The sequence below is a fragment of the Nocardiopsis baichengensis YIM 90130 genome (assembly GCF_000341205.1).
GTDB lineage: Bacteria > Actinomycetota > Actinomycetes > Streptosporangiales > Streptosporangiaceae > Nocardiopsis_A > Nocardiopsis_A halophila.
Map to the genome: position 1 here is coordinate 57,672 of NZ_ANAS01000013.1, position 113,406 is coordinate 171,077.

Below are 113,406 nucleotides of genomic sequence, written 5' to 3' on the forward strand. Positions count from 1 at the left end.
AGCGACCGGGTGGGCATGCGCCTGGCCGGGCCGCCGCTGCCCCGCGCGGTGGAGGGGGAGCTGCCCACGGAGGGGATGGTCGCCGGGTCCCTCCAGGTGCCGCCGGACGGCGAGCCGGTGCTGTTCCTGGCCGACCACCCGGTGACGGGCGGCTACCCGGTGATCGCCGTGGTGCGCGCCGCCGACCTCCCCCGCGCGGCCCAGGCCCGCCCGGGGACGAGGCTGGTGTTCACCGCCGTTTCCGTGTGACGGGGCGGAGGCCGTTCGGGGCGGGCGCCGGGTGCCTGCCCGCCGGGCGGGAGGCCGCCATCGGCCGGGTGGGCCCCTCGCGGTCCGGGCTGCGGCGACCGGGCAGCGCCACCACGCCGGTGGACGCGAGCGGAGACGGAGCGGTGGGTGCGCGACCCGGCCGTGCACCACGTGGTGGTTCCCCGACCTCGACGGACCCGCCCGCCTCCGAGACCGGACCCGGGCGGCCGCACGGCCGGACCTGCGGGGCGCGGGCGAACGGGCGTGCTGCGGTCGGCCCCTCCATCCGTCCCCTTCGCCCCGCCCGGTGAAGCGTTCGGCACCGATGGGGACGGGAGGATACGCCGCCCCGATGGCCCCGGTCCGACGATCCGCCCCGTGCGGGGCAGGGGCGTCGCAGCCCCTCCATCCCCGGAATCGCGTTTCGCCGACCCCGCCGGCGCCCTTCGTCCCGGAGGGCGGGCACGAACACGACAGGAGGAGAGAGCATGTCGACGCCTGCGCCCACCCTTCCCGAGGACCCTTCGGGGCTCGCGCCCGCGCAGGCCCGCGCGCTGTTCCGGGCCGGGCTCCAGGTGCCCACGTCCGGTGTCAGTGCCGGGTACGCCCAGGCCAACCTCATCGCGCTGCCCCGCGCCTGGGCCTTCGAGTTCCTGCTGTTCGCCCAGCGCAACCCCAAGGCCTGCCCGGTGCTCGACGTCGCCGAGGACGGCGACGTCCGTGCGCCCCTCTTCGACGGGGACCTGCGCACGGACCTGCCCGCCTACCGGGTCTACGAGCACGGACGGCCGGTCTCCGAGACCACCGACGTGTCCGCCCACTGGAGGCCGGACCTGGTGTCCTTCCTCATCGGGTGCAGCTTCACCTTCGAGGGGCCGCTGCTGGACGCCGGGATCCCCGTCCGGCACATCGAGGCCGGGACCAACGCCGCCATGTACCGCACCTCGCGCCCCTGCCGGCCCGCCGGACGGCTGTCCGGGCCGCTCGTGGTCTCCATGCGGCCGATCCCCGCCGACCGGGTGGCCGACGCGGTGCGGATCACCTCCCGCTACCCGGCGGTGCACGGCGCCCCGGTGCACGTCGGCGACCCGGCGGGGCTCGGCATCGCCGACCTGTCCCGCCCCGACTACGGCGACCCGGTAGAGGTCCGCCCGGGAGAGGTGCCCGTGTTCTGGGCCTGCGGGGTCACCCCGCAGGCCGCCGTCACCGCCTCCGCCCCCGAGTTCGCCATCGGCCACGCCCCCGGCCACATGGCCGTCACCGACGCACGGGACGCCGACTACCAGGTGCCCTGACCCGCGGTCCCGGGGCCGAGGTGCCGTCCCGGGGCCGGGGAGGGCGCGGCTAGAGCTCGTGGGAGGTGCCCTCGTCGACGCTCAGGCCGCCGGAGTCCCCGCCGCCGCCCCGGAGCCACGCCACCTCGGCCCGGCGTCCCTGGAGGACCAGCTCGGCGATGGCGTTCTCGAACCACGGCCCCTCGTCCAGGCCCCACTCCAGCAGCGGAGGGCGCACCCCGGCCGACCGGGCCATGACCGCACCCGCCGCCGCCGTGGAGGCGCCCGCGGCCAGCCGCGCCGCGCTCCGCATCTTCGGAGGCAGACGGTTGCACAGGGGCGACGACACCAGTTGGGCGATGCGCGTCCCACCGCCCTCGGCGGCGCGCCGTCCGATCGCCCGGCGGGAAGGCCGAGCGCGGGCCAGATAGGAGAAGTGGACGTCCCCGGAGAGGAAGAGGGCGGTGGCGGGCGCGGCCCCGCGCCCGCCGGAGGCCACCTCCAGGAGTGCGCGGGACACCGCCTCGAAGGACCGCCCGAACGCCGGCCAGTGCTCCAGGTCCAGCGCGCGGCGCAGCCGCTCGGCCGGTGCGCGGAAGCGGTCGCCCCACGCGCCGGAGGCCAGCGCCTCGTTCCAGGCCTCCAGGCGGTGCACCGCCTTGGGCAGGAGGAAGGGCAGGGTCGAGGCGATCAGCAGGTGGTCGGTGTCCCCGGTCAGGCGCTCGTCGAGCCACGCCGCCCCGGGAGCGCCCAGGATGTCCCTGCGGCGGTCGTCGGCCACGTCCCGCCCGGCCCGCGTGTCGACCATGAGCAGGCGCGCAGGGCCGATCTCGTGCCCGTGGCTCCACACTTTGCCCTGCGGCCGCCGGTGCCAGTCCAGCGCCGCGGCGTCCAGCGCCCCGCCGGCGTCGCCCGCGGAGTCCGCGCCGTCGGCGGTGTCCGCGGCGTCCGTGCCGTCCGTCCGGCCCGCGCCGTCCCCCGCCCTGAGGACCTCCGTGAAGAGCGGGTCCGCCTCCCGCTCCTCCCCGGTCAGGTTGCCCAGGTGCTGGTAGACCCAGTACGCGCCCAGCCCCGACACGATCCGGTGCCGCCACCAGGGCGAGGCGTCCATCTCCTCCCGCCAGGCGCCCGAGGTGTTCCAGTCGTCCCGCACGTCGTGGTCGTCGAAGAGCATCAGCGTGGGCACGGTCGACAGCAGCCAGCGCACGTCCGGGTCGGTCCACGAGCGGCGGTACAGCTCGGCGTACTCGTCGTAGAAGACCACCTCGTCCCCGGGCGGCCGGGCCTCGGCGTGCGCCTGCGCCCGCTCCCCCTCGGCCCGCGCGCGCTCGCGCGCCAGGAAGTCCTTCATCCCGGGCTGGAGCTCGTCGGCGTAGACCTGGTCCCCGATCAGCAGCAGCGCCGTCGGTCCGAGGGGCGACGGCGCGCCGTCCGGGGCGGCGACGCTCCCCTCGTCCGCCTCCCGGCGCAGCCGCGCCAGCCGGCGCGCGTAGGCGCGCAGCATGTCGCCGCCGTAGCGGCGCACCGCCCCGGGGGAGTGGTCGATCGGGGTGCGGCAGGAGCCGAACGCCAGCCGCACCGGTGCCTCCCGGTCCCGCGACGGGGTGGTCACCCGGCTGGGCGGGTGCTCCGAGGCCGGGTCGGGCCACACCCGCGCCCCGTCCACCTCCACGGTGTAGGGCGTCGACGACCCCGGCTCCAGGCCCCGGAGTTCGCACAGGGCGTAGTGGTGGCCGTGCACCGTGAACGTGCGGGCCCGCGCCCGTGCCGCGTCCGCGGCGACCGCGACCTCGGCGGGGGCCCCGGTCTCCACCCACACCGTCGCCGTCGTCGGCGTCGTCTTCCGCAGCACCGGGCCCAGCCGAAGGTCGGCTCCCACGTCCACCTCTCATCCTCGTCCTCGCCGCCGCGCCGTCCCGTGACCGGTGGTCCGGGGCGCCTGCGGCTCCGGTGCCGAGTATGGCGCGCCCGCTGTGCGGTAGTCACCCTGGCCACCGGTCCCGAACCGGGACGGGCCGGGCGGTGGTGCCGGACGGATACGGTCGAATCGCCCCTGAAGTGGTTCGACACGCCGCCCGGGTGGGTAACCGTTGCCGCATGCGGACAAGAACAGTGGAGCTGCGCACCGGGGACTCCGAAGGGGTCTTCGACATCACCCGAGAGTGCGTCTCCTTCACCTCCGAGGCCGGTGGGGACGGGCTGTTGAACGTCTTCGTGCCGCACGCGACGGCCGGGGTGACGGTGATGGAGCTGGGTGCCGGTTCCGACGACGACCTGCTGGCGGCCCTGCGGGACCTGCTGCCGGCCGACGACCGGTGGCGGCACCGGCACGGGTCGCCCGGGCACGGGCGCTCGCACGTGATGCCGGCGATGATCGCGCCCTACGCCACGCTCCCGGTGCTGGACGGGCGTCCGGCGCTGGGGACGTGGCAGTCGGTGGCGGTCGTCGACCTCAACGTGGACAACCCGCGACGCACGGTGCGGCTCTCCTTCTTGACGGGCCCGGGCGAGTGAGCAGGATGGTAAGTGCCACCGGCATCAGGGCACGCGTTGACGGATGAGGGCCCCAGCGTGTGAACTTAGCCAGCAAAAGGCGGGTACGACCCGGCCGCAGACACCGCGACGGAGCGGGGGCGGCCCATGGGCGGGCCGGCAGAAAATGATTCTGGAGGAGGACTTTCGTGAGCGCGACCGCGGGCCAGGCGCAAAGCGACCGTAGCCTGGCCGACCGACTCGGGTTCAAGCCGGGTCAGGTGGTGCAGGAGTTCGGCTACGACGACGACGTGGACGAGCAGCTGCGCGCGTCGATCGTTGAGATCACCGGCGAACAGCTGGTCGACGAGGACGACGACGCCATCGTCGACGCCGCGCTGCTGTGGTGGCGCAGTGACGAGGAGGACGACCTGACCGACGTCCTGGTGGACGTCCTCGGCTCGGTCGAGGGGGGCGGGGTCATCCTCGTGCTGACGCCCAAGGCCGGGCGCGACGGGCACGTTCCGCCGAACGACGTCGCGGAGGCGGCGTCCACGGCGGGCCTGTCGCAGACCAGCGCCGTGAGCGCAGGTGCCGACTGGTCGGGGACCCGGCTGGTGACGCCGAAGGTGAAGCACTGAGAGGCCGCCGCGAGGGTCGTGCCCGGACGGTCACGGCCGCAGTGCCGGACGCCTTCCACCTGCCCTAGGCTTGGCCGCGCGGGGCGCCGCCCGGTCCGAGCCGGACCGCCGGCGCCCCGCCGCCGAACCGGCCACCTAGGAAGGTATGCGCATGTCCATCGAGACGGGGCAGCAGGCTCCCGACTTCGAGCTCTCGGACCAGCACGGGCAGACGGTCAAGCTGTCCGACTTCAAGGGCCGCAAGAACGTGGTCCTGGTCTTCTACCCGCTCGCGTTCTCGGGCGTCTGCGAAGGGGAGCTCTGCTCGCTGCGCGACAACATCTCCGACTTCCAGGGCGAGGACGTCCAGCTGCTCAGCGTGTCGGTGGACTCGATGTTCGCCCACCGGGCATGGGCCGACCAGGAGAACCTGGAGTACCCGCTGCTGTCGGACTTCTGGCCGCACGGCGAGGTCGCCAAGGCCTACGGCGTGTTCGACGAGGACAAGGGCGTTGCGGTGCGCGGCACCTTCCTGATCGACAAGGAGGGCGTGGTGCGCTGGAAGGTCGTCAACCCGATCTCCCAGGCCCGTGACATCGAGGACTACCGCAAGGCCCTGGCCGAGCTCAGCTGAGCCCGCCCAGCGCCCGGGCGTGCGCCCCTGCCCCACAGGGACGCACGCCCCACCCGCGCCCGAGGACACGGCACGACCCGGTACCATTTCAAGCGGTCGAACACCGTTTTCAGGGCGCATAGCTCAGTTGGTCAGAGCATCCGGCTTACAACCGGAAGGTCACAGGTTCGAGCCCTGTTGCGCCCACCCTCCGCTGAACATAGAAAGTGCCCCGCCACCTGCACAGACAGGTCACGGGGCCTCGTTGTGCGTCGGTGGTTGTCGGTGGACGATGGTGGAGGCCGGTGGTCGGCCGCGCTGAAGTTCAGCTCCGGCGCAGGGCCTCGGTGATCTGCTGCATGGCCCTCTCCTCCTCCCCGACGATGCACTTGGCGTAGATCCGCTTGAGCACCGCCACGCTGTGGCCGGCCCACCGTGCAACCGTCCTTGTGTGAACGTCCTTGATGGCGATACCAGAGGCCATGTCCTGGACCGTGGTCGCCGGAAGGCCAGTCCGGGTACGGGGGACCATGGGGCGGTCGGCCCGGTAAGGACCAGTGCCCCCTGGAGACGAGGAAGGGCCTGGTGATGGTGCCGATGGACGATCTTCTCCTCTGCGGCCTCCCCGAGGGAGGCCACGCGTGACCGATGGCAGTCGCGATATCGCGGATCTCCGCCCCTCCGTCGTCCTCGTCACCGGGGTGATGGCCTCGGGGAAGTCCACTGTCGCCCGGTTGCTCGCCGAACGGCTGCCGAAGGCGGCGCACATCCCTGGCGACGTCTTCCGCCGCATGATGGTGTCCGGCCGGGAGGAGATGACGCCGAACCAGGATCCGGAGGCGCTGTCTCAGCTCTGGCTGCGCTACCGGGCGTCGGCGACGGTCGCCGACGAGTACGCCTCGGCCGGCTGGACGGCGGTGGTGCAGGACGTCATCCTCGGCAAGGATCTGGCCGAGTATGCCGCCCTCATCCGGACCCGCCCCTTGTACATCGTGGTCCTGGCCCCTTCCGCCGAGGTCGTCGCCGAGCGCGAGCGGCAGCGGTCGAAGACGGGATACGGCGCCTGGACCGTCGAGGCGCTCGACCGGTCTCTGCGTGAGGACACTCCGCCCCTCGGTCTGTGGCTCGACACCTCTGGTCAGACACCCGAAGAGTCGGTGCGAGCGGTGCTGGAAGGCTTGGACGAGGCCCGCCACTCTGCGTGGGAGGCGGCAAGGAGCGGCTGACGCAGGTTTGCCGCCCTACCCCGGGAGGCCGCAGGTTCGAGCCCTGTCGCCCCACCCTTTGAAGCTTCTTGGGCGGTGATGATGGCAGGGCGGGGACTGGTCGTTGCGTTCTCGTGCGGCTCAGACGCTAAGCGGTCGCGGCGGACTCCACGGTGTCGACGACCGTCTGCCAGGAAGGGATGCCGCTCTCAGGGGCCTTGAGGATCGTCACGGAGGGCAGGCCGGCCAGGAACCGCAGGTGCTGTCCGTAGGCCGGGTGTGCCGCAAGCGGGGCTCCGGACTTGGGGACGATCACCGTGGGGACCCGGTGGCCGAGCATCTCGCACATCAGCGCGACGGCGAAGTTGTCGGCGATCCCCGTGGCCAGCTTGTTCGTGGAGGTGAAGGACAGCGGGCAGGCCAGGACCGCGTCGGGCGGCGGCAGGCTCTTTCCGGTGCCGGGCAGGCGGAAGTCGACGCGCACCTCCTCGCCGGTGATGGAGGCGATCCGGTCGGTGTCGTGGAAACGCGTTCCCGTGGGCGTGGACAGGACCGTCATGTTCCATCCGCGCTCGTGGAGCATGCCGACCAGGTCGACGACGGGCTCCTCGTCGGTGACGGTGGCTCCGGAGACGATGAGGTAGAGGCTTCGCTCGTCAGGCATGCCCGAAGTCAACCGCACCCCGTCCTGAGGGGGCACAGCGCCCTCGGGGGATCGCCGCGCGGGCTGGGAGTCTGCGGGCCTCCGTCGGCGCTGCTGACACGCGGCCGTTTCTCCAGGAAGCCGAGTCCCGCACCGCCGGGTCGGCCTCCGCCACGCGGCACCTGGAGGGGGTGACCGGGTGTCGGTCTCGGAAAGTCCGTCCTTCCTGGCGAGTTCGGCGCCCTCTTCGGGGGAGCGGGCGGTGTAGTGGGGGTAGTCGGACGGGGCGGTTCGTGACTCGAGCGGGGGAGGTGAGGGCGATGACGCATGGGGGAGCGGCCCATGGAGACGCCGAGGCGCCGGTCAAAGGACCCTGGCACCGGTTCATGGAGATGCTGCGGCGCGCCCGGGACTATGCGGGCCCGGAGCGGGACCGGACGCTGTTCATCCTCAAGGGGACGGCGGCCGCCACGATCGCTTGGGCGCTCGCAGACACCGTGCTCCAAGCGCAGTCGCCGGCCTTCGCCCCGTTCGCCGCGCTGGTGATGGTGCAGATCTCGGTCCGCGAGTCCCTGCTGCGCTCGCTGCGGTTCGCCCTGGCCGCGAGCATCGGCGTCTCCCTGCAGGGCGTCCTCGGGTTCTGGCTCGACCCGAGCGTGTGGACGTTCGCCGCGGTCGCGTTCACGGCCCTGGCGCTGGGCCAGTGGGGCCGGCTGGGACCCCAGGGGGACCTGGTGGCGACCTCGGCCTTCTTCGCGTATTCGGTCTTCGTCATGCAGGGCGCCTCCGGCGACCGCCTGGCGCTCCTGGCCGAACTCGTGGTGCTCGTCGTCGTGGGGTGCGCGGTCGGCATCGCGGTGAACCTCCTCGTCTTCCCGCCGCTGCGGCTGTACGACGCGCGGTACGGGCTCGCCAGCCTGGCCTCGGCCCTGCGCGACCTGCTGTCCGACCTGTCCTCCGTGCTCGGCGAGCGGGAACCCACCTCCCACGAGACGTCGGACTTCTGGAACCGGGGCAGGCGGGTGGAGTCGCTGGCCTCGCAGGCCCAGGAGACCATCGGCAACGCCGAGGACAGCCTGTACTGGAACCCGCGGCGGCTCCTGCTGTCCAGTCGGCCGCCGATGCGGGTCTACGGCACTCTGGTGACCCGGTTGGCGCGGGTGGGCCGGTCGCTGTGCTCCATCACCGACATCCTGCGGCGCCTGCCCGGCGACGACGACCAACCCGACCGGGAGTTCCTGCACCGCTTCGCCTCGATCCTGCATGAGGCGCAGTGCGCGGCCGCGCTCTTCGCCGACCTGGTCCCGAGCGACATGGACGAGGCCGAGCGGCGGATCCGCGAGCACCTGGAGGAGGCGCGCTCCTACTTCGAGGGGCCCGTCCCGCCGTCCGGCGCACAGGGCGAGAGCGCGGGCCTGGTCTACGACGGGCTCCTGCTGGAGGCCGAACGGGTGATCAGCGAGCTGGAGGACGCCTGCGACGACCTGCGCTCGTCGTGAGCGGGGCCGCTTCCTTCCGCGCGCTGCGGGCCGCGGGCCGCACGGGCCACGGGCCACGGGCCACGGGCACGGGCCGCGCGCGCCGCACGTCAGTGCGCGGCCTGGCGGAGCGGCCGGCCCCGGGCGAGGACCCGGCGGAGCCAGGCGCCTGCCATGACCGAGGTCACCACGGCCAGGATGATGAGCGTGGTGAACAGCTGCGCGTTCACGATGCCCGCCTCGTAGGCGAGCCAGGCCAGGGCGATCCCGGGCCCGCCCCTGGCGTTCATGGCGAAGGCCAGGTTCAGGGCGCCGCCCGGCCCCTCGCCGCCCAGGCGCGCCCCGGCGTACACGCTCGCGAGCTTCACCGCGCACGCCAGGGCGGTGAAGAGCACGGTGAAGCCGAGGAGCAGGTCGTTGCCGAGGTCCAGGCCCAGGCCGATGGAGCCGAAGTACAAGGGGATGAAGAACGCCAGGGCGAAGGTGCGCAGCTCTCCGGCGACCGCCGTGCCCGACGCCTCCTCGATCCGGGCGGCGAGGACCCCGGCGAGGAAGGCGCCGAACATCGCCTGGACCCCCAGCAGGGACGCCCCGGAGGCGCACACGAGCACCAGGAGCACGCTGGCCACCCCCGCCGCGCCGGGGGTGCGGCGGGGCCGCTCGCCCCGCCGGTTCCCCATGCGCTCGAGGATCGCGGTCGCCAGACGGGGCACGACCGTCATCATGCACACGAACAGCGCGACGGTCGTGAGGACGTAGTAGACGGACATCGCCGGGACCGAGGTGATGCCCAGCAGTCCGGGCAGCCCCGTCAGCTCCTCCCCGTGCACCTGCGCCAGCCCCAGGGCCACGGCGATCACCACGTACAGCACCACGTCCTCGGCGACGGCCGAGGCGAGGACGACACCGCCGAACGACGTCCCCAGGATGCCCAGGTCGAGCATGATCCGCGAGATGACCGGGATGCTGGTGACGGCGACGGCGCTGGCCACGATGAGCGAGAGCGCGACCGGGTCGGCGGCGGGCCCGGCGAGCCCGTCCAGCTCCACGACCTGTAGCGCGGCGAGGCCGATCCCGAAGGGGACCACCAGGCCCATCGCCACGATCCAGGCGCTGACCTTGCGGTTCTCCTTCGGCAGGAGCCGGCGCACCTCGGCGCCGGCCAGGAACATCAGCATGAGCATGCCGAGCTGCTCGATCGCGTCGAACGCGGCGGCGACCGGGCCGGTGTCCGGGAACAGCGCCCTGTGGGCCTGCGGGGCCAGGGCGCCGAGCACGGTGGGCCCGAGGACGAGGCCGCCGCCGAGCTCGCCCGTCATGCGCGGCTGTCCGAGCCGTTCGGCGACGGCGCCCAGCGCGTGCACGGCGAGCAGCAGCACGCTGAGGCCCACCAGCAGGAACAACAGGTCGGTGTCGTTCACGGCATCCCCTTGGGCGCCGAGGGCGGGCGGCCGCCGTCAGGCGTCCGCCGAAGGGAAGCCGACGATACGGCGGGGAACGGGGGAGGGGTGCGTCTTCAGCCGCATCCGGACAACACTCGTGACAATGGTCCTTCGATTGGCCCACAGTCGGGCAAGTGGTGGGGGAGACGGTCCGGCGGGGCGGTCGGCGGCCGTGGGGCGGAAGCCGCCTCCGAGCCCTGCGTCCGGCACCCGTTCCGCCCTCGCCCTGCCCGTGCGGCCCGTGCGCCCCTCGGGCCGGGGTCGGCCTCCAGCCGGGCCGTCAGGCCCGCGATCCCCGTGATTTCGGGCCTTTTCGGATGTGGCACAGTGTGCCCGGTCGGTTGCCCGTGAGTGGTGTAGGCGTCTGTTGGAGGTCCCCTTGGAGCGTCGCCGTGTGTCGGCCATCGTCTCGGTCCTGCTGCTCGGCGGGATCGCGGTCGGGGTGGCCTCCGTGGGCGCCGACGGGGTCCCCTACACGGCGCGGGAGTCCGGGCTGGCCGACCACTCCTTGCCCGCCCTGCTCTACTTCGGGTTCCTGACGCTGGTCGACACCTACCTCGGCTGGAGCCTGGTCCCCTTCCTCCTGGGGTACTGGGCCGCGCCTTCGGCGAAGTGGGGCGCGGTGATCGGCCTGGGATACGCGGTGGTGGCGCTGGGCGCCTACACCGTCGGGAGCCATGTCGAGGAGGTCGCCAACGCCGATGAGCTCGCCTCGCTTCCCCGGCCGCCGGGCGCCCCGGAGTTCGCCGAGCCCGATCTGGCGGCGTCGGCTCTCCAGATGGCCCTGACGCCCTTGCTTCCGTTGGCCGCGGCCGGAGCCGTCGCCGTGGTGCTCATCGGAGGCTCGGCCCTGCGGTTCCCGCTCCTGCTCCTGCTGCCGGCCGCCGTGATCGTCGTCGACCTGCTCCGCCGAGCCGACACCCCGTGGGCGAGTATCGCCAACGGCCTGCCCAATGCGGTGCTGGTCGCGGCCGGGGCCGCCCTGCTGGTGTGGACGGCGGTGGCGGTCCGCCGCGGGCCCGGCGGCTCCGGAACCCCGCTCCCCGACGGGGCGGAGTAGGCGGATCCGGCGGCGGGCCGCCGGGGGCCGCATCCGGGCGTCTGGCTCCAATCGCCTGCGGCGGCTCGGCGACGGCCCGGCAGGCACTCCGCTCACGCCTGCTTGCCGGGTGTCGGGCCCTTTCGGTGGAGGGGAGGGCGGCGACGAAGAAGCAGAGGCGGTTCCCCGGGCTTGGCGGTCGGCCGTCGGGCCTCTACCGGCCCGGGAACAGCAGTAACGACGGCACGGCCGGTGCCCCGCTCACGCCTGCTGGCCGGGCGCCGGGCCGCCGGGGTGCGGGGAGATGGGCGGCGACGAGAAGGGGCCCGTTCCTCGGCGCTGCCGCTCGGCCGCCGGATCGCCTGTGGTCCGGGGAGATGGCGGCGACGGGACGGCTGGTGCCCCGCTCGGGGCTGCCTGCCGGGCGGCGGGTCATCGGGGTGCAAGGGGAGGGCGGCGACGAGGAGGCGGGGTGCTTCCTCGGGGGCGCCGGTCGGCAGCCGGGCCTCTGGTGGGCCGGGCCGGGTGCGCGGCCAGGGCCGGTCGCCGCCCGCCCGCGTCCGCGGCGCCCCACCCGGCCCGCGCCGGACACCCCTCGATCAGGAACACCCTTTTGACCTGGGTGAATACTCACCGTCACAGCTCGGGGAGAGCGGGAGCGCGCTGATCGACGCCTCACGGCGGCCCCTGGGTGCGATCCCGGCCAGACCAGAACGGGGTTCGGTTTCGCGATGTCCGCATTGCCCTTGTTTGTTTGCGCATTGAGGAGGGTGGGGCGGCGGACGAGGGTCGGGCTGCCCGCCCGCGCCGGGCCTCGTGCCAGTGTCGACCCGTCTCCGGCTACCCGGAGTGACCGGGGGTGCCGTAAACGGGTCCCGTGTGCCGGTAGAAGGGGTCTCGGATGCCGAATCCGGTTCTGGTCTGGCCGCCGCCGTATCCCCGTCCGGTCCGGGCGGCGCTCCGGGCGCGCGCGAGGCCCGCACCCCCGTCCGATCCGGACAAACGGGACGACTTGCGGGTCGTGCCCGCTGGAGATCGGCCCGGGAGGGCTCGTTCTTCATCGAGAGTGGTGATATCGCCACCCAATTGCACATTGCGTGGCGATATCACCACTCTCGATGCTCAGCCATCGCCTGATGTGCCCGTTATGCCCGGAACGCGAAAAGGGGAGGGACTTCCAAGTCGGCGGTTCCCCCGGCGGCCGACCGCTGCCCCGGGGGAACCGCCCTCGCGTCGTCGTTGCCGCTCTCCTTCCTGGCACCAAAGGGGCCCGCCGTCCGGCAGGCAGGCCGGGGCGGGGCACCGGCCGTCCCGTCGTCGCTGCTCATCGCCGTTACCGGGAGAGGCCAGCCGCCCGGCAAGCAGGCGCGAGTGGGGAACCAGCCGTGCCGTCACCGCCGCTGTTCCCGGACCGCGAGAGGCCGGGCGGCCGACAAGCAGGACCGGGGAACCGCCGCTCCTCTTCGTCGCCGCGTTCCGCCCTGCACCTCGATGGCCCCGCCGCCCGGCCGACAGGCGCGAGCGGGGCACCTGCCGCCCCGCCGTCGCTGCTGCTCCTGAGCCGGAACCGGACGGCCTTCTTCTCGCTCGGTCGCCGTTGCAGGTGTGCCGGGGGCCGGCGTGCCCGGGCGGCGCCCCTCGGCCGGGTGGCGGAGCCCGGAGGCGACGGCGGTGGGCGGGGCGCACCCGTCCACCGCCGTCACCGGTCAGGCCTTCGCCGCCTCCTGCCCGGCCGTCAGGACGCGGTCGGGGCGGATCGGCAGGTGGCGGTGGCGCACGCCGGTCGCGTGCCAGACCGCGTTGGCGATCGCCGCCGCGGCGCCGACGATCCCGATCTCGCCGATGCCCTTGATGCCCACCGGGTCGTCCGGGTCCGGGTCGTCGACCCAGTGCGCCTCGATGGCGGGCACGTCGGCGTTGGCGGCGACGTGGTACCCCGCCAGGTCGCCGCCGACGATGCCGCCCGAGGCCCGGTCCCGTGCCCCCTCCTCGTGCAAGGCCATGGAGATCCCCCAGACCATCCCGCCGAGGAGCTGGCTGCGCGCGGTCAGCGGGTTGACGATCCGGCCGGCGGCGAAGGTGCCCAGCATCCTGCGCACCCGCACCTCGCCGGTGGCGGGGTCCACGGCGACCTCGGCGAACTGCGAGGCGAACGAGTACCGCTCCTTCTGCGGCAGGGCGCCGATCGCCTCGCCGGTGTCGGACCGCGCGGTGACGCCCTCGGCCGGCACCGGGGCGCCCGGGACCAGCCGCTCCCGCAGCTCGCGCGCCGCGGCCGACACCGCCCACGCCCAGGACCGGGTGCCCATCGAGCCGCCGGCGATCATCGCCGGCCCCAGGTCGCTGTCGGCGATGCGGACCCGAACGGCGTCCGTGTCCACGCCCAGGGCCTCCGCGGCCACCAGCGCCATCGCGGTGCGCGCCCCGGTCCCGATGTCGCTGGCGTTGACCCCCACGGTGAAGGACCCGTCGGCCTCCGCCGTGACGGCCGCCGTGGACGGGGCCGCCCCCGAGGGGAACGTGGCCGCCGCCGTACCGGTGCCGACCAGCCAGCGCCCCTCGCGGCGCACCCCGGGGCGCGGGTCGCGGCCGGCCCAGCCGAACCTGCGGGCGCCCTCCTCGAAGCACGCGCGCAGGTTGCGGCTGCTGAACGGCAGCCCGGACAGCGGCCCGGCCTCGGGCTCGTTGCGCAGGCGCAGCTCGATCGGGTCGACGCCGCACTTCTCGGCGAGCTCGTCCAGCGCCGACTCCAGCGCGAACGAGCCCGGCGCCTCGCCCGGTGCGCGCATGAAGGTCGGGGTGGGCACGTCCAGCCGCAGCAGCCGGTGGGAGGTGCGGTGGGCGTCGGCGTCGTACAGCGTCCGCCCGGGCGACGCGCTGGCCTCGACGTACTCGCTCGTGGTCGAGGTCTGGTTGAGGGCGAGGTGGTCGAGCACGCGCAGCCGCCCGTCGGGGTCGGCGCCGAGCCGGACCCGCTGGGCCGTGGCCGGGCGGTAGCCGACCACCGAGAACAGCTGCCGCCGGGTGAGGGCGACCCGGACCGGGCGCCGCAGGGCGGTCGCGGCCATCACCGCGGCCACCTGGTGCGGGCGGGTCCCCTTGTTGCCGAAGGCGCCGCCGACGTGCTCGGCGCGCACCCGCACCGATTCGGGGTCCAGGGAGAACAGCTGCGCGATGTCGCCGGCCACCATCGGGGTGCCCTGGTTGGAGTCGACCAGCTCCAGCCGGCCGCCCTCCCAGCGGGCGGTGGCCGCGTGCGGCTCCATCGAGTTGTGGTACTCCTCGGGCGTGGTGTACTCGGCCTCCACGACGACGGCGGAGGCGGCGAGCCCGGCCTCGACGTCGCCCTTGGAGGTCTCCACCGTCCCCACGGGCGTCCCGCCGGGGGTGTAGGCCTCCGGGCGTCCCGCGGTGAACTCCACGTCGTGCGGCTCGGCCTCGTAGTCGACCGCCAGGGAGTCGGCCGCCTCCCTGGCCTGCTCCGGCGTCTCGGCGACGACCAGCGCCACCGGCCACCCCGCGTGCGGCACGCGGTCGTTCTGGAAGAGCCCGAGAAGCGGGTCGGTGGGCCCGAGCATGCCGACGAAGTCGGTGTTCAGGCGCGGCGCGTTGCCGTGGTGCCAGACGTCGAGGACGCCGGGCATGGCCAGGACGGGGGCGGCGTCCACGGAGCGGATGCGCCCGCGGGCGACGGTGGACAGCACCAGGCACCCGTGGACCAGGCCGTCGAAGTGGACCTCCCCGGCGTACACGGCCGCCCCGGTGACCTTGTCCAGGCCCTCCAGGCGGACGTGCCCGGTGCCGACGGCGCTCTTCCCCTCGGCGGTGGCGGTCATGAGCGGGCCTCCTCGGCGAGTTCGGTCAGCACGGCGACCACGAGGTCGCGCATCAGCGGCACCTTGTAGGCGTTGTCGGCGAGCGGCTCGGCGGCCGCCAGTTCGGCGTCGGCCGCGGCGGCGAAGGCGTCGGCCGTGAGCGGGCCCCCGGCCAGGGCCCGCTCGGCCTCCCGGGCCCGCCAGGGGCGGGGCGCGACCGCACCGAAGGCCAGGCGCACCTCGCCCACGGCCCCGTCCCGGACCTCCAGGGCGGCGGCGACCGAGCCGATCGCGAACGCGAAGGAGGCGCGCTCGCGCACCTTGCGGTAGCGGGAGGAGGCGGCCACGGGCGCCGGCGGCAGGGTGACGCCGGTGATCAGCGCGCCCGCGGGCAGCGCGGTCTCCACGTGGGGGGTGTCGCCCACCGGCGGGTAGAGGTCGGCGAGCGGCATCCGGCCCGGCCCGTCGGCCGTCTCGTAGGCGACGACGGCGTCGAAGGCGGCGAGCGGGACGGCCATGTCCGAGGGGTGGGTGGCGGCGCAGTGCCGGGAGGCGCCCAGGATGGCGTGGTTGCGGTGCTCGCCTTCGAAGGCGGGGCAGCCGCTGCCGGGGACCCGCTTGTTGCACGGCCCGGTCGCGTCGGTGAAGTAGCCGCAGCGGGTCCGCTGCAGCAGGTTCCCGCCGACGGTGGCCATGTTGCGCAGCTGGCCGGAGGCGCCGGCCAGCAGCGCCTGCGCCAGCGCCGGGTAGCGGCGGCGGACCTCGGGGTGGGCGGCCACGTCGCTGTTGGTGGCGGTCGCCCCGATGTGCAGGCCGCCGTCGTCGGTCGGCCCGATGCCGTCCAGCGGCAGCCCGCGGACGTCGACGAGCCGTGCGGGCCGCTCGATGCCGGTCTTCATCAGGTCGACGAGGTTGGTCCCGCCGCCGAGGTAGCGCGCCTCCGGGTCGGCGGCGAGCAGGGCGACCGCGCCGGGTGCGTCGTCGGCGCGCTGGTAGGCGAACTCCTTCATGCGCCGACCTCCCCGGCGGCCGTCGCGCGGGCGGGGGCCTGGGCCGCCTGGGCGACGGCCTGGACGATGGAGACGTAGGCGCCGCAGCGGCACAGGTTGCCGCTCATGCGCTCGCGGATCTCGTCGGGGGTGAGCTCCGGCGCCCCGGCCTCGGGGCGGACGTCGTCGGTCGCGGCACTGGGCCAGCCGGCCGCGTGCTCCTCGATGACCGCGACGGCCGAGCAGATCTGCCCCGGGGTGCAGTACCCGCACTGGTAGCCGTCGAGGTCCAGGAAGGCCTGCTGGACCGGGTGCAGTCGGCCGCCGTCGGCGACGCCTTCGATGGTGGTGATCGTGCGGCCCTCGGCGGCGACGGCGAGCTGGAGGCAGGAGACGGTCCGCCGGCCGTCGACCAGGACCGTGCAGGCGCCGCACTGGCCCTGGTCGCAGCCCTTCTTGGAGCCGGTGAGGCCGAGGCGCTCGCGCAGGGCGTCGAGCAGCGTCGTGCGGTGGTCGACGGGGAGTGTGTGCTTCTCGCCGTTGATGTCGAGCGTGATGGTGCTGGAGGGCGCTGTGGCCATGCTCAGCCTACTTTCGCGGATGTGGTGCGCGCCGTGGTCGAGCGGAGCGGTGCCGGTGCCGGCGGCGCCGGGCGGCCGCGGGGCGCAGGACCGCCGGCGCGCGGTGCGCTGCGGAGTGCGCGATGGTGCAGGTCGGTGATCGAATGCCGCCGTCCGTGCGCAAACGTCCCCCCGGTAGAGTGGAGGAGGCAGAAAACGGACAGCTGTCCGGACACGGTGAATCTAGTGGACAGCTGTCCGCTTGACAAGGGCGGCCTGCCGGGGCTTCCGGAGGGCGGACGGACGGGATATGGGCAACCCAGACGATCGGGACGGCAAGTGCGCGCCCCTGCGCTCGGACGCGCAGCGCAACCGCGAGCGCATCCTGGAAGCGGCGCTGGAGGAGTTCACCCGGTCGGCGGACGTCCCGCTGAGCGCGATCGCGAAGAAGGCGGGCGTGGGGCAGGGGACGTTCTACCGCAACTTCCCCAGCCGCGGGGCCCTCGTCCTGGAGGTCTACCGGCACGAGATGCAGCAGGTCGCCGACGCGGCGCCGCGGCTGCTCGCGGCCCTGCCGCCGGAGCGGGCGCTGCGCGCGTGGATGGACCGCCTGGCCCGCTTCGCGCTGGCCAAGGCGGGTCTGGCCGAGGCGATGAGCCAGGCGCTCGGCGGGGCCGGCGGCGCGGCCAAACCGGACCCCGGCCCGGTCAACGAGGCCGTCGCGCTCCTGCTGCGGGCCAATGAGGAGGCCGGGACCATCCGTTCCGGCGTGACCCCCGAGGACTTCATGATCGCCATCTCCGGCCTCTGGCTCGTCGGCGCCCGCCAGGACCGGGCGGAGCGCGTCGGGCGCCTCTTCGACCTGGTCATGGACGGTCTGCGGGCCGGAGCGGCCGAACGCTGAACCGGGCGCGGTGCCGCGGCCCGCGCGCGGTGGCCCGCCCGCCGGGGACCGGAGTCGGCCCGGTCGGCCGTCCCGGATCCCGGCACTGGAGGGGCGGGGTCGGCCGCCCCGGCGCGGACGCGGGACGCGGACGGGCTATCGGGGCTGCAGCGGCGGACCGGCCGTGGTCGGCCATCGCCGCGCCCGGCAGCGCTCCGGGAAACCCCCCGTCAATGACCTCAGGGGGAGGCGGGGCGGCGGAGGCCGTTGATGAGGAGGGCCACCAGCCGGCGCGGGTCGTAGTCGGGGTCGCTTCCGCGGTCGATGCACAGGTTGCCGATTCCGCGCATCAGCTCGTAGGCCTGCGTGCCCGGGGCGATCTCGTCGGCCTCGGCCGCGGCGGTGAGCAGCCGGTCGCAGACCGGCACCAGCCGGTCGAGGAAGTAGGCGTGCAGCGCCTCGAACCCGCTGCCGTCCGACCGCATCGCGTGGGCGAGGCCGTGCTTGGTGACCAGGAAGCCGACGAAGAGGTCGACCCAGCCGCGCAGCGCCGCGAGCGGGGAGTCGGCCTCGGCGAGCAGGCGCGGGCCGGCTTCGGCGCACTCCTCGACCTGGTGCCGGTAGACGGCGGCGATGAGGTCCGCCCGGGTCGGGAAGTGGCGGTAGATCGTGCCCATGCCGACGCCGGCCCGGGCCGCGATCTCGCGGATCGGCGCGTCCACGCCGGAGACGACGAACACCTCGGCCGCGGCGGCGAGCAGCGCCTGCTGGTTGCGCACCGCGTCGGCCCGCCTGCGCCGGGGCTTGTCTTCTCGGGACGGGCTCTCCTGCGGGCTCTCCTGGGCCACCGGACCCTCCTTCGCGACGGGGCTCGTTGACAAAGCGGAACACCGCTCCGTATCGTAAATGGAACAGCGCTCCGCTTTCAGTCTAGCCCACGGCGGGCGCTTCCCCTCCCTTGCCCGCCGGTCGGTCGCGGTCGGCGGACACCACCCTATGAACGGGACTCTTCACCATGAGTGAACAATCGCACGCGTCCGGCCCCTCGCCCGTCCTCTCGGTCCGCCCCGTCGTGCTCCCGGCCCCCGACCGGGCCGTGGACCTGCGGCTCCGGGTCACGGTGCCGCTGACCGGCGGCGACCTGCCGATCGTCCTGCTCTCCCACGGCCAGGGCTTCTCGAACCACCTGTCCTCGCTGGACGGGTACGCTCCGCTGGCCGACCACTGGGCGGCGCACGGCTTCGCCGTGATCCAGCCGACCCACCTCAGTTCGAGCACCCTGGACCTGGGCGGCGACGATCCCGAGGCGCCGATGTACTGGCGGTCGCGGGCCCAGGACATGACGCGCATCCTCGACCGCCTCGACGAGGTCGAGGCCGCCGTCCCCGGGCTCGCCGGGCGCCTCGACCCGGGCAGGGTCGCCGTGGCCGGGCACTCGATGGGCGGGCACACCGCGAGCCTGCTGCTGGGCGCCCGGCTCACCGATCCGCACGACGGTGCGGAGGTCGACCTGGCCGACCCGCGGATCACGGCCGGCGTCCTGCTCGCCGCGACCGGAAGGGGCGGCGACGCCCTCGCCGGGTCCGTGGCCGAGCGGTACCCGTTCCTGGCGACCGCCGACTTCTCCGCGATGGCGACGCCCGCCCTGGTGGTCGCCGGGGACCGGGACGACTCCGCCCACCTGACGGTCCGCGGCGCCGACTGGCACGCCGACCCCTACACGCTGGCCCCGGGGCCCAAGGCCCTGCTCACACTGTTCGGCGGTGAGCACGGCCTCGGCGGCATCAGCGGATACGACGTCGCCGAGACCACGGACGAGAGCCCGGAACGGGTGGCCGCCGTGCAGCGGCTCACCTGGGCCTACCTCCGCACCGTGTTCTCCCCCGGGGACCCCGCCTGGAAGGAGGCGTGCGAGGCGCTGGCGACCGGCCCCGGTGCGCTCGCGCGGGTCGAGTCCAAGTAGGGGCGACGGGGCCGCGCGGCCGGCCGCCCCTCAGCGGCCGGCCGGCAGCGGCTCCGCGTCGGCGTCCGCGTCCGCATCTGCGTCCTCGTCCTCACGCTCCCCGGCCCCGGGCTCGGCCGTGACCGCGTCGGCGGGGGCCGCATCGGCCCCGGCCGGCCGCGGCCCGGTGATGCCCTGCTCAGCGGCCATCTCGCGGACCAGTCGCGGCGCGGTCCACAGGGTCGGCAGCAGGACGAAGCCCACCGGCACGGCGGCGATCACGATGAACGACTGGAGCGCGTCCACCCCGCCGTCCCCGACGCCGAGCAGGGCGGCGCCCGCCAGCCCCATTCCCACGCACCAGAAGGCGCGCACCCACGGCAGCGGCTCCCCGCCCCGCATGGACGAGGCCGCGATCGTGTAGGACATGGTGTCCATGGTCGAGGCGAAGAACAGCAGCGACACCAGGATCATGATCACGCCCAGGCCGAGCGTGTAGGGCAGCGCCTGGATGATGGACATCGCCGCCGCCGGCAGGCCGTGCTCGGCGTACGGGCCGGACACCACGCCCGGGTCCTGCTGCTCCAGGTACAGCCCGGTGCCGCCGAGGGCGCTGAACCACACCATGGTGACGACGGCGGGCAGGACGGTGGCGCCCACGAAGATCTGGCGCACCGTGCGCCCCCGGGAGATGCGCGCGATGAAGATCGCCATCATCGGGGCGTAGCCCAGGAACCAGCCGAAGAAGAACACGGTCCAGTAGGCGAGCCATTCGGTGTCCCCGCGGAACAGCGCCATGGTGGCGAACTCGCGGGCGTACACCGCACTGGCCTGGAGGTAGACGTCGGCGACATAGGCGGCCGAGCCCAGTGCCACGATGGCCGCCACCAGCGCCAGCGCCACCCACACGTTGATCCGGCTCAGCAGCTGGATGCCCCGGGAGATCCCGCTGAGCAGGGAGACCAGCGCGACGCCGGTGAGGCCCAGGATGATCCCGGCCTGCACGGCGTAGGAGTCGGGGGTGCCGAACAGGATGCCGGCCATGTACGACACCTGGAGCCCCAGGAAGCCCAGCGGGCCGACGGTGCCGGCGACCACGGCCGCCACGCACGCGATGTCGACGACCGTGCCGAGCCAGTGCGTCCGGATCCGCTCGCCCATCAGCGGGTGCAGCAGGGTGCGGGGCCGCAGGGGCATCCCCTTCTCCGCGCCGCGCATCATGACCAGGGTGGCCAGCGAACCGCCGACGGCCCAGGCCGCGAGCCCCCAGTGCGTGAAGCTCTGCGCGAGCGCCGTGGCGGCCGCGGCCATCGGGCCCTCCACCGCGTCCGCGTACTGCGGCGGCGTCTGCGTGTAGTGCGCGATGGGCTCGGCGGCCGCCCAGAACACGCCGCCCGCGGCGAGCAGCGTGGTCAGCACCATGGCGACCCACCGGAAGGCGCCGAACTCGGGCGCGCCGGTGCCGCCCATGCGGACCCTGCCGTAGCGGGAGAAGGCCAGCACCGCGGCGACGGCAACGGTGGCCAGGAGCAGCACCTGCCAGAACGCGCCGAACGCCCCCGCGGACCAGGTGAAGGCGGCGGAGACCGCGCTCCCGGTCGCCCCGGGGGCGGCGAGCGCGGCGATGACGAAGGCGGTGAGCAGGCCGCCGCTGACGATCAGGACCCGGGCGTCCACCCGCCCCTTCACGGGCAGGGGCGAACGCTCCTCGACGGGTTTCGGGATGGGAGGACACTCCTCGGTGGTCCGTCCACGCCGGGGCTGCGCGACACGCGCCCTCACGGCCGGTGGACGCCGACCCTCGGGTCGGTGACAAGCATGGGATACTGCGGCAAAACGCCCAGGGTATCCGCTGGTGAGCGGCGTGCGCGCGTGGCACGGCTCACGCCCGGGCCGCAGGTCCGGGCCACGGCGCCGGACCCGCGCGGGTGTGCCCATTCCCACGGCCCTCGGAGCGCGCACCGTTGCGTTCTCATCCGCGGGGATCGATGGGCGTCGGCGTGCCGAAGCTCCTCTCGATGGCCTCGGCCGCATCCAGGCACAGGTCCTCGCGGTGCATCGGACCGATCACCTGGACCGACCGCGGAAGCCCGTCGGCCATCCCGGCCGGGACGGCGACCGCGGGCACCCCGACGTAGGTCGTGGCCGCGCACAGCCCCAGCGCACCGGAGACGCGCTCGTGCGCCTCCGCACTCTGCAGCTCCTCGCCGGGCGAGGGGATCGGCCCGGTGAAGACGGGGCCCAGCAGCAGCGGCACCTCCTGCTGGAACCGCGCCCACTCCCGCTGGACGCCCAGCCGGTCGGCGGCCAGCTGCACGTACCCCGGCAGGTCCGCCGGCGGGTTCTTCTCCATCGAGCGCTCGATGTAGGGCCGCGCCTCCTCGCGGATCAGCTCCTTCAGGTGCGGCCACCCCAGCGCGAACTCGGTCATCACCAGCCGCCCGTACCCGTCCAGCGCCTCCGACAGGCGCGGCGGGACCGCCTCCTCGACCGCGTACCCCGCCTCCTGCAGGGCGTCGGCCGCCTCCCGTACCGCGGCCCGCACGCCGGGATCGACCCCCGATCCGAGGGCGTCGGCGACCACCCCGACCCGGACCGGGCCGCGCGGCCGCGGCCCCTGGAGCGGCGCCGGGACCGCGCGCGGGTCCCCCGGGTCCGGCCCCGCCAGGACCGACAGCGCCAGCCGCAGGTCGGCCGTGTTCCGCGCGATCGGCCCGTCCACCGGGAACAGCTGCGAGGCCAGGGTCGGCTCCCGTCCGGCGATGCGGTGGTCCGAAGCGATCCGGCCGTAGCCCGGCTTGAGCCCTGCCACACCGCAGAACGCGGCCGGGACGCGCACCGAGCCCCCGGAGTCGTTGCCCAGTCCGAGCGGTGCCATACCGGTGGCCACGGCGGCGCCGTCGCCCCCGCTGCTCCCGCCGGGGGTGCGCGCCGGGTCCCAAGGGTTGGCCGTGTCCCCGTACAGGGTGCTGGAGGTGTGCACCCCGCCCAGGGTCATGTCCGGCAGGTTGGTGCGCCCCACGCACACGGCCCCGGCGGCGCGCAGGCGCCGCACCGGCGGGGCGTCCTCGCGGGGCAGCAGGCCGCGCATGCGGGGCACACCGAACGTGGTCGCCGTGCCCGCGACGTGGATGTTCTCTTTGACGGTGAAGGGCACCCCGGCCAGCGGCCCGGCGGGCCCGCCCCGGGCGCGGCGGCGGTCGAGCTCCTCGGCCTCCCCGCGGGCGCGCTCGGCCAGAGGGGTGGTGACGGCGTTGACCGCCGGGTTCACCGCGGCGATGCGCTCCAGGTGCGCCTCGACGGCCTCGCGGGCGCCGATGTCCCCCGCGGCGACCGCGGCGGCGATCCCGGCCGCGCCGAGCGTGTGGATCGGGTCGGGCATGGCGGTGCGCCCCCTTCGGCGTGGCGGTTGGTACGCTTCCACTTTCTCATACAGATCTGTATCCGGATACAGATCTGTATCTGCCGAGTGCGGGGAGGGTGTGCCGTGTCCGAGCGGCTGACCAGGCAGGAGAGCAGGCGTCGGACCCGGGAGCGGCTGCTTGCGGCCGCGGCCGAGCTGTTCGCCGAGCGCGGGGTCAACGGGGCCTCCGTCGAGCAGATCGCCGAGCGCGCCGGGTTCACCCGGGGCGCGTTCTACGGCAACTTCGACGGCAAGGACGCGCTCGTCGCCGAGCTGCTGCAGGAGCGGACCCGGCGCGAGGCCGAGGAGGTGCGGGAGGCGGCGGGCGGCGCGGCCTCCCGGGCCGAGGCGTTCGCGGCCCTGCGCGCCTGGCACCGGGAGCGGGCGCGCAACCTGGACACGTGGCTGGCCCTGCGGATGGAGCTGCTGCTGCACGCGGTCCGCACGCCGGAGCTGCGACCGCTGCTCGCCGAGCGCGAGCGCCTGGCGCGCGGCGCCCTCGCCGAGGGCGTCCGCCGTGAACTGGACCGGGACGGCGCCGCCGCACCCGCAGACCCGGCCTTCCTCGCCCTGATCGCGCACGCATTGGAGGACGGCCTGCTGATCCAGCGCGCCCTCGACCCCGACAGCGTGGGGGAGGAGGCCGTGGTGGACGCGGTCGAGCTGCTGCTGCGGTCGTGGACGGCCCTGGCGGGGGAGACGGGGGAGGGGGAGGCGCCGGGGTGATCGGCGGAACCCCCCCCGGACTGCGGCCGCCCGCATCGGGCCCGCCCGAGGCGGGCGGCCGCATGGCGTCGACGGGTGGGCGCCACGGCCGCCGCCCGTGGCGGCGCGGGGCGAGGTCGGCCGCATGTGCGAGTGCGGAGGGGAGGGGCCGCCGGCCTGGGCGGTGGAGATGCTGGCGGGGCGCCGGCCCTGCCGCCGGTCGCCCGGTCGCCTGTTCCTCGGGTGTCCGGCGCGAGGCGGGGGGAGGCCCTACTTTCGCTGCCGGGCGATGACGACGATCCCGGTCGGGATGAGCACGGCCGTCAGGACCGCCCCGGCGATGCCGATGTAGAGGAACACGTCGAAGGCGCCCTCCTCGGTGCTCTCCACCGTGACCACGTCTCCGGCCTCCCCGGGGGCGTAGGCCACCGTCAGCCGCTGGCCCTCCTGGAAGTCGTCGTTGTCCAGCCCCATGAGCTCGACGTGGGTGAAGTCCTGGTCCTCGGCGGTGTAGTCGACGTAGACCGTGATCTCTTCCCGCCGGTCCTTCCGGTCGCGGTCGTTGCCGGTGTAGGTGACCTCCACCCTGCGCTCCGAGACCACGGCGTCGGCGCGCTCGGTGTGGTCGGTGTAGTCGCTCATGCCGAGCACGAGCATCACGGTGCTGATGATCAGGAGGACGAACCCGATGACGAGCATCGCCCCTCCGGGGCCGAGCTTCTTCTTTCCGGAGGACGTGCGGATGCCCATTGCTGTCACCGGTGGCCTTTCTCGAGGGGAGTGAACCGCGACGGGGGCTCAGACGCGCAGGTCCGGCGCCGGGTTCCGCCGGACCGCATGCGCGTGCCGCCGGAGAACGCGCAGAGCCGCCCGCTCGGGTGAGCGGGCGGCCCCGGTCGTCCGCCGCAGGCCCTGACGGCCCCGACGGCCCCGACCGTGCCTGCGGTTCCGCCGGTCGGCCTCAGGCCGGGGCCAGGCGCCCGGACAGGCCCGCGGCAGCGAAGGCCTTCTCCAGCTCCTCGCGGCCCTCGGTGAAGTGGGTCCAGCCCTCGTAGTGCACGGGCACCACCTGCCGGGCGCCCAGGATCCGGGCGGCCTCCGCCGCCTGGGCGCTGTCCAGGGTGATGGTGCTGTCGAAGTACGGGGCGCGCGCCGCGCCCGCGAACAGCACGGCGGCGTCCACCGGGCCGAAGCGGCCGGCCACCTGCCGGACCAGGTCCAGCGAGGCGTTGTCCCCGCTGACGTACACCGTCGGCAGCCCCTCGCCGGTCAGCACGAAGCCGATGACCTCGCCGAGGACCTCCTCCGCCCCGTCGGGCCCGTGCAGCGCGGGCACCGCCGTCACGGTGGCGCTGCCGCCGCCGGGGAGGGGCAGGCCGGTGCTCTCCCACGGGGCGAGCCCGCGGGCGGTGCCGCCCAGGCGCTCGGCGCCGCCGACCGTGGTCAGGGTCAGCGGCACCTCGGGCAGCAGGGCGCGGCCGGAGGTGTCGAGGTTGTCCGGGTGCTCGTCGTGCGAGAGCAGCACCGCGTCGAGCGGACCGATCTCGGCGGGGGTGGCGGCGGGCGGCGCGGTCTTGCCGAGCACGATGCCCTCGCCCGCCGGGTGGTCGCCGGGCGGGTCGAAGGTCGGGTCGGTCAGCAGGCGCAGGCCGCCGTAGGTGATCAGGGCGGTGGGGCCGCCGATCACGCGGACGGGCAGGGGAAGGCCGGTACCGGCCATGGCACACCTCACGAATGGAAGACGATTTATCCGTGAGGAGAACGTACGCCATCATCACGGATGAAGACAAGTTCTTCCGTGAGGAAGTGTGGGGGCGGGCAGGGGAGGGCGGGGCGCCCCGTCCGGGGAGCCCCGCCGTCGGTGTCGTCCGCGCCGTTCCGTCGTTTCCGTCGTTCCCGGTGTGCTGGGCGTGGATCACGTCGGCGCCGTCGCGCATCAGCCGCCGCACGGCCACCCGCGCCTCGTGCACGCCGTCCGCGGTCTCGGTCGCTCCGGGCGCCGGCCGGTGCGGGTCGAGCCCGCTGGGCAGGGTGACGTCGGCCGCCCAGGTCCTCCTCACGCTCCCCGGGGCCCGGCGACGGGGCACCCGCCGCCGGGCCTGCGTAGGCGATGGTGCCGTCGGCCGCGGTGAGCACCACGGCGTCCTCGACGGGCGCGGCTCCAGTGCCGTCGATCAGCCGCGCCCCCGTGAAGCGGACGGGGCAGGGCGCCGGGGCGGCGTTCTCGGGCATCGGTGGACGGCCTCCGGTGTCGTGGGCCTGGTCGGGGCCCGAAGGTCCAGGGCGGTTCGGAGCGCTACGGGCCGAGACCCGCCTCCATCCCGGGTCCCACCGGGGTGCCGGTGAAGTTCCAGTCCGAGACGCGGCTCCAGTCGAACGCCGCCAGGAACTGCGACAGCACGAACGCCACCACGACGAACCCGGCCGCGGTGCCCGTGCGGGTGGCCCCTCAGCCCTCCTCGCCGAGCGGGGCGTTCCACAGCAGGCGGGTCCCGCCGCCGACGGCGGGGCGGATCTCGAAGCTTCCGCCGAGGGCCCGGGCCCGCTCCTGGAGGTTGTGCAGGCCGCCGCGGCGGCCGTCCTCGGGGATGCCGCTGCCGTCGTCGCTCACGTCCACCTCCACCAGGTCGTCGGTGACCCGCACCCGGATGTCGGCCCGCGAGGCGCCCGCGTGGCGGGCGATGTTGGACAGCGCCTCCTGCAGAACCGCCATCACGTGCTCGGCCACCCCGTCCGGGACCCGGCTGTCGATCGGCCCCTCCAGGCGCAGGCCGGGGGTGAAGCCCAGCGACTCCCCGGAGGCGTTGGCGATGTCCAGGATCTGCGTGCGCAGCCACCGCCGGTCCTCGCCGCCCGCGTGCTGCAGCGCGAAGATGGTCGAGCGGATCTGCCGGATGGTGTCGTCCAGGTCGTCCACGGCCCGCTGCACCCGCTGGGCGTGGCCCCGGTCGCTGGTCCGCCGCACCGTGCTCATCAGCGACATCGCCACCGCGAACAGCCGCTGGATGATCACGTCGTGCAGGTCCTTGGCGATCCGGTCGCGGTCCTCCAGCACGCTCAGCCGCTCGGCGTCCACCCGTGCCTCGGCCAGCTCCAGCGCCACCGCCGCGTGCCCGGAGAACGCCGACAGCAGGTGGCCGGTGGTGGCGGTGTAGGGGTCGTCGCCGTGCTCGCGCGCCAGCACCAGCAGGCCCCGTGCCGCCACCCGGCCCCCCAGCGGGGCCAGCAGCACCGGGCCCGCCTCCAGGTCGGCCAGGAACGGCAGCGGGCACCCGCCCTCCTCCACGCCCGGCAGCGCGACCGGGCCGCCCCCGTGGTAGGCGCGCCCGGTGGCGGTATCGCCCAGCTCCACGGAGCGGCCCTGGACCCGGTCGGCCCACTCGCCGTCGGCGGTGTCCACCACCAGCCCCTCGCCGCCGGGGCTGGGGATGGCCAGCGCGGCCAGCGCCGACCCGGACATGCGCCGGGCGCGGCGGGCGATCAGCGCCAGCACGTCGCCGGTCTCGGCCCCGGTCAGCAGCCGGGTGGTGACCTCGTCCGAGGCGTCCAGCAGCAGCTCCCGGCGGCGGGTCTCCTCGTACAGCCGGGCGTTCTCGATGGCGACCCCGGCGGCGGTGGACAGCGCGATCACGATCGCCTCGTCGTCCTCGTCGAACTCCCCGCCGTCGGCCTTCTCGGTCAGGTACAGGTTGCCGAAGACCGAGTCGCGCACCCGGATCGGCACCCCCAGGAACCCCCGCATCGGCGGGTGGCCCTCGGGGAAGCCGCGCGATTCGGGATGGTCCTCGATCCGGCGGAGCCGCAAGGGCCGCGGGTCCTTGATGAGCAGGCCGAGGATGCCCTGGCCCTGGGGCCAGTGGTCGATGCGGGCGATCTCCTCCTCGCCCAGCCCCAGCGGCAGGAACCGGGTCAGCTCGCCGTCGGGGCCGATCACCCCCAGCGCGCCGTAGCGGGCGTCCACCAGGTCCATGGAGGCCTGCACCAGTCGGCGCAGGACCGCCTCCACGTCCAGGCCGGAGCCGATGGTGACCACCGCGTCGAGCAGGGAGTGGACGCGGTCCCGGGTGAGCAGGGCGCTGTCGATGCGCGACTGCAGCTCCGAGAGCAGGTCGTCCAGGTGCAGGCGCGGAAGAAGGAAACGGGCGCGCTCAGGACCGGGGACCTCCTCGCCCATGGGCTCACCTCCCGATGGCTCCGGGCATGGAACGGTGGTGCGCGGGCGCCGAGTCTACTCCGGGGGGCACGGCGCGTATGTGGGCCCGCGCGGGGTCACTCCGGGTCCGCCGCCGAGGCGAAGAGCGGATGGGACCGGGCGTCGGCCTCCCGGCCCAGGCGCAGGATCATCTGGGGGTGGCCCCCCTCGCACAGCCTCTCCCCGATGAAGGCGCGCAGGTGCGGCTCCTCCAGCGGCTGGGTGTGGAAGGCCGAGGCCACCCCGCCCGCGGCGGCGGTCAGCAGCACCCGCTGCAGGGCCCGGCCGGCGGCCAGGTGGTCGCCCCGGGCGTCGCCGGCGGTGGAGAGCAGGGCCGCGGTCCCGGCCACGTCGCCGTGCGCGTCGAGCATGCCGCGTACCCGGCCGCGGCCGAAGTCGCGCTCGGGGAAGAGCGCGTCGGCGACCCGCTCGGGGGGTGGGAAGTCCTCGGCGCGGACCCCGTCGGAGCCCGGCCGGCCCGGACCGCGCACCCACCGGTCGAGCTCCTCGCCGGTGTCCCGCTCGCAGCGGTGCAGGAATTCGGCGGCCGCGACCAGGCCGGCCAGGGAGCGCACCAGCCGCTCGTCGCCCAGGGGGCGCAGCACGGCGCCCTCGGCGGCGGCGGCCGAGGCGAGCGTCCGCACGGTGCGCACGTCGTCCACGTCGAAGGGGAAGGGGCCGCGGTGGGTGCGGCGCAGGCCGATCGACTCGTGCAGCATCCGGTCGTTCGGCGAGGGCTCAGCGGCCCCGGCCGCCGTCACCTCGGCCAGCAGACCGGGCCGGTCGGGATCGGGGAGCTCGCGGACCACGGGGCGCCGCCCGCCGGCACGCAGGGTGACGATGACGGTGAACAGTGCGGCACCGCAGCTGATGACCTGCTCGCGGGCGTCCGGGTCGGCGATCTCGAGGCGGCGGTCGGGGTCGGTGCCGACGGTGATGCGGTCGCCCTCGCGCCCCAGCCTCCAGGGGCGGGTGCCGTGCAGCGAGGGCGCCAGTTCGCCCGCGCGGACCGCCGCGGCCAGGACCGGGTCCCCGGGCGAGTGGTTGTGCGGCCGTGCGGAGGCGCGGGGGCTCATCGCGGGCCCCCGGATCCCGCGCCCACCGGCTCGTCCGTCCGCGGCTCGGCGGTGTGCTCGGAGGCCGGGTGGTCCCGCCTCGGCCGGGCGGGCTCCCCGGTCCGGCGGTCCGTTCCGACGAACACGACCGGGCAGGGCGCGATGCGCATGCAGGCCGATGCGGTCGGACCCAGTGACGGGCCGCCGGGCCCGGCCGGACCCCGGGTGCCCAGGACCAGCAGTTCCGCCCCGGCGGCGGCGCGGGCCAGGGCGCGTGCGGGCAGGTCGTCGCAGACGGCCGTGCGGTACACGTGCGGCCAGGTCGACCGGGCGTCGTCGGCGGCACGGCGCAGCTCGCGCACGGCGGGCCCGTTCCGGGTGACCGCCGTCGCGCCTGCGTAGGGGGCGCGCGACGAACGGCCGTCGCTCAGGACCCGGACCACCCACAGATCGCAGCCGCGCAGGCCCGCTTCGCGGGCGGCCCAGTGCAGGGCGGCCGTCGAAGGGGGCGAGCCGTCATAGCCGATCACGATGCGCGGTGCCGCCTCTTCCGGGGTTCGGTCAGTCATTCCGTTCCCTCTCTCATCCGGAACGGGCGCCTCTGTTCACTTCCCACCCAACCCGGTTCCGAGGCCGCCCGCTAGGGCCCCGGGGAGTGTGGGCAGGGGCCCTAGGTCCCAGCGCCGACGGGACCGTTCCGCGTGCCCGACGGGGTCGGGAGAGACCGGTGGCCGGGGAGGTCCGCAAAGGGGTGGAGAACGGGGCCGGGCCCGCCTGCGTCCGCCCCGTCCGCCCGGCTCTGCGCGGCGAGGCGCCCCGGCCCCGACCGCCCCGGTGCCGGAGCCGCTCGGGAGCACGGCTCTCCTGCGGCCCCCAGCCGTGCCATCGGCGCACACTGTTCCGACCGGCCCCCGGAAGGCCGGGAGAGGGACCCGCCCGGGGGTCGCTGGCCGGTGGGAACCGGCCCACACCCTAGAGCCCCGGGCCGGCGACGGCCCCCGAGGTGGTGATCTCGGCCGGGTCGGCCACGATCGCGTCCGCCCCGGGCCACGCCGTGATCAGCGCCTCCGCGGCCACGCCGTTCCCTGCGGAGTTGCGGTCGACGGCCACGACCAGCGGGATTCCCAGGCCGTGCGCGGCATGCACCGCGGGCACCGACGACAGCAGCGCCGCGGTGCGCTCCAGGCCGACCTCCAGCCGCCGTCCTGCCTCGGTGAGCACCGCGCGGTTCCGCTCCCGCGCACCGGACAGCCCCTCGGCGGCCCGGCCGTCCACGACGGTGTCGAACAGGTCGGCCATCCCCACCGCCCGCACCGTCTCGGCGGCGCCGCGGTCGCACGAGACGGCCGCCGTGCGCACGCCCGCAGCGCGCAGCGCGGCCAGCAGTGCCGCGGTCGACGCGGACGCGGCGGAGCCGACCGTGCGCAGCGAGTCCAGGTAGTACCGGTCCTTGCGGTCCCACAGGAGCGCGACGGCCTCCCCGCCGTCGCCTTCCGGGAGCAGCGGGCCGGTCGTCGGGTCGCGGCTGCGGGAGGAGGCGAACGCGCGGGCGGCCTCCGGCGGCGACATCCCGGACATCAGACGGAAGTCGTCGCGCAGGTCGAAGGGGCGGAAGCGTCCGCCGCGCCCCCGTGCCCGCCTGCGCAGCACTTCGTCGAAGGTGCGCTTCCAGGCGGCCGCGTGCAGCGGCCAGGTATCCGCGGCCACACCGTCCACCTCGACGAACACGGCCGCCAGGCCCTCCAGGGCGATCGTGGCGCTTACCCTTGCCATTGTCGTGGCCTCCTTCTGCGTCCCGCCGTGCGCACCCCCGATGCGCCCGGCCGGGCACGGAATCCATCCCATCGCACGCGGGCACCTCCAGGCAGAGGCGTTCGTCGGGATCGCGTGCGGCGAAGGGCGCGTCCGCGGCCCGTCCCAGGACACCGGGCCGTTTCCCGGCGGGGCGAAGGGCCCGCGGGGCAAGGCCTTTCGTGCCTGGGCGCTGCAGGGAAGCGCGCGGCAGTCTGGGGATGAGCGGCCCCCGGGGTGATGATCCGTGACGGCGGGGCGTCCCGGGGCGCCGTGGGCCCGCTGTCCGCGGCCGACGCCGCCCGGAAACGACGGAGCGGACGCGGAGCCGGACGCCGGGCGGTGCGCGGGCGCCGCCCGGCGTCCTTCCGCGCGCGGTCGGGTGGTGGGGCCGTTCACGGCCGTGTCGGCGTGTTCGAGGCGCCGGTGGGCGGCGTCGATCGGTCGGTGCCGGGGCAGCCGGGACTGCGCCGGGGCCGTGTCGTCCGGGGCCGGGCCGGTGTGGGCCGTCTCAGAGGGACGAGGGGACACGGCGTGTGAGAGGACACGGCGTGTCGTGGTCACCGACCGTCAGTGGCCGGCGGGCACCCGGCCGGAGCAACGCCCGGTCGGTCGAGCCGGATCCGGTGGTGGAGGAGGCGGTGCCGCCGGGGTGCAGGGCGAACCTCCTCGTCCAGCCCCACACCGAACTCATACGGGGTGCGGACTGCGCCCAGGATGGCGTCCGGAGGGGTGGCCGCACGTCTTCCCGGCCATGTCCCGGCCTTACGGAGGCATGCGCCGTGCTCGCGATCGTGGGAGCGGATCCTCCCGGTCTACGTGACTGCCGGGTATACGGGCGGCTGCACGGTCCTGTGGGGCAGGCCGGCTGCTCCAGCGCCTGCTCCGGCCCGCGAGCCGTCTGGGTCCTGCCTTCCGCCCGAGCCGCCCGTTCCGCCCGAGTCGACTGAGCCGGCCGACCCTGCCCGGCATTGCGCCGGGGAAGGAGTGCGGCTCCTTCCCCGGCGGGCATCCCGTGCTCAGCGCAGGTCCGGGTACAGCAGGTCGTCCACGTGCCACCGCATGTCGTCCACCACCGAGACCACGCCTTCCAGGCGGGACGCCTGGCGGCGCAGGGCGTGGGCGGTGCTCCGGTCGCGCACCGACCCGGACAGGGTGATCACGCCGTCCTTGACGGTCGCGTTCACCTTCACCTCCTTCGCGGTGTTCTTGAGGAACGCGATCTCCTCGCGCACCGCCCCGGAGATCTCCGCGTCGCCGCGCAGGAACACCCGCAGCAGGTCGGTCGGCCCCACGATGCCCCGCAGCATCTGGTCGTCGTCGACCACCGGGAGCCGCTTGACCCCGTGCGCCTCCATGATGCGCGCCGCCTCGGTGACCGACGCCGACGCCGCGATGCACACGGCCGGGCTGGACATCAGCCCCGCCGCGGTCGTCGCCTCGGCCTTGCCCCGTGGGCCCTCACCGCGCGCGCCGCCGGGCGAGAGCCGCTCGCGCAGCCGCGCCCGCACCGGCGGCCGGTAGCCCCGGGTGTCCTCCTCGTCGCCGCGGTACTCCTGCTTGTGCAGCAGGTCGTGTTCGGAGACCAGGCCGACGACCCGGCCGCCGGGCCCGGTCACCGGCACCGCGCCCACACCGGACTCCACCAGCCTGCGCGCGATGTCCTGGTAGCCCGTCTCCTCGTCCACCGACACCACGTCGGTGGTCATCACATCGCCGACCGTCGTGTGCATGCTCCTCCTCGGTCACCCCGCCTGTGCGGGCTCCGGCGGGGGCGCGGCGCCGTCCGGCGGGCGCGGTTCCGCGGTCCGCCGGTCGAGGAGGCGCCCGAGCTCCTCGACCCGCTCCTCCAGACGCCGCACCCGCTCCTCCAGCATCCGCACGTCCGGTGCGGGAACCACTCCGCCGATCTGCCGCATGCCGCCTCGCCTCATTCCGTTCCTCCTCGACCCTCCCCTGTGCGGCGGGGGCCGGCCAGGGGCTTGGGCCCCGGCCGGAGGGGACGAAGGGCGCGCGGCGGCAGGGCAGGGGAGGACCGGCCGGGACGCGCCCGTCCTTCGCGACCCGGCCGGGGCGTTCAGCCGCGGCGCCGGTGCACCACGGCGACGGGCACGGGGCTGTGCGCGAGCAGTGACTGGCCGACCGAGCCCAGCAGCATCCCGGCGAAGCCGCCGCGGCCCCGGGACCCCACGGCCAGCAGGTCGGCGTCCTCGGCGGAGGCGGCGAGGGCGCGCGCGGCATGCCCCTCCGGCGTGGACTCCTCCACCACCACCCCGGGGTGCTGGGCCCGCGGCCCGGCCAGCTCCGCGGCCAGCACCTCCCGGGCGTCCTTGTCCGCCCCCGGATGGGTGCCCCGGGGCACGCAGACCGCGCGCAGCACCGACCCGCGCACCTCGGCCTCGCGCAGCGCCCAGTCCAGGGCGTGCCGGGCGTGGTCCGAGCCGTCGACCCCCACCACGATGCGGCCGGCCGCCCTGGGCGCGGCGCGGTCGGGAACGACCACCACCGGGCACGCGCCCAGGGAGGCCACCTCCAGGCCGACCGACCCCAGCAGCACCGCGTTGAGGCCGCGCACGCCGCGGGAGCCGAGCACCACCGCGGAGGCCCGCCGGGTCTCGCCGAGCAGCACCGTGCCCGGGTCCCCGGTGATGTGCACCGCCTCGGTCTCCAGGCCGGGGCGCGCGTGCCGGACCCGCTGCTCGGCCTGGTGCACGATGCGGCGTCCCAGGGCGTCGACGTCGAACTCGGGCAGCCCGGTGGGCAGCGAATGGTAGAGGGGCCAGGAGAAGGCGTACACGATGCGCAGCCGCAGGCCGTGCGCGTCCGCCTCGGCCGCGGCCCAGTCCAGGGCCCGGATCGCCGCCTCGCCCCCGTTCACCCCGGCGACCAGGGGAGGCCCCGCCGCGTCGTCGCTCATCGTCGCCTCCAGTGCGGTACCGGCACCCGCGCCCCGTCGGCCGGTCTGCCTCAGCTCTGCCTCGGCCGGTTCTGCCCTGACTCCCGACGGTAACGGCGCGGTCAGCGCGGTCCGAGGGGCGGACGCCCCTGAAGAGGTGGGACGCCGGTGCCGTCGGGGGCGACGAAGGGCGCTTGACAGAGCGTCACCGCCGGTCGTCCTCGCGTCGGGCCGCCTCGCTCTTGAGGCGCGCGGCGAGCGCCGCCGCCTGGGTGCGGCGCTTCATGTCCAGCTTCGAGAGCACGCTGGAGACGTAGTTCTTCACCGTCTTCTCCGACAGGTACACGCGCTCGCCGATCTGCCGGTTGGTCAGCCCCTCGCCGATCAGCTCGAAGATGCGGCGCTCCTGCTCGGACAGCTCGCCCAGTGGGTCGCGCCCGGCGCCGGCCTCCCGCATCCGGCGCATCATCCGGGCGGTGCTGCGCGGGTCGAGCAGCGACTCGCCCCCGGCGACCGTGCGCACCGCCCCCACCAGGTCCGAGCCGTGGATCTGCTTGAGGACGTACCCGGCGGCGCCGGCCATCACCGAGTCGTACAGGGCGTCGTCGTCGGCGTAGGAGGTGAGCATCAGGCAGGCCAGCCCGGGCATGCGCGAGCGCAGCTCCCGGCAGACCGCCACCCCGCTGCCGTCGGGCAGCCGGACGTCCAGCAGGGCGACGTCCGGCCGCGCCGCGGGGATGCGCGCCTCGGCCTCGGCGGCAGTCCCGGCCTCGCCGACGACCTCGATGTCCTCCTCTTCCTCCAGGAGCGCGGTGGCGCCCCGGCGCACCACGTCGTGGTCGTCCACCAGGAAGACGCGGATCGTGCGCTTGTGCTCGTCGGCCGTGGTCATGGCGGAAACCCTTTCGATCGACCGCCCCTCCGGTGTTCAGGGGAGGGGAACCGACCATCGCACGCCCGCGCCCCCGATACCAGCGCCCCTGGGGGCGGCCTCGGGAGGCCGCTCAGGGGTCCTTGCGCTACCGGAGGTGAACGGCCGGGCGCGATCGGTGCGGTCGGGCCCTGGCGGGCACCGTGGGCCGGACCGCGTGTTCGAGCCCGCGTGCGCCGTCAGGGCCCCGCGCACGGCCCCCGGGCGACGGGTACGTGCACCGTCCGCCTCCCCGCCGGCTTCAGCGCCTCCGGCGGTGGGCGGCGACCCGGGTGCGGGTGCCGCACCGGGCCGAGCAGTAGCGGCGCCGGCCGCCGGTGCCCGGGTCGAGGAAGAGGAGGTCGCACCCGGGGGCGGCGCACACGCCGCCCGGAACGCGCTGTTGGTCGCTGACGAGCACCGCCAGCGCCATTGCGCCCGAGGTCAGCAGCCACTCGTCCCAGGGCCCGTCGTCGCGGGCGTCGAAGTGCAGGTGCCAGTGGGTGGTGCCGCCGTGGTCGGAGAGCCGGGGCGGCCGTGCCCCGGCCAGCAGCGCGTTGACCCGCCGTGCGGCCGACGCCGGGTCGGGCGCGGTCGCGGCCTCCCGGAGCCGCCGGGCCGCCGCGGCCATCGCCCGCACGTCGGCGGGGGACAGGTCGAAGGGGCCCTCCTCTCCGTGGGCGCTCAAGACGTCCTCGACCTGCCCGGGCGGCGGCGGGTCGGGGAGCAGGACGTTGGCGAGCGCGGCGGTCCGCAGCGCGACGGCGCGCACCCAGGGGCCGGCCAGCAGGCCGGTGACGGAGGAGGCCATCACTCCCGTCCCGGGGGCGGCGCCGTGCCGGGCCGGGCGGCCGAGACGTCGACCTTGCGCCCGTCGGGGTCGGTGAGCACGTGGCGTCCGGGGGCCAGCGGTGGCCGGGCCCGGCCACCGTCGATGTCGAGTCCGAGTCGCAGGCGCCCGGTCTGGCGCGCGACGGCCGGGTAGAGCTCGAAGACGGTCCCGTCCGCGAGGACGGCCGCGTAGTGCTCGGGCCCGTCGCCGTGCTTCTCGCGCTCGAACGCCAGGCCCAGGGCGCCGTAGAAGTCGCGGCACTCCTCCAACCGCTCGGTGTAGAGCACCAGCAGCGGCATCCGGACGCCCGGGGCGGGGGAGGAGGCGGGAACGGAGTTCTCGGGCACGGAGTTCTCGGGCACAGGGGCTCCTTCGCGTTCGGCGTCCTGGAGGCCGGGGTTCCGAGTAGACCACCGGCCCGGGACAGGATCCGACGGCGGCCTCGTGTAACGGGAACTGCCCGTACCACCGTTACCCCGCCTAGCGTCGCCGACGTGACGGGATCCGATGCGAAGCGCTCGGCCGCGAAACGCCCGACGGTCCGGTACCTCGCCGGGGCCGGCTGCGCGCGGGCGGGGGACGAGGCCGCGGGGCCCGCCCTGCTGCTCGTCGGGCTGGCGGCCACCGGCTCCGAAGGCGCCGCCGCGCTCCTGTTCGCCGCGGCCACCGCCGGTGCGGCCCTCGGCGGGCCGGTCCTCGGCGCCTTCATGGACCGCACCGCCCGGCCCGGCGCGCTCCTCGCGACCGCCCTCGCCGTCTACGCCGGCGGACTCGCCCTGGCCGCCGCGGAGATCGGGCGCGCCCCGCTGGGCGTCGTCCTCGCCGTCGCCGCAGGCGCCGGTACCCTGGCCCCCGCCGTCTCCAGCGGGTGGAGCTCGCAGCTGCCCCGCATCGTCGCCCCCTCCGCCCTCGCCCGGGTGAGCGCGCTGGACGCGATCAGCTACAGTGCCGCCGCGCTGCTCGGCCCCGTGCTCGCCGCCGCCGTCGCCTGGGGCGCCGGGCCCTGGGGCGCCGCCGCGGCCGCCGTGGCGCTCATCGGGGCGGCCGCGCCCCTGGCCCGGGGGCTGCCGCCGGAGCGTGCGGGGACGGACGGGCCGCGCCCTCCGCGGCGACGCGCACGGCCGGCCGCCGAACTCGCCGAAGGGGTGCGCACCGTGGCGGGCGTGCCCGGCCTGGCGCGCGCCACCGCGGTCTCCGCCCTGTCGATGGCCGCCGGAGGGATGCTCGCCGTGTGCTGGCCCCTGCTCGGGGCCGAGGTGCTCGGTGCTCCCGAGCGCGGGACCCTGCTGGCCGCCCCGGCCGCCGCGGCCGCGATCACCGCCACCGCCCTGCTCGCCCGCCGCCCCGGCCGGCCCGCCCCCGACACCGTGCTCTGGGCGGCCGGGGCGCTGCTGTGCGCCTCCCCGCTCGCCGCGCTCGCCGCCACCGCGCCGGGCGTGCCCGCCGAGGCCTCCGCCGGGCTGCTGGTCCTGGCCGCCCTGGTCTCCGGGGCGGCCGAAGGCCCGCAGCTCGCCGCCGTCTTCTCGATCCGGCACCGGGACGCGCCCGCGCCGGTGCGGGCCCGCGTCTTCACCATCGGCGCCGGCCTGAAGATCGGTGGCCTGGCCGCCGGCGCGGCGCTCGCCGGCGCCCTGGCCGAGCACGGCACGGCGGCGGCCCTCCTCGCCGCCGCCGGGACCGCCGCCCTGGCGCCCGCCGCCGGGGCCGTGCTCGCCGCAGTGCACCCCGATCGCGCGCGCGACTGCGCGTAATGGTCGTAAAACGCGGGGAAGGGTTGCGTGTTCTGCGCAGTTCGGTCATTCTGTGCGGGTCAACGTGATCGAAATGAGCAGACGGGGAGAATCACGGTGCGCCACCAGAAGCTCCTGGACGCGGTCGCCGACGGCGTCCAGCGGGTCGAGGACCTCGCGCGCGAACTGGGCATCAGCCCCTCCACGGTCCGCCGCGGGCTGACCGAGCTGGAGCAGGCCGGCCGCGTGGTGCGCACGCACGGCGGCGCCGTGCCCGCCCCCGCCGGCGGCGAGCTCACCTGGGTGCAGAAGGGCCTGCGCAACGCCCCCGCCAAGCGCCGCATCGCCGAGCGCGCCGCCGAGCTGGTCGCCGACGACCACATGGTGGTCCTCGACGCCGGCAGCACCACCACCCTCATCGCCGAGCGGCTCGCCGGGCGCTCGGGCCCCACCGTGCTCACCACCGGCATGGGCCCGATGACCGCGCTGCTCGACGCCGAGGGCATCGAACTGGTCCTGGTCGGCGGCCGGGTGCGCCGCCGCCGCGGCGCCATGGTCGGCGAGTTCACCCGCGGCGTGCTCGACCGCGTCGCCGCCGACCTGGCCTTCGTCGGCGCCGACGGGCTGGTCCCCGGCCGCGGGATCAACTGCCCCAGCCCCGAGCTGGCCTCCGTCAAGGAGCAGCAGATGCGCGCCGCCCGCCGCACCGTCGTGGTGGCCGACTCCACCAAGGCCGGCTCCGACGCCGAGCCCTACTGGGCGCCGCTCGCCGGCCCCTACACCCTCATCACCGACGACGGGCTGGACACCCGCGCCCGCCGCGCACTGGAGGGCGACCCCCACTGCACCCTCCTCACCGTCCCCGCCCCGGGCGCACCCCGTACCCCTGCCCGGGGCGACTGACCCCGAGAAAGGGGGAGAACATGGATCCGCTCCTGCTCGCGGCGCTGCTGCTGGGCGTGGCCGCGGTCGTGGCGATCATCCTGTGGACGCGCCTGGACGCCTTCGTCGGGCTGCTCGCCGGCGCCCTGGTCACCGGCGCGGTGGCCGGCATGTCCCCGGCCGACCTGCTGGAGACCGTCACCGGCGGCTTCGGCAGCACACTGGCCGGGATCGGCATCGTCATCGGCCTGGGGGTGATGATCGGCAAGGTCCTGGAGGAGAGCGGCGGCGCCGACGCCCTGGCCAAGATGTTCGTCCGGCTGGCCGGCAAGGGCCGCGAGGACGTCGCGATGACCGCCACCGGCGCGGTGGTCTCGGTCCCGGTCTTCTGCGACTCCGGCTTCGTCATCCTCCACCCGCTGGCGCGCTCTCTGGCCCGCCGCTACGGCAAGCCGCTGGTGGGCCTGTCCCTGGCGCTGGCCGGCGGCCTGGCCATCACCCACCACCTGGTGCCGCCCACCCCCGGACCGCTGGCCGCCGTCGGGCTGCTCGGCGCCGACCTGGGCACGGTGATCGTCGCCGCGCTGGCCATGGCCGTGGTGCTGATGCCGGTCGTGGTCGTCTACTCCCGGGTGATGGGCCCGCGCCTGGAGCCCCGCCTCGACCCCGCCCTGGCGGCCGAGCGCGACGCGGTGCACGCCGGGTCCGGCGGCGACGGCGCGGGCGCCCCGGGAGGCGGCTCGGGCGCGGTGCTCGGCGCCGACGGGCGGGACATCTCCGAGGAGCCGCCCGACCCGCCGGTCGGCGCCCTGATCGCGATGGTCCCGCTGCTGCTGCCCCTGGCCCTGATCATCGGCAACACCGTCACCGGCGCCGCCGCCCCGGGCTCGTTCCTCGCCCGCTTCGCCCCCTTCTTCTCCTTCGCCGGTGAGCCCGCCATCGCCCTGCTCGTGGGTCTGGTGGCCGCCGTCTACCTGCTGCCGCCCAAGGGCACGCCGCGCACCACCGTCGTGGGCTGGCTGACCGCCGCGGCCGCCTCGGCCGGGATGATCGTCTTCGTCACCGGCGCCGGCGGCGCCTTCGGCGAGGTCCTGCGCGCCTCCGGCGTGGGCGACGCGCTGGCCGAGGCCGTCGCCGCCTGGCCGGTCCCGCTGGTGCTGGTGCCGTTCCTGATCGCCACCTTCGTCCGGCTGGCCCAGGGGTCGGGCACGGTCGCCATCATCACCGCGGCCACCCTCAGCGCGCCCCTGGTGCAGTCCTCCGGGCTCGACCCCGCGGTGGCCGTGCTCGCCGCCTGCTCCGGCTCGATGGTCTTCTCCTACGTCAGCGACTCCTACTTCTGGGTCGTCACCCGCTTCACCGGCCTGTCCGGCGGCGCGGCGATGAAGATGTGGAGCGGCATGACCACCGTGCTGTGGCTGGCCAGCCTGCCGCTGCTCGGCGTGGCGGCCCTGGTGCTGGGATAGGAGAGGGACATGGCCCAGGTACTGGTCGTGGCCGACGACCTGACCGGCGCGAACGCCACCGGTGCGCGGTTCGCCCGCGCCGGGATGCGGGTGGCCGCCGTGGCGCCCGCGCACGCGCCGCGCGCCGCCGCCGAGTTCGACGTGGTCGTCGCCGACCTGGACAGCCGCCACCTGCCGGCCGCGGAGGCGGCCGGCCTGGTGGAGGAGGTCATCGACGCGGTGTGGCGGGGCGGCCCCGTGCCGCTGGTGGTCAAGCGCACCGACACCACCCTGCGCGGCAACGTCGGCGCCGAGCTGGAGGCGGCCTGGCGGGCGGTGCGCGCCCGCACCGGCGGCCGGGCGCGGGTGCGGGCGCTGCTCGCCCCCGCCTTCCCGGCCTCCGGCCGGGTCACCGCCGACGGCGTCCAGCTGCTCGACGGCGTCCCCCTGGAGGAGACCGAGCTGGCCATGGACCCGCTCAGCCCGGTCTCCGGCAGCGTCGTCACCGACATCGTGGCCCGCCAGAGCGACCTGCCGGTGCGGCACGTGCCGCTGCGCGATGTGACCGGCCCCGGGCTGGCCGACCGGCTGGCCGAGGGCGGGGAGCCGGTGGTGCTGTGCGACGCCCTGACCGAGCGGCACCTGGCCGCCGTCGCCGCCGCGGCCGCCGAGGTGCACCGGCGCGACGGCACCGTGTGGCTGGCGGTCGACCCCGGCCCGTGCGGGGCGCTGCTCGCCGAGGCCCTCGGCCTGAGTGGGGGCGGCGGCGCGCTGGGGCCGCTGCTGGCGGTGGTGGGCAGCGCCACCGAGCTGACCCGCCGCCAGCTGGAGGCCGCCGCCCGGGCCGGCGGCGTGCGCTTCGTCGACGTCGATGCGCGCGCCCTGGCCTCCGGGGACGGCGGGCACACCGCCGCGGTCGCGCGCCGCCTTGAGGCCCAGCTGCGCGACGCCGCCTTCCCCGAGGCGGTCGTGGTGCGCACCGCCTCCAGCGCGCGCGACGTGGTGAAACTGTCCCATGAGGCGAAGCGCGCACTGCCCGGTCGGCTGTCCGCCCTGGTCGCCGACGTTCTGGGGCGCGTCCCCGCCCCCTCGGGGCTCTACACCAGCGGCGGAGACGTCACCTCGTCGGTGCTGGACGCCCTGGGCGCCCATGCCTTCGAAGTCGGTGGGGAGGTCGTGCCCTTGGCCGTGCACGGGTCCCTGGCCGGAGGGCCTTTCGACGGGATCCCCGTGGTCACCAAGGGCGGCATGGTCGGCGACGAGGGAACGCTCATCGAATGCCTGTCCCGGCTGCGCACCTCCGCCCGTGCCCGCGCCCGGACCGTGCCGGCCGAGCTCCGGCGCGGGGAGCCGCAGGAGAACGCGTGAGAGGCCGCGGCCGCCGCACGCATGCATGACGCCACTCGGATGCACTCGGCCGGGCCGCGGAGGAGGCGCCCCGGCCATCGAACAGGGAGGGAAACCCGCTATGACTGAACGACCGACCCTTGCCGTGACCGTCGGCGACCCGGTCGGCATCGGCCCGGAGATCACCGTGCGCACCCTGGCACAGGTGGGATCCGGCGCCCCGGCGCGCGGTGTCGTGGCCGCCGACCCGGCCGTGCTGCGCCGCGCCGCGCGGGTGTGCGGCCTGGACGTGGAGGTCCGGGCCCTGGATTCCTGGACGGCTCTGCCCGAGGAGCGGGACGGGGTCATCGACTGCTACGACATCGCCTCCCTCGGCGACACCGAGCTGCCCTGGGGCGAGGTCGACGAGCGCGCGGGCCGGGCCGCGGTGCGCGCCATCGAGGCGGCGACCCGGGCGGCCATGGACCGCGAGGTCTCGGGGATCGTCACCGGCCCCATCAACAAGGAGGCCATCTGGGCGGCCGGCAGCGAGCACCTGGGCCACACCGAGATGCTCGGTGCCCTGACCGGCACCACCCGCCAGAACACCATGTTCGTGGTGCGCGGCAAGAAGATCTTCTTCGCCACCCGGCACGTGTCCCTGCGCAAGGCGCTGGACCAGGTGAGCGTGGCCCAGCAGACGGCCGCGATCGAGGAGGCGCTGACGGCGCTGCGGGTCTTCGGTCACGACGAGCCGCGCCTGGCGGTGGCCGCGATCAACCCGCACGGCGGGGAGAACGGGGCGTTCGGCGACGAGGAGATCGAGCACCTGGCGCCGGCGGTGGAGCGGATGCGGGGACGCGGAGCCGACGTGGCCGGGCCGGTCCCCGCCGACTCGGTCTTCCACCAGCTGCTGCAGGGCCGCTACGACGGCGTCCTGTCCCAGTACCACGACCAGGGGCACATCGCGGCCAAGACCTTCGACTTCGACGGCACCATCTCGGTGACCGTGGGACTGCCGATCCTGCGCACCTCGGTCGACCACGGCACGGCCTTCGACATCGCGGGCACGGGCAAGGCCGACCCGGCCACCATGACGTCCGCCTTCCTGCACGGCGCCGAGTTCTCCCACTTCGCCGACCGCATCCGCGCCGAATACGGCGGCTGACCCCGCACCTCCTCACCGTCCGCCCATGGAACCGCCCCCGGGCCCCGGCCCGGGGGCGGCACGCGTTGTTCCTTAGAGGCTCATCGCAGCAGCAGCGGTCGTTTCGTCGGTCGAGGGGCGGCGCTCGGCGCGCCTCTTCGGCATCCGCCTCGACGAGGCCCCGAACAGGCAGGTGGCCCTGTCGGCTCATGAGCTGCACGGTGGTGGCGACCGTGCGGGCGGCGAGGCGCACTGACTGCGCATCCGCTCGGCCGGTTTGAAAGTGTCGAGCAGGGATCGTGGATGTGGAGGCGGACCCGCGGGGCCCTGCACCTCGTGGCCGTCCCCTCCCAGCGGGGGCGAGTGCGACTGCGGCAGGGGGAGTACTCCGATAACCTGCCGTTCAGCGACGGTGAAGAGGGAGGTCTCGTGGCTCCGGTGACACGTCCCAAGATCGAAGAGGTCCGCCCCGGCGACCTTGTTCAGTGGGCACGTGACGGGCTCATCCGCCTTCCGGCCTTTCAGCGCTCCTACCAGTGGGAACGGAAAGATGTTCGGCGGCTGTTCGACAGCCTTCTGCGCGGCTACCCCATCGGCAATCTCCTCGTGTGGTCGCACTCTGCGCCTGCCGCCACTGTGGCGGTCGGGGATCTGACCGTCGACGCACCGGCAACGGGCGCCGCCTACTGGGTGGTGGATGGACAGCAGAGGATCACCAGTCTTGTCGGTGCTCTGACCGCGACCGACGCCACGGTCGATCCGCGGTTCAGGATCTTCTACGATCTGGACTCCGGCGAATTCCGGTCCCTGACGCGGCGAAGCCGCCCAGAAGACGACTGGTTTCCAGTTCCTCTGGCACTCGATACGGCCAAGGCCAACGCATGGCTTCGTGAGCGACCCCACTTCACCGATGGGCAGATCGCTCGGGCAGATGAGTTCGTCGCCGCGATACGTGACTACAAGCTGCCTATGTACATCGTCACCGGTGACGATGAGCGAACCTTGCGCGAGATCTTCGACCGCATGAATACGTACGGTAAGGCTCTCAAGGGTGCCGACATTTTCCGAGCCCTGCACGCCTCTTCCGGTGGAGAGTCACCCGGAGACCTCGATTCGCTGGGCGCAGCCGTCGCTCGTTTCGGATACGGTCGATTCCCCGACCAGCTCCTCACACAGAGTGTGCTGGCGATTCGGGATCCAAGGGTCGACCGCGACTTCCGACGTGAGTTCAGCGACGATGACGACCTGCAAGCAGCGCTCCACACCACGCGCGAAGTGCTCGGCCACGTGGTGGACTTCCTGCGTGAAGAGGTCGGGATCCCGCATATCAAGTTGCTTCCCTATGCGCTTTTCGTGCCGGTCCTGGCCAGGTTCGTGGCCCGCTTCGGTCCTCCGAAGGAGCATGCTGCGGAACTCCTGCGTCGGTGGGTGTGGCGGGGGTCGGTCCTGGGCGTTGCGCCGCAAGGAAACACCGTCGGCCTCCGCAAAAACGCTCGGGCGGTCCGTGACGATGCGCTCGGCAGCGCCAGACGGCTGCTTGGTATGCTGCCTGCGATGAGCGATTCGGAGTGGGAACCGGATCTGGCGCAGACGCGGATCAACTCTGCTCTCGGGAAGGTCAACATTCTTGGACTTCTCTCTCTCGGCCCGCTCACCCTTCCGGGAATCACGGACTCTTCCGCTCCGGGAGGCACGCCGGTCGACATCGCGGCGGCATTGGAGCAGGATCCGTCGCTTCCCCTGCTGGCGCCGATCATCGACATTCCTTGGCCCGAGGGAGAGAACATCGCCAACCGGATCGTGGCTCCCGGGGGTAAAGCGGCCCAGGTCCGTGAGGCCCTTCTCGATATTGCAGACAGATCCACCGCTGACGGTGGGGAACGGTTTCGTGATCGGATGTTCACAGGGCATGCATTGGATGAGCAGTGCCTGTCGTTGCTGAAGGGGGGTCGCGACTGTGACGCCCAGGCGTTCCTCCAGTACAGGAGTCAGCTGGTGCGGCAGACGATCGCGGGCAACGTGCAGAAGCACGCGTTGTTCGGTTTCCAGGACACCCCCGGACTGGGAGATCTTTTCGGAGACTTTGACCCACCTCCCGTGTGGAACGGTGAAGAAGAGTAGATATGGCAAATGAGCGTGTAGCGGGGGTGTTCCTCGGAGAACGGCGGGTAGGGACACTCGGTTACGTCAGCGGGAACACCTGGTTCGACTACGAAGACCGCGCGGCCGAGCACCCCGTCCTTGGGCAGGCGTTCGAGGCGGCGCCCGCACACCGGCGCACCGCGAGCGGCTCCGTTCCCGAATGGTTCGCCAACATCCTCCCCGAACGCGGAAGTGGTCTGCGCGAACTCATCGGCCGTGAGCTGGGTGTCGCGCGTCCGCACGACTTCCGCGTGATCTGTGCGATCGGGGATGATCTCCCAGGTGCGGTTCGCGTGCGGCCGGAGAACGGCCTGGAGGGCATCGCCGGAATCGCGGAGGACCATGGGTGCGGGGAAGATCATGAACACCCGATCCGTTTCTCCCTCGCCGGCGTACAGGCCAAGTTCTCCATGCGCTGGGACGAGAAGGGGCTGGTATTGCCGATGTCGGGCGAGGGGGGCGATTGGATCGTCAAGCTCCCGGACCGCCGGTTTCCCGACGTCCCGCGAAACGAGTACGCGATGATGCTATGGGCGCGTGCAGTCGGCATCGATGTACCGGAGGTTCGGCTGGTGCCTGGCGAAGCACTGCACGGTCTCCCCGAAGGGATCGTCGATCAGGCAGAGACCGCTCTCGCGGTCCGGCGCTTCGACCGGGTCGCCGGTGCCCGCATCCACCAGGAAGACCTGGCCCAGGTCCGAGAGGTCTCGGTCGACGCGAAGTACGACAATGCCTCTTACAGCGGGATCGCCCGTGTGCTCAAGGCCGTATGCCCCCAAGACCTCGACGAGTACCTGCGCCGACTTGCGGCAATGGTCGTTATCGGTAACCTGGACGCCCATCTGAAGAATTGGACGCTGCGTTACCCGGACGGACGATCGGCCCGGCTGTCCCCCGCCTACGACCTGGTCTCTGTGTCAGCCTATTCCGGGATCGACCGCGTCTTCCGGGATGAGCGGCTGGCGTTCGCCATTAACGGTGGCCAGATCGCCAAGCTGGTGACGTTGTCCCACTTCGACCATCTGGCTCAGCGAGCAGGGATAGACGCCGGACATGTGCGCCAGGTCGTATGCGCGACTGTGGCGGAGCTCGTCGAGTCATGGAGCCAAGTCAAACTGGAAGCATCGGTTCCGGAATTCCTCGCCGAGCACATCGAAGAGCGACTGAGGTCCCTTCCGCTGATCAGGGACGTGCGGTCCGAGGGGCAGGGCATCCGCTCGAATTCTTGACCGCATTGGAGCGTTTCGTCCGCAGTCTGTCGGCGGGAGCTCCGCATGCAGGACGGCCGCGCCGCGATCGTCCCATCAGCCCAGGCGGTTACCGTCAGGACGTCGACGGCACCTCGGGGAGAGACGGTGGAGTCCCCAACATGACGGATGCGCACGAGACGGACGCCGGCCTCCACTGCTGGGTGCCGAATACCTTCGCCCTTGAGGCGCTCTCCGACGGCGCTTTGAGCGGGACCGCCTTCGCGGCCAAGGACCTCTTCGCCGTCGCCGGGCACACCTCCTCCTTCGGGCATCCCCGGTGGCGTGAGACCCACGGACCCGCCCTTTCGACGGCGCCCGCCGTCACCGCTCTGCGCCACGAGGGTTCGCGCCTCGTCGGGATGGCCAAGCTCGATCAGCTCGCCTACTCCGTCGTCGGGGACGTGGGGGAGGGGCCGGCCCCGCGGAACCCGGCGCACCCCGACCGGCACACCGGAGGGTCGTCCTCGGGAAGCGCCTCGGCGGTCGCCGGAGGCGCCGCGGACCTCGCGCTGGGCACCGACACCGCCGGTTCGGTGCGCGTCCCCGCCGCCTGCTGCGGCGTCCTCGGGCTGCGGCCGACGCACGGAGCCCTCGATCCCACCGGGGTGCTCCCGCTGGCCCCCTCGTTCGACACGGTCGGCCTGTTCGCCCGTGAGCCCGGGCTGCTGCGCGCCGCCTTCGACGCGGTCGCGGGCGTGCCCCGGGACGGGGGCCCGAACGCCTCCGGCTCGGAGCCCCACGGCCTGACCGCGGTCTCCCTCCCGGACGACCTCCAGGCCCTGGCCTCGGAGGCCACCGTGTCGGCCGTGCGCGGACTCGCCGTCCTCCTCGCGGGCGACCTCGGTGTGCCGCTGCTGCGCGCCGACCCGACTCCGCTGATCGGCGCCGGGCACACCGAACTCTTCACCCGTCTCCAGGCCGGCGAGATCTGGCGCGGGCACGCCGCGTGGGCCATGGCGAACGCCGACGCCCTCGACCCGGACGTGCGGGAGCGGCTGCGGCGCTGCGCGTCCCTGGCCTCGATGCCCGAAGCCGACCACCGGGCCGACCTGGAGGGCCGGGCCCGCTACCGGGAAGCGTTCGCGCAGGCCTGCCCGCCCGGGGCGGTGCTCGTGCTGCCGGTCGTGGCGGACGGTGCCCCGCGCCGCAGCGCCGACCCCGCCGAGCGGAAGCGCTTCAGGGCGACGACGGTGCGCCTGTCGGCCCCCGCGAGCCTCGCCGGAGCGCCGCAGCTCACCGTCCCGGCCGACACCGAGGGGTTTCCCGGAGGGCGGGCCGTGGGCGTGGGCCTGCTCGCGGCCCCCGGCCACGACCGCGCGCTCCTGCACGCCGCAGAGGTGCTCTACGCGCGCCGACCGGCGCCGCGGGGGCCCTGAGCGCACTCCGGCCCCATGCGTCGGGGCAGAGATCTCGGCCTCCGGGCCCAGGCGGGATGAGTACCGGTACTCACCCACGGCCGGGACACGCGTGATGGGATGGCCGCAGAGCGGCGCCGGGGTGAGGACGGAGCCCCGGCCCGCTCCCGAAGAGTCGAACCGGCGGAAGGCGGGACACGGTGTCGGAGGACGCGCGGCGCGCCCGTGAGGAGGCGCTGGGGCGGCTGGTCGAGCAGGGGACGCTCACCGCGGACCAGGCCCGGGCCGTCAGCGGGGAGCTGGACCGGGCGGAGGCGCGCTCGGGCGTGCGCTGGGCCGAGGTCGTGGGCTACATCGGCGGCGGCCTGGTGCTGGCCGCCGTCGCCACGTTCGCCGCCACATCGTGGGAGGACCTCGGTGTGGTCGCGCGTGTGGGGCTGCTGGCGGCGGCCGTTCCGGTCCTCGCGCTGGCCGGTGTCGTGATGGCGGGCGGCCCTAAGGCGCTGGCCGTGCCCCGGGACCGGGTGCCCAAGGTCCGGCGCCGCATCGGCGGCACGCTGTTCGCGCTGGCGTCGGTGGCGGCCATGTTCGCGGTCCAGGTGCTGGTCACCGACGGGCTCGCGCTCTGGGAGGACGATCTGCTCATCGCCGGGGCCGTCGGTCTGGCGGTGGCGCTCGGCGGGTACGCGCTGCTGCGGTCGGCGCCGGGCGTGGTGGCCGCCTGGGCGATGAGCCTGATCACCGCCGGCGGGGTGCTGAACCGGGTGCACGAGGCGCTGGACACGGGCGGCGGCGGGATCTTCTACGGCGGGTCGGGCGCCATGGCCCTCAACGGCACGGGCTACATCCTGCTGGGCGCGGTGTGGGTCGCCGTTGCGCTGGCCGGGCCGGTGGCCGAGCGCGGGACGGCGATCGGCCTGGGGGCGGCGACGGCCGTGACGGCGGCCGAGTTCCTGCCCTCGCCCTGGCACCACGCGGGCGTGGCGGTACTGGCGGTCGCCCTCCTCGGCCTCTACGCCTGGCGCCGGACGGGGGCGCTGCTGGTCTTCGGCATCATCGCCACGACCATCGCGGTTCCCCAGGTGGTGTGGGAGGTGACCGACGGGGAGGTCTCGGCGGCGGCGATCCTGGCCATCGCCGGTGCCGTCCTGCTCGCGGCGAGCGGGACCGGCGTCCGGCTGCACCGGTCGGGACGCTCGGACCCGCCCAGCGGTGGCGGTGGGCAAGGCGGCGGAGAGAACGCTGAAGGCCCCGTCGAGAGCCCCGCCCCAGACGAGGGCGACGGCTCTTCGCGCCGGCTCCCCAGGGTCGATCCGAGGGACCCGGACGAGCGGTTGTAGGGGTTACCGCGCTGGCTGGCGACGTGGGGCCGCTGCGCCCCGGACGGAGAACCCCGAGACGGAGAACCCCGAAAGGAAGAGAGATCACGCCAGGCCCCGAGCGGAAGCGCTCCTCAGCAGTGTGCCCCCGGGCGGTGACACTCCTGCGGAGCGCCACCATGTCTTCCGGGGGCACGTTCTCCGGGGGCACAGGGCCGTCTGAGGGTCAGTCGCGCTTCCAGCGGGCGTTGGCCTCGCCGTCGTGGAAGTCGCAGTACAGGGTGTGGCCCGACGCGTCCAGGGTGGTCCTTCCCAGGTGGTCGTGCTTGCAGAACTGCCCGGCCGCGTAGTGCTTTCCGGACGGGGCCATGAGGATCCCGTCGTCGGGGGCGGCCGGCTCCTCAGGCTCTGCGGGTTCCGCGGGCTGAGGCTCCTCCACCTCCGGGGCCGCCGGCTCCTCGGGTTCCTGGGGCGATTCCGGTTCGGGCGGCGGCTCGGGCGCGCACTCGGTCCACAGCCCGTCGCCCGCCTCTTCGGCCGCGTCCGCCGCCTCCTGAAGCTCGGAGGCCCGGTCGGCCGAGTCGTCCGCGGAGGCGTACTCGGCGTGCCCGCTCGTGAGGAGGTCCTCGTTGACCCAGGTGCCGTCGGCGCTCCACACCTGTGCGAGCAGGCCGCTTCCCGAGTCGTCGGCGTCGCCGACGTAGACGGTGTCCCCGGGAGTGAGCAGAAGCTCGGTACGGTCCGCGGCCTCCTCGGTGAAACACTCTCCGGACGAAGGAGCGTCGACGCCTGCGAGCAGCACCTCTGCGCTCTCGCCCTCGGCGAGCGGTCCGTCCGCCCCTTCACCGAGTGCCAGGACCTTCAGCGTGTCGGCGTCGAGGACCTCTTCGACCTCGGCGGTCTGGGCGTCCTCAGGAACCCCGTCGGGGAGCGCCGCGGCGGGCTCCGGGGACGTCGGCTCCGTCGCCTCTAGGGACGACCCGTATCCGTCCTCCGTGTCCACCGTCTCTGGGTCGCCGGTCGCGCACCCCGACAGCACCAGGGCGAGGACGCAGCCCACCGCCGCCGTCATCCGTGATGCGCGTCCGAGCCCGCTTCCAGGGGTGCGGGAGGCCGGGTTCGAATCCCCCTCAGGGGTCTCCGCAGGCGCTCTGCGCCCTGCGGTCGGGTTCGTGAAAGGCATGTCATCTGCGGCCATGATGGTCACCCGTTTCGCTGAAGCCACAGCATTCACTTCGCAAGAAGGAGGCAAGCCTAGTGGGATGTCGAGGCAACAGTGGACAATCCTCGGCAAAGACGGGTGAGCCCGGAGTTTCGAGACCTTTGGTCCCCTGGAAGAGAGGACCGAAGTCCTCTGAGGCGGTGCGCCGGTCCCTTCACACGAAGAAGCGGGCGGGGTAGATCCCCGCCCGCTCAGTGATCGGTGCCCGTGCGTCAGCGCAACCGGTCCAGGCCCGCCTTGCGGAGGGCTTCTGCCATGGCGCCGTTCGGCTCGGAGGAGCCGCCGCGGTCGCCGCCCCGGCCCTTGCCGCCCTTTCCACCGCGGCCGCTCTGACCGCCTTGGCCGCCCTGACCGCCGCGTCGGCCTCCCTGGCCCCCGCGGCCGCCCTGGGCGCCCCGGCCTTCCCCGCCGGCGCCGTCCTCGCGCTCGGCGCGGCCGCCTCCCTTGGCGGTGCCGTCGATCTCGTCGTCCAGGCGCATCGTCAGCGAGATCCGCTTGCGCCGCACGTCGACGTCCATCACCTTGACCCGGACGATGTCGCCGGGCTTGACGACCTCGCGCGGGTCCTCCACGAACCGCTTGGCCATCGCCGACACGTGCACCAGCCCGTCCTGGTGCACCCCCACGTCCACGAACGCCCCGAAGGCGGCCACGTTGGTGACCGTCCCCTCCAGGATCATCCCCGGCTCCAGGTCGGACAGCGTCTCCACGCCCTCCTTGAAGGCGGCCGTGGCGAACGCCGGACGCGGGTCGCGCCCCGGCTTCTCCAGCTCCTTGAGGATGTCGCTGACCGTCGGCACACCGAACGCCTCGTCGGTGAAGTCCTCCGGGCGCAGCGTGCGCAGCGTCTTCCCGTCGCCGATCAGGTCGCTCAGCCCCGCCCCGGTGCGGTCCAGGATGCGCCGCACCACCGGATAGGCCTCCGGGTGCACGCTGGAGGCGTCCAGCGGGTCGTCGCCGCCGGGCACCCGCAGGAAGCCGGCGCACTGCTCGAAGGCCTTCGGGCCCAGCCGCGCCACCTTCTTCAGGTCCTCACGGGTGCCGAAGGCCCCGTTGCCGTCCCGGTGCGCCACGATGTTGTCGGCCAGCGTCGACCCGATGCCCGAGACCCGGGTCAGCAGCGGCGCCGAGGCGGTATTGACGTCCACGCCGACCGCGTTCACGCAGTCCTCGACCACGCCGTCCAGGGTGCGCGAGAGCTTGGCCTCGGAGATGTCGTGCTGGTACTGGCCCACACCGATCGACTTGGGGTCGATCTTGACCAGCTCGGCCAGCGGGTCCTGGAGCCGCCGGGCGATGGAGACGGCGCCGCGCAGCGACACGTCCAGCTCCGGCAGCTCCTGGGAGGCGTAGGCCGAGGCCGAGTAGACCGACGCCCCCGCCTCGGAGACCATCACCTTGGTCAGCTTCAGCTCCGGGTGGCGCTTGATCAGGTCGGCGGCCAGCCGGTCGGTCTCCCGCGAGGCCGTGCCGTTGCCGATCGCCACCAGCTCGGCCCCGTGCTCGGCGGCCAGCCGGGCGAGCGCGGCCACCGACTCGTCCCAGCGGTTGCGCGGCGCGTGCGGGTAGATCGTGTCGGTGGCCACCACCTTGCCGGTGCCGTCGGTCACCGCCACCTTCACCCCGGTGCGCAGCCCCGGGTCCAGGCCGATGGTGGGGCGCCGCCCGGCCGGGGCGGCCAGCAGCAGGTCGCGCAGGTTCGCGGCGAACACCCGCACGCCCTCGTCCTCGGCCGCCTGCCACAGGCGCATCCGCAGGTCGATGTCCAGGCGCACGAACACGCGGGTGCGCCAGGCCCAGCGGACCGTGTCCAGCAGCCACCGGTCGGCCGGGCGGCCCCGGTCGGCGATGCCGTACCGGGAGGCGATCGCCCGCTCGTACACCGAGGGGCCCGGCTCGGCCTCCGCGCCGTCCTCCTCCGGCTCAGGGGACAGGGTCAGGGAGAGCACGTCCTCCTTCTCGCCCCGGAACAGCGCCAGCACCCGGTGCGAGGGCAGCGCGGTCAGCGGCTCGGAGAAGTCGAAGTAGTCGGCGAACTTCTCGCCCTCCTGCTCCTTGCCCTCCTTGACCTTGGACACCGCGCGGCCGCGCGTCCACATGCGCTCGCGCAGGTCGCCGACGAGGTCGGCGTCCTCGGTGAAGCGCTCGACGAGGATGGCGCGGGCGCCGTCGAGCGCGGCCTGGGAGTCGGCCACCCCCTTGTCGGCGTCGACGAAGCCCTCGGCGCTGCCGTGCGGGTCCTGCCCCGGGTCGCCCAGCAGCAGGTCGGCCAGCGGCTCCAGCCCCGCCTCGCGCGCGATCTGCGCCTTGGTGCGCCGCTTGGGCTTGTAGGGCAGGTAGATGTCCTCCAGGCGGGCCTTGGAGTCGGCGGCCATGATGCTCGCCTGGAGCTCGTCGGTGAGCTTGCCCTGGGAGCGGATCGACTCCAGCACGCTGGTCCGGCGCTCCTCCAGCTCCCGCAGGTAGCGCAGGCGCTCTTCCAAGGTGCGCAGCTGGGCGTCGTCCAGGCCCCCGGTGGCCTCCTTGCGGTACCGGGCGATGAACGGGACGGTGCTGCCCTCGTCGAGCAACCCGATGGCGGCCGCCGTCTGCTTCCCGGCGACCCCGAGCTCCTCGGCGATCCGCTGTTCGATAGAGGTCGTCACGTTGCCTTGTCCATCTTCGTCGGATTGTCCACGCTGCATTCTCCTTGGGCACCGCCGCCTTGTCACACCGGGCGCCCGGATTTCTTGGAACCACCATGGTGCGATCCCGACCGACCGTTGATATGCGTCCTGATCTCCTGTTATGCAGGAAGGGATCTCGCCCCGGCCCACCGGGGGGAGCGCATCGCGAAGATTGGCGGGATGATCGTGCTCCTAGACCAGACATCGCTCCGAGACCTTGCGACGATGACGGACGACATGGGGGTGCTGTCCGTCTACGCCACCGCCGACCCGCGCGACCGGTCGTCCTCCCCCGCCTGGCGCCTGCAGATCACCAACGAGATCAACGCCTTGCGCAGCCGGGTGAGCTCGAACGGGGACAAGCAGCGCAAGGAGGCGGTGCTCGCGCGCCTGGAGGCGCTGCGGCCGCAGCTCGACGATGTCCTGGACAGCGGCGCCGAGTCGGGCATGGGCCGCGCCCTGTTCGCACCGGTCAGCAGCGACGAGGTGCGCCTGTACACGATGCAGATGCCGCTGGAGGACTGCGCGGTGCTGGAGCGCAGCGCCTACCTGCGGCCGCTGGCGGCGGCGGTGGCCACCGGAGCCCCGGCCGGCGTGCTGGCGGTCTCGGCCGACGGGGTGCGCGTGGTGGACCTGCGCTTCGGCGTGGCCAAGGACATCACCTGGATCCCGATCGAGATCGACGAGGAGGACTGGCGGCGGATGCGTGGGCCCGCGGGCGGCCACCCGAGGACGTTCAACCGCGCCTCGGGGCAGACCGACCGCTACGACCGCAAGGTCGCCGACCACATGCTGCGCCTGCTCAACGACATGCGCCCGCAGCTCAAGCGGATCGCCGACGAGTGCGGGTGGACGTCGGTGGCCATCACCGGGGAGCCCCAGCTGACCGAGCCGCTGCGGGGGCGGTTCGCCCAGGACAGCAAGCGGGACATCATCGTGCTGGGGCAGGTGGTGGAGACCCGCACGCCGCCGGAGATCGCGGCGCAGATCGGCCCGGAGATCGAGGCCGTGCGCATGCGGCGGGCCGAGGAGGGCGTGCGCAGGGCGCGGGACGCCGCGCTGTCCGGGAACGCGGGGGCCGTCGGCCTCAGCGATGTGCTGGGCGCCTTCCGTGAGGGCCGGGTGGCGCACGTGTTCCTGGACGGGGCCGTGCGCATGGCCGGGCACCGCTCGCCGGACGGGGGCTACTTCCCGGAGGACGAGCTGCCGCCCGGGGTGGACCGGGGCCGGATGGAGCCGGAGCAGGACCTGGGCGAGCGGATGATCGAGATGGCGCTCGCCAACGGATCGGATGTGACGGTGCTGCCGCAGAAGGCGGCGCAGGTGCTGGAGGAGGACGAGGGCGTGGCCGCGCAGCTGCGCTGGTAGCGGTCGCGCGGGTGCCTCGGGCACCGAGGCCGGTCCCGGCGCCGCGGCCGTGTCCCCGGCCGCGCGCCGGCGCCGTGCCGGCCCGGTGCCGGACACGTCGGAGGGGGCGCCCCGTCTCGGGGCGCCCCCTCCTCGTGTGCGCGTGCCCTGTGCCGGCTTCCTGTCCGCCGCGTCCGTCCTGCCCGTCCCGCCTGTCCCGTCCGGGCCGCAGGCCTCACCTGTGGGCCCGGTCGCTCTCGTGCTTCATCAGCATGCCCACGGTTCCCATCAGAGCCAGGATCCCGACGAGCATCACCAAGGCCATTACCAGGTTCAGTGTCATGGTTCCGGTGTCCATGGGGGTCTTGTACCCGCTGTGAACTGCGTCAATGTGCCTGCGCGGTTTCGGGCCCGGAGAAAGGCGGGCAAAGGGGGTGGGCTAACCTGGCCGAGCCTGGGTCCCGGGTGCGGGGATGCGGAGATTCGGGAAGAGGTTCAGGGATGCGTGTGGCCGTACGGGCCGGAGCGGCCGTGTGCCTGGCCGCGGTGGCGGTGCCGGTCGTGGGGGCGCCGCCGGCGCAGGCGGCGCCCGGCGGGGTCGATGCGGCGGTCGAGGCCTTCGCCTCCGGCGCCCTCGTCCACACCGGCGAGGGGGCCGCGGACGACGGGGGCGGGGCGGGCGCGAGCCCGGGGCCCGCGGAGGCCAGACGGGCCGAACAGGCAGGGGAGTTCGTACGCGCACGGCTGGGCAGCGCCGAGGTTCCGGTGCGGGCCGAGATCCTGGCCGAGGGCGATCCGGACTCCGCCGCGCAGGAGATCGCGGACCGGGTCGGGATGCGCGGGCTGTACGTCGCCGCGGTGGAGCGCGGCGGGGGCGAGGACGCCGAGTTCGGCTGGTCGTGGGTCGGCCCCGCCCCGGTCGGCGACGCGGAGATCGACGCGCACCTGGCCTCCTACCCGGGCGGGCCGCTGCAGCGCATCGCCGGAATCGTCGACCTGATCGACGGCGACCTGCGGCCGGCCGTGGAGGCGGCGGCCCGGTCCGGCGACCGGGTCTACGTCGACCCCTCCATCGCCGAGGGCTTCCCGCAGGCCGATGCCGAGGCGCTGGCCGAGCGGCTCGGGGGCGTGCAGGACGTGCGCGTCGCGGTGGTCCCGGCCCTGGCGGCGGGGGCCGCCGGGGGACGCGAGGAGGTGGCGGAGGCCATGCTCGGCCCGGTCGGCGATGCGGGCAGCGCGCTGCTGGCCGAGTGGGAGGGCGGCGCGTTCCGGCTGACCCCGGCCTCGGGGGAGGGGGGACCGGCCCCGAAGGAGATCACGTCGCTGCTGCCGGAGGCCCTGCCGGGAGAGCTGGGCGCGGCGGTGGGGACCTTCGCGGGGGCGGTGCACGGGGGCGTGGTCCGGGCCGCACGGGAGGCGCTGGCCGACCGGTACCTGTACGTGGACCCGCTGGCCGCCACCGACCTTGAGGAGGGGGACGCCGGGAAGGTCGAGGAGGCGCTGGCCGAGCGGGAGGAGCCGGTGCGGGTGGCGGTGCTGCCGCAGGGGGCGTTCCTGGAGACGGGGGCCACGGGGCCGGGCGAGGACGCGCTGGCCGCTTCGGTGGCGCAGGGAGTCGAGGGGCCGGTCGCGGTGTACACGGTGGACGGTTCCGGCGCGGTCACCGGGTACCCGGTGCGCGGCGGGGACGGCGTCGGCGGGAACTGGGAGTCCCTGGACAGCGCGGTGTTCTTCGGCAAGGCGGACGATTCGGTGCGGGAGTCGCTGGACGGCCTGCTGGAGGAACTGGGCGAGCGCCGCGTGCTCGCCGACGGCGGGGGAGCCGCCGGCGCAGGGGCGTCCGGGTTCCTCCCGGACCTGTCCCGCACCGGCTGGTCACTGATCGGCGGGGCGGCGGGGCTCGTCCTGCTGGTCCTGCTCTTGCGCGGAGTGATCGTGTGGAGGAGAGCGAGACGCTGAAGGGGAGTGGCGGCTAAGCGGAGTCGAGGAGTCGACGGACCTGGGGGACGTCGGTGTACTCGGCGAGGCGTTGCAGCACGACGCGTGAACGCTGGACGGTGCGGTCACTGGAGACCTCGGAGGACAGGGCGAGCACACGTGCGGCGGTCTCAGCCGCGGCCTCGGGCTCGTTGGCGTCCGCGTAGGCGATGGAGAGCCAGGAGAGGTACAGGGCGAGCTCCCTCGTGTGCGTGCCGTCGTACCGGTTCAGCGCTTCACGTAGGAGGGGGACGGCGCGCAGAGGGCGCCGGAGTTCGGTGTAGACGCGCGCATCCATGATCTGGAGTTCGTCGGCGCTGACCCAGTAGGCCCATTCCGGAGCCGGCTCCTTCTCTTCGGATTCCAGGACCCGGTGCGCTTCCTCCAGTGCGCGCATTGCAGGCTGTGCCCTTTTCAGTTTCGCCTCTGCCCAGGCGACCCGGTCATGGAACAGGGCGCGCGCTTTCGGATGCGCTTCCTCGCCCGCCTCTTCAACAGCGGCCTCGGCCAATGTGAGACCGTCCCTCTCGTGTCCCGTATTGGACCACTGATAGGCCAGTGATCCGGCGAGGTTGCCTGCTAAGGCGGCATCGCCCGCCTCACGCGCTGCGGACAGGCCGAGGCGATAGGTGGCCTCGGCATGGTCGTGTCGGCCTGCATCTGACTCGATCCATCCGGTGATCTGCGCGAGTTCACCGACGGCGATCAGCAGCGCGCGGCCGACCGCTTCGGTGTGGGAGCCTTCGCGGTAGATCCGCACTGCGGCGGCCAGCTCACGCTGAGCGGGGCCGACGAGGTCGCCCCCGGCCAGGAAGTCGTCGGCGAGCCGGAGTGCGTGGACGCGCGCCGTCACGTCACGTGCCGCCTGGGCGCCGACGCGACGCCCGGTGGAAGCGCGGAGCGGAGCGAGCGGGTCGCCCTTCGGGAGGTACGCGGCGAGCGTTGCCGAGGCCCCGTGATCGGCGGCCGCGGCTTCCAGGCGGGCGCGGGGCACGCTGAGCGCGACCGCGAGATGGCGGAGCCAGAATCGCGGAACGCGACGCCCTGTCTCCCAGCGGTAGACCTCTTGGCGGGTGACCGTCGGGCGTTCGGATATTCGGCACAGTTCTTCGGCGAGCCGTGCCTGTGACCACCCGCGTGCTTTTCGGGTGGTTCGGACGATGTCGCCGAATGCTTCGGGGGGCATGCTTCCAGTCTGGCCTACAGATTGGCCTACAGGTAGGCAGATCCCGGATTCCGCACGGCCGGTGAGGGTGATGGGGCGAAGAGACCCCCGCGACGGTTGCACCCGTCCGGGGGCGTGGCCACCAGCTACCCAGGAGCTGACGACACATGGACACTATCCGCCGCAACCGCCCCCGCGCACCCCGTGTGCGGCGCTACGTCCCGGCCTTCGAGGCCGCCCGCGCGATCACCGCCGTCCACCGCGCCCGCGACCTGCACCGGGTCCTGGCCGCCCTCCGAGGAGGCCTGCTGTGACCGGCGAGCGCGACCCCCTCCTCGACCTCCTGCGGGCCCACTTCGGCCACCGCTGGGCCATCCGGCGCACCGACACCCTCTGGATCGCCACCGCCCGCGACCGCGACGCCGACCACGCCCCCACCCTCGTCCAACCCGACATCGGCCGCTTCCTGACCGAACTCGACGACCCGCCCCCGCGCGCCGGCCGCCCCTACCGCTCCCTCCTCGACACCGACCACTTCACCCGCCGCGCCCACGACCTCGCCGACGGCGTCCACCTCTACGACGACCACCGCCCCGGCGACGATGAGGGCGACGGCGGCGATCGGCCACTCTGACCCAGTGAAAGCCGGACGACCGCAAAGGGGGTGCCTGCACAGGCACCCCCTTTGCGGGAACAACCGGAGAACGGCCCTCGGGCGTCCACCGGTCAAGCTTCTCACCTGCAGTGATGTAAAGCATGGCCGGATACTGCCAGGAAACCTCTGCAAAGAATCCTCTGCAATAGCGTCCCGGCCATGGAATCGCACGACCGTGATGACGACCCGGCTTTCTCCAGAGTCGACGGCGAGAGCTTGCGTGAGGGAGAGACAATGCGACGTTCAGTGCAGGCGACCACCGGGGCCGTCGTCGGGGCGGGGATCATCATCGGGCTGGTCGCGGCCGTCGCCCTCGTCGGCTACTGGCGCAGCAGCGGCTGCTACCCCTGCTCGACGGACTTCGGGATCGTCGGGGCCGGCCCACGGGAGACGATCATCCGGTACGGGGAGCACGGTGCCGAGCCGGGGACCGTGGAGGTGACCGTCGACGTCGTCCAGGTCGGTCTTCTCGCCCTGATCGCGGCCGTGCTCGGCGGCCTGCTCCCGCTGGTGCGGAGGCGGCGGTGAAACGGACGGGCGCGCCGGCGGGAGCCGTGGCGGGAAGAGCCCGTGCCCTGCGGGCATGTGAGCGCTAACGAAACTCTGCGCACAGGAGTATTGCCATGGTGTGACCATTGGGTTATGTTCCGACGCGCGATCCGGTGGCGCATCGTGCAGGAAGCGACGACGGTGTCGCGCCGCCACCGGCGTGCCCGCGGGGCCTTCCGGACCGTTCGGGGGGCGGTGGGGGGACCACAGGCCCGGCGGGAGACCCGTCCCCGCGACCCCTGGAGCGACCGTTGAGATCCTCCTGCCATCCCCGCACTCCCCGTCGTCCCCGTCCCCGCACCGCCCGCGCGGTCCTCGCGCTCGCGGCAGCGGCCTCCCTCGCCGCCGTCGCCGCGTGCGCGCCCGCCGCCCACGGCGCCCCGGCGACCGGAACCGCACCGGCCGTCGGTGACGGCCCCGCCCCGGTCCAGAGCGCCGGCCCCGCCGACGAGTACGGCGCGCTCAGCGTCTGCGGCACCACGCTGTGCGGCGAGGACGGCGAACCCGTCCAGCTCAAAGGCATGAGCAGCCACGGCCTGCAATGGTTCGACCAGTGCCTGACCGGCGGCTCCCTCGACGCCCTCGCGCAGGACTGGGGCGCCGACGTCGTCCGGCTGTCCATGTACGTCCAGGAGGGCGGCTACGAGACCGACCCCGAAGGGTTCACCGAGAAGGTCAGCTCGCTCATCGACGAGGTCACCGCCCGCGGCATGTACGCGATCGTCGACTGGCACATCCTCAACCCGGGCGACCCCAACGCCAACACCGAAGGCGCGAAGGAGTTCTTCGCCGAGATCGCCTCCCGGCACGGCGGGAACGGCAACGTGCTGTACGAGATCGCCAACGAGCCGAACGGCGTGTCCTGGGCGTCCATCAAGGGCTACGCCGAGGAGGTCGTCCCGGTGATCCGGGAGCGCGACCCCGACTCGGTCGTGCTGGTCGGCACCCGCGCCTGGTCGTCGCTGGGGGTGTCGGAGGGCTCCGACGAGCAGGAGATCCTGCAGGACCCCGTCGACGCCGAGCAGATCATGTACACCTTCCACTTCTACGCGGGCTCGCACCACGAGCCGTACCTGTCCGCGCTGGACCGGGCCTCCCGAGAGCTGCCGATCTTCGTCAGCGAGTTCGGCACCCAGGACTACACCGGCGACGGTCCGAACGACTTCGCGAGCGCCCAGCGCTACATCGACCTGATGGAGGAGCGCGGCATCAGCTGGACCAACTGGAACTTCTCCGACGACCACCGCTCGGGCGCGGCGTTCGAACCGGGCACCTGCGACGCGGGCGGCCCCTGGGGCGGCGACGCGCTCAAGCCGGCCGGGGCGTGGGTGAAGGACCGCATCGCCTGACCATCCGGTATCCGCTCTCTGCGCGGCCCGGTCCGAGGTACATCTCCGGGCCGGTCGCGTCCTGGCCGTGAACGGACGGCACCGCCGGAGGGGAGCCGTCGCCCCGGCGCCCTATCCTGGGGTGATGGCTCCCCCTCCGCCCCCGTCCGCGATCGGCCGGGCGCACTGGCCCGGCGAGCTGCGGCCGTATCAGCGCGGGGTGCTCAAACAGGTGGACGAGCTGTGGGCCGAAGGGCGGCGGTGGACCTGGATCGTGCCGCCGCCGGGGGCGGGCAAGACCCTCGTCGGTCTGGAGGCGGCACGCAGGCTGGGGCGCCGCACGGTCGTCTTCGCCCACAACACCGCCATCCAGGGGCAGTGGGCTGCGCACTGGAACTCTTTCGAGCGGCCTGACGGGTGCGCGGCGGGCACCGATCGCGCCTTACAGGAGGACGTTTCCGTCCCAGTCCCTCGCGGTCTTCGACCCGGACGCCGAGACCGATGGGGACGGGCGCGAGCACGGCGGGGCGCGGCCCTCCCCCCGCCCGCAACAGGAATGAGGCCGCGGACTTCCAGCGCGCCTGGAACACCTGGGTATCGAAGGGCGCGCCCGTCTCCACGGCAGAGCCCTGATGGAACTCCACTACGGCACCGGCCCCGCCGACGTGACGACCGCCCAACTCATGGCCTGGACGTGACCGCGCGCACCGGCCCTCAGCCGCCGTTGCCCTCCAGGAGGTCGGGGGCGTAGTACTCGTCGACCGGGACCGGCCCCCGGTAGCCCTGGCACTTGCATTGGGCGTAGGTGCCGGCGTGCTGGCCCGTCCAGCGGCCCGGGATGATGACCTGGGCCTGGCAGAGCTTGTTCTGCTGGTCGTGGAAGACCAGGTGGTGGCCGCAGCCGCAGACGGGCTGGGGGGTCCGGCTCTGCGGGGGCGGGTGCTGTTCGGGGAGCGAGCGTCGGCGGTCGGTCTCGCGGCGGGGCAGCATCCGGCCGACGAAGACCCCAGCGAGGCCGATCGCGGCTCCGACCACGAGTGTCACCGGGTCCACGTTGCGCACCACCTTTCCGTCCCGGCGGGGCGGGCCCGTACCGTCCCGTGCCGTGCCTCTCATTGTCGCCCAAGCGTGGTGTGCCGTGGCGCGGAGCGAGGCGGTTTCCGTGGTTCTGCCACCGGGGCCCTAGCCGGAAACGGCCGCCCGTGGTCCGCCGGGGCGCGGGGGAAGGGGAGTGAGGCGGAATGCCGGTTTCCTCCCGATCTACGTCGTCAAGGCGCCCGTTCTCGGCATGGCGTGCCGCCGCCGCCGGTTCCGCGTGTTATCAACGTCACCAACGGTGAGTAGTCGTTTGAACGCGAAAAGTGAGCAGGGGGCGTTTCCCGTGCAGCATCCGCGAATCGCGGCGGTCGGCACCGTCCTGGCCGCCGCGCTGGTCCCGGCGGCGCCGGGGGCGGCGGAGGACACCCCTCCGCTTCCGGGGCGGGCCGCTCTGGCCGAGGACCGGGCCGAGGCGCCGGGCGCGGGCGACTTCGAGCTCCGGATCACCCCCGTCGAGCAGGGGCCCGCCGTGGGCGACCGCATCGAGTACACCGTCCGCGTGGAGAACACCGGGGCCCACGACTACCCCGAGGCCGCCATCGTCCAGCTGCTCCCGCCCGACCTGGAGGACCCCGAGGCCTCGAGCGAGGGGGAGGCCGGGCCCATGGAGGCGTCCTGGAGGCGCCCCCTGCCCGCCGAGGAGGAGACCTTCGTCGGCGTCACCGGCCGCGTCGGCGAGCCCGCGGAGGGCTTCGAGCGGCTGACCACCATCGCGTGCATCCGCCCCCGGCCCACCGCCGGCCTGGTGGACTGCGCCTCGCACACGATGCCCGTCGAGCGGCCCCTGCCGCTCGGATGGATCGCCGGTGGTGCGGCGGCGGCCGCGGCCGCCGCGGGCGCGTGGGTGTGGCGGCGCAGGCGTCCCGCGCCGCAGGAACAGGCGCAGGACCGGCCGATGGAGCTGGAGATCGAGCAGATCGAGCAGTTCGGGCCGGTGGCCGGCGGGGCCGGCACGCAGTCGGCGGAGGCGGACCAGGCGCCGGTGGCGTCCGAGGCTGCCGAGGACGGGGAGCCGGTCGGGGCGGACACGGCGCAGCCCGACGGTGCGGAGGAGGCCGGGAGCGCCGAGCGGGGGCGGCCGGTCACGGCCGACCGGGACTGACCCGAACGCGCCGCTCGGCGGCCCCTCACAGCGGCCCTTTCGCTCGTGATGGGGGAACCTTTGGTCAGCGATTGTTGCCCGTGACCAGGGCGTTCGCAACAGTGGGCAGCGGCGCCGCCCTCCCTCGTCCAAGGCGTCACCGGGCTGAGTGAATCCGACAGACAGGGGAGAATGCCGTGAGCGAATCGCCCTTCGGCTCCATGTTCGACGACGCGTTCCGCCGATTCGACTACCTGAGCGGGCGGATGCTGGGCGGCCCCGGGTCCGACGTGTGGCCGCCGCGCGCGGGCGGGGTGCAGCGCGTCGACATCGGGCGGCTGCTCAGCGAGCCCGCCCGTGAGCTGGTCGGCGAGGCCCTGGAGCGGGCGGGCCGCCGCGGCGCCCCCGACTTGGACGTGGTCGACCTGCTGGCGGCCGCCGCCGAGACCGACCCGGCCAAGCAGATCCTGGCCGCCGCCGGTGCCGACACCTCGGCCCTTGGGCTGCGCATCGCCGACCTGACGGGCGACGGGACGCCGGGGGAGACCCCCGAGACGCTGTCGCCGGCCGCCAAGCGCACACTCCAGGACGCGCTGCGCATCTCGCGCGCGCTGGAGTCCAGCTACATCGGCGTCGAGCACCTGCTGCTGGCGCTGGCCGCCAACCCGCAGTCGTCGGCCGCCCGGCTCCTCCAGGAACAGGGCGTGGACGCCAACGTCCTGCAGAGCGCGCTCCAGGACGCGATGACCGGCGCGCGCACGGGGCGCGCTGGTTCGGGCTCGGGATCGGGCGGCGGCGGGCAGGCACGGGGGTCGTCTTCGACGCCCACGCTCGACGAGTACGGCCGCGACCTGACCGACGAGGCCTCCGAAGGCTCCCTGGACCCGGTGGTCGGCCGCGAGGAGGAGATCGAGCAGGCGATCGAGGTCCTGTCGCGGAGGACCAAGAACAACCCGTGCCTGATCGGTGAGCCGGGCGTCGGTAAGACCGCGATCGTGGAGGGCATCGCCCAGCGGATCGTCAACGGAAGCGTCCCCGAGACCCTCAAGGGCCGCCGGGTGGTGGCCCTGGACCTGACGGGCATGGTCGCCGGCTCCAAGTACCGGGGCGAGTTCGAGGAGCGCATCAAGAAGGTCATCGACGAGATCCGTGCGCACTCTGAGGAGATCATCGTCTTCATCGACGAGGTGCACACCCTCATCGGCGCCGGGTCCTCCGAGGGCGGAATGGACGCGGCGAACATCCTGAAGCCGGCGCTGGCCCGCGGCGAGCTGCATGTGGTCTCGGCGACGACCATCGACGAGTACCGCAAGAACATCGAGAAGGACGCCGCCCTGGAGCGGCGCTTCCAGCCGGTGTTCGTGGCCGAGCCGAGCGTGGACGACACCGTGTCGATCCTGTCGGGCCTGCGGGACACCTACGAGGCCCACCACCAGGTGCGCCTGGGCGACGACGCCTTGGACGCGGCGGCGCGGCTGTCGGACCGCTACATCTCCGACCGGTTCCTTCCGGACAAGGCGATCGATGCGATGGACCAGGCGGCGGCCCGGGTGCGGCTGCGGTCGCTGACCCCGGCCGAGGACACCAAGGAGATGGAGGAGCGCCTGGAGGCGCTGCACCGCGACAAGGACCAGGCGGTGGCGGCCGAGGACTTCGACCGCGCCAAGGAGCTGCGCGAGGAGATCGAGCGGCTGCGCCCGGAGCTGGAGGCGGCGCGCCAGAACCGGGACGATGTCCCGCTGGTGACGGCGACGGACGTGGCCGAAGTGGTCTCGCGCCGGACCGGGATCCCGGTCGCGCAGCTGACCGAGGAGGAGCGCGACCGGCTGGTGCGGCTGGAAGAGCACATGCACGAGCGGGTGGTCGGCCAGGACGAGGCCGTCTCGGCGGTGGCGGAGGCGGTACGGCGCGCGCGGGCCGGGCTGTCCGACCCGGACCGGCCCGAGGGCAGCTTCCTGTTCCTGGGCCCTACGGGCGTGGGCAAGACCGAGTTGGCGCGCGCGCTGGCGGAGGTGCTGTTCGGCGGTGAGGACCACATGGTCCGCATCGACATGAGCGAGTACGGCGAGAAGCACACGGTCAGCCGTCTGATCGGGGCCCCTCCCGGCTATGTGGGCTATGAGGAGGCGGGGCAGCTGACCGAGCCGGTGCGCCGACGCCCCCATTCGGTGGTGCTCTTGGACGAGGTGGAGAAGGCGCATTCGGACGTCATCAACATCCTGCTGCAGCTGTTGGACGACGGGCGGCTGACCGACGGGCAGGGGCACACGGTCGACTTCAGCAACACGGTGGTCATCATGACCAGCAACGTGGGCGCGGAGATGATCCTGGACTGGTCGGGCGACGAGGAGGAGCTTCGGGACAAGGTCATGGACCTGCTCCTGCGTTCGATGCGCCCGGAGCTGGTGAACCGGATCGATGAGACGATCGTCTTCCACCGGCTGGCGCGGGAGCAGCTGCGCAGCATCGTGGACCTGCTTTTGGAGAAGACGCGGGAGCGGCTGCGCGGGCAGGGCATCGCCCTGGAGGTGAGCGACGCGGCCAAGGACCGGCTGGGGGAGATGGGCTACAAGCCCGAGTTCGGTGCCCGCCCGCTGCGCCGTACGGTCCAGCGCGAGCTGGGAAACCGCCTGTCGCGGATGCTGCTGGACGGCGAGGCCGCCGAGGGCGACACGGTGGTGGTGGACGCCGGGGACACGGGTCTGGCGGTCACGGTGCGCCGGGGCGGCTCTGCCGAGGCGCGGGTGGGCGAGCCGCGTGACGACGCCGACACCTCGGAGTCTGAGGAGGCGGCCCTGGGCCACGCGTGAGCGTGAGCGGCCCGCCCACCGGGCACGCCGGGGAGAGCGCGTCGCCCCGGCCCCGTTTCCGACCGGGGATTCGGGGCCGGGGCGGCGCTTTTGCGTCCGGCCCGGCCGCGCCTTCGACGGGTTCGTCGCGTTCGTCGAAGGCGCGACCGGGCCGGGAGTGTCCGTGGCCTGAGCGGCTACCCCTCCGTCACCTCGGCGCGGAGCCGCTTGAGGGTCTGGACGTCCTTGGCGTGCGGTTCGGCCGGGCCCGGGGTCTCCAGGGTGAGCGGAACGCCCGCGCTGACCGGGTGGACGAAAAGCTCGGCGAACGCCTCGGCCCCGATCTGGCCGGCGCCGATGTTCTCGTGGCGGTCCTTGTTGCTGCCGCACGCGGCCTTGGAGTCGTTGGCGTGGATCAGGCGCAGCCGCTCGGCGCCGACCACCTCGCCGAACCGGTCGAGCATCGCGCGCATGCCCGCGCGGGTGGAGATGTCGTGCCCGGCGGCGAAGGCGTGCGCGGTGTCCAGGCACACCTGCGCGCGCGGGTGGTCGTCCAGCGCCTTGAGGTAGTCGACCAGGTCGTCGACGGTGGCGCAGAGCACCTGCCCCTGTCCGGCCATGGGCTCCAGCAGGACCGGGGGCACGCTCTCGCCGAGGCGCTCCAGCAGCGGCAGCAGCCGTGCGCGCATGCGGGCCAGGCCCTCGTCGCGTCCGCCGCGCACGGCCGAGCCGGTGTGCACGACCACGCCGCCGGCGCCGATCTCGGCGCCGCGCCGCAGGGCGTGCTCCAGGGCCGACAGCGACTTGTCGCCGACGGCGTCGTCGGGCGTGCCCAGGTTGATCAGGTAGGGCGCGTGGATGAAGTTCGGCAGGTCCGTGCGTTCGCGCAGCGCGGCGTCCTCGGCGGGGTCGCCGTCGGTGACCGCCCAGCCGCGGGGGTTGCCGACGAAGACCTGCACGGTCTCGGCCTCGATCTGGGCCGCGTAGGCCAGCCCCTTGGTGGCCAGGCCTCCGGACACGGGTACGTGCGCCCCGATGGGCGAGTGCTTTGTGTTCGTCATGGCTGGTCACCAGCCTACGGTGTGCCGGGGGCGGGCGGCGAACGGGCCTTCCACGCGGCGACCAGGGCGAAGGCGACGGTCACCAGCAGCGCCCAGGCGCCGAATTTGGCGGGGTGCACCATGGCCCAGGCGTCGGCCTGGTGGGGGTACTGCCAGGCGCCCATGAGGGTGGAGGCGTTCTCGGCGACCCACAGGAAGAACCCGATGAGCACGAAGGACAGGGCCAGGGGCATGCGGTGGCGGGCGGCGCCGACGGTGTAGTGCACCCATACGCCCCAGGTGGCGGCGATCATGGCGGCGGCCAGGGGCAGGCGGACGTCGGGCAGCCAGTGGTGGGTGAGGAAGTTGACGTAGACCAGGGCGGCGACCGCGGCGGTGGCGAGCGGGCGGTAGCCGGTCAGGCGCAGGTCGAACAGCCGCCAGGCGCGCACGACGTAGCTGCCCACGGCGGCGTACATGAACCCGCTGTACAGCGGGACCCCGCCGATCTTGGTCAGGGCGGGCTCGGGGTAGGACCAGGAGCCCATGCGCACCTTGAACAGTTCGAAGACCAGGCCGACGGCGTGGAAGCCGAGGACGGCCAGGACCTCGCGGCCGGTCTCCAGCCGCAGCGCCCAGAACGCGGCGGTCAGGGCGATGCCGTAGACGAGGAGGGCGTCGTAGCGGGGGACGGCCGCGGGCAGCAGCGTGGACAGGGCGAGCCCGGCCAGCAGCAGTCCGGCGAAGGCGCAGGAGGAGGCCTGCATCAGGCCGAAGCGGACCAGCCACGCGGCGCCGCGGGAGGCCGCGCGGCCGGTCCTGCGGGCCGCGGACCGGACCGGGGCGCCGGCGGCGGTGCGGGCGGGTGCGGGGGGCCTCAGTCCTCCTCCTCTTTCCCCTCCCGGTCCTCGCCGATGGCGTCGACGGCCACGGCGACGGCGATCACCAGCGCCGGGTCGCCTCCGGCGTCGATGCGGTAGGTGTCGACGTCCACGGCGTAGGTGTCGCGCAGCGAGAACCACTTGCGGGAGATGGCGGCCACCGGACCGTTGTCGTCGCCGATGGTGTACTCCTTGTCCAGGAGGTCGCCCCTCACCTCCCACTCGGCGCCGTTCTCGAACTCGACGGTCAGCCGGTCCCGGAAGGGGGTGAACAGGTGGCTGCGGACGGTGGCGATGGTCTCGCCGTCGCGTTCGATCCGCATGGTGTCGCGGATGGCGAGCTTCTTCTCCCGGATGGTCAGCAGGAGCCCGCCCTCGGGGTCCTTGAGCTCGAAGGTGGTGCGCAGGCGCAGCGCCTTGCCGTCGACCCAGAAGGCGCGTTCGCCGTTCTCGTCGGTCACCCAGAAGTCGTCGCCGATGTCGAAGATGCGTTCGCGGACGAGGAATTTCATGCCCTGAGCCTACTGAGCCCCTCGCAGGGGGAGAGGGCTCCCGGGCGCTGGCCGTACGCCGATCCGGCGCCGCCCGACCGGTGCGCGGAGGCGCTAATGTGCGGTCCGTGAGTACTCCGAGCACCCCTGTGACGCTGCACGATGTGACCTGTGCCCTGGACGGGCTGTACCCGCCCTCGTGGGCCGCCTCCTGGGACGCGGTGGGCCTGGTGGCCGGCGACCCGGCGCGGCCGGTGGAGCGGGTGCTGTTCGCGGTGGACCCGGTGGCCGAGGTCGTGGACGAGGCGGTCGCGTGGGGCGCGCAGCTGGTGGTCACCCACCACCCGCTGATGCTGCGCGGGGTGACGAGCGTGGCCGCGACCACCCCCAAGGGGCGGCTGGTGCACCGGCTGATCGAGTCGGGGATCGGGCTGTTCACCGCGCACACCAACGCCGACACGGCGCGGCCGGGGGTCTCGGACGCGCTGGCGGCCGCGGTCGGGCTGACCGGGGAGCTGCGCCCGCTGGACCCCGACCCCACGGACCCGGAGGGGCGGCGCGGCATCGGCCGGATCGGCCGCCTGGAGGCCCCCGTGTCGCTGCGCGCGTTCGCCGAGCGGGCGGCCGCGGGGCTGCCGCGCACCGCGGGCGGGGTGCGGGTGGCCGGCGACCCGGACCGGACCGTGCACGAGGTCGCGGTCTCCGGCGGGTCGGGCGACTCGCTGCTGGACGCGGCCCGCGCCGCCGGGGTGGACGCCTACCTCACCTCGGACCTGCGCCACCACCCGGCCTCGGAGTTCGCCCAGCACGAAGGCCCGGCCCTGGTCGACGTCGCGCACTGGGCCGGGGAGTGGCCCTGGCTGGCCGACGGCGCCGAGCGCCTGCGGGGCGTACTGGGCGCCCGGGGGGCTACCGTGGAGACCCGCGTATCCGCCACCGTCACCGACGCCTGGTCGCAGGCGTACTGAGGAGTCCTGAGCACACGTGAAAGCCGAACCCGAACACCAGATGCGCCTGCTGGACCTGCAGGAGATCGACAGCGCGCTGGCGCAGCTGGCGCACCGGGCCCGCACCCTGCCCGAGACCGAGGAGGTGAAGGCGCTCGACGGGCGCATCGCCGAGCTCGGGGACCGGGTGCTGGCGGCCGAGACGGCGCTGTCGGACCTGGACCGGGAGCAGCGCAAGGCCGAGTCGGACGTGGACCAGGTGCGCACGCGCGGCGAGCGCGACCAGAAGCGCCTGGACGCCGGGCAGGTCTCCTCCCCCAAGGAGCTGGAGTCGCTGCAGTCGGAGATCGCCTCGCTGCAGCGCCGCCAGGGGGAGCTGGAGGAGATCGTGCTGGGCGTGATGGAGCGCCGCGAGGCGGCCGAGGCCGAGCTGTCGCGCCTGCGCAAGGACCTGGAGGACGCGCGGGGCGAGCGCGAGGCCGCCGAGGACCGCCGGGCGGCGGCGATGATCGACATCGAGGGCGAGAAGGCCTCCCAGGGCGACCGGCGCGCGCGGGTGGCCGCGGAGGTGCCCGAGGACCTGCTGGGGCTCTACACCAAGCTCCGCGACCAGTACGGGGTGGGGGCGGCGGCGCTGCGCTACGGCCGGTGCGAGGGCTGCAAGCTGGCGCTGAGCACGGCCGAGCTGGGCCGGCTGCGCCAGGCCCCGGCCGATGAGGTGCTGCGGTGCGATGAGTGCCGGCGGATCCTGGTGCGCACCACCGAGTCGGGGCTGTGATGGGCCGCGCGCTCATCGTCGAGGCCGACGGCGGGTCGCGCGGCAACCCGGGCCCGGCCGGGTACGGGGCGCTGGTGCGCGACGCCGCGTCGGGACGGGTCCTGGCCCGGGCGGCACAGGCGCTGGGCACGGCCACCAACAACGTGGCCGAGTACCGGGGGCTGATCGCGGGCCTGGAGGAGGCGGCGCGGATCGACGCGGGGGCGTCGGTGGTGGCGCGGATGGACTCCAAGCTCGTGGTGGAGCAGATGTCGGGGCGCTGGAAGGTCAAGCACCCGGCGATGCGCCCGCTGGCCGAGCAGGCGCGCCAGGCGGCCGCGGAGCTGGGCTCGGTGGTCTACGAGTGGGTGCCGCGCGCGGAGAACGCCGACGCGGACGCGCTGGCCAACGAGGCGATGGACGCGGCGGCCGAGGGCCGTGCGGTGGACCTGGGCGAGGGGGCGGACGCGGAGCCCTCCCCGGAGCCGCCGTCCGAGCCCGCCGGGCGGGAGGAGCCGCCGGCCGCGCGGGCGGCGTCCTCGACCGGCTGGTCGGCGGCGCCGGACACCGCGCCGACGCGGCTGGTGCTGCTGCGGCACGGCGAGACCCCGATGTCGGTGGAGCGGCGCTTCGCCGGGACGAGCGACATCGAGCTGACCGGGGCCGGCCGGGAGCAGGCGCGCCTGGCCGCCCGGCGCCTGGCCGGGGCGGGCATCGAGGCAGTGGTGTCCTCCCCGCTGCGGCGCACCGTGGACACCGCGCGCATCGTCGCCGGGGAGCTGGGCCTGGAGCCCGAGACCGAGGAGGGCCTGCGCGAGACCGACTTCGGTGCGTGGGAGGGCCTGACCTTCGCCGAGGTGCGCGAGCGGCGCCCGGAGGAGCTCGACCGCTGGCTGGCCGACCCCGAGCAGGCGCCGCCGGGCGGGGAGAGCCTGGCCGCGGCGGTCCGCCGCGCGGGGGAGGCCCGGGACAAGGTGGTGGCGCGCCACCGGGGGCGGACGGTCCTGGTGGTCACGCACGTGACCCCGATCAAGGCGCTGGTGGCCCAGGCCCTGGGGGCGCCGGTGGAGGCGCTGTACCGGATGCACTTGGACGTGTCGAGCCTGACGGACGTGGACGTCTTCAGCGACGGCCCGATGCTGCTGCGGTCGTTCAACGACACCCACCATCTGGCGGAGTCGGTTTAGAGGGCGACTGCATTCCTGCCGACCGCGCGTCAGGCGCGGTCGGCATCGTATTCTCCGGTACCCGGTCGCGTCGATGTCCTCTTCTGTCCCCCTGGACACGGCACTGCCCACCCCCGTTAAGGCGCCTTTCAGCGAGGTTTTCGGAAACCGCGAGGGCCGTCCTGCGGGGATCGATAGTGGTGGAATCACCACTATCGGCGGCCTGGAGTGGTGATTCCACCACTATCGATGCGTGCCGGCGAGCCCACGGCCGCGCGATCGTCCCCCGCGCGACTTCCGAAAGGACCAGTGAGAGCCCTGGGGGAGTGAAGGGATGCCCCGCAGGGAGGTCGGCTCCCCGGTGTTCGTGGGGAGCGGCGGTTCCACCACTCCCGGTCCCCGCTCCCGGTTCCTGTCGGGGCGGGGCCGATACGGTGTCGGCGTGACGGACGATCCTGACCGGTATGAAGCGCCCGACGAATATGCCGCACTGCCCATCGCCGAGTTCGCGTTCCCCGGTGAGCTGAGGGACCGGCTGGTCGCGGCGGTGCTGGCCGGGCACAAGACCACGACGAGCTGCCTGTACGTCGAGTTCGAGCAGGCCGGTGAGGAGCCGCCGGAGGCCGGCGACCGGGAGGTGGTGGTCGACTCCGACGGCCGGCCCGTTGCGGTGGTCGAGACGACCGGGGTCCGGGTGCTGCCGCTCGCCGGGGTGGATCGGCAGCACGCGCTGGACGAGGGCGAAGGGTACGAGGACGCCGAGGGGTGGCGCCGGGGGCACGAGGAGTTCTGGCACGGAGCGGAATACCGGGAGGCGATCGGGAAGCCCGGGTTCACCGTGGACGACGGAACGCTCGTGGTCGCCCAGCGCTTCCGCCTCGTCGAGGACCTGCGCGGCAGGCGCGGCCGTTAGGACGCGCGCCGGGGCCCGGTCCCGCCCGAGGTCGCTCGACACGCCTCCTGGACAGTGCTTTCTCTTCCCACGCGTTCCACCATGAGTCCATGGCCACTGACACCACCCCGCCGCCGTGGCGCGGCATCGGGCGCCGCGCGGACCGCCGTTCCGAGGTCGGACCCGTCGAGCTCTACTTCGACCTGGTCTACGTCTTCGCCATCATCCAGATCTCGCACCTGCTCATCGAGCACCTCACCTGGAGGGGCTTCGCCGAGACCGCCATCGTCTTCGCCGCCATCTGGTGGGGGTGGAACTACACCGCCTGGGCGATGAACTGGCTGAACCCGAACAACACCCGGGTCCAGCTGCTCAACGCCGTGCTCATGCTCGCCTCCCTGGGGATGGCCGTGGCCATCCCCTACGCCTTCTCCGACTCGGGCCTGCTGTTCGCCGGCTGCTTCGTGTTCATGGGGATCGTGCGCCCGCTCTTCATGATCTTCGGGTTCAAGGGCGAACAGCTGGCCGCGAACTACCGGGCCCTGGTGACCTGGTCCGCGCTGGCCGGGGTCGTGTGGATCGTGGGCGCGCTGCTGCCTCCCGAGGAGCGGCTGTGGGTGTGGCTGCTGGCGGTGGCCATCGACTACGCGGCGCCGCTGGTGAACTTCACGATCCCCGGCCTGGTGAGCGCCCCCATGGAGCGCTGGCAGACCGACCCCGAGCACCTCGCCGAGCGCAACCGGCTGGTGTTCATCATCGCCCTGGGCGAGTCGATCCTGCTGATGGGCGGCGCCCTGTCCGACGAGGGGGTCGCCGGCGCGAGCGTCCTGTTCAGCCTGGTGCTGGGGTTCATCGGGCTGACGGTGCTGTGGTGGAACTACTTCGCCCTGGCCGGGCACGACGTCACCGGCGGCCAGGGCGGTACGGGGGCGCTGCGCTTCGCCTTCGCCTACGCGCACGCGCTGATGGTCTTCGGGGCGATCCTCGTCGCCGTCTCCATCGAGCTGCGGATCACCCACCACGAGCTGAGTCCGGCGATCGTGCTGGTGGCGGTCGGGGGCCCACTGGTCTACCTGGCGGGCAACCTGATGTTCCTGCGGTCGCGCTTCAGCAGGGTCGCCCGGTCCCGGCTGGTCGCCGCCGCCGTGCTGCTCGTCATCGGCGCCGTCGGGCTGGCCTGGTACGACCGGCTGCCGGTGACGGCGCTGACGGTTCCCGTGCTGCTGGTCATGGGCACCCTGGCGTTCCTGACCGCGCGTTCGCGCACCGCCCGGGCCGGGGGCTGACCGCGGCGCCCGCCCGCGTCCCCGCCGACGGGGCAGGACGCGGGCGGGGCGGCCCGGTTCCATAAGCGATGCCTGTCCCGGCGGTCGGACGGGGGTGCCCCCCGGCCCGACGAAACGGTGGCAAGGGCGGATGATTCCGGACGAATCCTCCGCCTGATGTCTCCTGGGCGTGAAAAATGGTTATCAAGATCACGCTGGCGACCGCACTTTCCCATCGCTGCTTGATTACATTTAGTGATTGACAGCGTCCGGTGAGTGGCCGCCCGGCGTGCCGTGCCCGCACGCGCGCCGTGCACCCCGCGTCCTCGTCCACCGGTGGGCCGCTGTCCCCAGAGCGCCATTTCGTCACACCCGATCGGGGGACACATGCGTCACGACGCCCCGGGAGCACACGCCGGCCATCCAGGACACCAGGGCCTCGCCGCCCGCCTCCGCTCGCTTCCCTTACTCTCCAACCCCGTCGGCGACGTCAGCGCCTCGCTGGTGGTCTTCCTCGTCGCCGTCCCGCTCTCCCTGGGCATCGCCGCCGCCTCCGGCGCGCCGCTGATGGCCGGGATCATCGCCGCCGCCGTCGGGGGCATCGTCGCCGGCCTCCTCGGCGGCTCCCGGATCCAGGTCACCGGCCCCTCGGCCGCCCAGACCGTGATCATCGCCGACCTGGTGATGCGCTACGGCTGGGAGGTGATGTGCCTGATCACCCTGCTGGCCGGGGTGCTGCAGGCCCTGCTGGGCGCCGTGCGCATCGCGCGCGCCGCCCTGGCCGTCTCGCCCGCCGTCATCCACGGCATGCTGGCCGGGGTGGGCGTCACCATCGCCCTGGCCCAGGTGCACGTCGTCCTCGGCGGGGACCCGCCCAGCTCCGCGGTGGACGCCATCCGGGCACTGCCCGGCCGCCTGGCCGACGCGCACCCGCCGGCGGTGGCCGTGGGCGCCCTCACCATCGCCCTGCTCCTGCTCTGGCCGCGGCTGCCGGGACTGCGCCGGCTGCGCGCCGTCCCCGCCGCGCTGGTGGCGGTCACCGCCGCCACCGCGGCGGCGGTCGCGGCCGGGCTCGACGTCGAGCGGGTCTCGCTGCTGGCGTCCATGGGCGGCGGGTGGACCGGCCCGGTCCTGCCCGACCGCCCCGACGTGCACGGGGTCGCCATCGGGGTGGTCACCGTGTGCCTGGTGGCCAGCGTGGAGTCGCTGCTGTCCGGGCTGGCCACCGACCGGCTGCACGACGGCCCCCGCATCCGGCTCGACCGCGAGCTGGTGGGCCAGGGCGCCGCGAACGCGGCCAGCGGGGCCCTGGGCGGGCTCCCGGTCTCCGGGGCGATCGTGCGCAGCACCGCCAACGCGCGCGCCGGCGCCCGCACCCCGGCGGCCGCCGCCCTGCACGGGGTCTGGGTGGTCGTCTTCGTGCTGCTGTTCGCCCCGCTGGTGGAGCTCATCCCGATGGCGGCCCTGGCCGGCCTGCTGGTGATGATCGGGGCGCAGATGGTCGACCCCCGGCACCTGTCGGACCTGCGCCGCCACCACGAGGCCAGCGTCTACCTGGTCACCCTGGCCGCGGTGGTGCTGCTGGGACTGCTGGAAGGGGTGATCATCGGCTTCGCCCTGGCGCTGGCGGTCTCGCTGCGCCGGCTGACCCGGCTGACCGTGCTCACCGAGGAGCGCGACGGCCGGTGGCACGTGGTGGTGCAGGGGTCGCTGACCTTCCTGGGCGTGCCGCGGGTGGCCCGGATGCTGCGCACCCTGCCCACCGGCTGCCACGTCGACCTGGACCTGCACGTGGACTTCATGGACCACGCCGCCTTCGAGTCCATCCACGCCTGGCGGGTGGACCACGAGCGCACCGGCGGCAGCGTCGACATCGACGAGGTGCACGAGAACTGGTACGAGCGCAGCACCAGGCACGCCCCGCCGGTCGGCAAGACCGCCCCGGGCGGGCTGGCCCGCTGGTGGGCGCCGTGGCGGATGCGCGGCGGCTACGACAGCTCGGCCCCGGCCACCGGGCTGCTGGTGGCCGGCGCCCAGGAGTACCACTCCAGCACCGCCGGGCGGATGCGCGCGATGATGGGCCGCCTGGCGCACCGCCAGCACCCCACGGCGCTCTTCATCACCTGCGCCGACTCCCGGGTGGTGCCCAACCTGATCACCGCCAGTGGACCGGGCGACCTGTTCACCGTGCGCAACCTGGGCAACCTGGTGCCCGCGCACGACCAGCGGGGCGACGCCTCGGTGGGGGCGGCCGTGGAGTACGCCGTGGAGGTGCTGGAGGTCCCCTCGATCGTGGTGTGCGGGCATTCGCACTGCGGGGCGATGAAGGCGCTGATGGACGGCGTGCACACCGCCCCGGCGGCGGTGCGTACCGAGCGGCTGCGGCAGTGGCTGGGCAACGGGCGTGCAGCGCTGGAGCGCACGCCCCCGCAGGCGCTGGAGTCGGCCCCCGGGGCGGAGGCGCTGCGGGCCCTGGCCCAGGCCAACGTGGAGCAGCAGCTGGAGAACCTGCTCACCTACCCCGCGGTGCGGCGGCGGCACGAGCAGGGGCTGCTGGAGCTGACCGGGCTCTTCTACGATCTGGACGCCGCCGAGGTGCGGGTGCTGGATCCGGCCCAGGGCGAGTTCGTCCCGGTCGCGGACCGGACCGGGGGAAGGATCCCCGGCCCGCGCGGACCCATCGGCGCGGTGGGCGGACCTGATGACCCGACCGGAGGCCGAGGCACCTCCGCAGGGCAGGGGCCGGGGGAGCCACAGGAGCCGCACCCGGAGCGGGAGCACGCTTAGGGGCGGCGCCCCGGCGGCCCAGCGTGTCGGTGGCGGCCGATCGAACTGAAACGCCGGAGACCAGGCGGGCCTGAAACAGGGGCCGCATGAACGGGAGGGCTTTCCGGGCCCGGTGCGGACCACGAGTCCGGTACCGGTCACCGGGAGGCCCTCGTGCCGTGTCTCGGGCCCGCCGCTCACCGCGAGCGGGTGTCTGGGGCGCATCCGTCGTGAGGTCCAGGGCGGTCCGGCCCGTGACGGACGCTCCGCTCTCAAGGCGCCCGACGTCCCTCCGTGAATCGAGAGTGGTGGAATCACCACTTTGGACGGCCGAGAGTGGTGATTCCACCACTCTCGATCGCCCCTGGTTCCTCCGGGCGGCTGAAGGCCGGAGGAGGCCCGTCTAGGCGCACCGGGGTCCGACGGCCGGACGGACGGCGAGGCGCGCCCCGCCCGGCGTCGCGTCCTCGGCGGGGGAACGGTCGCTCAGGGCCACGGCGATGAGTTTCTGTGCGGCGGCCGGTCTGACTCTCGAACCCATTGCCGATGGGGCCTCAAGGGGGCGCTGGAACGCCTCTCCGGCCCGACGGAAGGAAGAATCCCATGGCGACTCTGATGGTGGACTTCATCATCTCCCTCGATGGCTACGGCGCCGCGGAGGGCTGGCCCGGTTTCTGGGGCATGGAGGGGCCGGAGTACCTCGCCCAGATCGGGAAGGAATCCGAGCACGAGCACGTCGCCCTCATGGGGGCGACGACCTACCGGCTGATGTCCGGGTTCGCCGCCGAGATGCCGGACGACCCCGGCCTCGCCCCGTTGACCGCGCTGCCCAAGGTCGTGTTCTCCTCGACCCTTGAGGCACCGCTGTCGTGGAACAACTCCGAGCTGGTCTCCGGCGACGCGGTCGAGGCCGTGAAGGAGCTGAAGCGGAGCGACCCACGGCCGCTGCGCACCATCGGCAGTGTCAGCCTGTGCCGCTCGCTCCTGCGCGCCGGCGTGGTGGACCGCTTCCGCGTGGTCGTCTTCCCGGTCATCACCGGCGCCACCGGTAGGGACCGCATCTTCGACTCCTATCCCGACATCACCCTCGAGCTGGTGGAGAGCCGCACGTTCGACGGTCGGCTCCAGCTGCTCGAATACGTGCCCACGGTGCTCGACGCGCCGCCGGGCGCGGGCGCTTGACCGGTGAGGGCGGACGACGGGAGCACCCGGGTGCCTTCGGGGACGAGACAGGGGCCGCTGCCCCTCGCGTTCCCTGAGGGGCCGTCGCCGTGGCCCTGCCCCGCCCTCGGCTCCGACGCCGCCCGCGGCCGCCCACCGACGGGCGCGGGCGCCGTCGGGCCGGGCGGCCTTCGCGTTCCCCGCCCTATTCCGCCTCGGCCTCGGGCCGGTCGTCCCGGCCGTCCTCCTGCACTTCGGAGGCCTGATAGCGGGCGAACCCGACGATCACGATGATCGCCAGAACGGGCAGTCCGAAGAGCACCACCCAGACCACGGTCATGTCCATGTGCGCTGCACCCGATCTCCCGGAGAGGTCACGATTCGGCGGGGCCGGTCCGCCGACGCCGAACGGCCCACCGCACCAATCTAACGGGACACGGCCCTCCCAGCCCGTCGCGATCACGGATGTGGCGCTGAAGTGAGGCCCGGACGGCCGCAGAGCTCCTGCGGGGCCGCCGGGAGCGAGTGTGCCCGAGCGCCTCCGCCCCGTCAGGAGAGGACCGTCCAGGGCCCCACGCAGCCGCCGCACCGTCGCCGTCCCCATCGTCCCCCGCGCTTCACGCCGAATGTGGAGGAGGCGGAGGCCCCAGACATCTCCTGCAGGTCCACCCCATCCCCCGACAACGGACTCGCCGTCGCCGACCGGGGCAGGCCATCGCCGGGTATCCGACGCCCCCTGAGTAGGAGGGGGGAAGGGCGCCGCCACGCCGCCGTGTTCACCGACGTCCCTATGAACAACGCCGATCTTTCGGAGTACCGGCTCACGGAGGGACCGAACTTCGACTCCTGGCCGCCTCCCTCCCCCCTGAGGAGGTGGAGCTCGTGGCGTGCCTTCGGCCCGGTTCACAGGGTGAGGAGCGGCTCGACCGATGTCCTGACACTACGCGGACCCCACCTGTATATCCCTGTGGTCCGCGCGTGCATCGACCGCCTTGTTCTGGCGAGAGGCACGCGTCGCCCGAGGCGTGTCCAGTGATGCTGTGGCCGCCGCCGTCCTGATGATCTCCGGGTGACCGCTGAGGCCCTCGTCACGTGAGCCGCCCGGAGGAGGCCTGAAGTCGGGAAGTCCCGGAATCACCTGCGGCCGACCTCGACGGGTGGCTACGTTGGCATCCTCGACAGAGGGCGCATAATAAGAGAGCCTGAAGAGGTCAGCGAGTTGGGCAACTGGCGGAAGCATCCGCGACCGGAGGGGCAGGAGCTCCTTGAACGGCTTGCCTCCATGGGCTGGAAGGTCGAAGACCCGCCCAAGTACTACACGGTGAAATGCCCCTGCGGTAGCCACATGCGGCAAGTCCACCTGACCCCGTCCAACCCCCGGCACTTTCGGGAATGTCTAAAGTGGGTACTTCGTCAGAGCTGCATGAAGGAGGACCAGTGACGCCTGAGACAGCGGTGATGGTCGTCGTGGACATCCACGTCGGCGGCACGGCGGTCCCCGCTGAGCAGTTCCACGAGCGCGCCACGGGGCTGATGGAGGAGCTGGCGGCTCTTGAGCAGTGCAACCGTGAAGTCATCGAGACCGTGGTCAGCAGCGACGCCGCGCGCAGCGTGCTCACCGTTGAGATCCTGGTGGATACGGGGGATGTCCTCAAGGCCGCGCAGAAGGCGTTCGCCGTGCTGCGCACCGCCCTGCATGCTGCTGGAGCGACCACACGGAAGTGGCCCCGGATCGACCGGATGGATAACCACATGGAAGTCGTAGGGGACCTCAGCTCTGTGTGACACCACCATCCGCGGGAGCATGGGGGATGTCGGCGAGCCCGGCCGCCACCAGGCTGGCTGATGCGACAGCAATGCGAGTCGTCGGTGCAGAGTGCTGCAGGCTCAGCGAGTGACCCGAGGTGCCCCGCCTGCACAGCGCATCTTCTCTGCACTTGCGGGGGTGAACGTCCTTCCGGGCGCTGGCGCCGCCCGCTCGGCGCCCAAGCTTTGGTCGGCTTGCTCTGTGGCGGCGGTCCGGTGGAGTCGCTTCTCGTCCCTGCTCGTGGCTAGTGGGTATACAGGACTCTTCCCGGCGAAAAGTGGAAAAGAGGGGAGAGTCGGCCGATAAGCCGGATTCTGTCGGCCCCCGGTCGCCCGGGGGCGGACGGCCATCCATCTGGGGCCGCCGTTGCCGACGGCCTCGGTGCGGTCTACCCGCGGACCTCGGGCGGGCAGCCCTCGAACGTCCGCGCGGGGGCCTGCGCCCCCTTCTCGACCTTGCTCCGGGTGGGGTTTACCTAGCCGACCGGATCACTCCGGCCGCTGGTGGTCTCTTACACCACCGTTTCACCCTTACCACCGCGAGCGGTGGCGGTCTGTTCTCTGTGGCACTGTCCCGCGGGTCGCCCCGGGTCGGTGTTACCGACCACCCTGCCCTGTGGAGTCCGGACTTTCCTCGACGCCGGCAATGGGCGCCGCGACCGTCTGGCCGACTCTCCCGTGACCGAATTCTACGCGCTCGCGGGCGGTCCCGGGACCGCTGCGGTTCTGCGCCGCGAGGGGAGCCGCCGGGCGGTCGGCAGGCGCCCCCGGTGGAACCCCTCCGATGGCAGAGGGCGGGCGCCCCTGTGGGGGCACCCGCCCTGTCGATGTGTCAGTGGGCTGTCAGCGGAGCGCGTCGCCGTAGCCTCCATAGCCGCCGTAGTCGCCCGGCCGCCACTGGCGCCCCTCGGGGTCGGGAGCCTCGCCCTGGCCCGGGTAGGGGCCGCCGTAGGCCGGGTAGCCGCCCGTGGCCTCGGGCGGGTGTCCGTAGTCGCCCAGTGCGTCGCCGTAGCCCGCGGCCCCGCCGTAGGGGGCCTGCCCGCCGGTCGGTGCCGCGGGGGCGCCCGGTCCGCCGTAGGGCGCAGGGCCGCCGGTGGCGCCGCCTTGGCCCGCGGCGCCGTAGGGGGAGCCGAACGACGAGGCGTCGTAGCCGCCCGTGCCGTAGGAGGCCGCCTGCCCGTAGGAGGGGCCCGTGTAGCCCGGCTCGAAGCCGGTCTGCGGGGCCATCGACGGCTGGCCGCCGGTGGCCTGCTCGGGCGGGGCTCCGTAGGCCTGGCGCGGGGCCGGTGCGCCGTACCCGGCGCCGTCGGCGCCTCCCGTCGGCGCGGGCGGTGCAGGCGGGGTGGGCGCCGCGGGTGCGCCCGGACCGTAGCCGGAGCCGAAGTCGGTGCCGTAGCCGGACTGCGGGGCCGCCGGAGCCTCGGGGCGCTGCGGCGCTCCGGCGTCCATGCCCGACCACAGCGGCGCGGCGGGTTCGGCCGCCACGCCCCGGCGGCCGGGCCCCTGGTCGGCGAGCGGGTCGCCGTAGGCGGCGGGGCGGGAGTGGCTGCCGGTGTCGTAGGGCGACGACGGGGAGTCGTACCCGCCGCCGGGGGCCGCGGCGCGGCTGTAGGCCCCGGTGTCGTAGGGCGAGCCGGGCGCGGGGCGCGCGGGCGGCCCGGCGTCGTAGGAGGGGCCCGTGGAGGGCGCCGGCCCGGCGGATCCGTAGGCGGCGGGGCGGGAGTGGCTGCCGGTGTCGTAGGGCGACGACGGGGAGTCGTACCCGCCGCCGGGGGCCGCGGCGCGGCTGTAGGCCCCGGTGTCGAAGGGGGAGCCGGCGGCGGGCCGCGCGTGCGAACCGGTCGTGCGGGAGTGCGACCCGGTGGTGAACGATCCGGCGCCGTAGGAGCCGGTGTCGTACGAGCCGGTGTCGTAGGAGGACGCGGACCCGAGGGGGGAGCCGCCCGGGGTCGTGCGGGCGGCGGAGCCGTACGAGGACGGCCCGCCCAGGGGGTCGTCGGAGGCGGAAGCGGCGGCGGAGGAGAAGGGGGAGCCGTACGTTCCCCCGGCAGGGGAGGGGGACGGCGCCGGTCCGCTCAGCGGGTCGTTCGCCGCCGGGGCCGGGGCCGCGCCGGGAGAGCCGGGAGCGGGGGAGGGAGCGGAGGCCGGCGGGCCCAGCGGGTCGTTCGGGTCGTTCCGCCGGCCGGTCGCGGTGCCGGCGAGGGGGTCCGGCGCCGCGGCCGGGCCGAGGGGGTCGGCCGGTGCGGGGGTTTCGGTCGCAGGCGCGGACGCGGAGGCGGGCGCCGGTGCGGACGGGGCCGGGGCGCCGCCCTGGCCGAGGCTGGCGAGCTTGGCGAGGCCGTCGTCGGCGCCCGCCGTCGGCGCCGCCGCTGCAGGGGCGTCGGCGTCGCGCTCGCCGCGGCGGGCACGGCGCCCGCGGGAGCGGCGCGGGGCCTCCTCGGGCTCCGGCTCGGGCGGCCCGGCCGGGGAGGGGCCGGACGCCTCCGGGGCGTCCTCGTCGTCGACCGGGCCCATGGGGCCGGTGGCCTCCGCGCGGGTGTCGCGGCGGCCCTTGCGGCGCCCGGACCGCGAACGGCCGCGCGGAGCGGGCTCGTCGTCCGCCTCGTCTGCGCCGTCCTCCTCGTCGAGCGCGGCCATGGCGTCGGTGGACTCGGCGCGGGTGTCGCGGCGGGCCTCGCGGCGCCCGGCGCGGGAGCGGCCGCGCGGGGCGGGCCCGTCGTCGGCGTCGTCGGCGGGCTCCTCGGTGTCCGACCAGAAGGAGCTGCCGGAGATGTCGGAGTCGTCGTCCCAGTCCGCCGAGGCGCGGGAGCGGCGGGAGCGGCCGCGGCGCGCCGGGCGCTCGTCGTCCCGCCCGTCCTCGGCGCGCTCGTCGTAGCCGTCGTCGAAGTCGTCGAAACCGTCGTCCCGCCCGTGGTTGAGGGCCCGCATCCCCAGCAGGATCAGCACGAGGACGAGGAGGACGACGATGATCGCGACGATCGTTGCGATCAGTACGGTCATGCTTGCACCACCCTTGGGGCCGTGGCCTTGTCGGGGACGGAGGTGCCACCGGCGGGGGTGACGTGCGTGGACTGGTGGCCCCCGTGACGGGGCACCGTGCGCGCGCTCTGGCCGCGCAGGCGCCTCGCACCGTCGAATCCGTTTTCGGTCATCAGTAAATGGAGGGGGGACACGGCCCCACTTTATGCCCAGTTGTGCCGCGGGTGCAGCGGGTGACCGCCGATTTTTTCGCGTCCGCGGGGTGCGGCCGCTCATCGGAGCGGTGCGGCACCGACCGGGCGGCCGTGCCCGCCGCCGCTACTCGGCCGAGGTCTCCAGCGACCCCCGCGCCACCGCGTGCGCCGAGATCTGCTCCAGGGCCTGGCTGAGCGGGGCGCCCTGCGGCAGGTCCAGCTTCTGGTCCAGGGCGTAGACGGTGAACCGGTACTCGTGCGGGTCGTCCTCCTCGGAGCAGGGCGGGGTGTAGCCGGTGTCCCCGAAGCTGTTCTCCCCGGGGTGCGCCGGCTGGGGGACGCTGTCCTGCCGGATCTCCACGGTGGCCGGGTCCAGGTCGTACAGGAGCCAGAACACCTCCGCGGCACCGGGGTCGTCGGCGACGATCGCGAAGGACGCGGCGTCCCCGGGCTGGCCCGACCACTGCAGCGGCGGCGAGCCGCCCTCGCCGTCGCCGTGGCAGGTGAAGGCCTCGGGCAGCGGCTTGCCCTCCATCAGCAGTGTGCTGGTGACGTTGATGTCGTCGGTCAGCTCGCCGTTCCCGGGCGTGAATCCGGTGCAGCCGCCCGCCGCGGCCAGGGCGGCCGCCGCCCCGGCGGCCAGCACGGCTCTGCGCCTGCCGGGGGCACGTGAGCGGACCGCGCGGCCGGGGCCGGTGGAACGGTGACGTGCTGCCGAGATCATGGGGCTCCTGCGAAACGGTCGTCGGGCCTGAGAGGGGTCTGCCGGAATGCCGCGCGCTGCGCGCCGTGCTGCTTGTCCCCACCGCACCTTACTGCCGTGCGGAGGGGCGCGGACCCTGGACGGCCGGAGTGTCCGGCCGCCGGTCTCCCGGACGTGGCCGGGCCCGGCCGGGGCGGCCGGGCGATCCGTGGAGGGAGCGGGGCCCACATCGGGGATCATATGACGGTGCGGTTCTCCATACTCGGTCCACTGGCGGTCCGCGACGGCGCGGGCCGGCCCGTCGCGGTGGGCGGCACCCGCCTGCGCCGCCTGCTGGCCATGCTGCTGCTGGCCCCGGGGCGCACGGTGGGCACCGAGCGCCTGATCGACGCCATCTGGGGCTCGGACGCCCCCACCGGCGCCGCCAACGCCCTGCAGGCGCTGGTGTCCCGGCTGCGCAAGGTGCTGGGCGACCAGGCGCCGGTGGTCGGGGACGCCTCCGGCTACCGCCTGGAGGTCGACCCCGGCCAGGTCGACCTGTGGCGGTTCGAGGAGCTGGTGCGCCAGGGGCGGCGCGCCCGCGCCCAGGGCGAGGCCGGGGCCGCCGCCGAGCTGCTGGGCCGGGCCCTGGAGCTGTGGCGGGGCGACCCGCTGCCGGAGTTCGCCGAGGCCGGAGGCGAGGGCGAGGCGGTCCGCCTGGCCGAGCAGCTGCGCGCGGTGCAGGCCGAGCACCTGGGGGCGCGGGTGGAGGCCGGGGACCACGCGGCCGCACTGCCCGAGATCGAGGCGCTGGCCGCCCGCGAGCCGCTGCGCGAGCACCCGGTGGAGCTGCTGATGCGGGCGCTGGCCGCCTCCGGACGCACCGTGGACGCGCTGGCCGCCTACGACCGGCTGCGCACCGGGCTCGCCGAGGAGCTGGGCATCGACCCCTCCGAGCGGATCGCCGGGCTGCACCTGCGCCTGCTGCGCGGAGAGCTGGAGGGGGGCGCCCCCGATGCGCCCGCGCCCTCCGCCCGCGGCGGGCAGGACGCCCGCGGGCCGGCCGGGCCGGCCGGTGCGGCGCCGGAGTCGGCGGAGCCGCCGCCCGCGGCGGGGCCGACGGTGCGGCTGCCCACGTCCCTGACCGCGTTCGTGGCCCGGGACGAGGAGCTGCGGGCCGCCCTGGCGCTGCTGTCCGGGGAGCGCCTGCTCACCCTGGTCGGCCCGGGCGGGTCGGGCAAGACCCGGCTGGCGGTGGAGGCCGCCGAGCGGCTGGCCGCCGACCGCCCCGGACTGGTGCCCGACGGGGTGTGGTTCCTGGACCTGGCCCCGCTGCGGGACGGCGCCGCGGTGCCCGAGGCGCTGCTGGAGGCCCTGGGGGTGCGTGAGCGCGCGGTGACCCCGCTGCAGGTGGGCGGGGTGGTGGACGATCCGCTGGGGCGGGCCGCCGAGGTGCTGTCCGGGCGGCGGCTGCTGCTGGTCGCCGACAACTGCGAGCACCTGGTGGGCGACGTCGCCGACGCGGTGGAGCGGCTGCTGGCCGCCTGCCCGGGGGTGCGGGTGCTGGCCACCAGCCGGGAGCCGCTGGGGGTGACCGGCGAGCGGCTGCAGGCGGTGCCGCCGCTGGCGCTGCCGCCGGAGGGGGCCGGGCCCGCCGAGGCGGCGGGGTACGCATCGGTGCGGCTGTTCGCCGACCGGGTGCGGGCCTGGCGGCCCGCCTTCGCGGTGGACGAGGCCACGGCCGAGCCGGTGGTGCGGATCTGCCGGGAGCTGGACGGGATGCCGCTGGCCCTGGAGCTGGCGGCGGCCCGGGTGCGGGCCATGCCGCTGCCGCAGCTGGCCGAGCGGCTCACCGACCGGTTCCGGCTGCTGGCCTCGGGCCCGCGCCAGGTGCGCCCGCGCCACCAGACGCTGCAGGCGGTGGTGGACTGGAGCTGGGAGCTGCTGGACGGGCCCGAGCAGGCGCTGCTGCGCCGGCTGTCGGTCTTCGTCGGCGGCGCCGCGCTGGACGCGGTGGAGGCGGTGTGCGCCGACGCCGCGCTCGATGCGGGGCCGGAGGGCGGCGCCGACCCGGGCGGCGGCCCGGGCGCCGACCCGGACGGCGCGCCCGCCGGCGGCGCCGACTGCGGGACGGTCGGCGGGCGCGACGTGTGGTCGGTGCTGTTCGCCCTGGTCGACAAGTCGCTGGTGGAGGTGGACGGCGGGGACGCCGACGGGCAGGGCCAGCCCCGCTACCGGATGCTGGAGACGGTGCGCGCCTACGGGGCCCAGCGGCTGGCCGAGAGCGGCGAGCGGGAACGGATCCGCGCCGCGCACGCGCGCCGCATGAGGTGGCTGTGGCGCACCGCCGAGGAGCCGCTGCGCGGCCCCGACCAGCTCCGGTGGCTGGCGCGGCTGCGCGAGGAGCACGAGAACTACGCGGCCGCGGTGCGCCGCACCCTGGCCGCCGGAGACGCCCGTGCGGCGCTGGAGCTGGTGACCACCGCGTTCCTGTACGCGATGCGCGTGGACGCCTGGTCGGACCTGGCGCGCTGGGCCGAGGAGACGCTGGCGCTGGTCGGGGAGGAGCCCCCGCCGGGGTACGAGCTGGCCTACGCCGAGTGCCGCTTCGCCCGTGCCCTGGAGAAGGACCTGGGGCGGCGGTCCTCCGGGATGGACGAGGCCGCGGAGGTCGTGGAGGGGGTCCGCGCCGAGCTGGAGCGCGTCGAGGAGATCGTGCACGCGGCGGGCGAGCGCTGCGAGGACCACGTGTCGCTGGTGTTCGTCCCGGTCTTCCTGGCCATGCTGGGGCGCGACCCGGAGGGGACGGTGGCCCGGCTGGACGCGGCGGCCGAGCGCGCCGACCCGTGGCGGCGCATGAACATCGAGGCGTTCGCGGCCACCCTGGTCATGCAGTCCTTCCCCGCGCGTGCGCGCGAGGGGCGCGACCGGATGCGGGCGATCCTGGCCGGGCTGAGCGACGGCGCCGACCGGTGGGTGCTCACCCACGTGCTGTTCCTGCTGGCCGAGCTGGAGTCGCTGGAGGACGGCGAGCGGGCGATGGGGCTGCTGGACGAAGCGGTGCGCATCACCCGGGAGCTGGGGCTGTCCGACCAGCTGGCGGCGCTGCTGGGGCACCGGGCCGTGATCGACGCGCGCATGGGGCGCACCGAGCGGGCGCGTGCCGGGCTGGCGGACGCCGGGGCTGCGGCGGCGACCCCGGACACCCGGCAGTCGCTCGTGTTCTACCGGGCCGACGTCGAGCTGCGGGAAGGGCGGCCCGAGGCGGCGCGGGACCTGATGTGGGAGGTGCTCTTCGGTGCCGACCAGGCGAAGTCGGTGGCCCGCCTGCACCTGGAGCCGGTGTGGAGGACGATGCTGGCACGGGCCTTCCTGGCGTCGGGGCAGGCCCGTGAGGCCCGCCGGACGGCCGCCGAGGCCTGGGAGCTGGTCCACACGTGGCTGCAGGGGCAGCAGGCGGCGGCGGTCGCGGAGGCCGCCGCGCTGATCCTGGGGGAGGAAGGCGGGCGGGCCGAGGACGCCGCCACCGTCCTGGGAGCGGCGGAGGCGCTGCGCGGGCTGCCGTTCACCACCGACGGGGCGCTGGCGCGGCTGGCCCGTGACCTGGCCAAGGAGCTGGGCCGGGACGGGTACGAGGAGGCCTACGCCCGCGGGGCGCAGTCCGCCCCCGAGGACGCCGTCGCGCTGGTCGCCCGCCACGTCGAGGCCTGGAGGGAGGACGCACCGGAGGCCGGACCGCCCTCCTGAGGCCGGAGGGAGCCGGTAGCGGTGGGGCGGTGCCGGCGGGCGCCCCGGTACGGGGCCCGCCGGATGGACCCCTGTCCGGGTACGGGATCGACGGCCGGGAGCACTCGTCCACGCGGCTTTTCCCGAGGCTCGGTCCCGCGCCTGTCGCACGATGCGGGGGATGCGGGGATCGGGTCGGGGGAGCGGGGCCCGTCGATCGTTCCTTGCCGTGCCTCGGCCGGGCGGTCGCGGACAGAGGTGCGGACACGGGTGCGGACACGGGTACGGCCTTCCGCTCTCCCTGGAGCGAAAGGCCGTACCCGCCCGTGTCTCAGGCGCGGCGCCTGTAGGCGCGGGTGGCCAGCGGGAAGAAGATCCCGATGATGACCACCACCCACACCAGCGTCCACATCAGCGGTTCGGCCACCGGGCCGCCCTCCATCAGGCCGCGCATCGTGTCGGTCACGTGGGTGACCGGGTTGACCTCAGCGAAGGCCCCCATCCACGAGGGCATGTCGTCGGGGTCGACGAAGGTCGAGGCGCCGAAGGTCAGCGGGAACATCCAGATCGAGCCGAAGATGTTGACCGCCATGGGGGTGCGCATCAGCAGTCCCATGAACGCCGACAGCCAGCACAGGGCGAAGGCGAACAGCAGCACCACCGCGCCCGCAGCGACCACGCCCGGCACCCCGCCCTCCGGGCGGTAGCCGATGAGCACGGCCACGACCAGCACCGCGATCACCGTCAGGCCGTACCGCACCAGGTCGCCCAGGATGGCACCGACCAGCGGCGCCGAGCGCGCGATGGGCAGGGACCGGAACCGGTCGAAGATGCCCTTCTCGATGTCGGTGTTGAGCGCCACGCCCGTGCCGACCGTGGCGAAGATGACCGACTGGGCGGTGATGCCCGGGATGATGAAGTCCCGGTAGGCCTGCCAGTCGCCCATCATGGCCTGCCCGAAGACGAACACGAACAGGGCCACGAACATCAGCGGCATGAACGTCAGCCCGAGGACCTCCTCGGGGTTGCGCTTGATCTTGAGCAGGCTGCGCCAGGCCAGCAGCGCCCCGTGCCGTACCGCCACCGCGGGGGTGACCCGGGGTGCGGGGGGCGCTCCGGCGGCGGGCGCCGCCGGCTCCGCGGTCGTCGCGGCGCTCATGCGTTCGTCCTCTCGGCAGGGGCGGCGCCGTCCGCGCCGCCGGGGGCGTCATCGGCCGGGTGCCCGGTCAGGGCCAGGAACACCTCGTCCAGGCTGGGCTTGCGCAGGTTCAGCTCGGCCACGGCGATGCCCGCGTCGTCCAGGCGCCGCACCACCTCCGGCATCACCGCCGGGTCGGTCACCGAGGCGCTGGCGGTCCGCTCGGCGGTGCGCACCTCGCTGCCGGTGACCTGCTCCACGATGCCGCCGGCCCGCTCCAGCTCCGCGCCGTGGACCGGCTGCACCTGCAGCACCTGGGCCCCGGCCCGGGCCTTGAGCTCGTCGGGGGTGCCGCGGCTGATGACCTTTCCGTGGTCGAGCACCGCGATGTCGTCGGCGAGCTGGTCGGCCTCCTCCAGGTACTGGGTGGTCAGCAGCACCGTCACCCCGTCGTCGACCAGCCCGCGCACCACCTCCCACAGCTCGTTGCGGCTGTGCGGGTCCAGCCCGGTGGTGGGCTCGTCCAGGTACAGCAGGGACGGCCGGCCGACCAGGCTCGCCGCCAGGTCCAGCCGGCGGCGCATGCCCCCGGAGTAGGTCTTGGCGGGGCGGTCGGCGGCCTCGCCCAGGGAGAAGCGGGCCAGCAGCTCCGCGGCCCGGGCCCGCGCCCCCGCGCGGGAGTACCCCAGCAGCCGGGCGATCAGCACGAGGTTCTGCGAGCCCGTCAGGTCCTGGTCGACGGCGGCGTACTGGCCGGTGAGCCCGATGGTGCGCCGGACCTCGTGCGGTTCGCGGACCACGTCGTGGCCGCCCACCGTGGCGTGTCCGCCGTCGGGGGCGAGCAGGGTCGCGAGGATCCGGACGGTCGTGGTCTTGCCCGACCCGTTGGGGCCGAGGACGCCCAGCACGGCCCCCGCACGCGCGACGAGGTCGACCCCGTCGAGCGCGGTGGTCCCCTTGAACCGCTTCACGAGGCCCTCCGCGCGGATGGCGTCTGTCATCTGTGCCTCCAAATCGGATGTATCGGGTCCAAGTCTGGTGGTGGGGGCTGACAAAGCACTGAGATCACGACTGACACCCGTGGGGCAGCGGAGAGGGCGATGCCAGGGACAACGCCGCCGGCCCGCCCCCCATTTCGGGCGTGGGCGATCCTTTGCCCGTCGTTGCGGCTTCTGGGGCGTGCGGGCCCGCCCGTAGACTCGTCGGGTGATGAGCTCCCGCCTTCGACCGCCCCAGCACCGCGTCTCCCCCCGTGCCGTACCGATGTGGACCCTCCAATCCGCGGTGGGGAACGTGGTCATCGTCGCCGTCCTCGGAGTCGCCGCATGGGGGGCGATGACCGTCGGCTGGTCGTGGATCCCGGGGTGGGTCGGCGACAACGCCTGGTGGGCGCCGGTGGTGTTCGCGGTGTTCGGGGTGGTCGAGACGGCGGTCGTTCCGCGGTTCCGCTACCGGGTGCACCGGTGGGAGGTCACCGAGGACGTCATCTACACCCGCAAGGGCTGGATCGGCCGGGAGTGGCAGCTGGTGCCGATCACCAGGATCCAGACGGTCGACCACACCCAGGGCTGGATGGAGCGCATGTTCCGGGTGGCGACCCTGGAGGTGCAGACGGCCTCGCACGCCGGGTCCTCCACGATCGAGGGGCTCGACGTCGACCGGGCGCGGGAGATCTCCGAGGACCTGGCGGTGCGCGCCGGCGACCTGCAGGACGACGCCACATGAGCGCGCAGGACGGCACGGAGAACGGCGGGGGGAACGGGGACGCCCCCCGGCGCCCGGACGGTCGGGCCGACGGGTGGGCCGAAGGACAGGCCCCGGCCGGCGCCCGAGCCGGTGCCCAGGCCGACGTTCCCGCCCAGGCGCGGGCCGACGGAGCCCCGTCCGGGCAGGAGGCGACGGACGGGACGGGCGCCGCGGGCGACGGGGAGCAAGACGGCGACGCCCCGCCGTCCGGGGAGGAGCTCTCCCCGGACGAGCCGTGGCAGCGCCTGAGCCCGCTGATGCTGGTCGCCGCCCCGCTGACCTACATGAAGAACTTCATCGTGCCGCTGGTGCTCATCGCCTTCGGCGCGACGCAGAACCCCTGGGTGCTCGGCAGCCTCTTCGCCGCGCTGGTCGGCATGGTCGCCACCGGCGTCTACACCTGGCTCACCTTCCGGTACCAGGTGGGCGCCGACCGGCTGGAGATCCGCAGGGGGTGGATCGGGCGCTCGCGCCGCACCATCCCCCTGGAGCGCATCCGCGGGGTGCACGTCACCACGAGCCTGGTGCACCGGGTGCTCGGGCTGGCGGTGGTCAAGGTGGAGGCGGCCGCCGGCGGGGGCGGCGACGAGGAGGGCAAGCTGGACGCGGTGTCGGCCGACGCGGCCCGCCGCCTCCGCGACGACCTGCTGCACCGCCGGGCCGTTCTGCGGGCCGGTGAGCGGACCGGCGCCGAGGAGCGGGCCGAGGGCGCAGCCCCCGCCGCCGAGGGGGTGCCCGGCGCCCCCGGGCCCGGCGCCCCGGAGCCGGCGGCGGCCGCCGAGCACGTCTACTTCAGCATGCCGACACGCTGGTACTCCTACGGGATGCTCAGCGTGGGCTACCTGCTGACCCCGTTCGTGGCGCTGGCCGCGGTCCTGGGCCTGGTCTCGCAGGGCCTGGGGGACCTCCTGGAGCGCATGGGCGCCCTGGAGGCCGGCGAGCGCGCGCTGGTGCTGTACCGGTGGGTCTCGGCCGAGGGCGGCGTCCTCGTGGTGGCGGGGGTGGCGCTGGGCCTGCTGCTGGTCATCGTCCTGATGATGCCGGTGTTCGCGGTCGTCGCCTACGCGGTGGGCCACTGGAGGTTCCGGCTGGTCGGCGGGGAGGAGTCCCTGGTCACCGAGCGGGGCCTGTTCACCCGCCAGAGCGTCACCCTGGAGCGGCGCCGGATCCGGGGCCATGAACTCGCCGACAGCCCCTTGGAGCGGACGCGCTCGGTGGTGCGCCTGCGCGCCATCATGACCGGTCTGGGGGACGCCTCCACGCGCGCGGTGCTGCTCCCGGCGGGGCCGCGCGACCAGGTGGGGCAGATCGTGGACCGCACGCTGGGCGGGTACGAGGGCGGCCTGCTGCGCCACCCGCGCGCCGCGCTGCGGCGGCGGTTCATCCGGGCGGTGGTGCCGCCGGCGCTGGCCGCGGCCGTCGCCGCGGCCGCGGGCTGGTACTGGGCGATGGTGCCGCTGCTGCTCCTGGCGCTGCTCGGGGTGCCGCTGGCGGTGGACCGCTACCGGTCGCTGGGGCACGGCAGCGACGGGGACCGGATCAGCGTGCGCTCGGGGTCGCTGGCCAGGAAGCAGGCGGTGGTGCGCCGCGAGGCGGTCGTGGGGTGGTACTGGAAGCAGAGCCTTTTCCAGCGCCGCGCGGGGCTGGCCCACCTGACCGCCGCGGTGGGCGCGGGCGCGGGCGGGTACACGGCCGTGGACGCGGACTTCGCCGAGTCGGTGTCCTTCGCCGCCGGGGTCACCCCCGAGATGGTCCGCCCGTTCCTCGAAGAGCCGCCGCCGGAGGACGACCCCGCCGAATAGGACGCGGGCCGCGGAGACGCCCCGCCCCGGCCCGGCCCCCGCCTCGACACCCCCGTTGATCTCGGGAAAGCCGGGGTAATACTCGCCGGTATTACCCCGACTCGCCCGAGATCAACGCCAAGGAGGGGCGCACGGGGGCGGCGCGCCGACCGGCCTGTCCGCCCTGGTTCGCCCTATTCGGACTTCTTGGAGCCGAACATGATCTCGTCCCACGACGGGACGGAAGCGCGGCGGCCCCGGCCCTTCTTGCGTGCGGGCTGGCCGGCGCCCCCTGCGGCGGCGGCCGCCGACATCGGGCCGTCGGACGTGTGCCCCTGCTGGTCGTCGGTGTCGGCGGCGTGCGCCGTCACCGGGGTGCGTCCGCGCGGCTCCTGGGGCCGCTCGGCGGGTCTGCGCGCTCCCGACCCCGGAACGGCCGGGCCCATCGACGGCCGCTGGCGGCGCTCCTCCCGCTCGCGCGGGGGCGCCTCCGCGGCCGGCGCGCGCCTGCGGGCCGATTCGGAGGGGATCACATCGTCCACCGGCCCGCTCGGCTCGGCCCGTTCGGATTCGGCCTCCTCCTCCGGCACCGCCCGGCCGGCGGCCGCCGGGGCCGGGTCGGCCTCGGGCGCCGGGCGCTCCTGCTCCGGTGCGGCGCGGCCGGTGCGGCTGAAGGCCCGCTCGGTCTCGGTGAGGGCGCGCTCCTCCGGCGCCGTGCGGGCGCGGGCGGCGGGCCGCTCGGGGAAGGCGGGCGGCTCGTAGGGGTCGGCGTGCGCCGGTTCCCCCCGCTCGGCCGCCGGTGCGGCGGGCGCGGGCGGGTCGGCCGCCGGCGGGGCGTCGGCCGGGGCGGAACGCTGCGGGGCGTGCTCCTCGGCCCCGGGTCTGGCCAGGCCGTCGGAGCGCGCGGGCTCGGTGGGCGCCTGCTGGCGCCGCGGCACGAACGGGGTGACCGTCGCGCCGCCGTCGCCGGACACGCCGCCCGCGGCCGGGTCGGAGAAGCGCGCCGCCTCGTCGTCGACGGGGGCGACCGTGCGCCGCCGCGGCTCGAACACCCAGTGCGCCAGGCGCTCCGCGCCGTTGAGCAGGAAGGCGAGCTTGACGTTCCAGTTTCCGTCCTCGCGCTTCCAGGCGTCCCAGACCGCCTCGCCGGTCTCCAGCTGGTGCGGCCCCACCCGCTCGGAGACCAGGTCGCCCAGTGCGGGGCCGGGCACGGTATCGCCCGGACCGCGCACGGAGGCCCGTTGCGCCTGCTGCGCCATGAACTCCCGCTCCTGCAGGACCGGGCCCTCGAACCAGCGGATGCGCTCGATGGGGATGCCGGCGAGCTCGGCGATCGCCTCCACCGTCTCTCCAGAGCGGATCCGGGCCTGGATTTCCTTGGGGCGCAACGGATTCTCCACTTCGATCTCGTACTGGCCGAGCCGGGAGAACTGGCCGCGGACGGCGGCGCGGAGACGGTCGTCGACGGGCAGCGTGAAACGGGTACCGCGACCGGCGCTCGCCAGCACCAGGTAGGTGCCGTCCTCGCTCACGGCCACCAGGCGAAGCTCCTGCATCGCCCTCCCTTTCGCGCTTCCCGTCGAGGGTGGGTCCTCGGCCATCCCCCGCGTTCCCAGTCTGTTCGGCATCCGGGTGTTCGGCCAGTACCCCGCCCGGCATGTCCGAACCGTGGGCCTCCGTGCCCCGGTCACCGGTGCCCGGGCGGGCCCGGTGCCCATCTTGGCATGTGGGAGGGGGCGGGCGGCGATCGCGTTCCGGCCCCTCGGTCGGCGTCCTCCTGCGGGTGATGCTAACCCGCGGGGCCGGAGCCGACCATGACCCGCGCGGACGCCCCGTTCCGGCGCGGCGCGCCGGTGCCAACACGACACGCGGTCCGTGACCTCAGGGTGATCTATTCAATGCCGCGCCTTAACAGGACCTTAGGCCGGGTTCGCGTAAGTTGTCCCGGTATGGGCCGGAACTGGGCGCCGCGGGGGCGGCGCCCGGCCGGTCCCGGCCGGGGAATCCGACGGGGGGAACGCCGTACGAGGCGGCGTAGGAAAGGGGGAGGATGGCCGAGCCAGAAGACGAGAAGCGCCACATCGCCCGCGCCCGAACGGACGGCGGGAACGGCGACGGCGACGCCGGGGACGGCGCCGAGGACCGCAAGCGGGTCAATCTGAGCATGCCCCAGGTGGTCGCGGGCGGTGTGGCCACGCTGACGGCCGCCACCGCGGCCTCGTACCTGGGGGTGTACGGGACCATCTTCGGCGCCGCGGTGATGAGCGTGCTCAGCACCGCCGGGACCGCCGTCACCCAGCACTGGCTGGAGCGCAGTGGGGACAAGGCCAAGGAGGCCGCGGCCCGCGCGGGGATGACGCTGCACGGTGCGCGCGCCCAGGGCGCGACCCGGGCGGCGGCACAGGACGACCCCGGCGGCGCGGCCGGATCCGGCCATGGCCCGACGGGCGCCGCGGACGCGCCGACCCACGCGTTCGGCACGGACGGTGACGCGGAGACGCCCCGCGCCCTGCCGACGCTCGGCGGAGCCGACCACGCGGACGGTGCGGACGGTGCCGGCGGTGCGGACGGGACGCACGGTGCCGACGGTGCCGACGTCCCGGACGGGGACGACGAGCGCACCTGGTGGCAGCGGTACCGGATGGCGGTCATCCCCGCCGCGGTGGTGTTCGTCGGGGTCATGCTGGTGATCCTGGTGTTCGAGCTGCTGACCGGGCGGAGCCTGACCGACACGGTGCACGGCAGGAGCGAGAACTCCTCGCCGTCGCTGCTCGGCGGGGTCTCCCAGAACCACGAGCCCGACGACGGCGTGCGGTCGACACCGACGCCGGGGACCGAGGGGCAGGAGGGGACCGGCGGCCAGGAGGACACCGACGGGGTGCAGCCCTCGCCCGGCACCGAGGAGACCGAGGGCACCGATGACGGGACCGGGACCGACGACGGGGCCGGTACTGAGGACGGGACCGACGGGACCGACGGGAGCGACGGCGATACCGGCACCGGCGACGATGAGACCGGCGGCGGGGGAGAGTCCGGGACCGGCGGCGGCTCCGAGGACGGCGGGTCCGGCACCGGGGGGTCCGGCGGCGGCTCCGGGAGCGGCGGCCGGCAGGACTCCGGAAGCGGGTACGGCGGTACCGGCTCCCAGGAGCAGGCGCCGGACGGCTCCGACTCCACCTCCTGAGCGTTCCCCGAGCACCCCCTGAGCGCTCACCCGGCGCCCGCCCCCGGCCCTGTGCCGGACGGGGCCCGCGCCGGACACCGGGACCGGGCGGCACGGCCGCCCGGTCCCGACGCGTACCGGCCCCGGAACGGGACCGGGGTCAGGGCCCGAAGACGCGCTCGGTGTAGGCGTTGGCGAACCGCCGCTCGGGGTCCATCCGTTCGCGGACCTCCATCGCGTCGCCGAACCTCGGGTACACCCGCTCCAGGTAGGAGCGGTCCCTGGTGTGCAGCTTGCCCCAGTGCGGGCGCCCCTCCGCCGCCGTGAACACCGCCTCGGCCTCGGAGAAGAAGCGCTGGTAGGGCGACCCCCGGTACACGTGCACCGCCACGTACGCGGTGTCGCGCCCGTAGGCCGTCGACAGCCACACGTCGTCGGCCGGCGCGAACCGTACCTCCACCGGGAAGCTGATCCGGTGCCCGCCCCGGTCCACCAGCGACCGCAGTTCCCGCAGCACCGCCGGCAGCTCCTCGGCCGGGACCGCGTACTCCATCTCCACGAACTTCACCCGCCGCGGCGAGGCGAACACCTTGTAGGAGGCGTCGGTGTACTCCCGTGCCGACAGTGCCCGCGCGCTGACCTGGTTGATCGCGGGGATCGCCGCCGGCAGCGCCCGCCCCGCCCGGTTGATGCGCTCGAACAGGGTGTTGGACAGGAACTCGTCGTCCAGCCACGCCTTGAAGGGCGCCAGCGGCCGCGCCGGCCCCTCGGCGGGGTTGTTGCGCTTGGTGCTGGCCATCCCGGTGTGGGGGAACCAGAAGAACTCGAAGTGCTCGTTCTGCGCGCGCAGCTCCGGCAGCCGCTCCAGCACCTCCTCCAGGCGCATCGGCTCCTCGCGCGCGTTCAGCAGGAAGGTCGGGCGCACCGCCATGGTCATCGCGGTGACCACGCCGAAGGCCCCCAGCCCCACCCGCGCGGCGCCGAACAGGTCGGGGTCGTCCCCGGCCGAGCACCGCACGACCTCCCCGTCGGCGCGCACCAGCTCCATGCCGACCACCTGGGAGGCCAGGCCGCCGGTGGAGCGCCCGGTGCCGTGCGTGCCGGTCTGGATCGCCCCGGCCAGGGTCTGCACCGCGATGTCGCCCATGTTGGCCAGGGCCGCCCCGCGGCGGGCCAGTGCTTCGTTGAGGTCGCTGAGCACCAGCCCGGCCTCGGCCTCGGCGGTGCCCGCCTCCAGGTCGACCGAGCGCAGCCGGTTCAGCGCGGCGGGGGAGAGCATCAGCCCGTCGGTGACGGCGGCGTCGGTGAAGGAGTGCCCCGCGCCCACCATCCGCACCGGCAGCCCCCGGTCGGCGGCGGAGCGGACCGCTCCGGCGACGTCGGCGGGCCCGTTGGGGGTGGCGGTGGTGCGCGGGTGCGCCCGGTGCGTACCGGACCATGTGCGCCACATCACGTTCGTCATGGTCCGCGAGGGTACCGGCGGGGGTGACACCCGTTACGCGGGGGGTGGCCGCAACCCCGCCGAAGTGCTGGTTTCATGGAACGCATGAGGCCCTACGACGCGTTCCTTCTCATCTCCTTCGGAGGACCAGAGGCCGAGGACGAGGTGATCCCGTTCCTGGAGAACGTCACCCGCGGCCGCGGCATCCCCCGGGAGCGGCTCGCCGAGGTCGGCGAGCACTACTACCTCTTCAACGGGGTCAGCCCCATCAATCGGCAGTGCCGCGACCTGCTGGCCGAGATCCGCGCGGACTTCTCGGCCAACGGCGTGGACCTGCCGGTGTACTGGGGCAACCGGTTCTGGACCCCGATGCTCACCGACACCGTGCGGCGGATGGCCGAGGACGGCGTGCGCCGCGTCGTCGCGATGGCCACCTCCGCCTACAGCAGCTACTCCAGCCACCGCGCCTACCTGAACGACATCGCCGCCGCGCGCGAGGCCGTCGGGCCGGAGGCCCCGGAGATCGAGCTGATCCGCCCGTTCTTCGACCACCCCGGCTTCATCGAGCCGCTGGCCGAGCACACCCGCCAGGCGCTGGACCGGCTGCCGCAGGACAAGCGCGCGGGGGCGCGCCTGCTGTTCTCGGCGCACTCCATCCCCACCGCCATGGCCGAGGCCAGCGGTGAGCCCGGGCAGGGGTACGGCCCCGGCGGGGCCTACGTCGCCCAGCTGGAGGAGGTGGCCCGCCTGGTGGCCGAGCGGGTCGGCGGCGGCCACCCCTACGAGGTCGTCTACCAGAGCCGCAGCGGCCCGCCGAGCCAGCCGTGGCTGGAGCCGGACGTCAACGACCGCCTGGAGGAGCTGGCCGGGGAGGGCGCCGAGGCCGTCGTGGTGGTGCCGCACGGCTTCGTCTCCGACCACATGGAGGTCAAGTACGACCTCGACAACGAGGCGCTGGAGACCGCGGGCAAGCTCGGCATCGCCTTCGAGCGGGCGCTGAGCCCGGGCACCCACCCGCGCTTCGTGCGGATGGTGCGCGAACTCGTCCAGGAGCGCGCCGAGGGCGCCGATCCCTCCGGCCTGAGCGGCCTGCCGAGCTGCCACACCTGCGCCGAGCACTGCTGCCTGCAGAAGCGCTGAGCGGTTCCGCGGGGGCCTCGGCCGGTCGGTGACGGGGGCGGCGGCGCCAGGGCGCCGGCGCCCCTTCGACCACAGGGTTCGAGCAGGGGGCGGCCGCGGATGCGCGTGTCCTGGGCGCGGTCCTGTCGGCCCGCCTGGGCGCCGTCGGCCGGAACCCCCGTCACGGAGGGCCTGCCCGGCAGCGCCCCGCGCTTCGATCAGCGGGCGTGCGGGGCCGGCCTGCCACGCGGCCGTGACCGGTGCCGGGCACCGGGCCCTCGGCCCTCCCCTGGGGCCTTCCCCCTCTCCCGCCTGACCCGCCATCCCCGGTCTCGCGGCGGATTTCGCATACCGGATAGGGTCGTGGCGACCGGCCTCGGCGATGAGGGAGGAAGCGAATGGTCCGCTCCTGGTACGAGTTGTCCGACTACGTCACGCTGAAGCGGGTGGGCGGCCTCCGCCTCTCGCCGGACGGGCGCAGGCTGGTCGCACCGGTGAGCGGGATCAAGCCCGACGGAACCTCCTTCGGCGCCTCCCTGTGGGAGATCGACCCCGAGGGCCGCGCCGAGCCGCGCCGGATCACCCGCTCCGCCGAAGGCGAGTCCGCCCCCGCCTTCCTGCCCGACGGCTCCCTGCTGTTCGCCTCCAAGCGCCCCGACGCCGAGTCCGAGGACGGCGGCGGCGCCCCCGCCCTGTGGCTGCTGCCCGCCGACGGCGGCGAGGCCCGGCGGGTGGCCTCCCGCCCCGGCGGCATCGGCTCGGTGGCCGTGGCCCGGGACGCGGGGACCGTCGTCTTCACCTCCGACACCCTGCCCGGCACCAGCGGCGCCGAGGAGGACGAGCTGGCCCGCAAGGCCCGCAAGGACGCCGGGGTCACCGCGATCCTGCACGAGTCCTTCCCGGTCCGCTACTGGGACCACGACCTGGGCCCCGGCGAGCCGCGCCTGTTCAGCGCCGCGCCGCCCGAGGGCCCCGCCGGCGGCCTGGGCGAGCCCGCCGACCTGACCCCCGCGCCGGGCAAGGCCCTCCTGGAGGCCGACGTCACCGTCTCCCCGGACGGCGCCACCGCGGTCGCCACCTGGACCACCACCGGCCCCGCCGCCCGGATGCGCACCCGCCTGCAGGCCTTGGACACCGCCACCGGGCGCGCCCGCGTCCTGGCCGAGGACCCCGAACGCGACTTCGGCGCCCCCGCCTTCTCCCCGGACGGGCGCAGCGTGGCCGCCCTGCTCTCCTACGACGGCGAGCCCGGCGGCGAGCCCCGCGACACCACCCTGTGGGTGCTCGACGCCGAGACCGGGCAGGGCCGGGACGTGCTGGCCGGCTCGGAGCTGTGGCCGCGCGAGCACGCCTGGTCCCCCGACTCCTCGGCGCTGTACTTCGTCGCCGACGAGAACGGCCGCCGCCCCGTCTTCCGCCTCGACCTGGACACCTCCCGCCTGACCCGGGTGACCGGCGACGACGGCGCCTACAGCGCCCTGCAGCCCGACCCCGGCGGTGCCGCCCTGTACGCCCTGCGCGACTCCTGGGACGAGCCGCCCACACCGGTGCGCCTGGACCCCGCGGCCGGTGACGGCGCCCCGGTCCGCCTGCCCGCGCCCGACCTGCCGCTGACGGTCCCCGGCCGCCTCACCGAGGTCGAGACCGAGGCCGACGACGGCACCCGGATCCGCTCCTGGCTGGTGCTGCCCGAGGAGGCCTCCGCCGGCTCCCCGGCCCCGCTCGTGCTGTGGATCCACGGCGGCCCCTACATGAGCTTCAACGGCTGGTCCTGGCGGTGGAACCCGTGGCTGCTCGCCGCGCGCGGCTACGCCGTCCTGCTGCCCGACCCCGCCCTGTCCACCGGCTACGGCCAGGACATGCTGCGCCGGGCCTGGGGCACCTGGGGGCCGCGCACCTTCGCCGACCTGATGGCGGCCGTCGACGCCGCCGTGGCCCGCGACGACGTGGACGGCTCCCGCACCGCCGCCATGGGCGGCTCCTTCGGCGGCTACATGGCCAACTGGATCGCCGGGCACACCGACCGCTTCAAGGCGGTCGTCACCCACGCCTCCCTGTGGGACCTGGGGGCCTTCAGCGGCACCACCGACATGCCGCCCGCCTGGACCGCCGAGTTCGGCGACCCCGACACCTCGCCCGAGCGCTACCGGGCGGCCTCGCCGCACCGCTCCGCCGACTCGGTGCGCACGCCCGTGCTCGTCATCCACGGCGACAAGGACTACCGGGTGCCCATCGGCGAGGGCCTGCGCCTGTGGTGGGACCTGATGCGGCGGGAGGTGGACGCCAAGTTCCTCTACTTCCCGACCGAGAACCACTGGATCCTCACACCCGGCAACATCACGGTCTGGTACGAGACGGTGTTCGCCTTCCTCGACCACCACGTGCTGGGCAAGGAGTGGAAGCGCCCCGAGCGCCTGTAGGGCCGGGGCGGGAGACGACGACACTGGGGGACGTGTACACCATGGCAGCCGAGGAGGGCGCCGCGCCCGCTCCGGACCCGCACGCGCTGGCCGCGCTGGCCGAGCGCACCGCCGCCGAGGCGGGCCGGCTCGCGGCCGAGGGGCAGGAGGGCATCGGGGTGCTCGACACCAAGAGCACCCCGACCGACGTGGTCACCGAGATGGACCGGCGGGCCGAGGAGCTGATCCGCAAGCGCCTGCTGTCGGCCCGGCCGGGCGACGCCGTCCTCGGCGAGGAGGGCGGAGAGGAGGCCGGCACCGGCCACGGCGTGCGCTGGATCGTCGACCCCATCGACGGCACCGTCAACTACCTGTACGGGCGCGAGGAGTGGGCGGTGAGCATCGCCGCCGAGTCCGGCGGCCGGATCGTGGCCGGGGCCGTGGTCGCGCCGCGCCTGGGCGACACCTACACCGCGGTGGCGGGCGGCGGGGCGTTCTGCAACGGGGCCCCGCTGCGCGTCGGCGACCCGCCCGGACTCGCCTTCGCGCTGGTGGCGACGGGGTTCGGCTACGACCCGGGGCGCCGCGCCCGGCAGGCCGAGGTGCTGCGGTCGGTGCTGCCCCGGGTGCGCGACATCCGCCGCGGCGGGTCGGCCGCGATCGACATCTGCTCACTGGCGCGCGGCCGCGCCGACGCCTACTACGAGCGCGGCCTCAACCCGTGGGACTGGGCGGCGGCCGCCCTGGTGGCCCGGGAGGCGGGCCTGCGCGTGGAGGGGCTGCGCGGGGCGGAGCCCAGCGGTGAGCTGACCATCGCCGCGCCGCCCGGGCTGTTCGAGAGCCTGCACGACCTGCTGGAGCCGCTGGGCGCCGACACCGACGGCCCGGCCTGAGGCGTTCCGGCGCCGTGCACGCCCGGCGTCGGCGACGGCTCGGCCGTCGCCCCGGAGGGGCGGCGAGCGGCTCGGGCGGGCGCTCTCCGTCACGGTGTCCCGCAGGCGCTGCGATGTGCCGTCCGCGACGGTGCGTGACGGCTCGCTCGACCGGCCGCCGACCCCCGGACGGCTCGGCGCAACCATGGACGCCCCGGGGCCGTCGGTCGACGACGGTGCCGCCGGTGCCGACGGTGCCGCCGGGGCCCCGGACGCGCGGCGGCCGGCCGCGGGGATCGCGGCCGGCCGTGCGGTCCATCGGGGGATCGGTTCAGGCGCAGTCGGCGCTGACACCGTTCCGGGCGGCGATGCGCTTGAGGTCTTCGAGCTCGGAGGAGTGCATCTCGGCCAGGAAGTCGTCGCCGGCGGCGCGGGCCGCCTGGAGCGACGTGTAGGTCTCCGCGATGCGGCCGTTGATCTCCGCGAGGAACTCGCCCATTTTCACCTCACTCTGAAAGCACGTCCGGTCGTTGCCCCGGGTCACTGCGCTGTGACACGGCGGATGCACCCCGGTCCGCGGTACGGCCCCGAAGCGCTGCGGCGGAACGGCGTCCCGCCTCTCGGGGATGGCGGGCGCCTGCGGCTTCAGGCCATACCCGCCCCTCCGGTCCGGTGAAACCCCCCGAAGGGGGCGTGATCCATCCGTGATGGAAGGTGCCGGCGGCCGTCCGCCCGGAGGCCCCGCCTCCGGGACGATCATCGCAGGGGTGTGTGAGGCCGGGCACCCGGGTACCCCTTTCCCATCACCCCCGTGGCCGCCGTCCGGGGGCGGCCCGGCCGGTGGACGCGGCGTCGGGCCCGGTCGGCAGGGGGATCCGGGCCACCGAGTGTCCTACAGCACATCGGGTGGAGAGCGCCAGGGCTTACTTGTTTCTTATTCTGTATGTGTCAGATTCGAGATGTGCGGGGTGAACAGCCCTTGCCGGCGGTTGGGGGATGCGCCGGCAAGGGCTCCCGCGCAGGGGGAAATCGGTGGTCCGGTCCCGTTGGGGGACGGGGCCGGGCCCCGTACTCCGTTCCCCGGCGGCAGCCGCAGGTTGCCGCGCGGCCGAGCCGCCCCTACCTTGGCGGCGGGCGGGGCTTACCCCGCCCTTATCCGGGCCGTGCGATAACTGCAGAGCGCGGCCGGGGACCACAGACGCCGCTGCCGGTGTGTTGGGGGATGCGCCGGCAGCGGCCCTTTTTTCGGGTAGTGCGAGGAGAAGGACGGCTGTGCGCGTACTTGTCGTCGAGGACGAGCAGGTCCTGGCGGACACCATCGCCGTAGGGCTGCGCCGCGAGTCCATGGCCGTCGACGTCGCCTACGACGGCGACAGCGCCCTGGAGCACGCGGGGGTCAACGACTACGACGTGGTCATCCTCGACCGCGACCTGCCCGGCGTGCACGGCGACGACGTGGCCCGCGCCCTGGTCGGCCAGAGCTACAACGGCCGCATCCTCATGCTCACCGCCTCCGGGCAGCTGGAGGACAAGGTCGAGGGGCTCAGCCTGGGCGCCGACGACTACATGGCCAAGCCCTTCGCCTTCGCCGAGCTGGTGGCCCGCGTTCGGGCGCTGGGCCGCCGCGCCGCCCCGCCGCTGCCCCCGGTCCTCAAGCGCAACGGCATCGTCCTGGACCCGGCCAACCACACCGTCGAGCGCGACGGGCGGGACATCTCCCTGACCCCCAAGGAGTTCGCCGTGCTGGAGGTGCTCATGCGCGCCAACGGCACCGTGGTCAGCGCCGAAGGGCTGCTGGAGAAGGCCTGGGACGAGAACGCCGACCCCTTCACCAACGTCGTGCGGGTCACCGTGATGACCCTGCGCAAGAAACTCGGCGAACCGCCCATCGTGCACACCGTCCCCGGCGCCGGGTACCGGCTGTGAGCAGCGGCGACGTCGGGCACGAGGGGCCGCGCACCGACCCGGTGGCCGCGGTCCCCCAGGGCGAGGTGCCGGCCACCCCGCCGGGGGAGACGGGGACCTGGCGCCGCCTGAACCCCGACCCCGTCCCGCCGCAGACCCCGCCCGGCGGCAACGCCGTGGGCGGCCAGGTCGCCGACGGGCTGCACCGCTTCACCGACAACATGAGCCTGCGGGCGCGGCTCACCCTCATCTACGGGATGCTGTTCTTCGCCGCCGGCTCGCTGCTGGTGCTGCTGAACTACATCATCGTCGCCGGCGTCCTGGGCGGGCTGAACTTCCAGCCCGCCGGCAGTGTCAGCGCCGAGACGGCCGAGGCGATGAAGAACAGCTTCATCGAGGTCGTCCTGGCCTCCCTCACCCGCTGGTCGGTTCTGGCGCTCGTGGTGGTGGGCCTGCTCGCGGTCGGCCTGGGCTACGCGGTGGCCGGGCGGGCGCTGTCGCCCCTGCAGAAGATCACCCGCACCGCGCGCCGGCTCTCCGAGCGCTCCCTGCACGAGCGCATCGCCCTGGGCGGCCCCGACGACGAGATCCGCGAGCTCGCCGACACCTTCGACGGCATGCTGGAGCGGCTGGACCGCGCCTTCGACGGCCAGCGCCGCTTCGTGGCCAACGCCTCCCACGAGCTGCGCACCCCGCTGGCGATCAACCGCACCCTGCTGGAGGTCGCGCTGAGCGACCCCGAGGCCTCGGCCGACCTCAAGTCCGTGGGGCGCACCCTGCTGGAGACCAACTCCCGCCACGAGCGCCTCATCGACGGCCTGCTCTTCCTCGCCAAGAGCGACCGGGAGCTGGAGGTGCGCACCCTGGTCGACATGGGCGAGGTCGCCGAGTCGGTGCTCAGCCAGCTCTCCGGCGAGCTGGAGCCCTCCGGGCTGGCCGTGCGCACCGACCTGCGCTCGGCCCGGGTCGTGGGCGACCCGGTGCTGCTGGAGCGCCTGGTGGGCAACCTGGTGGAGAACGCGCTGCGGTACAACGTCGAGGACGGCGAGATCACCGTGCGCAGCGGCATGTACGAGGGGTCCCCGGCGGTCCAGGTGGAGAACTCCGGCCCGGTGGTGCCCGCCTACGAGATCGAGGGGCTGTTCGAGCCCTTCCGCCGCTCCACCGGAAACCGGGTGGCCTCGGGCAAGAGCGCGGGCCTGGGACTGTCCATCGTCCGCTCGGTGGTGCGCGCCCACGGGGGCACCGTGAGCGTGTGGCCCCGCGCCGGGGGCGGCCTGGTCGTCACCGTCTCCTTCCCCGCCGCCGGCCGCGAGACCGCGGGCGTGTAACCGGCTGCGACCGGTCCCGGCGGCGTGATATCTATACGTGTCCGACGACACGACCACCCCGGGTCCGAGCGGCCTCCGGCGGTGGGTAAGCTCTCCCGGGCGTGAACACGCGGGGAACGCCTCCCCGCGTGGGAGTTGCCGCCGCTACCTCGTGCGATGCGCGGTCCACCCGCTGGCGTGCGCGCGGGAGGAAGCCGCGGGAATGGGTCGGAAACGTTCGGGCGTTGGGTAGCACAGTCAGGAGGCCGTGCCGGGCGCGGTGCGCGCGGCCGGGTTCGGCCAACCTCTGTCGCCATCCGGTGTGAGGACACCCGGGAGGGGTCACAGTCCTCTTACGCCGCCGGAATTTTCCGGCAGAACCGGGCACAAGATTCGGGTCTCAAGCGTTACACCCGCGCGACGAGGCAGAGAACTGAGGGGGATGGAGCAACCAGAATGGCCACCGACTACGACAGCCCGCGCAAGACCGACGAGGACATGAACGAGGACAGCCTGCAGGAGCTGCAGGCCCGGCGGGTCGACAAGGGCACCAGCACCATCGACGTCGACCCCGACGAGGTCGCCGAGGGCATGGAGCTTCCCGGCGCCGACCTGTCCGGCGAGGAGCTCGCGGTCCGCGTCCTCCCGCGCCAGGCCGACGAGTTCACCTGCTCGCGCTGCTTCCTCGTCCACCACCGCAGCCAGCTCGCCGAGGAGCGCAAGGGGCAGCTCGTCTGCAAGGAGTGCGCCTGAAGCGGGCGCCCTTCCTCCTTGGCGCCTCGCCGGCCGGCGTGCAACGACAGCGCCGATGCGTCCCCGCCTAGGGGGCGCATCGCCTTGTTCCGGGGGGAATTCCGCCCGGTCGCGGATCGTTGGCGTCCACGACAGGGGCACGAGCGCCGCCCGAGGGCGCTCGGCGGTCCCCCGACGCTCTGGAGGAGGCCCATGCCCGGCGACCCGACCCCGGACTCCGAGCCCGACGGCCGCCCCGGCGCCGACCTGGTGCCCGCAGGGCGCGAGGACGTGGGGGAGCTCGTCGGCGCCATCGTCGCCGACGACGGCGCCGACCCGCGGCGGCGGGCCGGCCTCATCGCACGCCTGGCCCGCGCCCTGTCCCAGGGGGCGCGTGCGGCCGGGGTGCGCGGCGCGGCCGGCGGCCGCTGGCTGACCGACGTCTTCGCCGACGAGATCGCCCCGCGCATCCCCGTGCGCGACCTGGACACCCTGGCCCGCCACCACAAGGGGCTGACCGGCGACGAGCTCGCCGACACCCTGGTGCGCAACGCGGCCAACACCACCACCGCGGTCGGCGCGGCCGGAGGGGCGCTGGCCGCCGCCCAGTTCACCGCCCCTCCGCTGCTGCTGACCGCCCCCGCCCAGCTGGTGGCCGAGACGGTCGTCGTGGCGGCGGTCGAGGTCAAGCTGATCGGCGAGCTGCACGAGGTGTACGGGGCGGGCGCCACCGGGGGAGCGGTGCGCCGCCACGCCGGGTACGTGCAGTCCTGGGCCTACCGGCGCGGCATCGACCCGATGTCGGCGTCGGAGTCCCTCACGGCGGCGCTGGGCGCGGCGGCCAAGGTGGCGCTGCGCAAGCGCCTGATGCGGGTCCTGGGGCGCCACCTGACCACGCTCGGCCCCTACCTGACCGGAGCCGTCGCGGGCGGGGCCCTCAACCGCACGGCCACCGCCGCCCTGGCCAGGGCGGTCCGGGCGGACCTGGCGAAGACGGCCGTGGCCCGGGGGCGCCGGACCGGCGCCCTGGGAGGGGACACGGCGGCCCTGGAGAAGGGCGGAAAGGGCGGGTAGCCCGGGGCCGGAGGTGACAGCGGGGCCCGTGCGGGCCCCGCCGCGGGGACCTCAGGCCTGGTCGAGGGCCTTGCGGGGCTGCATGCGCTTGTGGGCGGTGCGCACCGCCAGGACGCGGGCCACCTCCATGCCCACCCCGGTCAGCACGGCCCAGCCCAGGGCCTCCCCCAGTCCGACGTCGAGGGACTCGGGGTCGGTCGGCGGCTCCTTGCCGGTGGCCTGGGTCCAGGCGAAGGTCAGCGCCTTGCGGGCGGCGAAGCCGGCCGCGAGCGCCGCGACGCCGCCGACGATCTGCGCCGCGATGTCACCGTCTTTCTTAGCCATGTGGGTACCGGTCGCTCTCCATCGGTCGTTTCGGTGCGGCCAGGGCGTGCTCCTCGGGCCGCACCCTGACGCCGCCGTCGGGCCCATCCTTCCACGCGCCGCCCCGGCGGTGCCGCCCGGCGGGCGCGCGTTGTCCCACAGCGCCTCCACAGGCCCGGAAACAAGGAGCGAGCAGGGGCTCAGAGCCAATACCATTGCCCCATGACCAACCGCTCTCGTTCCTTCCGCGTGCCCGACAAGCCCTCGCTCGACGGTATCGAGGCGAAGTGGGTAGACGTCTGGGACGAGTCCGGCGTCTACCGATTCGACCGCACCAAGAGCCGCGACGAGATCTTCTCGATCGACACCCCCCCGCCCACGGTCTCGGGGTCGCTGCACATCGGCCACGCCTTCTCCTACACCCACACCGACCTGGTCGCCCGCTTCCAGCGGATGCGCGGCAAGTCGGTCTTCTACCCGATGGGCTGGGACGACAACGGCCTGCCCACCGAGCGCCGGGTGCAGAACTACTACGGCGTGCGCTGCGACCCGTCGATCCCGTACGACCCGGACTTCACCCCGCCGGCCAAGCCCGACCCCAAGCGCCAGGTGCCCGTCTCGCGCCGCAACTTCATCGAGCTGTGCGAGCGGCTCACCGCCGAGGACGAGAAGGTCTTCGAGGGCGTGTGGCGCCGCCTGGGCCTGAGCGTGGACTGGAGCCACACCTACGCCACCATCGACGACGGGTCGCGGGCCGCCGCCCAGCGGGCGTTCCTGCGCAACCTCGCCCGCGGCGAGGCCTACATGGCCGAGGCGCCCACGCTGTGGGACGTCACCTTCCGCACCGCCGTCGCCCAGGCCGAGCTGGAGGACCGGGAGCGCACCGGGGCCTACCACAAGGTGGCCTTCCACCGCCCCGACGGCGGCACGGTGCACATCGAGACCACCCGCCCCGAGCTGATCCCGGCCTGTGTCGCCCTGGTCGCCCACCCCGACGACGAGCGCTACCGCGACCTGGTCGGCGGCACCGTCACCTCGCCGGTCTTCGGCGTGGAGGTGCCGGTCAAGGCGCACTGGCTGGCCGAGCCCGACAAGGGCACCGGCATCGCCATGATCTGCACCTTCGGCGACACCACCGACGTGACCTGGTGGCGCGAGCTCCAGCTGGAGACCCGCCCGATCGTGGGCTGGGACGGCCGTATCATCGCCGACCCGCCCGCCGGCCTGGACTCCGAGGACGCCCGCAAGTCCTACGCCGCCCTGGCCGGGGCCACCGTGCACACGGCCCGCGAGCGCATGGTCGAGATGCTGCGCGAGTCCGGCGACCTGGTCGGCGAGCCCACCCCGACCACGCGCCCGGTCAAGTTCTACGAGAAGGGCGACAAGCCGCTGGAGGTGGTCACCACCCGCCAGTGGTACATCCGCAACGGCGGGCGCGACGCCGACGTGCGCGAGCGGCTGCTGGAGCGCGGCCGCGAGCTGCAGTGGCGCCCCGACCACATGCGCTCGCGCTACGAGCACTGGGTGGAGGGCCTCAACGGCGACTGGCTGATCAGCCGCCAGCGGTTCTTCGGCGTGCCCTTCCCGGTCTGGTACCGGCTGGACGCCGCGGGCAACCCGCGCTACGACGAGCCGATCACGCCGGACGAGGCGGCCCTGCCGGTCGACCCCAGCTCCGAGGCGCCGGCCGGGTACACCGAGGACCAGCGCGGCGAGCCCGGCGGCTTCATCGGCGACCCCGACATCATGGACACCTGGGCCACCTCCTCGCTGTCGCCGCAGATCGCCGGCGGCTGGGAGCGCGACGAGGACCTGTTCTCCCGGGTCTTCCCGATGGACCTGCGCCCCCAGGGCCAGGACATCATCCGCACCTGGCTGTTCTCCACGGTCGTGCGGGCCGACGCCGAGCACGGGCGCCTGCCCTGGCGCACCGCGGCGATCTCCGGGTGGATCCTGGACCCCGACCGCAAGAAGATGTCCAAGTCCAAGGGCAACGTCGTCACCCCGATCGACCTGCTCGAGCGGTACAGCTCCGACGCCATCCGGTACTGGGCGGCCAGCGGGCGCCTGGGCACCGACACCGCCCTGGACGAAGGGCAGATGAAGGTCGGCCGCCGGCTGAGCATCAAGATCCTCAACGCGACCAAGTTCGCGCTGTCGGTCGCCGGGGAGGACGCCGCGGACCGGCCCGAGGCGGTCACCGAGCCGCTGGACCGGTCCATGCTGGCGGCCCTGGCCGACGTGGTCGAGGACGCCACCGCCGCCTTCGAGGCCTACGACCACACCCGCGCCCTGGAGCGGGCCGAGCGGTTCTTCTGGGAGTTCTGCGACGACTACCTGGAGCTGGTCAAGGCCCGCGCCTACGAGGAGGGCACCGACCAGAGCGCCTCGGCCCGCGCCGCCCTGCTCCAGGCGCTCTCGGTGATCCAGCGCCTGTTCGCCCCGTTCCTGCCGTTCACCGCCGACGAGGTGTGGTCCTGGTGGCGCGAGGGCTCGGTGCACGCCGCCCGCTGGCCGGAGGCCGACCGGGTGCGCGCCGCCGCCGGCGACGGCGACCCGGCCGTGCTGGAGGCCGCCTCGGCGGTGCTGCGCGCGGTGCGCAAGTCCAAGTCCGAGGCCAAGCTCTCGATGCGGGCCGAGGTCGAGCGGGTGGCCGTGCGCGGCGCCCACGTGGACCGCGCCCGGGTCGCCGAGGGCGACATCCGCGCCGCCGGCCGGGCCGCCGCCCTGGACTTCGAGGCCAGCGGGGAGCAGGAGCTCTCCGTGGAGGTGACCCTGCCCCCGGCCGCGGAGTAGGCTCGGCGGATGTGAGCAACGACGATCCCAGTACCGGGGACGGCGGACGGGAACCCCTGCGGGTGGCCGTCCGCCGCCTCGACCCCGATCTGCCCCTTCCCTCCTACGCCCACCCCGCGGACGCCGGTGCCGACCTGGTCAGCGCCGAGGACGTGCGGCTCGAACCCGGAGAGCGGGCCACCGTGCCCACCGGAATCGCGCTGGCGCTGCCGGAGGGGTACGCCGCGTTCGTTCACCCGCGGTCGGGGCTGGCCGCGCGGTGCGGCGTCACCCTGGTCAACGCCCCCGGCACGGTGGACGCCGGGTACCGGGGGGAGGTCAAGGTGGTGCTGATCAACACCGACGCCCGCGAACCGGTCAAGCTGAACCGCGGCGACCGGATCGCCCAGCTGGTCATCCAGCGGGTGGAGCGCGCGGTGTTCACCGAGGCCGACGAGCTGCCCGAGTCCCCGCGCGGGCGGGGCGGGTTCGGGTCCACCGGCGGATTCACGGCCGGGCACAGATGACGGGAGAGGTGTGAGGCGTGTTCGGACGCCGCAAGAAGAGCGAGAAGACGAGCGCCGGTGCCGACACGGAGATCCCGGTCGGCGGCGCGGCTCCCGCCGAAGAGCCGGACAAGGAGGCCGACCGCCACCGCGCGCTCGGCCCCTGGGACGCCTCGGAACAGGTGCCCGAGTACCCCAGGGTCGACCTGGGGTGCCTGCGGGTCCCGGTGGGCGAGCGCACCCAGATCCGGTTCGACATGACCAAGGAGAACCGGATCATCGGGGTGAGCCTGATCGACGGCCCCTCCATGGTGCAGGTCCAGGCGTTCGCCGCCCCCAAGACCAGCGGCCTGTGGGGTGAGATGCGCGAGGAGCTCCTCGAGCAGATCACCGGGCAGGGCGGCAAGTGCGAGGAGTTCGACGGGACGTTCGGCCCCGAGCTGCGCGCGGTCGTGCCGGTGCAGGGCAAGAAGAGCGAGGACGGCCGGCAGCTGGGCCAGCCCATGCGCTTCATCGGCGTGGACGGGCCCCGCTGGGTGCTGCGCGGGGTGATCCGCGGCGAGGGCGCGGTCAAACCCGAGGTCATGGCCGCGGTCGAAGAGGTCTTCCAGAAGATCGTGGTGGTGCGCGGGGAGGACCCGGTGCCGCCGCGGGAGATGCTCAAGATCACCGTGCCCAAGGAGATCCAGGAGCAGATCAAGGCCCAGCAGGACAAGCGCGCGGCCCAGGAGCGCGCGGCCCGGGCGACGGAGGGGGAGGCCCCGCAGGCCCCCGCCCCGGAGGACGGCGGCGCGGCCGTCTCCGACGAGTCGGCCCGCAAGGCCTAGGGTGTGCCGGGGCCCGGTGCGGCCCCTGGACGTGGAGAGGCGCCCCGAGGGGCGCCTTTTCCATGTCGGTCGCCGGTCGTGCCGGCCGCCGCCTCAGCCCTCGGCGGGGCCCGGGTCCTCGGGGCTGGTGATGCCGCCCATGAACAGGGCCGCGCCGCGGCGGCGCAGGACGAAGGAGAAGGGCCGGTCGGCGGTGAACTCCTCGGGCCGGGGCGGCGGCGTCAGCGAGGCCACGCGCATCACGACCGCCGTCGCGGCGGCGCCCTCGGCGCCCTTCTCGTCCACGCGCAGGCGCGCCTGGTGCACCACCTCGTCGATGAGCAGGCGGCGGTCGACGATGCCCGACAGGTCGCTGTCCGGGGTGAAGACGGTCGGCGCGCCCGCCGCCGACAGCGGCGAGGACAGCAGCGCCCGCCCGGTGATCTCGAAGCGCGGCAGCGCCAGGCGGACCCTGGTCTCCCGGGCCTTGCCGTAGAGGCGTTCCAGGACGCGGGGCGGGGGAAGCGGCGCCTGGCCGGCGTCGTCGGCGTCCTCGGGCGGCAGCAGCAGGTCCAGGAACAGCTCCTCGCCGCCGGCCAGGGTGGCCATGGCCCAGCCGTCCGACCGGGCGAAGGCCATGTCGGCGCTGCGGCGCATCATGGCGGTGTCGAAGGTGCCCCGGGGCGCGTGGAAGGGGGCGGGCGCGGTCTGCTCGGGGGCGAACGGCTCGGCCCAGACGACGCGGGTCCACAGGGCGTTGAGCAGCATGGCCTGGGTCGAGCCCTGCACGTCGCCCGGCTGGAGCAGTTCGGGGATCAGGCCGCGGGTGAGGTCGGCGACCTCGGTGTTGGCGGCCTTGCGCACGCCTTCGGGGTCCCCGGCGAAATCGGCGGTGCGCACCGAGGAGGAGCGGCGCCCGGCCAGGCGCGCGGCGAAGGCGGGGTCGACCCTCAGGTCCTCGCGCACCCACAGCGAGGTGGCCGACTCCAGCTCCGGCGCGCCGGCGGCGCCGGGCTCCAGCGCCTCGGCCAGGGCGTCCAGGTGCGCCGAGAGCCCCTTGCCCAGCAGCGCCTCCAGCTCCGCGCGGGTGCGGCCGCGCGCCCCGGTGGCCACCATGCCCAGGGCCTCGCCGACGGAGAAGGGCGACCAGACGCGCGAGGCGCCGCGCAGACGGGAGTCGAGGGCGAGTGCGAAGGAGAGGTGGTCGGGGTGGAGCGGGGCGCGGCGGGCCATGCGCTGCCTCCAGGAGGGCGGCCGGGACGTGGTCTGCGGCCCACAGTAGGCGGCGGGCGGCGCGGTGTCACCGGGCCCGCGGGTGCGGGAGGAGGGCCGACGGAGCGGAGGATCCCGGGGAATCGGGGCCGGGAACCCGGGCGTTCGCGCCGCGCGTTGCCCTAGGGTGGGGTGGCGACGAGCAGCAGTTTCGCGGGACGGGCGGGAGCCGTATGACCGAGCAGCAGCGGGCGGTTGACGACGCCGGACAGGCGCAGGCCGAGGAGCCCGCCCCCGCCGGGGACGGGGGCGCCCCGACGGGGGCGGCGGGCGGTGCGGCCCGCGAGGAGGTCTCCGAGCGCACGGTCGAGGCGGTCGTCAGGGCCCAGCTGTCCAAGGCGCTCGGCGGCAAGCGCGGGATGGTGGAGGCGGCGGTGCCCACCCTCACCTTCACCGTCGCCTACCTCGCCACCCAGGAGCTCCGGCTCGCCCTGGGGCTGGGCATCGGCACGGCCCTGGTGCTGGCCGCGGTGCGGCTGGCGCAGCGCTCGTCGCTGCAGTTCGTCTTCAACAGCGTCTTCGGCATCGGCATCGCCGCGGTCTTCGCCCTGCGCAGCGGGGACGCCGAGGACTTCGCGCTGCCGGGCATCATCTACAACGCGGTCTACGCCGCCGTGCTGATGCTGAGCATCATCGCCCGCTGGCCGGCGGTGGGCCTGCTGATCGGGGCGGTCACCGGCGACCCGACGGGGTGGCGCCGCAACAGCGCGGTGGTGCGCCTGAGCTCCCGGCTGACCTGGCTGCTGGTCCTGCCGTGCGTGGTGCGGGTGGCGGTGCAGCTGCCCCTGTGGGCGGCGGAGAAGTACGACGTCGCGAACACCTTCGCGTTCCTGGGCGTCGCGAAGATCGCCATGGGGTGGCCGCTCCAGGTGGCGGCGCTGGCGGCCATGGTCTGGATCCTGGCCCGCGGCCGCACCCCGATGGAGGACGGCACCGGCATCGCCCCCGCCGACGACGCGGACCGCACGCGCGACTGAAGGGCGGCCCGCGGCCCCGGCCCGCTCAGGGCCGGTGCCGGGACGCGGGCGGGCCGGGCTCGGACCGGGCGATCGTCGGGTGCGCGGAGGCGTAACCGCCGGATGCGCGCTTGAGCGATGGTGAGCGCACCGGCACCAGGACCGGGAGCCCGGCGCACCGGCGTCCGTCGCACTCCGACCGGCACGACCGGCACGACCGGCAGGGCCCGGTCCGCCTTTCCCGCCGCGGCCCCCGGGTGTTCCTTCGTGCGTCACTGGTGCGTCACTGGTGCGTCAGCGGACCCCTGTCGGTACCCGACGACGACGCTCCCCGGAGGGGATTCCGGGGAGCGATCGGTCGAGAGCGTCGACGGGAGCGGGACTACGCCCGCTTGTCCTTCTTGACCAGCAGGGCCATGCACTCCACATGGTGGGTCATGGGGAAGGCGTCGAAGGCCCGCAGGTTCTGCAGCTCGAAGCCGTTCTCCTCGAAGGTGGCCAGGTCGCGGGCGAGGGTGGCCGGGTCGCAGGACACGTACGCCACGCGCTTGAGGCGCATGGCGGCCAGGGCCTTGACCACGTCGCGGCCGGCGCCGGCGCGGGGCGGGTCCAGGACCGCGATGTCGGCGCGCAGGTCGGACCACTCGCGCAGGCGTCCCTCGACGTCGCCGCCCTCGATGCGCACGTGCGGGAGGTCCCGCAGGTTGTGCTCGGCGTCGCGGACCGCCTCGCGGCCGCCCTCCACGCCGAGCACACGGCCCTCCTCGCCGACCGCCTCGCCCAGCGCCCCGGCGAACAGCCCGGCGCCGCAGTACAGGTCCAGCGCGGTCTGGCCCGGCTCCGGCTCCAGCGCCCGCAGGACGGCCTCGACCAGGGTGTCGGCGGCTGCCGGGTGCACCTGCCAGAAGCCGCCCGCCGAGACCCGCCACTCGCGGCCTGCCGCCGTCTCGCGCATGCCCTTCTTGCCGCGCACCGCCTGGGTGCGGCCGCCCTTGAGGCGGCGCAGCACCGCCGCGGACGCCTCGGGGCGGGGAAGTTCGGGCAGGCGGGAGGAGCGCGGGGCCGCGATCAGCGCGCGGTTGCCCCCGGTGGAGGCCACCGCCTCCAGCTCCGCCACCCCGGCCCAGCGCAGCCGGGTCACGCCCAGCGCCTCGACCTCGGGGTGGGCGATGCGGCAGGAGTCGATCGGCTCGATCTCGTGGGAGCGGTGGCGGCGCAGCCCGGCGCGGCCCTCCTCGTCCACGGCGTAGCGCACGCGGGTGCGCCAGCCCAGGCCGTCGGGGGTGCCGGGCAGCTCCTCGACGTCCACCTCGCGCTCGATCCCGGCGATGCGGCGCAGCTGGTCGGCCACGACCTGCCCCTTGATGCGGCGCTGGGCCTCCAGCGAGGCGTGCTGCCAGTCGCAGCCCCCGCACAGCCCCGGGCCGGCGTAGGGGCAGGGCGCCTCCACCCGGTCGGGCGAGGCCTCCAGCACCTCCACCGCCTCGGCGCGCAGGAAGCGCTTGGTCTCCTCGGTGACGCGGGCGGTGACGAGCTCGCCGGGCAGTGCGTGCCGCACGAAGACCACCAGCTCGTCGTGGCGCCCCACGCACCACCCGCCGTGGGCGACGCCGTGCAGGCGCACCTGGATGCGGGATCCGACGCGGCTGCGCGTTGGGGAAGCGGGCACGGTAAGGGCACCTCCGGGGAGCGGGGATCGTTCGGGCATCGCGCGGGTGACCGGTTCGAAGCCACCGCCCATCTGCGGCAACTCTAGCCGACCGCGCGCGGGGCGCGCGCCGCGCCGAGCGGCGGGCCGCACGGGTGTAGCGTCGCCTGCGTCCCGTCCGGACCGACCGCCAGGAGAGGGCACCGGCATGCACATCGTGATTCTGGGATGCGGGCGCGTGGGGTCCACCCTCGCCCACACGCTGGAGGACATGGGCCACACGGTCGCCGTGATCGACCGCGACCCCGAGGCCTTCCGGCGGCTGCGCCCCGGCACCGCCGGCGCCGCCGTGCCGGGCCTGGGCCACGACCGCGACGTGCTGGTCAAGGCCGGCATCGAGGAGGCCTCGGCGTTCGCGGCGGTGAGCAGCGGTGACAACTCCAACATCATCGCCGCGCGGGTGGCCCTGGAGACCTTCGGCGTGCGGCACGTGGTGGCCCGCATCTACGACCCCCGGCGGGCCCAGGTCTACCAGCGGCTGGGCATCCCCACGGTGGGCACGGTGCACTGGACGGCCGAGACGATCCTGCGGCGGCTGGTGCCCGGCTCCGACGGCCTGGACCTGGGGCCGCTGTGGCGCGACCCCTCGGGCACCCTGGCCATGACCGAGGCCCCGCTTCCGCAGTCCTGGTACGGCAGGCGGGTGGAGCACCTGGAGTCGGCGCTGCCGCTGCGCGTGGCCTACCTGGTGCGCGGCGGCGAGCTGGTGCTGCCGCGCGGGGACGAGGCGCTGCGGGCCGGGGACGTGCTGCACGTGCTGGCGCGGGTGGGCGATCTGGAGACGGTGCAGGAGCGCCTGTCGGAAGAGGAGGCCTGAGGATGCGGATCGCGATCGCGGGCGCGGGAGCCGTGGGGCGCTCCATCGCCGCCGAGATGTGCGCGGGGGGTCACGAGGTGCTGCTGATCGACCGCAGCGCCCGGGCCATCGACGTGGACGACCTGCCGGGCGCCGAGTGGCTGCTGGCCGACGCCTGCGAGCTGGCCTCGCTGGACAGCGCGCGGCTGGAGGAGTTCGACGCGGCCGTCGCGGCCAGCGGGGACGACAAGGTCAACCTGGTGTTCTCGCTGCTGGCCAAGACCGAGTTCGCGGTGCCGCGGGTGATCGCCCGGGTCAACGACCCGCGGGACGAGTGGCTGTTCACCCCGGCGTGGGGCGTGGACGAGGCGGTGTCCACGCCGCGGCTGATGGTGTCGCTGATCGAGGCGCCCGCCTCCGGCGCGGGGGACGGCGCGGACCCGGACGGCGGCGGTCCGGACGGGTCCGAGGCGATCGGCCAGGCCTCGGGCGAGACGGACCTGCTGGAGTTCACCCTGGGCGCGGGGTCGCCGTTCGCCGGCGGGCAGGCGGGCGCGCTCACGGCGCGGCTGCCCGAGGGCATCGTGCTGGTGGCGGTCGTGCGGGCGGGGGCGGTGGTCGCGCCGTCGCCGGCGACCGACCTGCGTGCGGGGGACGAGCTGGTGTTCCTGAGCAGTGCGCCGTCCGTCGCCGAACTGGAGGAGCTGCTGGCCCCGGAGGGCGACCGCTCGGCGTGAGGGGGAGTCCCCGCCCGCGCCGAGGCGCGGGCGGGGGAGAGCGGGGAGGGCGGCGGGACGCCGTCCCGGTCCGGCGCGGTTCCCACGGCAGGCGGGCCCGCGCCCGCGCATCCTCGGGAGGACTCGGGGCCGGACACCTCCGGCTCAGACCACGGACCCGGACCGGGGCGGCGCCCCGACCGCGGGGCAGGGGCCCCGGTCAGGTGCAGGGCGGGGTTTCGATGAGCTCGACGCCCATCTCGTCCTCCGGGGAGAACCACTCCTGTTCCTGCTCGTCCACGGTGAACCGTCCCGTGTCCAGCAGGTCCACGGCCTCGGCCATGTGCTGCTGGGTGATCTCCAGGTCCAGCAGGGGGGCGACCGCCTCCACACCGGACGAGGGGTCCACCAGCCTCTCCCAGTGCTCGTCGAGGGCCGCGGCGACCTCCTCGTCCGGCCGGTCCAGCATGGCCAGCGCGGTCGCCACGTCCGCCCCCGAGGGGCGCCTGAGGTCCAGCGGGAGGTACTGCCGCAGCACGGACGGCCCGTCGTCGGCGTCGACCCCCTGCACGACCAGCCACAGCAACAGCGGGTAGCGCGCCTGGCCGTGCAGGGTGCACGGTGTCTGCGCCAGGGTCTGCGGCGCGTCCACCG

At 74.4% G+C, this 113,406-nt stretch carries 95 protein-coding genes, 1 tRNA gene and 1 other RNA gene (2 of these 97 running past the window's edge); 55 read left to right on the forward strand and 42 right to left on the reverse strand.

Features of this window, described 5'->3' with window-relative positions:
• Together C892_RS0112530 and C892_RS0112535 are read left to right on the forward strand one after the other, a co-directional pair.
• On the forward strand, positions 1 to 249 hold the 3' portion of the coding sequence (locus C892_RS0112530; RefSeq protein ID WP_017557489.1) for a 5-oxoprolinase subunit C family protein. It extends 621 nt beyond the left edge of the window; the window shows 249 of its 870 coding nt (coding positions 622–870); its start codon lies beyond the left edge, outside the window; the stop codon is at positions 247 to 249.
• A 488-nt stretch (positions 250 to 737) separates the two neighbouring features.
• The gene (locus C892_RS0112535; RefSeq protein WP_017557490.1) at positions 738 to 1,544 is read left to right on the forward strand and encodes a putative hydro-lyase; all 807 of its coding nucleotides are present in this window, start codon (positions 738 to 740) and stop codon (positions 1,542 to 1,544) included.
• A gap of 49 nt (positions 1,545 to 1,593) precedes the next feature.
• Here the strand turns inward: C892_RS0112535 and C892_RS0112540 are convergent, their stop codons facing one another.
• Positions 1,594 to 3,408 (reverse strand): DUF7800 domain-containing protein, encoded by a 1,815-nt coding sequence (locus tag C892_RS0112540; protein ID WP_017557491.1) that lies wholly within the window; start codon positions 3,406 to 3,408, stop codon positions 1,594 to 1,596.
• 212 nt (positions 3,409 to 3,620) lie between these two features.
• Between C892_RS0112540 and C892_RS0112545 the strand changes: the two genes are divergently transcribed.
• The 4 genes from C892_RS0112545 (at position 3,621) to C892_RS0112560 (ending at position 5,435) form a co-directional block, all read left to right on the forward strand.
• Positions 3,621 to 4,037, forward strand: a complete 417-nt coding sequence (locus C892_RS0112545) for a YjbQ family protein (RefSeq protein ID WP_026124321.1) — start codon at positions 3,621 to 3,623, stop codon at positions 4,035 to 4,037.
• A 167-nt stretch (positions 4,038 to 4,204) separates the two neighbouring features.
• Positions 4,205 to 4,636, forward strand: a complete 432-nt coding sequence (locus tag C892_RS0112550) for a DUF3052 domain-containing protein (RefSeq protein ID WP_017540663.1) — start codon at positions 4,205 to 4,207, stop codon at positions 4,634 to 4,636.
• 151 nt (positions 4,637 to 4,787) lie between these two features.
• Entirely contained in the window at positions 4,788 to 5,249 is a 462-nt protein-coding gene (locus C892_RS0112555; protein WP_026124322.1) for a peroxiredoxin, read from the forward strand.
• Between the two features lie 112 nt (positions 5,250 to 5,361).
• A tRNA-Val gene (locus tag C892_RS0112560) sits at positions 5,362 to 5,435 on the forward strand.
• 118 nt (positions 5,436 to 5,553) lie between these two features.
• Here C892_RS0112560 and C892_RS31785 read toward each other — a convergent pair.
• Positions 5,554 to 5,712 (reverse strand): hypothetical protein, encoded by a 159-nt coding sequence (locus C892_RS31785; RefSeq protein ID WP_193374780.1) that lies wholly within the window; start codon positions 5,710 to 5,712, stop codon positions 5,554 to 5,556.
• A gap of 157 nt (positions 5,713 to 5,869) precedes the next feature.
• Between C892_RS31785 and C892_RS0112570 the strand changes: the two genes are divergently transcribed.
• Positions 5,870 to 6,454 carry an AAA family ATPase gene (locus C892_RS0112570; RefSeq protein WP_017557493.1) on the forward strand — a complete coding sequence of 195 codons (585 nt, stop codon included), beginning with the start codon at positions 5,870 to 5,872 and terminating at the stop codon, positions 6,452 to 6,454.
• A 127-nt stretch (positions 6,455 to 6,581) separates the two neighbouring features.
• Here C892_RS0112570 and C892_RS0112575 read toward each other — a convergent pair whose 3' ends face one another.
• The gene (locus C892_RS0112575) at positions 6,582 to 7,097 is read right to left on the reverse strand and encodes a flavoprotein (RefSeq protein WP_017557494.1); all 516 of its coding nucleotides are present in this window, start codon (positions 7,095 to 7,097) and stop codon (positions 6,582 to 6,584) included.
• A gap of 299 nt (positions 7,098 to 7,396) precedes the next feature.
• Here C892_RS0112575 and C892_RS28890 point away from each other — a divergent pair, with 299 nt between their 5' ends.
• The gene (locus C892_RS28890) at positions 7,397 to 8,575 is read left to right on the forward strand and encodes an FUSC family protein (RefSeq protein WP_152513388.1); all 1,179 of its coding nucleotides are present in this window, start codon (positions 7,397 to 7,399) and stop codon (positions 8,573 to 8,575) included.
• 89 nt (positions 8,576 to 8,664) lie between these two features.
• Here C892_RS28890 and C892_RS0112585 read toward each other — a convergent pair whose 3' ends face one another.
• Positions 8,665 to 9,975, reverse strand: a complete 1,311-nt coding sequence (locus C892_RS0112585; RefSeq protein WP_017557496.1) for a cation:proton antiporter — start codon at positions 9,973 to 9,975, stop codon at positions 8,665 to 8,667.
• Positions 9,976 to 10,375: 400 nt separating this feature from the next.
• On the opposite strand from C892_RS0112585, the gene C892_RS0112590 reads away from it, so the two are divergent.
• Positions 10,376 to 11,056: a hypothetical protein gene (locus C892_RS0112590; protein ID WP_239647374.1), complete on the forward strand. Its 681-nt coding sequence runs from the start codon at positions 10,376 to 10,378 to the stop codon at positions 11,054 to 11,056.
• Between the two features lie 1,685 nt (positions 11,057 to 12,741).
• Here the strand turns inward: C892_RS0112590 and C892_RS0112595 are convergent.
• From C892_RS0112595 to C892_RS0112605, 3 genes are read right to left on the reverse strand one after another with little or no spacing between them, the layout of a single operon-like run.
• Positions 12,742 to 14,871 (reverse strand): xanthine dehydrogenase family protein molybdopterin-binding subunit, encoded by a 2,130-nt coding sequence (locus tag C892_RS0112595; RefSeq protein WP_017557498.1) that lies wholly within the window; start codon positions 14,869 to 14,871, stop codon positions 12,742 to 12,744.
• Positions 14,868 to 15,860 (reverse strand): FAD binding domain-containing protein, encoded by a 993-nt coding sequence (locus C892_RS0112600; protein ID WP_017557499.1) that lies wholly within the window; start codon positions 15,858 to 15,860, stop codon positions 14,868 to 14,870. Before C892_RS0112600 ends, C892_RS0112595 begins: the two co-directional genes overlap by 4 nt.
• Entirely contained in the window at positions 15,857 to 16,420 is a 564-nt protein-coding gene (locus tag C892_RS0112605; protein WP_017557500.1) for a 2Fe-2S iron-sulfur cluster-binding protein, read from the reverse strand. The genes C892_RS0112600 and C892_RS0112605 overlap by 4 nt, the downstream gene beginning before the upstream one ends.
• 289 nt (positions 16,421 to 16,709) lie before the next feature.
• On the opposite strand from C892_RS0112605, the gene C892_RS0112610 reads away from it, so the two are divergent.
• Positions 16,710 to 17,303, forward strand: a complete 594-nt coding sequence (locus tag C892_RS0112610) for a TetR/AcrR family transcriptional regulator (RefSeq protein WP_017557501.1) — start codon at positions 16,710 to 16,712, stop codon at positions 17,301 to 17,303.
• 218 nt (positions 17,304 to 17,521) lie between these two features.
• On the opposite strand, the gene C892_RS0112615 is transcribed toward C892_RS0112610, so the two are convergent.
• Entirely contained in the window at positions 17,522 to 18,130 is a 609-nt protein-coding gene (locus C892_RS0112615; RefSeq protein WP_017557502.1) for a TetR/AcrR family transcriptional regulator, read from the reverse strand.
• A gap of 167 nt (positions 18,131 to 18,297) precedes the next feature.
• Here C892_RS0112615 and C892_RS0112620 point away from each other — a divergent pair, with 167 nt between their 5' ends.
• Complete coding sequence (locus tag C892_RS0112620) at positions 18,298 to 19,245, forward strand: alpha/beta hydrolase family protein (RefSeq protein ID WP_017557503.1); 948 nt, start codon at positions 18,298 to 18,300, stop codon at positions 19,243 to 19,245.
• 30 nt (positions 19,246 to 19,275) lie between these two features.
• Here the strand turns inward: C892_RS0112620 and C892_RS0112625 are convergent, their stop codons facing one another.
• Together C892_RS0112625 and C892_RS0112630 are read right to left on the reverse strand one after the other, a co-directional pair.
• Positions 19,276 to 20,901, reverse strand: a complete 1,626-nt coding sequence (locus C892_RS0112625; protein ID WP_239647375.1) for a BCCT family transporter — start codon at positions 20,899 to 20,901, stop codon at positions 19,276 to 19,278.
• 295 nt (positions 20,902 to 21,196) lie between these two features.
• Positions 21,197 to 22,606 (reverse strand): amidase, encoded by a 1,410-nt coding sequence (locus tag C892_RS0112630; RefSeq protein ID WP_017557505.1) that lies wholly within the window; start codon positions 22,604 to 22,606, stop codon positions 21,197 to 21,199.
• Between the two features lie 105 nt (positions 22,607 to 22,711).
• On the opposite strand from C892_RS0112630, the gene C892_RS0112635 reads away from it, so the two are divergent.
• Positions 22,712 to 23,353 carry a TetR family transcriptional regulator gene (locus tag C892_RS0112635; RefSeq protein WP_017557506.1) on the forward strand — a complete coding sequence of 214 codons (642 nt, stop codon included), beginning with the start codon at positions 22,712 to 22,714 and terminating at the stop codon, positions 23,351 to 23,353.
• Positions 23,354 to 23,602: 249 nt separating this feature from the next.
• Here the strand turns inward: C892_RS0112635 and C892_RS0112640 are convergent, their stop codons facing one another.
• The 12 genes from C892_RS0112640 to C892_RS0112700 form a co-directional block, all read right to left on the reverse strand.
• Positions 23,603 to 24,082: a DUF3592 domain-containing protein gene (locus tag C892_RS0112640; protein ID WP_017557507.1), complete on the reverse strand. Its 480-nt coding sequence runs from the start codon at positions 24,080 to 24,082 to the stop codon at positions 23,603 to 23,605.
• Between the two features lie 211 nt (positions 24,083 to 24,293).
• On the reverse strand, positions 24,294 to 25,052 hold the full coding sequence (locus C892_RS0112645) for an MBL fold metallo-hydrolase (protein ID WP_017557508.1): 759 nt from the start codon (positions 25,050 to 25,052) through the stop codon (positions 24,294 to 24,296).
• A 729-nt stretch (positions 25,053 to 25,781) separates the two neighbouring features.
• A complete protein-coding gene (locus tag C892_RS0112655; protein WP_017557510.1) occupies positions 25,782 to 27,506 on the reverse strand; it encodes a GAF domain-containing sensor histidine kinase in 1,725 nt (574 codons plus the stop codon).
• Positions 27,507 to 27,601: 95 nt separating this feature from the next.
• Positions 27,602 to 28,600 carry an Acg family FMN-binding oxidoreductase gene (locus tag C892_RS0112660; protein WP_017557511.1) on the reverse strand — a complete coding sequence of 333 codons (999 nt, stop codon included), beginning with the start codon at positions 28,598 to 28,600 and terminating at the stop codon, positions 27,602 to 27,604.
• Positions 28,597 to 29,148, reverse strand: coding sequence for a universal stress protein (locus C892_RS0112665; protein WP_017557512.1), 552 nt, complete (start codon positions 29,146 to 29,148; stop codon positions 28,597 to 28,599). Before C892_RS0112665 ends, C892_RS0112660 begins: the two co-directional genes overlap by 4 nt.
• A 403-nt stretch (positions 29,149 to 29,551) precedes the next feature.
• On the reverse strand, positions 29,552 to 30,352 hold the full coding sequence (locus C892_RS0112670) for an HAD family hydrolase (protein WP_017557513.1): 801 nt from the start codon (positions 30,350 to 30,352) through the stop codon (positions 29,552 to 29,554).
• 1,037 nt (positions 30,353 to 31,389) lie between these two features.
• Positions 31,390 to 32,103 (reverse strand): CBS domain-containing protein, encoded by a 714-nt coding sequence (locus C892_RS0112675; RefSeq protein ID WP_017557514.1) that lies wholly within the window; start codon positions 32,101 to 32,103, stop codon positions 31,390 to 31,392.
• A 12-nt stretch (positions 32,104 to 32,115) separates the two neighbouring features.
• On the reverse strand, positions 32,116 to 32,304 hold the full coding sequence (locus tag C892_RS31790) for a hypothetical protein (RefSeq protein ID WP_152513389.1): 189 nt from the start codon (positions 32,302 to 32,304) through the stop codon (positions 32,116 to 32,118).
• Between the two features lie 143 nt (positions 32,305 to 32,447).
• Positions 32,448 to 33,287, reverse strand: a complete 840-nt coding sequence (locus C892_RS0112685; RefSeq protein ID WP_017557516.1) for a universal stress protein — start codon at positions 33,285 to 33,287, stop codon at positions 32,448 to 32,450.
• Positions 33,288 to 33,471: 184 nt separating this feature from the next.
• Positions 33,472 to 34,158, reverse strand: a complete 687-nt coding sequence (locus C892_RS0112690; RefSeq protein ID WP_017557517.1) for a response regulator transcription factor — start codon at positions 34,156 to 34,158, stop codon at positions 33,472 to 33,474.
• Between the two features lie 280 nt (positions 34,159 to 34,438).
• Positions 34,439 to 34,987: a CGNR zinc finger domain-containing protein gene (locus C892_RS0112695; RefSeq protein WP_017557518.1), complete on the reverse strand. Its 549-nt coding sequence runs from the start codon at positions 34,985 to 34,987 to the stop codon at positions 34,439 to 34,441.
• Positions 34,987 to 35,370 carry a VOC family protein gene (locus C892_RS0112700; protein WP_017557519.1) on the reverse strand — a complete coding sequence of 128 codons (384 nt, stop codon included), beginning with the start codon at positions 35,368 to 35,370 and terminating at the stop codon, positions 34,987 to 34,989. Before C892_RS0112700 ends, C892_RS0112695 begins: the two co-directional genes overlap by 1 nt.
• A gap of 132 nt (positions 35,371 to 35,502) precedes the next feature.
• Between C892_RS0112700 and C892_RS0112705 the strand changes: the two genes are divergently transcribed.
• The 9 genes from C892_RS0112705 to C892_RS0112745 all read left to right on the forward strand — a co-directional run bounded on the left by C892_RS0112705 (position 35,503) and on the right by C892_RS0112745 (position 47,625).
• Positions 35,503 to 36,759: an MFS transporter gene (locus tag C892_RS0112705; protein WP_017557520.1), complete on the forward strand. Its 1,257-nt coding sequence runs from the start codon at positions 35,503 to 35,505 to the stop codon at positions 36,757 to 36,759.
• A gap of 96 nt (positions 36,760 to 36,855) precedes the next feature.
• Positions 36,856 to 37,641 carry a DeoR/GlpR family DNA-binding transcription regulator gene (locus C892_RS0112710; protein ID WP_017557521.1) on the forward strand — a complete coding sequence of 262 codons (786 nt, stop codon included), beginning with the start codon at positions 36,856 to 36,858 and terminating at the stop codon, positions 37,639 to 37,641.
• A gap of 20 nt (positions 37,642 to 37,661) precedes the next feature.
• Positions 37,662 to 39,086, forward strand: coding sequence for a GntP family permease (locus C892_RS0112715; protein WP_017557522.1), 1,425 nt, complete (start codon positions 37,662 to 37,664; stop codon positions 39,084 to 39,086).
• A 9-nt stretch (positions 39,087 to 39,095) separates the two neighbouring features.
• A complete protein-coding gene (locus tag C892_RS0112720; RefSeq protein ID WP_017557523.1) occupies positions 39,096 to 40,433 on the forward strand; it encodes a four-carbon acid sugar kinase family protein in 1,338 nt (445 codons plus the stop codon).
• A 100-nt stretch (positions 40,434 to 40,533) separates the two neighbouring features.
• On the forward strand, positions 40,534 to 41,559 hold the full coding sequence (gene pdxA / locus C892_RS0112725; RefSeq protein WP_026124323.1) for a 4-hydroxythreonine-4-phosphate dehydrogenase PdxA: 1,026 nt from the start codon (positions 40,534 to 40,536) through the stop codon (positions 41,557 to 41,559).
• A gap of 408 nt (positions 41,560 to 41,967) precedes the next feature.
• Positions 41,968 to 43,659: a DUF262 domain-containing protein gene (locus C892_RS29990; protein WP_239647376.1), complete on the forward strand. Its 1,692-nt coding sequence runs from the start codon at positions 41,968 to 41,970 to the stop codon at positions 43,657 to 43,659.
• A gap of 2 nt (positions 43,660 to 43,661) precedes the next feature.
• On the forward strand, positions 43,662 to 44,909 hold the full coding sequence (locus C892_RS28900; protein ID WP_040685400.1) for a type II toxin-antitoxin system HipA family toxin: 1,248 nt from the start codon (positions 43,662 to 43,664) through the stop codon (positions 44,907 to 44,909).
• 140 nt (positions 44,910 to 45,049) lie between these two features.
• Positions 45,050 to 46,306, forward strand: a complete 1,257-nt coding sequence (locus C892_RS0112740) for an amidase family protein (protein ID WP_017557527.1) — start codon at positions 45,050 to 45,052, stop codon at positions 46,304 to 46,306.
• A gap of 179 nt (positions 46,307 to 46,485) precedes the next feature.
• Complete coding sequence (locus C892_RS0112745) at positions 46,486 to 47,625, forward strand: DUF2157 domain-containing protein (RefSeq protein ID WP_017557528.1); 1,140 nt, start codon at positions 46,486 to 46,488, stop codon at positions 47,623 to 47,625.
• A gap of 205 nt (positions 47,626 to 47,830) precedes the next feature.
• On the opposite strand, the gene C892_RS0112750 is transcribed toward C892_RS0112745, so the two are convergent.
• Both C892_RS0112750 and C892_RS0112755 read right to left on the reverse strand, forming a co-directional pair.
• Positions 47,831 to 48,676 (reverse strand): thermonuclease family protein, encoded by an 846-nt coding sequence (locus C892_RS0112750; RefSeq protein WP_017557529.1) that lies wholly within the window; start codon positions 48,674 to 48,676, stop codon positions 47,831 to 47,833.
• Positions 48,677 to 49,038: 362 nt separating this feature from the next.
• The gene (locus C892_RS0112755) at positions 49,039 to 51,471 is read right to left on the reverse strand and encodes a Tex family protein (protein ID WP_017557530.1); all 2,433 of its coding nucleotides are present in this window, start codon (positions 51,469 to 51,471) and stop codon (positions 49,039 to 49,041) included.
• 246 nt (positions 51,472 to 51,717) lie between these two features.
• Here C892_RS0112755 and C892_RS0112760 point away from each other — a divergent pair, with 246 nt between their 5' ends.
• Together C892_RS0112760 and C892_RS0112770 are read left to right on the forward strand one after the other, a co-directional pair.
• Entirely contained in the window at positions 51,718 to 52,860 is a 1,143-nt protein-coding gene (locus tag C892_RS0112760; RefSeq protein ID WP_017540621.1) for a VLRF1 family aeRF1-type release factor, read from the forward strand.
• 480 nt (positions 52,861 to 53,340) lie between these two features.
• A complete protein-coding gene (locus tag C892_RS0112770) occupies positions 53,341 to 54,798 on the forward strand; it encodes a hypothetical protein (RefSeq protein WP_020379995.1) in 1,458 nt (485 codons plus the stop codon).
• Between the two features lie 13 nt (positions 54,799 to 54,811).
• Here the strand turns inward: C892_RS0112770 and C892_RS0112775 are convergent, their stop codons facing one another.
• Positions 54,812 to 56,002 (reverse strand): helix-turn-helix transcriptional regulator, encoded by a 1,191-nt coding sequence (locus tag C892_RS0112775; protein ID WP_026124324.1) that lies wholly within the window; start codon positions 56,000 to 56,002, stop codon positions 54,812 to 54,814.
• A 146-nt stretch (positions 56,003 to 56,148) separates the two neighbouring features.
• On the opposite strand from C892_RS0112775, the gene C892_RS31590 reads away from it, so the two are divergent.
• The 5 genes from C892_RS31590 to C892_RS31310 all read left to right on the forward strand — a co-directional run bounded on the left by C892_RS31590 (position 56,149) and on the right by C892_RS31310 (position 59,264).
• A complete protein-coding gene (locus tag C892_RS31590; protein ID WP_017557534.1) occupies positions 56,149 to 56,295 on the forward strand; it encodes a hypothetical protein in 147 nt (48 codons plus the stop codon).
• Positions 56,292 to 56,615: a hypothetical protein gene (locus C892_RS0112785; RefSeq protein ID WP_017557535.1), complete on the forward strand. Its 324-nt coding sequence runs from the start codon at positions 56,292 to 56,294 to the stop codon at positions 56,613 to 56,615. The genes C892_RS31590 and C892_RS0112785 overlap by 4 nt, the downstream gene beginning before the upstream one ends.
• Positions 56,616 to 56,870: 255 nt before the next feature.
• Positions 56,871 to 57,164, forward strand: coding sequence for a hypothetical protein (locus tag C892_RS0112790; protein WP_239647377.1), 294 nt, complete (start codon positions 56,871 to 56,873; stop codon positions 57,162 to 57,164).
• Positions 57,165 to 57,436: 272 nt separating this feature from the next.
• Positions 57,437 to 58,534 (forward strand): glycoside hydrolase family 5 protein, encoded by a 1,098-nt coding sequence (locus C892_RS0112795; protein WP_017557537.1) that lies wholly within the window; start codon positions 57,437 to 57,439, stop codon positions 58,532 to 58,534.
• A 124-nt stretch (positions 58,535 to 58,658) separates the two neighbouring features.
• Positions 58,659 to 59,264 carry a DEAD/DEAH box helicase family protein gene (locus tag C892_RS31310; protein WP_239647378.1) on the forward strand — a complete coding sequence of 202 codons (606 nt, stop codon included), beginning with the start codon at positions 58,659 to 58,661 and terminating at the stop codon, positions 59,262 to 59,264.
• Here C892_RS31310 and C892_RS0112800 read toward each other — a convergent pair.
• Positions 59,228 to 59,566 (reverse strand): hypothetical protein, encoded by a 339-nt coding sequence (locus tag C892_RS0112800; RefSeq protein ID WP_026124325.1) that lies wholly within the window; start codon positions 59,564 to 59,566, stop codon positions 59,228 to 59,230. The genes C892_RS31310 and C892_RS0112800 overlap by 37 nt on opposite strands.
• A 328-nt stretch (positions 59,567 to 59,894) precedes the next feature.
• On the opposite strand from C892_RS0112800, the gene C892_RS0112805 reads away from it, so the two are divergent.
• Positions 59,895 to 60,713: a hypothetical protein gene (locus tag C892_RS0112805; RefSeq protein ID WP_017557539.1), complete on the forward strand. Its 819-nt coding sequence runs from the start codon at positions 59,895 to 59,897 to the stop codon at positions 60,711 to 60,713.
• 176 nt (positions 60,714 to 60,889) lie between these two features.
• Complete coding sequence (locus C892_RS0112810) at positions 60,890 to 63,502, forward strand: ATP-dependent Clp protease ATP-binding subunit (RefSeq protein WP_017557540.1); 2,613 nt, start codon at positions 60,890 to 60,892, stop codon at positions 63,500 to 63,502.
• A 176-nt stretch (positions 63,503 to 63,678) separates the two neighbouring features.
• Here the strand turns inward: C892_RS0112810 and C892_RS0112815 are convergent, their stop codons facing one another.
• The 3 genes from C892_RS0112815 to C892_RS0112825 form a co-directional block, all read right to left on the reverse strand.
• Complete coding sequence (locus tag C892_RS0112815; protein ID WP_026124326.1) at positions 63,679 to 64,542, reverse strand: deoxyribonuclease IV; 864 nt, start codon at positions 64,540 to 64,542, stop codon at positions 63,679 to 63,681.
• A 14-nt stretch (positions 64,543 to 64,556) separates the two neighbouring features.
• Positions 64,557 to 65,288 (reverse strand): DUF817 domain-containing protein, encoded by a 732-nt coding sequence (locus C892_RS0112820; protein ID WP_017557542.1) that lies wholly within the window; start codon positions 65,286 to 65,288, stop codon positions 64,557 to 64,559.
• A 110-nt stretch (positions 65,289 to 65,398) separates the two neighbouring features.
• Positions 65,399 to 65,914 carry an LURP-one-related/scramblase family protein gene (locus C892_RS0112825; protein WP_017540603.1) on the reverse strand — a complete coding sequence of 172 codons (516 nt, stop codon included), beginning with the start codon at positions 65,912 to 65,914 and terminating at the stop codon, positions 65,399 to 65,401.
• 128 nt (positions 65,915 to 66,042) lie between these two features.
• Here C892_RS0112825 and C892_RS0112830 point away from each other — a divergent pair, with 128 nt between their 5' ends.
• From C892_RS0112830 to C892_RS0112860, 7 genes are all read left to right on the forward strand, one after another.
• A complete protein-coding gene (locus C892_RS0112830; RefSeq protein ID WP_017557543.1) occupies positions 66,043 to 66,861 on the forward strand; it encodes a Nif3-like dinuclear metal center hexameric protein in 819 nt (272 codons plus the stop codon).
• Positions 66,862 to 66,877: 16 nt separating this feature from the next.
• Complete coding sequence (locus C892_RS0112835) at positions 66,878 to 67,618, forward strand: zinc ribbon domain-containing protein (RefSeq protein ID WP_017540601.1); 741 nt, start codon at positions 66,878 to 66,880, stop codon at positions 67,616 to 67,618.
• On the forward strand, positions 67,618 to 68,784 hold the full coding sequence (locus tag C892_RS0112840) for a bifunctional RNase H/acid phosphatase (protein ID WP_017557544.1): 1,167 nt from the start codon (positions 67,618 to 67,620) through the stop codon (positions 68,782 to 68,784). The genes C892_RS0112835 and C892_RS0112840 overlap by 1 nt, the downstream gene beginning before the upstream one ends.
• Before the next feature lie 421 nt (positions 68,785 to 69,205).
• Positions 69,206 to 69,676 (forward strand): ASCH domain-containing protein, encoded by a 471-nt coding sequence (locus C892_RS0112845; protein WP_239647380.1) that lies wholly within the window; start codon positions 69,206 to 69,208, stop codon positions 69,674 to 69,676.
• 89 nt (positions 69,677 to 69,765) lie between these two features.
• Positions 69,766 to 70,941 carry a low temperature requirement protein A gene (locus C892_RS0112850; RefSeq protein ID WP_017540598.1) on the forward strand — a complete coding sequence of 392 codons (1,176 nt, stop codon included), beginning with the start codon at positions 69,766 to 69,768 and terminating at the stop codon, positions 70,939 to 70,941.
• A gap of 366 nt (positions 70,942 to 71,307) precedes the next feature.
• Positions 71,308 to 73,707, forward strand: a complete 2,400-nt coding sequence (locus C892_RS0112855; protein WP_193374777.1) for a SulP family inorganic anion transporter — start codon at positions 71,308 to 71,310, stop codon at positions 73,705 to 73,707.
• A gap of 582 nt (positions 73,708 to 74,289) precedes the next feature.
• Entirely contained in the window at positions 74,290 to 74,868 is a 579-nt protein-coding gene (locus tag C892_RS0112860) for a dihydrofolate reductase family protein (protein WP_017557547.1), read from the forward strand.
• Between the two features lie 184 nt (positions 74,869 to 75,052).
• Here the strand turns inward: C892_RS0112860 and C892_RS31795 are convergent, their stop codons facing one another.
• Positions 75,053 to 75,193, reverse strand: a complete 141-nt coding sequence (locus C892_RS31795; protein WP_017540595.1) for a hypothetical protein — start codon at positions 75,191 to 75,193, stop codon at positions 75,053 to 75,055.
• 1,091 nt (positions 75,194 to 76,284) lie between these two features.
• Here C892_RS31795 and C892_RS0112870 point away from each other — a divergent pair.
• Entirely contained in the window at positions 76,285 to 76,632 is a 348-nt protein-coding gene (locus C892_RS0112870; protein ID WP_017557548.1) for a hypothetical protein, read from the forward strand.
• A 309-nt stretch (positions 76,633 to 76,941) separates the two neighbouring features.
• Here C892_RS0112870 and rnpB read toward each other — a convergent pair.
• From rnpB to C892_RS0112880, 3 genes are all read right to left on the reverse strand, one after another.
• An RNA gene (gene rnpB / locus C892_RS30000) (RNase P RNA component class A) lies at positions 76,942 to 77,328 on the reverse strand.
• Between the two features lie 168 nt (positions 77,329 to 77,496).
• Positions 77,497 to 79,653 (reverse strand): hypothetical protein, encoded by a 2,157-nt coding sequence (locus tag C892_RS32585; protein WP_026124327.1) that lies wholly within the window; start codon positions 79,651 to 79,653, stop codon positions 77,497 to 77,499.
• A gap of 297 nt (positions 79,654 to 79,950) precedes the next feature.
• On the reverse strand, positions 79,951 to 80,472 hold the full coding sequence (locus C892_RS0112880; protein WP_017540591.1) for a YbhB/YbcL family Raf kinase inhibitor-like protein: 522 nt from the start codon (positions 80,470 to 80,472) through the stop codon (positions 79,951 to 79,953).
• 297 nt (positions 80,473 to 80,769) lie between these two features.
• Between C892_RS0112880 and C892_RS32590 the strand changes: the two genes are divergently transcribed.
• Positions 80,770 to 84,255: an AfsR/SARP family transcriptional regulator gene (locus C892_RS32590; RefSeq protein WP_017557549.1), complete on the forward strand. Its 3,486-nt coding sequence runs from the start codon at positions 80,770 to 80,772 to the stop codon at positions 84,253 to 84,255.
• Between the two features lie 310 nt (positions 84,256 to 84,565).
• Here the strand turns inward: C892_RS32590 and C892_RS0112890 are convergent, their stop codons facing one another.
• Both C892_RS0112890 and C892_RS0112895 read right to left on the reverse strand, forming a co-directional pair.
• Positions 84,566 to 85,393 carry an ABC transporter permease gene (locus C892_RS0112890; protein WP_017557550.1) on the reverse strand — a complete coding sequence of 276 codons (828 nt, stop codon included), beginning with the start codon at positions 85,391 to 85,393 and terminating at the stop codon, positions 84,566 to 84,568.
• Positions 85,390 to 86,373: a daunorubicin resistance protein DrrA family ABC transporter ATP-binding protein gene (locus tag C892_RS0112895; RefSeq protein WP_017557551.1), complete on the reverse strand. Its 984-nt coding sequence runs from the start codon at positions 86,371 to 86,373 to the stop codon at positions 85,390 to 85,392. Before C892_RS0112895 ends, C892_RS0112890 begins: the two co-directional genes overlap by 4 nt.
• A 208-nt stretch (positions 86,374 to 86,581) precedes the next feature.
• On the opposite strand from C892_RS0112895, the gene C892_RS0112900 reads away from it, so the two are divergent.
• Both C892_RS0112900 and C892_RS0112905 read left to right on the forward strand, forming a co-directional pair.
• Complete coding sequence (locus tag C892_RS0112900; protein WP_193374778.1) at positions 86,582 to 87,097, forward strand: PH domain-containing protein; 516 nt, start codon at positions 86,582 to 86,584, stop codon at positions 87,095 to 87,097.
• A complete protein-coding gene (locus C892_RS0112905; RefSeq protein WP_017557553.1) occupies positions 87,094 to 88,920 on the forward strand; it encodes a PH domain-containing protein in 1,827 nt (608 codons plus the stop codon). Before C892_RS0112900 ends, C892_RS0112905 begins: the two co-directional genes overlap by 4 nt.
• 173 nt (positions 88,921 to 89,093) lie before the next feature.
• Here C892_RS0112905 and sepH read toward each other — a convergent pair whose 3' ends face one another.
• The gene (gene sepH / locus C892_RS0112910; RefSeq protein ID WP_017557554.1) at positions 89,094 to 90,455 is read right to left on the reverse strand and encodes a septation protein SepH; all 1,362 of its coding nucleotides are present in this window, start codon (positions 90,453 to 90,455) and stop codon (positions 89,094 to 89,096) included.
• A 494-nt stretch (positions 90,456 to 90,949) separates the two neighbouring features.
• Between sepH and C892_RS29995 the strand changes: the two genes are divergently transcribed.
• Positions 90,950 to 92,083 carry a hypothetical protein gene (locus C892_RS29995; RefSeq protein ID WP_017557555.1) on the forward strand — a complete coding sequence of 378 codons (1,134 nt, stop codon included), beginning with the start codon at positions 90,950 to 90,952 and terminating at the stop codon, positions 92,081 to 92,083.
• Between the two features lie 139 nt (positions 92,084 to 92,222).
• Here C892_RS29995 and C892_RS0112920 read toward each other — a convergent pair whose 3' ends face one another.
• A complete protein-coding gene (locus tag C892_RS0112920; RefSeq protein ID WP_017557556.1) occupies positions 92,223 to 93,512 on the reverse strand; it encodes an FAD-linked oxidoreductase, L-gulonolactone oxidase family in 1,290 nt (429 codons plus the stop codon).
• A 96-nt stretch (positions 93,513 to 93,608) separates the two neighbouring features.
• Between C892_RS0112920 and C892_RS0112925 the strand changes: the two genes are divergently transcribed.
• The 3 genes from C892_RS0112925 (at position 93,609) to C892_RS0112935 (ending at position 97,914) form a co-directional block, all read left to right on the forward strand.
• The gene (locus C892_RS0112925) at positions 93,609 to 94,643 is read left to right on the forward strand and encodes a ferrochelatase (protein WP_017557557.1); all 1,035 of its coding nucleotides are present in this window, start codon (positions 93,609 to 93,611) and stop codon (positions 94,641 to 94,643) included.
• Between the two features lie 377 nt (positions 94,644 to 95,020).
• A complete protein-coding gene (locus C892_RS0112930; protein WP_017557558.1) occupies positions 95,021 to 97,042 on the forward strand; it encodes a S9 family peptidase in 2,022 nt (673 codons plus the stop codon).
• A 41-nt stretch (positions 97,043 to 97,083) separates the two neighbouring features.
• Complete coding sequence (locus tag C892_RS0112935) at positions 97,084 to 97,914, forward strand: inositol monophosphatase family protein (RefSeq protein ID WP_026124328.1); 831 nt, start codon at positions 97,084 to 97,086, stop codon at positions 97,912 to 97,914.
• 310 nt (positions 97,915 to 98,224) lie between these two features.
• Here C892_RS0112935 and C892_RS31800 read toward each other — a convergent pair whose 3' ends face one another.
• On the reverse strand, positions 98,225 to 98,392 hold the full coding sequence (locus tag C892_RS31800; protein WP_017540579.1) for a hypothetical protein: 168 nt from the start codon (positions 98,390 to 98,392) through the stop codon (positions 98,225 to 98,227).
• A gap of 773 nt (positions 98,393 to 99,165) precedes the next feature.
• On the opposite strand from C892_RS31800, the gene C892_RS0112945 reads away from it, so the two are divergent.
• The 4 genes from C892_RS0112945 (at position 99,166) to C892_RS0112960 (ending at position 102,914) form a co-directional block, all read left to right on the forward strand.
• Entirely contained in the window at positions 99,166 to 99,819 is a 654-nt protein-coding gene (locus C892_RS0112945) for a response regulator transcription factor (protein ID WP_017540578.1), read from the forward strand.
• Positions 99,816 to 101,129: a sensor histidine kinase gene (locus C892_RS0112950; protein WP_017557560.1), complete on the forward strand. Its 1,314-nt coding sequence runs from the start codon at positions 99,816 to 99,818 to the stop codon at positions 101,127 to 101,129. Before C892_RS0112945 ends, C892_RS0112950 begins: the two co-directional genes overlap by 4 nt.
• A 435-nt stretch (positions 101,130 to 101,564) precedes the next feature.
• Entirely contained in the window at positions 101,565 to 101,861 is a 297-nt protein-coding gene (locus tag C892_RS0112955) for a DUF4193 domain-containing protein (protein ID WP_017557561.1), read from the forward strand.
• 192 nt (positions 101,862 to 102,053) lie between these two features.
• Positions 102,054 to 102,914: a hypothetical protein gene (locus C892_RS0112960; protein ID WP_017557562.1), complete on the forward strand. Its 861-nt coding sequence runs from the start codon at positions 102,054 to 102,056 to the stop codon at positions 102,912 to 102,914.
• Between the two features lie 51 nt (positions 102,915 to 102,965).
• Here the strand turns inward: C892_RS0112960 and C892_RS0112965 are convergent, their stop codons facing one another.
• A complete protein-coding gene (locus tag C892_RS0112965) occupies positions 102,966 to 103,238 on the reverse strand; it encodes a DUF4235 domain-containing protein (protein ID WP_017540574.1) in 273 nt (90 codons plus the stop codon).
• A gap of 201 nt (positions 103,239 to 103,439) precedes the next feature.
• On the opposite strand from C892_RS0112965, the gene valS reads away from it, so the two are divergent.
• Genes valS through C892_RS0112980 form a run of 3 tightly spaced genes read left to right on the forward strand, consistent with a single transcriptional unit; the run spans position 103,440 to position 107,325 of the window.
• On the forward strand, positions 103,440 to 106,013 hold the full coding sequence (gene valS / locus C892_RS0112970) for a valine--tRNA ligase (protein WP_017557563.1): 2,574 nt from the start codon (positions 103,440 to 103,442) through the stop codon (positions 106,011 to 106,013).
• Between the two features lie 11 nt (positions 106,014 to 106,024).
• Complete coding sequence (dut, locus tag C892_RS0112975) at positions 106,025 to 106,519, forward strand: dUTP diphosphatase (RefSeq protein WP_017557564.1); 495 nt, start codon at positions 106,025 to 106,027, stop codon at positions 106,517 to 106,519.
• Positions 106,520 to 106,536: 17 nt separating this feature from the next.
• Positions 106,537 to 107,325: a DUF3710 domain-containing protein gene (locus C892_RS0112980; protein ID WP_017540571.1), complete on the forward strand. Its 789-nt coding sequence runs from the start codon at positions 106,537 to 106,539 to the stop codon at positions 107,323 to 107,325.
• Positions 107,326 to 107,418: 93 nt separating this feature from the next.
• On the opposite strand, the gene C892_RS0112985 is transcribed toward C892_RS0112980, so the two are convergent.
• Positions 107,419 to 108,537: a serpin family protein gene (locus tag C892_RS0112985; protein ID WP_017557565.1), complete on the reverse strand. Its 1,119-nt coding sequence runs from the start codon at positions 108,535 to 108,537 to the stop codon at positions 107,419 to 107,421.
• A gap of 212 nt (positions 108,538 to 108,749) precedes the next feature.
• Here C892_RS0112985 and C892_RS0112990 point away from each other — a divergent pair, with 212 nt between their 5' ends.
• Positions 108,750 to 109,553 (forward strand): DUF3159 domain-containing protein, encoded by an 804-nt coding sequence (locus C892_RS0112990; RefSeq protein WP_017557566.1) that lies wholly within the window; start codon positions 108,750 to 108,752, stop codon positions 109,551 to 109,553.
• Between the two features lie 361 nt (positions 109,554 to 109,914).
• Here C892_RS0112990 and C892_RS0112995 read toward each other — a convergent pair whose 3' ends face one another.
• Positions 109,915 to 111,240, reverse strand: a complete 1,326-nt coding sequence (locus C892_RS0112995) for a class I SAM-dependent RNA methyltransferase (protein ID WP_239647387.1) — start codon at positions 111,238 to 111,240, stop codon at positions 109,915 to 109,917.
• A 148-nt stretch (positions 111,241 to 111,388) separates the two neighbouring features.
• Here C892_RS0112995 and C892_RS0113000 point away from each other — a divergent pair, with 148 nt between their 5' ends.
• Both C892_RS0113000 and C892_RS0113005 read left to right on the forward strand, forming a co-directional pair.
• Positions 111,389 to 112,057, forward strand: coding sequence for a potassium channel family protein (locus C892_RS0113000; protein ID WP_017540567.1), 669 nt, complete (start codon positions 111,389 to 111,391; stop codon positions 112,055 to 112,057).
• A 2-nt stretch (positions 112,058 to 112,059) separates the two neighbouring features.
• Entirely contained in the window at positions 112,060 to 112,773 is a 714-nt protein-coding gene (locus tag C892_RS0113005) for a potassium channel family protein (protein ID WP_017557568.1), read from the forward strand.
• Positions 112,774 to 112,972: 199 nt separating this feature from the next.
• On the opposite strand, the gene C892_RS0113010 is transcribed toward C892_RS0113005, so the two are convergent.
• Positions 112,973 to 113,406 carry the final stretch of a hypothetical protein gene (locus C892_RS0113010; RefSeq protein WP_017557569.1) on the reverse strand. It continues 1,144 nt past the right edge of the window, so only the last 434 of its 1,578 coding nucleotides appear in the window; its start codon lies beyond the right edge, outside the window — the gene reads right to left on this strand; it ends in the stop codon at positions 112,973 to 112,975.

What these genes read in the sequence shown, in the direction of transcription:
- C892_RS0113005 (WP_017557568.1), top strand. Translation starts at nt 112,060, where the DNA reads ATGCGGATCGCGATCGCGGGCGCGGGAGCCGTGGGGCGCTCCATCGCC.
- C892_RS31795 (WP_017540595.1), bottom strand. Translation starts at nt 75,193, where the DNA reads ATGGACATGACCGTGGTCTGGGTGGTGCTCTTCGGACTGCCCGTTCTG.
- C892_RS0112815 (WP_026124326.1), bottom strand. Translation starts at nt 64,542, where the DNA reads ATGACGAACACAAAGCACTCGCCCATCGGGGCGCACGTACCCGTGTCC.
- C892_RS0112905 (WP_017557553.1), top strand. Translation starts at nt 87,094, where the DNA reads ATGAGCGCGCAGGACGGCACGGAGAACGGCGGGGGGAACGGGGACGCC.
- C892_RS0112900 (WP_193374778.1), top strand. Translation starts at nt 86,582, where the DNA reads ATGAGCTCCCGCCTTCGACCGCCCCAGCACCGCGTCTCCCCCCGTGCC.
- C892_RS0112535 (WP_017557490.1), top strand. Translation starts at nt 738, where the DNA reads ATGTCGACGCCTGCGCCCACCCTTCCCGAGGACCCTTCGGGGCTCGCG.
- C892_RS28900 (WP_040685400.1), top strand. Translation starts at nt 43,662, where the DNA reads ATGGCAAATGAGCGTGTAGCGGGGGTGTTCCTCGGAGAACGGCGGGTA.
- C892_RS31800 (WP_017540579.1), bottom strand. Translation starts at nt 98,392, where the DNA reads ATGGGCGAGTTCCTCGCGGAGATCAACGGCCGCATCGCGGAGACCTAC.
- C892_RS0112610 (WP_017557501.1), top strand. Translation starts at nt 16,710, where the DNA reads ATGGGCAACCCAGACGATCGGGACGGCAAGTGCGCGCCCCTGCGCTCG.
- C892_RS0112770 (WP_020379995.1), top strand. Translation starts at nt 53,341, where the DNA reads ATGCGTGTGGCCGTACGGGCCGGAGCGGCCGTGTGCCTGGCCGCGGTG.
- C892_RS0112600 (WP_017557499.1), bottom strand. Translation starts at nt 15,860, where the DNA reads ATGAAGGAGTTCGCCTACCAGCGCGCCGACGACGCACCCGGCGCGGTC.
- C892_RS0112675 (WP_017557514.1), bottom strand. Translation starts at nt 32,103, where the DNA reads ATGCACACGACGGTCGGCGATGTGATGACCACCGACGTGGTGTCGGTG.
- C892_RS0112695 (WP_017557518.1), bottom strand. Translation starts at nt 34,987, where the DNA reads ATGGCCTCCTCCGTCACCGGCCTGCTGGCCGGCCCCTGGGTGCGCGCC.
- C892_RS0112655 (WP_017557510.1), bottom strand. Translation starts at nt 27,506, where the DNA reads ATGGGCGAGGAGGTCCCCGGTCCTGAGCGCGCCCGTTTCCTTCTTCCG.
- C892_RS0112790 (WP_239647377.1), top strand. Translation starts at nt 56,871, where the DNA reads ATGCGACGTTCAGTGCAGGCGACCACCGGGGCCGTCGTCGGGGCGGGG.
- C892_RS0112575 (WP_017557494.1), bottom strand. Translation starts at nt 7,097, where the DNA reads ATGCCTGACGAGCGAAGCCTCTACCTCATCGTCTCCGGAGCCACCGTC.
- pdxA (WP_026124323.1), top strand. Translation starts at nt 40,534, where the DNA reads ATGACTGAACGACCGACCCTTGCCGTGACCGTCGGCGACCCGGTCGGC.
- C892_RS0112720 (WP_017557523.1), top strand. Translation starts at nt 39,096, where the DNA reads ATGGCCCAGGTACTGGTCGTGGCCGACGACCTGACCGGCGCGAACGCC.
- C892_RS0113000 (WP_017540567.1), top strand. Translation starts at nt 111,389, where the DNA reads ATGCACATCGTGATTCTGGGATGCGGGCGCGTGGGGTCCACCCTCGCC.
- C892_RS0112640 (WP_017557507.1), bottom strand. Translation starts at nt 24,082, where the DNA reads ATGGGCATCCGCACGTCCTCCGGAAAGAAGAAGCTCGGCCCCGGAGGG.
- C892_RS0112555 (WP_026124322.1), top strand. Translation starts at nt 4,788, where the DNA reads ATGTCCATCGAGACGGGGCAGCAGGCTCCCGACTTCGAGCTCTCGGAC.
- C892_RS0112925 (WP_017557557.1), top strand. Translation starts at nt 93,609, where the DNA reads ATGAGGCCCTACGACGCGTTCCTTCTCATCTCCTTCGGAGGACCAGAG.
- C892_RS0112820 (WP_017557542.1), bottom strand. Translation starts at nt 65,288, where the DNA reads ATGCAGGCCTCCTCCTGCGCCTTCGCCGGACTGCTGCTGGCCGGGCTC.
- C892_RS31785 (WP_193374780.1), bottom strand. Translation starts at nt 5,712, where the DNA reads ATGGCCTCTGGTATCGCCATCAAGGACGTTCACACAAGGACGGTTGCA.
- C892_RS0112935 (WP_026124328.1), top strand. Translation starts at nt 97,084, where the DNA reads ATGGCAGCCGAGGAGGGCGCCGCGCCCGCTCCGGACCCGCACGCGCTG.
- C892_RS0112685 (WP_017557516.1), bottom strand. Translation starts at nt 33,287, where the DNA reads ATGAGCGACGACGCGGCGGGGCCTCCCCTGGTCGCCGGGGTGAACGGG.
- C892_RS0112545 (WP_026124321.1), top strand. Translation starts at nt 3,621, where the DNA reads ATGCGGACAAGAACAGTGGAGCTGCGCACCGGGGACTCCGAAGGGGTC.
- C892_RS0112665 (WP_017557512.1), bottom strand. Translation starts at nt 29,148, where the DNA reads ATGACTGACCGAACCCCGGAAGAGGCGGCACCGCGCATCGTGATCGGC.
- C892_RS0112825 (WP_017540603.1), bottom strand. Translation starts at nt 65,914, where the DNA reads ATGAAATTCCTCGTCCGCGAACGCATCTTCGACATCGGCGACGACTTC.
- C892_RS0112595 (WP_017557498.1), bottom strand. Translation starts at nt 14,871, where the DNA reads ATGACCGCCACCGCCGAGGGGAAGAGCGCCGTCGGCACCGGGCACGTC.
- C892_RS0112670 (WP_017557513.1), bottom strand. Translation starts at nt 30,352, where the DNA reads ATGGCAAGGGTAAGCGCCACGATCGCCCTGGAGGGCCTGGCGGCCGTG.
- C892_RS28890 (WP_152513388.1), top strand. Translation starts at nt 7,397, where the DNA reads ATGACGCATGGGGGAGCGGCCCATGGAGACGCCGAGGCGCCGGTCAAA.
- C892_RS0112850 (WP_017540598.1), top strand. Translation starts at nt 69,766, where the DNA reads ATGGCCACTGACACCACCCCGCCGCCGTGGCGCGGCATCGGGCGCCGC.
- C892_RS0112840 (WP_017557544.1), top strand. Translation starts at nt 67,618, where the DNA reads ATGGGCCGCGCGCTCATCGTCGAGGCCGACGGCGGGTCGCGCGGCAAC.
- C892_RS0112895 (WP_017557551.1), bottom strand. Translation starts at nt 86,373, where the DNA reads ATGACAGACGCCATCCGCGCGGAGGGCCTCGTGAAGCGGTTCAAGGGG.
- C892_RS32585 (WP_026124327.1), bottom strand. Translation starts at nt 79,653, where the DNA reads ATGACCGTACTGATCGCAACGATCGTCGCGATCATCGTCGTCCTCCTC.
- C892_RS0112855 (WP_193374777.1), top strand. Translation starts at nt 71,308, where the DNA reads ATGCGTCACGACGCCCCGGGAGCACACGCCGGCCATCCAGGACACCAG.
- C892_RS0112620 (WP_017557503.1), top strand. Translation starts at nt 18,298, where the DNA reads ATGAGTGAACAATCGCACGCGTCCGGCCCCTCGCCCGTCCTCTCGGTC.
- C892_RS0112715 (WP_017557522.1), top strand. Translation starts at nt 37,662, where the DNA reads ATGGATCCGCTCCTGCTCGCGGCGCTGCTGCTGGGCGTGGCCGCGGTC.
- C892_RS0112760 (WP_017540621.1), top strand. Translation starts at nt 51,718, where the DNA reads ATGACGGACGACATGGGGGTGCTGTCCGTCTACGCCACCGCCGACCCG.
- C892_RS0112985 (WP_017557565.1), bottom strand. Translation starts at nt 108,537, where the DNA reads ATGGCCCGCCGCGCCCCGCTCCACCCCGACCACCTCTCCTTCGCACTC.
- C892_RS0112920 (WP_017557556.1), bottom strand. Translation starts at nt 93,512, where the DNA reads ATGTGGCGCACATGGTCCGGTACGCACCGGGCGCACCCGCGCACCACC.
- C892_RS31590 (WP_017557534.1), top strand. Translation starts at nt 56,149, where the DNA reads ATGGACACTATCCGCCGCAACCGCCCCCGCGCACCCCGTGTGCGGCGC.
- C892_RS0112605 (WP_017557500.1), bottom strand. Translation starts at nt 16,420, where the DNA reads ATGGCCACAGCGCCCTCCAGCACCATCACGCTCGACATCAACGGCGAG.
- C892_RS0112660 (WP_017557511.1), bottom strand. Translation starts at nt 28,600, where the DNA reads ATGAGCCCCCGCGCCTCCGCACGGCCGCACAACCACTCGCCCGGGGAC.
- C892_RS0112630 (WP_017557505.1), bottom strand. Translation starts at nt 22,606, where the DNA reads ATGCCCGACCCGATCCACACGCTCGGCGCGGCCGGGATCGCCGCCGCG.
- C892_RS0112930 (WP_017557558.1), top strand. Translation starts at nt 95,021, where the DNA reads ATGGTCCGCTCCTGGTACGAGTTGTCCGACTACGTCACGCTGAAGCGG.
- C892_RS0112645 (WP_017557508.1), bottom strand. Translation starts at nt 25,052, where the DNA reads ATGGCCGGTACCGGCCTTCCCCTGCCCGTCCGCGTGATCGGCGGCCCC.
- C892_RS31790 (WP_152513389.1), bottom strand. Translation starts at nt 32,304, where the DNA reads ATGAGGCGAGGCGGCATGCGGCAGATCGGCGGAGTGGTTCCCGCACCG.
- C892_RS0112775 (WP_026124324.1), bottom strand. Translation starts at nt 56,002, where the DNA reads ATGCCCCCCGAAGCATTCGGCGACATCGTCCGAACCACCCGAAAAGCA.
- valS (WP_017557563.1), top strand. Translation starts at nt 103,440, where the DNA reads ATGACCAACCGCTCTCGTTCCTTCCGCGTGCCCGACAAGCCCTCGCTC.
- sepH (WP_017557554.1), bottom strand. Translation starts at nt 90,455, where the DNA reads ATGCAGGAGCTTCGCCTGGTGGCCGTGAGCGAGGACGGCACCTACCTG.
- C892_RS0112860 (WP_017557547.1), top strand. Translation starts at nt 74,290, where the DNA reads ATGGCGACTCTGATGGTGGACTTCATCATCTCCCTCGATGGCTACGGC.
- C892_RS0112990 (WP_017557566.1), top strand. Translation starts at nt 108,750, where the DNA reads ATGACCGAGCAGCAGCGGGCGGTTGACGACGCCGGACAGGCGCAGGCC.
- C892_RS0112960 (WP_017557562.1), top strand. Translation starts at nt 102,054, where the DNA reads ATGCCCGGCGACCCGACCCCGGACTCCGAGCCCGACGGCCGCCCCGGC.
- C892_RS0112965 (WP_017540574.1), bottom strand. Translation starts at nt 103,238, where the DNA reads ATGGCTAAGAAAGACGGTGACATCGCGGCGCAGATCGTCGGCGGCGTC.
- C892_RS0112890 (WP_017557550.1), bottom strand. Translation starts at nt 85,393, where the DNA reads ATGAGCGCCGCGACGACCGCGGAGCCGGCGGCGCCCGCCGCCGGAGCG.
- C892_RS0112740 (WP_017557527.1), top strand. Translation starts at nt 45,050, where the DNA reads ATGACGGATGCGCACGAGACGGACGCCGGCCTCCACTGCTGGGTGCCG.
- C892_RS29995 (WP_017557555.1), top strand. Translation starts at nt 90,950, where the DNA reads ATGGCCGAGCCAGAAGACGAGAAGCGCCACATCGCCCGCGCCCGAACG.
- C892_RS0112750 (WP_017557529.1), bottom strand. Translation starts at nt 48,676, where the DNA reads ATGACGGCGGCGGTGGGCTGCGTCCTCGCCCTGGTGCTGTCGGGGTGC.
- C892_RS31310 (WP_239647378.1), top strand. Translation starts at nt 58,659, where the DNA reads ATGGCTCCCCCTCCGCCCCCGTCCGCGATCGGCCGGGCGCACTGGCCC.
- C892_RS0112690 (WP_017557517.1), bottom strand. Translation starts at nt 34,158, where the DNA reads ATGACCACGGCCGACGAGCACAAGCGCACGATCCGCGTCTTCCTGGTG.
- C892_RS32590 (WP_017557549.1), top strand. Translation starts at nt 80,770, where the DNA reads ATGACGGTGCGGTTCTCCATACTCGGTCCACTGGCGGTCCGCGACGGC.
- C892_RS0112995 (WP_239647387.1), bottom strand. Translation starts at nt 111,240, where the DNA reads ATGCCCGAACGATCCCCGCTCCCCGGAGGTGCCCTTACCGTGCCCGCT.
- C892_RS0112955 (WP_017557561.1), top strand. Translation starts at nt 101,565, where the DNA reads ATGGCCACCGACTACGACAGCCCGCGCAAGACCGACGAGGACATGAAC.